128 protein-coding genes, 6 tRNA genes, 1 pseudogene and 1 riboswitch (2 of these 136 only partly in view) are annotated in these 115343 nt (G+C 45.8%); of the genes and pseudogenes, 33 read left to right on the top strand and 102 right to left on the bottom strand.

Annotation, left to right across the window (positions count from 1 at the left end; translation table 11 throughout):
- Positions 1-532: the 3' portion of a prolipoprotein diacylglyceryl transferase gene (lgt, locus tag MMOL_RS01975; protein WP_015831334.1), read on the top strand. Its footprint begins 254 nt before the window's first position; only the last 532 of its 786 coding nucleotides appear in the window; its start codon lies off the left edge, out of view; the stop codon is at positions 530-532.
- Between the two features lie 205 nt (positions 533-737).
- On the opposite strand, the gene MMOL_RS01970 is transcribed toward lgt, so the two are convergent.
- From MMOL_RS01970 to MMOL_RS01950, 5 genes are all read right to left on the bottom strand, one after another.
- On the bottom strand, positions 738-929 hold the full coding sequence (locus MMOL_RS01970) for a CstA-like transporter-associated (seleno)protein (RefSeq protein ID WP_015831333.1): 192 nt from the start codon (positions 927-929) through the stop codon (positions 738-740).
- Positions 930-940: 11 nt separating this feature from the next.
- A complete protein-coding gene (locus MMOL_RS01965; RefSeq protein WP_015831332.1) occupies positions 941-3010 on the bottom strand; it encodes a carbon starvation CstA family protein in 2070 nt (689 codons plus the stop codon).
- A 168-nt stretch (positions 3011-3178) separates the two neighbouring features.
- The gene (locus MMOL_RS01960; RefSeq protein ID WP_015831331.1) at positions 3179-4417 is read right to left on the bottom strand and encodes an MgtC/SapB family protein; all 1239 of its coding nucleotides are present in this window, start codon (positions 4415-4417) and stop codon (positions 3179-3181) included.
- Positions 4418-4508: 91 nt separating this feature from the next.
- Positions 4509-5183, bottom strand: coding sequence for a RadC family protein (gene radC, locus MMOL_RS01955; RefSeq protein WP_015831330.1), 675 nt, complete (start codon positions 5181-5183; stop codon positions 4509-4511).
- 140 nt (positions 5184-5323) lie between these two features.
- Positions 5324-6088, bottom strand: coding sequence for a hypothetical protein (locus MMOL_RS01950; RefSeq protein WP_015831329.1), 765 nt, complete (start codon positions 6086-6088; stop codon positions 5324-5326).
- 142 nt (positions 6089-6230) lie between these two features.
- Between MMOL_RS01950 and coaBC the strand changes: the two genes are divergently transcribed.
- The 5 genes from coaBC to rpmG all read left to right on the top strand — a co-directional run bounded on the left by coaBC (position 6231) and on the right by rpmG (position 10870).
- A complete protein-coding gene (coaBC, locus tag MMOL_RS01945; RefSeq protein ID WP_015831328.1) occupies positions 6231-7406 on the top strand; it encodes a bifunctional phosphopantothenoylcysteine decarboxylase/phosphopantothenate--cysteine ligase CoaBC in 1176 nt (391 codons plus the stop codon).
- A 170-nt stretch (positions 7407-7576) separates the two neighbouring features.
- Complete coding sequence (locus MMOL_RS01940) at positions 7577-9760, top strand: TonB-dependent receptor family protein (protein ID WP_015831327.1); 2184 nt, start codon at positions 7577-7579, stop codon at positions 9758-9760.
- Positions 9761-9874: 114 nt separating this feature from the next.
- Positions 9875-10327: a dUTP diphosphatase gene (gene dut / locus MMOL_RS01935; RefSeq protein ID WP_015831326.1), complete on the top strand. Its 453-nt coding sequence runs from the start codon at positions 9875-9877 to the stop codon at positions 10325-10327.
- Positions 10328-10441: 114 nt separating this feature from the next.
- Entirely contained in the window at positions 10442-10678 is a 237-nt protein-coding gene (rpmB, locus tag MMOL_RS01930; RefSeq protein ID WP_015831325.1) for a 50S ribosomal protein L28, read from the top strand.
- Between the two features lie 36 nt (positions 10679-10714).
- Positions 10715-10870 carry a 50S ribosomal protein L33 gene (rpmG, locus tag MMOL_RS01925; RefSeq protein ID WP_015831324.1) on the top strand — a complete coding sequence of 52 codons (156 nt, stop codon included), beginning with the start codon at positions 10715-10717 and terminating at the stop codon, positions 10868-10870.
- A gap of 124 nt (positions 10871-10994) precedes the next feature.
- Here the strand turns inward: rpmG and MMOL_RS01920 are convergent, their stop codons facing one another.
- Both MMOL_RS01920 and mgtE read right to left on the bottom strand, forming a co-directional pair.
- Positions 10995-12257, bottom strand: a complete 1263-nt coding sequence (locus MMOL_RS01920) for a mechanosensitive ion channel family protein (RefSeq protein WP_015831323.1) — start codon at positions 12255-12257, stop codon at positions 10995-10997.
- A gap of 31 nt (positions 12258-12288) precedes the next feature.
- Complete coding sequence (gene mgtE, locus MMOL_RS01915) at positions 12289-13725, bottom strand: magnesium transporter (protein ID WP_015831322.1); 1437 nt, start codon at positions 13723-13725, stop codon at positions 12289-12291.
- Positions 13726-13865: 140 nt separating this feature from the next.
- Between mgtE and MMOL_RS01910 the strand changes: the two genes are divergently transcribed.
- Positions 13866-14120 (top strand): glutaredoxin family protein, encoded by a 255-nt coding sequence (locus tag MMOL_RS01910; protein ID WP_015831321.1) that lies wholly within the window; start codon positions 13866-13868, stop codon positions 14118-14120.
- 82 nt (positions 14121-14202) lie between these two features.
- On the opposite strand, the gene rplQ is transcribed toward MMOL_RS01910, so the two are convergent.
- The 53 genes from rplQ to MMOL_RS01650 all read right to left on the bottom strand — a co-directional run bounded on the left by rplQ (position 14203) and on the right by MMOL_RS01650 (position 51967).
- Positions 14203-14592, bottom strand: a complete 390-nt coding sequence (gene rplQ, locus MMOL_RS01905; RefSeq protein WP_015831320.1) for a 50S ribosomal protein L17 — start codon at positions 14590-14592, stop codon at positions 14203-14205.
- 42 nt (positions 14593-14634) lie between these two features.
- The gene (locus tag MMOL_RS01900; RefSeq protein WP_015831319.1) at positions 14635-15621 is read right to left on the bottom strand and encodes a DNA-directed RNA polymerase subunit alpha; all 987 of its coding nucleotides are present in this window, start codon (positions 15619-15621) and stop codon (positions 14635-14637) included.
- Positions 15622-15722: 101 nt separating this feature from the next.
- The gene (gene rpsD, locus MMOL_RS01895) at positions 15723-16352 is read right to left on the bottom strand and encodes a 30S ribosomal protein S4 (RefSeq protein WP_015831318.1); all 630 of its coding nucleotides are present in this window, start codon (positions 16350-16352) and stop codon (positions 15723-15725) included.
- A 26-nt stretch (positions 16353-16378) separates the two neighbouring features.
- Positions 16379-16768, bottom strand: coding sequence for a 30S ribosomal protein S11 (gene rpsK / locus MMOL_RS01890; RefSeq protein WP_013147062.1), 390 nt, complete (start codon positions 16766-16768; stop codon positions 16379-16381).
- A 101-nt stretch (positions 16769-16869) separates the two neighbouring features.
- The gene (gene rpsM / locus MMOL_RS01885; protein ID WP_015831317.1) at positions 16870-17232 is read right to left on the bottom strand and encodes a 30S ribosomal protein S13; all 363 of its coding nucleotides are present in this window, start codon (positions 17230-17232) and stop codon (positions 16870-16872) included.
- A gap of 174 nt (positions 17233-17406) precedes the next feature.
- Positions 17407-17520 (bottom strand): 50S ribosomal protein L36, encoded by a 114-nt coding sequence (rpmJ, locus tag MMOL_RS12000; protein WP_013147060.1) that lies wholly within the window; start codon positions 17518-17520, stop codon positions 17407-17409.
- A 46-nt stretch (positions 17521-17566) separates the two neighbouring features.
- Positions 17567-17785 (bottom strand): translation initiation factor IF-1, encoded by a 219-nt coding sequence (gene infA, locus MMOL_RS01880; protein WP_015831316.1) that lies wholly within the window; start codon positions 17783-17785, stop codon positions 17567-17569.
- A gap of 6 nt (positions 17786-17791) precedes the next feature.
- Positions 17792-19078: a preprotein translocase subunit SecY gene (secY, locus tag MMOL_RS01875; RefSeq protein ID WP_420794743.1), complete on the bottom strand. Its 1287-nt coding sequence runs from the start codon at positions 19076-19078 to the stop codon at positions 17792-17794.
- Between the two features lie 47 nt (positions 19079-19125).
- Complete coding sequence (gene rplO / locus MMOL_RS01870; protein ID WP_015831314.1) at positions 19126-19566, bottom strand: 50S ribosomal protein L15; 441 nt, start codon at positions 19564-19566, stop codon at positions 19126-19128.
- The gene (gene rpmD, locus MMOL_RS01865; RefSeq protein WP_015831313.1) at positions 19566-19763 is read right to left on the bottom strand and encodes a 50S ribosomal protein L30; all 198 of its coding nucleotides are present in this window, start codon (positions 19761-19763) and stop codon (positions 19566-19568) included. The genes rplO and rpmD overlap by 1 nt, the downstream gene beginning before the upstream one ends.
- A 2-nt stretch (positions 19764-19765) precedes the next feature.
- A complete protein-coding gene (gene rpsE, locus MMOL_RS01860; protein WP_015831312.1) occupies positions 19766-20278 on the bottom strand; it encodes a 30S ribosomal protein S5 in 513 nt (170 codons plus the stop codon).
- Positions 20279-20305: 27 nt separating this feature from the next.
- Entirely contained in the window at positions 20306-20659 is a 354-nt protein-coding gene (gene rplR, locus MMOL_RS01855; protein WP_015831311.1) for a 50S ribosomal protein L18, read from the bottom strand.
- Positions 20660-20669: 10 nt separating this feature from the next.
- Positions 20670-21203 (bottom strand): 50S ribosomal protein L6, encoded by a 534-nt coding sequence (gene rplF, locus MMOL_RS01850; protein WP_015831310.1) that lies wholly within the window; start codon positions 21201-21203, stop codon positions 20670-20672.
- Positions 21204-21213: 10 nt separating this feature from the next.
- The gene (rpsH, locus tag MMOL_RS01845; RefSeq protein ID WP_015831309.1) at positions 21214-21609 is read right to left on the bottom strand and encodes a 30S ribosomal protein S8; all 396 of its coding nucleotides are present in this window, start codon (positions 21607-21609) and stop codon (positions 21214-21216) included.
- Between the two features lie 15 nt (positions 21610-21624).
- Positions 21625-21930 carry a 30S ribosomal protein S14 gene (rpsN, locus tag MMOL_RS01840; protein WP_015831308.1) on the bottom strand — a complete coding sequence of 102 codons (306 nt, stop codon included), beginning with the start codon at positions 21928-21930 and terminating at the stop codon, positions 21625-21627.
- A 3-nt stretch (positions 21931-21933) separates the two neighbouring features.
- Positions 21934-22473 carry a 50S ribosomal protein L5 gene (gene rplE, locus MMOL_RS01835; protein WP_015831307.1) on the bottom strand — a complete coding sequence of 180 codons (540 nt, stop codon included), beginning with the start codon at positions 22471-22473 and terminating at the stop codon, positions 21934-21936.
- Positions 22474-22481: 8 nt separating this feature from the next.
- Entirely contained in the window at positions 22482-22799 is a 318-nt protein-coding gene (gene rplX, locus MMOL_RS01830) for a 50S ribosomal protein L24 (protein ID WP_015831306.1), read from the bottom strand.
- A gap of 8 nt (positions 22800-22807) precedes the next feature.
- Positions 22808-23176, bottom strand: coding sequence for a 50S ribosomal protein L14 (gene rplN, locus MMOL_RS01825; RefSeq protein ID WP_015831305.1), 369 nt, complete (start codon positions 23174-23176; stop codon positions 22808-22810).
- 200 nt (positions 23177-23376) lie between these two features.
- Complete coding sequence (gene rpsQ / locus MMOL_RS01820) at positions 23377-23622, bottom strand: 30S ribosomal protein S17 (RefSeq protein ID WP_015831304.1); 246 nt, start codon at positions 23620-23622, stop codon at positions 23377-23379.
- Position 23623: 1 nt separating this feature from the next.
- The gene (gene rpmC / locus MMOL_RS01815; RefSeq protein WP_015831303.1) at positions 23624-23818 is read right to left on the bottom strand and encodes a 50S ribosomal protein L29; all 195 of its coding nucleotides are present in this window, start codon (positions 23816-23818) and stop codon (positions 23624-23626) included.
- 16 nt (positions 23819-23834) lie between these two features.
- Positions 23835-24251, bottom strand: a complete 417-nt coding sequence (gene rplP / locus MMOL_RS01810) for a 50S ribosomal protein L16 (protein WP_015831302.1) — start codon at positions 24249-24251, stop codon at positions 23835-23837.
- Positions 24235-24957 carry a 30S ribosomal protein S3 gene (rpsC, locus tag MMOL_RS01805; RefSeq protein WP_015831301.1) on the bottom strand — a complete coding sequence of 241 codons (723 nt, stop codon included), beginning with the start codon at positions 24955-24957 and terminating at the stop codon, positions 24235-24237. Before rpsC ends, rplP begins: the two co-directional genes overlap by 17 nt.
- A 9-nt stretch (positions 24958-24966) precedes the next feature.
- A complete protein-coding gene (rplV, locus tag MMOL_RS01800) occupies positions 24967-25296 on the bottom strand; it encodes a 50S ribosomal protein L22 (RefSeq protein WP_013147044.1) in 330 nt (109 codons plus the stop codon).
- Between the two features lie 10 nt (positions 25297-25306).
- Complete coding sequence (rpsS, locus tag MMOL_RS01795; RefSeq protein WP_015831300.1) at positions 25307-25582, bottom strand: 30S ribosomal protein S19; 276 nt, start codon at positions 25580-25582, stop codon at positions 25307-25309.
- 4 nt (positions 25583-25586) lie between these two features.
- Positions 25587-26420: a 50S ribosomal protein L2 gene (gene rplB / locus MMOL_RS01790; protein WP_015831299.1), complete on the bottom strand. Its 834-nt coding sequence runs from the start codon at positions 26418-26420 to the stop codon at positions 25587-25589.
- 11 nt (positions 26421-26431) lie between these two features.
- On the bottom strand, positions 26432-26746 hold the full coding sequence (gene rplW / locus MMOL_RS01785; RefSeq protein WP_015831298.1) for a 50S ribosomal protein L23: 315 nt from the start codon (positions 26744-26746) through the stop codon (positions 26432-26434).
- Positions 26743-27369, bottom strand: a complete 627-nt coding sequence (gene rplD / locus MMOL_RS01780; protein WP_015831297.1) for a 50S ribosomal protein L4 — start codon at positions 27367-27369, stop codon at positions 26743-26745. The genes rplW and rplD overlap by 4 nt, the downstream gene beginning before the upstream one ends.
- Complete coding sequence (gene rplC, locus MMOL_RS01775; RefSeq protein ID WP_015831296.1) at positions 27369-28019, bottom strand: 50S ribosomal protein L3; 651 nt, start codon at positions 28017-28019, stop codon at positions 27369-27371. Before rplC ends, rplD begins: the two co-directional genes overlap by 1 nt.
- 117 nt (positions 28020-28136) lie before the next feature.
- Positions 28137-28445, bottom strand: a complete 309-nt coding sequence (gene rpsJ / locus MMOL_RS01770) for a 30S ribosomal protein S10 (protein ID WP_015831295.1) — start codon at positions 28443-28445, stop codon at positions 28137-28139.
- A 66-nt stretch (positions 28446-28511) separates the two neighbouring features.
- Positions 28512-29702, bottom strand: a complete 1191-nt coding sequence (tuf, locus tag MMOL_RS01765; protein WP_015831283.1) for an elongation factor Tu — start codon at positions 29700-29702, stop codon at positions 28512-28514.
- Between the two features lie 46 nt (positions 29703-29748).
- Positions 29749-31839 carry an elongation factor G gene (gene fusA / locus MMOL_RS01760; protein WP_015831294.1) on the bottom strand — a complete coding sequence of 697 codons (2091 nt, stop codon included), beginning with the start codon at positions 31837-31839 and terminating at the stop codon, positions 29749-29751.
- A 53-nt stretch (positions 31840-31892) separates the two neighbouring features.
- Positions 31893-32363 carry a 30S ribosomal protein S7 gene (gene rpsG, locus MMOL_RS01755; protein ID WP_015831293.1) on the bottom strand — a complete coding sequence of 157 codons (471 nt, stop codon included), beginning with the start codon at positions 32361-32363 and terminating at the stop codon, positions 31893-31895.
- 97 nt (positions 32364-32460) lie between these two features.
- Complete coding sequence (gene rpsL, locus MMOL_RS01750) at positions 32461-32847, bottom strand: 30S ribosomal protein S12 (RefSeq protein ID WP_015831292.1); 387 nt, start codon at positions 32845-32847, stop codon at positions 32461-32463.
- A 149-nt stretch (positions 32848-32996) separates the two neighbouring features.
- On the bottom strand, positions 32997-37250 hold the full coding sequence (gene rpoC, locus MMOL_RS01745) for a DNA-directed RNA polymerase subunit beta' (protein WP_015831291.1): 4254 nt from the start codon (positions 37248-37250) through the stop codon (positions 32997-32999).
- A 17-nt stretch (positions 37251-37267) separates the two neighbouring features.
- A complete protein-coding gene (rpoB, locus tag MMOL_RS01740) occupies positions 37268-41440 on the bottom strand; it encodes a DNA-directed RNA polymerase subunit beta (protein WP_015831290.1) in 4173 nt (1390 codons plus the stop codon).
- Between the two features lie 234 nt (positions 41441-41674).
- Positions 41675-42049: a 50S ribosomal protein L7/L12 gene (gene rplL / locus MMOL_RS01735; RefSeq protein WP_015831289.1), complete on the bottom strand. Its 375-nt coding sequence runs from the start codon at positions 42047-42049 to the stop codon at positions 41675-41677.
- Positions 42050-42102: 53 nt separating this feature from the next.
- Positions 42103-42594, bottom strand: coding sequence for a 50S ribosomal protein L10 (rplJ, locus tag MMOL_RS01730; protein WP_015831288.1), 492 nt, complete (start codon positions 42592-42594; stop codon positions 42103-42105).
- Positions 42595-42915: 321 nt separating this feature from the next.
- Positions 42916-43602 (bottom strand): 50S ribosomal protein L1, encoded by a 687-nt coding sequence (gene rplA / locus MMOL_RS01725; protein WP_015831287.1) that lies wholly within the window; start codon positions 43600-43602, stop codon positions 42916-42918.
- A gap of 1 nt (position 43603) precedes the next feature.
- A complete protein-coding gene (gene rplK / locus MMOL_RS01720; protein WP_015831286.1) occupies positions 43604-44035 on the bottom strand; it encodes a 50S ribosomal protein L11 in 432 nt (143 codons plus the stop codon).
- Positions 44036-44111: 76 nt separating this feature from the next.
- Positions 44112-44648 carry a transcription termination/antitermination protein NusG gene (nusG, locus tag MMOL_RS01715; protein WP_015831285.1) on the bottom strand — a complete coding sequence of 179 codons (537 nt, stop codon included), beginning with the start codon at positions 44646-44648 and terminating at the stop codon, positions 44112-44114.
- On the bottom strand, positions 44648-44995 hold the full coding sequence (secE, locus tag MMOL_RS01710; protein ID WP_015831284.1) for a preprotein translocase subunit SecE: 348 nt from the start codon (positions 44993-44995) through the stop codon (positions 44648-44650). Before secE ends, nusG begins: the two co-directional genes overlap by 1 nt.
- Before the next feature lie 124 nt (positions 44996-45119).
- Positions 45120-45195 (bottom strand) — tRNA-Trp (locus tag MMOL_RS01705).
- A 60-nt stretch (positions 45196-45255) separates the two neighbouring features.
- A complete protein-coding gene (gene tuf / locus MMOL_RS01700; RefSeq protein WP_015831283.1) occupies positions 45256-46446 on the bottom strand; it encodes an elongation factor Tu in 1191 nt (396 codons plus the stop codon).
- 174 nt (positions 46447-46620) lie between these two features.
- Positions 46621-46695, bottom strand: a tRNA-Thr gene (locus tag MMOL_RS01695).
- Between the two features lie 24 nt (positions 46696-46719).
- A tRNA-Gly gene (locus MMOL_RS01690) sits at positions 46720-46795 on the bottom strand.
- A gap of 59 nt (positions 46796-46854) precedes the next feature.
- Positions 46855-46939 (bottom strand) — tRNA-Tyr (locus MMOL_RS01685).
- A gap of 71 nt (positions 46940-47010) precedes the next feature.
- Positions 47011-47086, bottom strand: a tRNA-Thr gene (locus MMOL_RS01680).
- A 46-nt stretch (positions 47087-47132) separates the two neighbouring features.
- Positions 47133-47561, bottom strand: a complete 429-nt coding sequence (locus tag MMOL_RS01675; protein ID WP_015831282.1) for a ClpXP protease specificity-enhancing factor — start codon at positions 47559-47561, stop codon at positions 47133-47135.
- Positions 47562-47703: 142 nt separating this feature from the next.
- Complete coding sequence (locus tag MMOL_RS01670; protein ID WP_015831281.1) at positions 47704-48303, bottom strand: glutathione S-transferase N-terminal domain-containing protein; 600 nt, start codon at positions 48301-48303, stop codon at positions 47704-47706.
- 3 nt (positions 48304-48306) lie between these two features.
- Positions 48307-49014: a cytochrome c1 gene (locus MMOL_RS01665; protein WP_015831280.1), complete on the bottom strand. Its 708-nt coding sequence runs from the start codon at positions 49012-49014 to the stop codon at positions 48307-48309.
- 5 nt (positions 49015-49019) lie between these two features.
- The gene (locus MMOL_RS01660; RefSeq protein WP_015831279.1) at positions 49020-50318 is read right to left on the bottom strand and encodes a cytochrome b; all 1299 of its coding nucleotides are present in this window, start codon (positions 50316-50318) and stop codon (positions 49020-49022) included.
- Positions 50319-50320: 2 nt separating this feature from the next.
- Positions 50321-50959, bottom strand: coding sequence for a ubiquinol-cytochrome c reductase iron-sulfur subunit (gene petA, locus MMOL_RS01655; protein ID WP_041928630.1), 639 nt, complete (start codon positions 50957-50959; stop codon positions 50321-50323).
- A gap of 258 nt (positions 50960-51217) precedes the next feature.
- On the bottom strand, positions 51218-51967 hold the full coding sequence (locus MMOL_RS01650; protein ID WP_015831277.1) for a Nif3-like dinuclear metal center hexameric protein: 750 nt from the start codon (positions 51965-51967) through the stop codon (positions 51218-51220).
- Positions 51968-52126: 159 nt separating this feature from the next.
- Between MMOL_RS01650 and MMOL_RS01645 the strand changes: the two genes are divergently transcribed.
- Positions 52127-53299, top strand: coding sequence for a Do family serine endopeptidase (locus MMOL_RS01645; protein WP_015831276.1), 1173 nt, complete (start codon positions 52127-52129; stop codon positions 53297-53299).
- 3 nt (positions 53300-53302) lie between these two features.
- Here the strand turns inward: MMOL_RS01645 and tatC are convergent, their stop codons facing one another.
- From tatC to MMOL_RS01520, 25 genes and pseudogenes are all read right to left on the bottom strand, one after another.
- Positions 53303-54052, bottom strand: coding sequence for a twin-arginine translocase subunit TatC (gene tatC, locus MMOL_RS01640; RefSeq protein WP_015831275.1), 750 nt, complete (start codon positions 54050-54052; stop codon positions 53303-53305).
- An 8-nt stretch (positions 54053-54060) separates the two neighbouring features.
- Positions 54061-54438 (bottom strand): Sec-independent protein translocase protein TatB, encoded by a 378-nt coding sequence (tatB, locus tag MMOL_RS01635; protein ID WP_015831274.1) that lies wholly within the window; start codon positions 54436-54438, stop codon positions 54061-54063.
- A 249-nt stretch (positions 54439-54687) separates the two neighbouring features.
- Positions 54688-54831, bottom strand: a pseudogene (gene tatA, locus MMOL_RS12215) (twin-arginine translocase TatA/TatE family subunit); the annotation flags it as partial.
- 29 nt (positions 54832-54860) lie between these two features.
- Positions 54861-55199 carry a histidine triad nucleotide-binding protein gene (locus MMOL_RS01625; RefSeq protein WP_015831272.1) on the bottom strand — a complete coding sequence of 113 codons (339 nt, stop codon included), beginning with the start codon at positions 55197-55199 and terminating at the stop codon, positions 54861-54863.
- Between the two features lie 75 nt (positions 55200-55274).
- Complete coding sequence (locus MMOL_RS01620; protein ID WP_015831271.1) at positions 55275-55592, bottom strand: phosphoribosyl-ATP diphosphatase; 318 nt, start codon at positions 55590-55592, stop codon at positions 55275-55277.
- A 4-nt stretch (positions 55593-55596) separates the two neighbouring features.
- On the bottom strand, positions 55597-55983 hold the full coding sequence (hisI, locus tag MMOL_RS01615) for a phosphoribosyl-AMP cyclohydrolase (protein ID WP_015831270.1): 387 nt from the start codon (positions 55981-55983) through the stop codon (positions 55597-55599).
- Positions 55984-56057: 74 nt separating this feature from the next.
- Complete coding sequence (hisF, locus tag MMOL_RS01610) at positions 56058-56825, bottom strand: imidazole glycerol phosphate synthase subunit HisF (protein WP_015831269.1); 768 nt, start codon at positions 56823-56825, stop codon at positions 56058-56060.
- Between the two features lie 10 nt (positions 56826-56835).
- On the bottom strand, positions 56836-57576 hold the full coding sequence (hisA, locus tag MMOL_RS01605) for a 1-(5-phosphoribosyl)-5-[(5-phosphoribosylamino)methylideneamino]imidazole-4-carboxamide isomerase (protein ID WP_015831268.1): 741 nt from the start codon (positions 57574-57576) through the stop codon (positions 56836-56838).
- Positions 57577-57644: 68 nt separating this feature from the next.
- Positions 57645-58307: an imidazole glycerol phosphate synthase subunit HisH gene (gene hisH, locus MMOL_RS01600; RefSeq protein ID WP_015831267.1), complete on the bottom strand. Its 663-nt coding sequence runs from the start codon at positions 58305-58307 to the stop codon at positions 57645-57647.
- Between the two features lie 49 nt (positions 58308-58356).
- On the bottom strand, positions 58357-58944 hold the full coding sequence (gene hisB / locus MMOL_RS01595) for an imidazoleglycerol-phosphate dehydratase HisB (protein WP_015831266.1): 588 nt from the start codon (positions 58942-58944) through the stop codon (positions 58357-58359).
- Between the two features lie 138 nt (positions 58945-59082).
- Positions 59083-59760 (bottom strand): 3-hexulose-6-phosphate synthase, encoded by a 678-nt coding sequence (hxlA, locus tag MMOL_RS01590; RefSeq protein ID WP_041928514.1) that lies wholly within the window; start codon positions 59758-59760, stop codon positions 59083-59085.
- A 281-nt stretch (positions 59761-60041) separates the two neighbouring features.
- Positions 60042-61103, bottom strand: a complete 1062-nt coding sequence (hisC, locus tag MMOL_RS01585) for a histidinol-phosphate transaminase (protein ID WP_015831264.1) — start codon at positions 61101-61103, stop codon at positions 60042-60044.
- Positions 61104-61239: 136 nt separating this feature from the next.
- A complete protein-coding gene (gene hisD, locus MMOL_RS01580; RefSeq protein WP_015831263.1) occupies positions 61240-62535 on the bottom strand; it encodes a histidinol dehydrogenase in 1296 nt (431 codons plus the stop codon).
- Positions 62536-62637: 102 nt separating this feature from the next.
- A complete protein-coding gene (hisG, locus tag MMOL_RS01575) occupies positions 62638-63282 on the bottom strand; it encodes an ATP phosphoribosyltransferase (RefSeq protein ID WP_015831262.1) in 645 nt (214 codons plus the stop codon).
- A 13-nt stretch (positions 63283-63295) separates the two neighbouring features.
- Positions 63296-64561 (bottom strand): UDP-N-acetylglucosamine 1-carboxyvinyltransferase, encoded by a 1266-nt coding sequence (murA, locus tag MMOL_RS01570; RefSeq protein ID WP_015831261.1) that lies wholly within the window; start codon positions 64559-64561, stop codon positions 63296-63298.
- The gene (gene grxD / locus MMOL_RS01565; RefSeq protein ID WP_015831260.1) at positions 64562-64873 is read right to left on the bottom strand and encodes a Grx4 family monothiol glutaredoxin; all 312 of its coding nucleotides are present in this window, start codon (positions 64871-64873) and stop codon (positions 64562-64564) included. It lies immediately after the preceding gene.
- A gap of 96 nt (positions 64874-64969) precedes the next feature.
- Positions 64970-65221: a BolA family protein gene (locus tag MMOL_RS01560; RefSeq protein WP_015831259.1), complete on the bottom strand. Its 252-nt coding sequence runs from the start codon at positions 65219-65221 to the stop codon at positions 64970-64972.
- 65 nt (positions 65222-65286) lie between these two features.
- Entirely contained in the window at positions 65287-66090 is an 804-nt protein-coding gene (locus MMOL_RS01555) for an ABC transporter permease (RefSeq protein WP_015831258.1), read from the bottom strand.
- Positions 66087-67022: an ABC transporter ATP-binding protein gene (locus MMOL_RS01550; RefSeq protein WP_015831257.1), complete on the bottom strand. Its 936-nt coding sequence runs from the start codon at positions 67020-67022 to the stop codon at positions 66087-66089. Before MMOL_RS01550 ends, MMOL_RS01555 begins: the two co-directional genes overlap by 4 nt.
- A gap of 200 nt (positions 67023-67222) precedes the next feature.
- Positions 67223-67513: an STAS domain-containing protein gene (locus tag MMOL_RS01545; RefSeq protein ID WP_015831256.1), complete on the bottom strand. Its 291-nt coding sequence runs from the start codon at positions 67511-67513 to the stop codon at positions 67223-67225.
- A complete protein-coding gene (locus tag MMOL_RS01540; RefSeq protein WP_015831255.1) occupies positions 67510-68130 on the bottom strand; it encodes an MlaC/ttg2D family ABC transporter substrate-binding protein in 621 nt (206 codons plus the stop codon). Before MMOL_RS01540 ends, MMOL_RS01545 begins: the two co-directional genes overlap by 4 nt.
- Before the next feature lie 71 nt (positions 68131-68201).
- Positions 68202-68738, bottom strand: a complete 537-nt coding sequence (mlaD, locus tag MMOL_RS01535) for an outer membrane lipid asymmetry maintenance protein MlaD (protein WP_015831254.1) — start codon at positions 68736-68738, stop codon at positions 68202-68204.
- A gap of 31 nt (positions 68739-68769) precedes the next feature.
- Positions 68770-69573 (bottom strand): lipid asymmetry maintenance ABC transporter permease subunit MlaE, encoded by an 804-nt coding sequence (mlaE, locus tag MMOL_RS01530; protein WP_015831253.1) that lies wholly within the window; start codon positions 69571-69573, stop codon positions 68770-68772.
- A gap of 40 nt (positions 69574-69613) precedes the next feature.
- On the bottom strand, positions 69614-70408 hold the full coding sequence (locus MMOL_RS01525) for an ABC transporter ATP-binding protein (protein WP_015831252.1): 795 nt from the start codon (positions 70406-70408) through the stop codon (positions 69614-69616).
- A gap of 168 nt (positions 70409-70576) precedes the next feature.
- Positions 70577-71251 (bottom strand): prepilin-type N-terminal cleavage/methylation domain-containing protein, encoded by a 675-nt coding sequence (locus MMOL_RS01520; RefSeq protein ID WP_015831251.1) that lies wholly within the window; start codon positions 71249-71251, stop codon positions 70577-70579.
- 244 nt (positions 71252-71495) lie between these two features.
- Between MMOL_RS01520 and MMOL_RS01515 the strand changes: the two genes are divergently transcribed.
- Positions 71496-73193, top strand: a complete 1698-nt coding sequence (locus tag MMOL_RS01515; RefSeq protein ID WP_041928513.1) for an ATP-binding protein — start codon at positions 71496-71498, stop codon at positions 73191-73193.
- Positions 73194-73397: 204 nt separating this feature from the next.
- Here the strand turns inward: MMOL_RS01515 and ccsB are convergent, their stop codons facing one another.
- The 3 genes from ccsB to MMOL_RS01500 all read right to left on the bottom strand — a co-directional run bounded on the left by ccsB (position 73398) and on the right by MMOL_RS01500 (position 77296).
- On the bottom strand, positions 73398-74540 hold the full coding sequence (gene ccsB / locus MMOL_RS01510) for a c-type cytochrome biogenesis protein CcsB (RefSeq protein WP_012777664.1): 1143 nt from the start codon (positions 74538-74540) through the stop codon (positions 73398-73400).
- Between the two features lie 10 nt (positions 74541-74550).
- The gene (locus MMOL_RS01505; RefSeq protein WP_041928629.1) at positions 74551-76464 is read right to left on the bottom strand and encodes a cytochrome c biogenesis protein ResB; all 1914 of its coding nucleotides are present in this window, start codon (positions 76462-76464) and stop codon (positions 74551-74553) included.
- A 220-nt stretch (positions 76465-76684) separates the two neighbouring features.
- Positions 76685-77296, bottom strand: a complete 612-nt coding sequence (locus tag MMOL_RS01500) for a c-type cytochrome (protein ID WP_012777662.1) — start codon at positions 77294-77296, stop codon at positions 76685-76687.
- A gap of 240 nt (positions 77297-77536) precedes the next feature.
- Here MMOL_RS01500 and yihA point away from each other — a divergent pair, with 240 nt between their 5' ends.
- Complete coding sequence (gene yihA / locus MMOL_RS01495; RefSeq protein WP_012777661.1) at positions 77537-78172, top strand: ribosome biogenesis GTP-binding protein YihA/YsxC; 636 nt, start codon at positions 77537-77539, stop codon at positions 78170-78172.
- A 69-nt stretch (positions 78173-78241) separates the two neighbouring features.
- On the opposite strand, the gene trmB is transcribed toward yihA, so the two are convergent.
- Complete coding sequence (trmB, locus tag MMOL_RS01490) at positions 78242-78961, bottom strand: tRNA (guanosine(46)-N7)-methyltransferase TrmB (protein ID WP_012777660.1); 720 nt, start codon at positions 78959-78961, stop codon at positions 78242-78244.
- Positions 78962-79037: 76 nt separating this feature from the next.
- Positions 79038-80201, bottom strand: a complete 1164-nt coding sequence (locus MMOL_RS01485; RefSeq protein ID WP_012777659.1) for a class I SAM-dependent methyltransferase — start codon at positions 80199-80201, stop codon at positions 79038-79040.
- A gap of 40 nt (positions 80202-80241) precedes the next feature.
- On the opposite strand from MMOL_RS01485, the gene MMOL_RS01480 reads away from it, so the two are divergent.
- From MMOL_RS01480 to topA, 3 genes are all read left to right on the top strand, one after another.
- Positions 80242-80991 carry a pteridine reductase gene (locus MMOL_RS01480; RefSeq protein WP_012777658.1) on the top strand — a complete coding sequence of 250 codons (750 nt, stop codon included), beginning with the start codon at positions 80242-80244 and terminating at the stop codon, positions 80989-80991.
- A gap of 75 nt (positions 80992-81066) precedes the next feature.
- Entirely contained in the window at positions 81067-81972 is a 906-nt protein-coding gene (gene ttcA / locus MMOL_RS01475) for a tRNA 2-thiocytidine(32) synthetase TtcA (protein WP_012777657.1), read from the top strand.
- Positions 81973-82084: 112 nt separating this feature from the next.
- Positions 82085-84679, top strand: coding sequence for a type I DNA topoisomerase (gene topA / locus MMOL_RS01470; RefSeq protein ID WP_012777656.1), 2595 nt, complete (start codon positions 82085-82087; stop codon positions 84677-84679).
- Positions 84680-84922: 243 nt separating this feature from the next.
- On the opposite strand, the gene phoU is transcribed toward topA, so the two are convergent.
- Together phoU and rpiA are read right to left on the bottom strand one after the other, a co-directional pair.
- Positions 84923-85630, bottom strand: coding sequence for a phosphate signaling complex protein PhoU (gene phoU / locus MMOL_RS01465; protein ID WP_012777655.1), 708 nt, complete (start codon positions 85628-85630; stop codon positions 84923-84925).
- Positions 85631-85709: 79 nt separating this feature from the next.
- Positions 85710-86369 carry a ribose-5-phosphate isomerase RpiA gene (gene rpiA / locus MMOL_RS01460; RefSeq protein WP_012777654.1) on the bottom strand — a complete coding sequence of 220 codons (660 nt, stop codon included), beginning with the start codon at positions 86367-86369 and terminating at the stop codon, positions 85710-85712.
- A 79-nt stretch (positions 86370-86448) separates the two neighbouring features.
- Here rpiA and ilvA point away from each other — a divergent pair, with 79 nt between their 5' ends.
- Entirely contained in the window at positions 86449-87960 is a 1512-nt protein-coding gene (gene ilvA / locus MMOL_RS01455; RefSeq protein ID WP_012777653.1) for a threonine ammonia-lyase, biosynthetic, read from the top strand.
- A 221-nt stretch (positions 87961-88181) separates the two neighbouring features.
- The gene (locus tag MMOL_RS01450) at positions 88182-89306 is read left to right on the top strand and encodes a YVTN family beta-propeller repeat protein (protein ID WP_012777652.1); all 1125 of its coding nucleotides are present in this window, start codon (positions 88182-88184) and stop codon (positions 89304-89306) included.
- Between the two features lie 77 nt (positions 89307-89383).
- Here MMOL_RS01450 and MMOL_RS01445 read toward each other — a convergent pair whose 3' ends face one another.
- A complete protein-coding gene (locus tag MMOL_RS01445; protein WP_012777651.1) occupies positions 89384-89842 on the bottom strand; it encodes an EVE domain-containing protein in 459 nt (152 codons plus the stop codon).
- An 83-nt stretch (positions 89843-89925) separates the two neighbouring features.
- Between MMOL_RS01445 and MMOL_RS01440 the strand changes: the two genes are divergently transcribed.
- Complete coding sequence (locus tag MMOL_RS01440; RefSeq protein ID WP_012777650.1) at positions 89926-90297, top strand: DUF2237 family protein; 372 nt, start codon at positions 89926-89928, stop codon at positions 90295-90297.
- A gap of 355 nt (positions 90298-90652) precedes the next feature.
- Here MMOL_RS01440 and MMOL_RS01435 read toward each other — a convergent pair whose 3' ends face one another.
- Positions 90653-90946 (bottom strand): cell division protein ZapA, encoded by a 294-nt coding sequence (locus MMOL_RS01435; RefSeq protein WP_012777649.1) that lies wholly within the window; start codon positions 90944-90946, stop codon positions 90653-90655.
- Positions 90947-90980: 34 nt separating this feature from the next.
- The gene (locus tag MMOL_RS01430) at positions 90981-91169 is read right to left on the bottom strand and encodes a hypothetical protein (protein WP_012777648.1); all 189 of its coding nucleotides are present in this window, start codon (positions 91167-91169) and stop codon (positions 90981-90983) included.
- 123 nt (positions 91170-91292) lie between these two features.
- A riboswitch (cobalamin riboswitch) is annotated at positions 91293-91545 on the top strand.
- Positions 91546-91691: 146 nt separating this feature from the next.
- On the opposite strand from MMOL_RS01430, the gene MMOL_RS01425 reads away from it, so the two are divergent.
- The 11 genes from MMOL_RS01425 to MMOL_RS01375 all read left to right on the top strand — a co-directional run bounded on the left by MMOL_RS01425 (position 91692) and on the right by MMOL_RS01375 (position 103692).
- Positions 91692-93587, top strand: a complete 1896-nt coding sequence (locus tag MMOL_RS01425) for a TonB-dependent receptor domain-containing protein (RefSeq protein ID WP_012777647.1) — start codon at positions 91692-91694, stop codon at positions 93585-93587.
- Positions 93588-93649: 62 nt separating this feature from the next.
- Positions 93650-94273: a hypothetical protein gene (locus tag MMOL_RS01420; RefSeq protein ID WP_012777646.1), complete on the top strand. Its 624-nt coding sequence runs from the start codon at positions 93650-93652 to the stop codon at positions 94271-94273.
- Positions 94274-94291: 18 nt separating this feature from the next.
- Entirely contained in the window at positions 94292-94900 is a 609-nt protein-coding gene (gene cobO / locus MMOL_RS01415) for a cob(I)yrinic acid a,c-diamide adenosyltransferase (protein ID WP_012777645.1), read from the top strand.
- A 9-nt stretch (positions 94901-94909) separates the two neighbouring features.
- The gene (locus MMOL_RS01410) at positions 94910-96184 is read left to right on the top strand and encodes a cobyrinic acid a,c-diamide synthase CobB (RefSeq protein WP_012777644.1); all 1275 of its coding nucleotides are present in this window, start codon (positions 94910-94912) and stop codon (positions 96182-96184) included.
- A 50-nt stretch (positions 96185-96234) separates the two neighbouring features.
- On the top strand, positions 96235-100596 hold the full coding sequence (locus MMOL_RS01405; protein WP_238524388.1) for a cobaltochelatase subunit CobN: 4362 nt from the start codon (positions 96235-96237) through the stop codon (positions 100594-100596).
- Positions 100597-100626: 30 nt separating this feature from the next.
- Positions 100627-101076 carry a MotA/TolQ/ExbB proton channel family protein gene (locus MMOL_RS01400; RefSeq protein ID WP_012777642.1) on the top strand — a complete coding sequence of 150 codons (450 nt, stop codon included), beginning with the start codon at positions 100627-100629 and terminating at the stop codon, positions 101074-101076.
- Between the two features lie 8 nt (positions 101077-101084).
- Positions 101085-101459: a DUF2149 domain-containing protein gene (locus MMOL_RS01395; protein WP_012777641.1), complete on the top strand. Its 375-nt coding sequence runs from the start codon at positions 101085-101087 to the stop codon at positions 101457-101459.
- Positions 101459-102124 carry a 5,6-dimethylbenzimidazole synthase gene (bluB, locus tag MMOL_RS01390; protein ID WP_012777640.1) on the top strand — a complete coding sequence of 222 codons (666 nt, stop codon included), beginning with the start codon at positions 101459-101461 and terminating at the stop codon, positions 102122-102124. The genes MMOL_RS01395 and bluB overlap by 1 nt, the downstream gene beginning before the upstream one ends.
- Positions 102121-102948 carry a cobalamin-binding protein gene (locus MMOL_RS01385; RefSeq protein ID WP_012777639.1) on the top strand — a complete coding sequence of 276 codons (828 nt, stop codon included), beginning with the start codon at positions 102121-102123 and terminating at the stop codon, positions 102946-102948. The genes bluB and MMOL_RS01385 overlap by 4 nt, the downstream gene beginning before the upstream one ends.
- A gap of 1 nt (position 102949) precedes the next feature.
- Positions 102950-103477 carry a bifunctional adenosylcobinamide kinase/adenosylcobinamide-phosphate guanylyltransferase gene (gene cobU, locus MMOL_RS01380; RefSeq protein WP_012777638.1) on the top strand — a complete coding sequence of 176 codons (528 nt, stop codon included), beginning with the start codon at positions 102950-102952 and terminating at the stop codon, positions 103475-103477.
- A 2-nt stretch (positions 103478-103479) separates the two neighbouring features.
- The gene (locus tag MMOL_RS01375; RefSeq protein WP_012777637.1) at positions 103480-103692 is read left to right on the top strand and encodes an RNA-binding S4 domain-containing protein; all 213 of its coding nucleotides are present in this window, start codon (positions 103480-103482) and stop codon (positions 103690-103692) included.
- Positions 103693-103738: 46 nt separating this feature from the next.
- Here MMOL_RS01375 and MMOL_RS01370 read toward each other — a convergent pair whose 3' ends face one another.
- A complete protein-coding gene (locus MMOL_RS01370) occupies positions 103739-105205 on the bottom strand; it encodes a cobyric acid synthase (protein WP_012777636.1) in 1467 nt (488 codons plus the stop codon).
- An 11-nt stretch (positions 105206-105216) separates the two neighbouring features.
- On the opposite strand from MMOL_RS01370, the gene cbiB reads away from it, so the two are divergent.
- Together cbiB and cobD are read left to right on the top strand one after the other, a co-directional pair.
- The gene (gene cbiB, locus MMOL_RS01365; protein WP_012777635.1) at positions 105217-106185 is read left to right on the top strand and encodes an adenosylcobinamide-phosphate synthase CbiB; all 969 of its coding nucleotides are present in this window, start codon (positions 105217-105219) and stop codon (positions 106183-106185) included.
- The gene (cobD, locus tag MMOL_RS01360; protein ID WP_012777634.1) at positions 106178-107152 is read left to right on the top strand and encodes a threonine-phosphate decarboxylase CobD; all 975 of its coding nucleotides are present in this window, start codon (positions 106178-106180) and stop codon (positions 107150-107152) included. Before cbiB ends, cobD begins: the two co-directional genes overlap by 8 nt.
- Before the next feature lie 59 nt (positions 107153-107211).
- On the opposite strand, the gene cobC is transcribed toward cobD, so the two are convergent.
- From cobC to cobT, 3 genes are read right to left on the bottom strand one after another with little or no spacing between them, the layout of a single operon-like run.
- On the bottom strand, positions 107212-107778 hold the full coding sequence (cobC, locus tag MMOL_RS01355) for an alpha-ribazole phosphatase (RefSeq protein WP_012777633.1): 567 nt from the start codon (positions 107776-107778) through the stop codon (positions 107212-107214).
- Entirely contained in the window at positions 107775-108581 is an 807-nt protein-coding gene (locus tag MMOL_RS01350; RefSeq protein WP_012777632.1) for an adenosylcobinamide-GDP ribazoletransferase, read from the bottom strand. Before MMOL_RS01350 ends, cobC begins: the two co-directional genes overlap by 4 nt.
- Positions 108578-109651: a nicotinate-nucleotide--dimethylbenzimidazole phosphoribosyltransferase gene (gene cobT / locus MMOL_RS01345; RefSeq protein ID WP_012777631.1), complete on the bottom strand. Its 1074-nt coding sequence runs from the start codon at positions 109649-109651 to the stop codon at positions 108578-108580. Before cobT ends, MMOL_RS01350 begins: the two co-directional genes overlap by 4 nt.
- A gap of 169 nt (positions 109652-109820) precedes the next feature.
- On the opposite strand from cobT, the gene MMOL_RS01340 reads away from it, so the two are divergent.
- Positions 109821-109896, top strand: a tRNA-Phe gene (locus MMOL_RS01340).
- A gap of 46 nt (positions 109897-109942) precedes the next feature.
- Here MMOL_RS01340 and MMOL_RS01335 read toward each other — a convergent pair.
- Positions 109943-110365 (bottom strand): helix-turn-helix domain-containing protein, encoded by a 423-nt coding sequence (locus tag MMOL_RS01335; RefSeq protein ID WP_012777630.1) that lies wholly within the window; start codon positions 110363-110365, stop codon positions 109943-109945.
- A 133-nt stretch (positions 110366-110498) separates the two neighbouring features.
- Between MMOL_RS01335 and MMOL_RS01330 the strand changes: the two genes are divergently transcribed.
- Positions 110499-111302, top strand: coding sequence for a sulfite exporter TauE/SafE family protein (locus MMOL_RS01330; RefSeq protein ID WP_012777629.1), 804 nt, complete (start codon positions 110499-110501; stop codon positions 111300-111302).
- Positions 111303-111553: 251 nt separating this feature from the next.
- Here the strand turns inward: MMOL_RS01330 and MMOL_RS01325 are convergent, their stop codons facing one another.
- Positions 111554-113059, bottom strand: a complete 1506-nt coding sequence (locus tag MMOL_RS01325; RefSeq protein ID WP_238524387.1) for an alkaline phosphatase — start codon at positions 113057-113059, stop codon at positions 111554-111556.
- Between the two features lie 595 nt (positions 113060-113654).
- Here MMOL_RS01325 and MMOL_RS01320 point away from each other — a divergent pair.
- Positions 113655-113990 (top strand): rhodanese-like domain-containing protein, encoded by a 336-nt coding sequence (locus MMOL_RS01320; RefSeq protein ID WP_012777626.1) that lies wholly within the window; start codon positions 113655-113657, stop codon positions 113988-113990.
- Positions 113991-114038: 48 nt separating this feature from the next.
- Positions 114039-114272 carry a sulfurtransferase TusA family protein gene (locus MMOL_RS01315; protein ID WP_012777625.1) on the top strand — a complete coding sequence of 78 codons (234 nt, stop codon included), beginning with the start codon at positions 114039-114041 and terminating at the stop codon, positions 114270-114272.
- 204 nt (positions 114273-114476) lie between these two features.
- Here MMOL_RS01315 and MMOL_RS01310 read toward each other — a convergent pair whose 3' ends face one another.
- On the bottom strand, positions 114477-115343 hold the final stretch of the coding sequence (locus tag MMOL_RS01310; protein WP_012777624.1) for a valine--tRNA ligase. It continues 2022 nt past the right edge of the window; 867 of the gene's 2889 nt are visible here — the last part of the coding sequence; the start codon falls outside the window, past its right edge — the gene reads right to left on this strand; its stop codon occupies positions 114477-114479.

The following is a 115343-nucleotide window of genomic DNA, read 5'->3' as shown; positions in this document are numbered from 1 at the left end:
CCCCACAGAGATCTTTGCCGTGTGGCAAGGTGGTATGAGCTTTCATGGCGGCTTTTTAGGCGTGCTGGTTGCGATGTGGCTGTTTGGCAGAAAGTATCCGCAAAACTGGCTGAAAACGATGGATTTTGTTGCACCACTCGTGCCAATTGGCTTGGGTGCTGGCCGCATGGGTAACTTTATCAATGCAGAATTATGGGGCAGGGTCACCAACGCGCCATATGGCATGATTTTCCCTAAAGTGGATACCGCATTACGCCACCCATCACAGTTATATGAGTTTGCACTGGAAGGCGTGCTGTTGTTTTTAATCCTTTGGATTTATGCGGCAAAACCACGTGCAACAGGCACAATTTCGGCTTTATTCTTAATCGGTTACGGTAGCTTTAGATTTATTGTGGAGTACACCCGCGAGCCGGACGACTACTTAGGTTTACTCTCTATGGGCTTAAGTATGGGTCAATGGCTGAGCTTGCCGATGATTTTGATTGGTGTGGTGATGTTTGCCTTGTGTAATAAGAAGCGTGGCTTTTAATTACACAGGCACTCTATCTAAGCACCGTTGGTTAACCATCCCTAAACACAAACGCTACTGACTGGAGATGTACCTTGTAAAGATGCAGGGTACATCCAATCTCTTAGTATCAGTTACCACTGCCCTACACAATTAACCGTAGTTTGGCTTCACTTTATGCACACCCCTTTGCGAGCGCATATTCCCGCCATGCGGAAGTTTAGCGCTAACAGCAGCGGTTAATGCCTTTCCATTTATTGTCCTGCCATAGTTTAAAAAACTCTTTGCGTGACAATGCTGGTGGTGCATCTACCGTAGCTTGGTGAAACTCGGCGTGGTGTTTCAGGTATTGCTCATAGGCGTCATCGCCAGAAACGTGACGCACATAGCACCAAAATCTTTTTAACATGCTTAACATACACACTCCTGCTAATCTCTTACCCAGTTTTCTACTAAGCGACTTGGCTCGTGAGGTACCTCGGATAATTGTAACACTGGCTTACCGCCCAAATAACGCAGGCACAGCCTCACCATATCCAGTATCACTACCCAAAGTACCGCAATAAAGAACAAGGTTAAATAGGCATCCAGATGCTGGTTGAATATCAACTGCGGGGCAACCGCTGCTTTATCTGCCGGTAACGCACCCGCCGCTAACTTTGCCGCCATATCATCGGCCGTAGCAAAGAACCCCACCCGCACATCGGCGCTGAAAATCTTTTCATAAGCAGCTGAGGTAGTAATTGTGACTAACCACACTAGCGGCAAACCAGTCACCCATGCATATTTCAACTTACCTGACTTTACTAAAATGCCGGTTGCTACACATAAGGCAATAGCAGCAAGCATTTGGTTCGCAATCCCAAACAGCGGCCATAGAATATTCACGCCGCCATTCGGGTCAATCACACCGATATATAAAAAGTAACCCCAGCCTGCCACCACGATACTGCTAGTGAATATCACAGAAGGTGTATATGAAGTTTCACCCAGTTTTTTATTGAAGTTGCCCAATAAATCTTGCAGCATAAAACGGCCCACACGCGTGCCAGCATCCAGTGTGGTCAGAATAAATATCGCCTCAAACATAATGGCAAAGTGGTACCAAAGCGCTAATAATTCTTTACCAAAAGCACTGCCAAAAATACTGGCCATACCTACTGCCAAGCTTGGTGCGCCGCCAGTGCGTGAGAACAAGGTTGACTCTCCCATATCGCTGGCAAGCTGCTGCATTTGCTCTACCGTGACGGCAAAGCCCCAGCTGTTAATTTTAGCAATGGCATCCACCGCCTCTTTACCAACGACGCCCGCAGGGCTATTGATAGCAAAGAACACGCCCGGCTCCAGCACTGTGGCGGCTATCATCGCCATAATGGCGACAAAGCTCTCCAACAGCATACCGCCGTAACCTATCATACGGATATCACGTTCATTGCCAAGCAATTTTGGCGTGGTACCAGAGGCGATGAGCGCGTGAAAACCTGAAATTGCACCACAGGCAATGGTAATAAAGACAAAAGGAAATAACTTGCCGCCAAAAATCGGCCCGGTGCCGTCAACAAATTGTGTCACCGCGGGCATGTGCATGTCCGGACGCAAAATGACGATGGCAATCGCCAGCAACATAATGGTGCCTAGTTTCATGAAAGTTGATAGATAATCACGTGGCGCTAGCAACAACCATACAGGCAAGACTGCCGCGGCAAAACCATACACAATAATGCCGTAAGCTAGAGGTAGCCCATCATGGTCAAACAACGAACGCAAGGTTGCGTGATGATCGACCCAGCCACCCAAGCCCACTGAGAGTAACAACAAAACCACGCCAATAATCGAGGCTTCTAATACTCGGCCGGGGCGGACGTTACGCATATAAACCCCAACAATCATGGCAATCGGAATAGTTGCTGCCACTGTTGAGGTTGCCCACGGACTATGCTTCATGGCATTCACCACCACTAAGCCAAGCACCGCAATCAGGATAATCATAATCAAAAATGTACCAATCAGCGCAGCACTACCGCCTACCACGCCTATCTCATCGCGCGCCATCTGCCCAAGGCTACGCCCGTTGCGGCGGGTTGAGAAAAACAGCGTGACCATATCCTGCACTGCGCCACCCAATACAGCGCCAATTAAAATCCATAACGTGCCGGGCAAATAACCAAACTGCGCCGCCAGCGTCGGCCCAATCAAGGGGCCAGGACCGGCAATGGCAGCAAAGTGATGGCCAAACACTACCCACTTATTGGTAGGCACAAAATCCCGACCATTATCCAATCGCTCCGCTGGCGTGGCGCGCGTTTCGTCTATCACCAAGACTTTAGCCGCAATCCATGCCGCATAAAAACGATAAGCAATCGCGTAGATACACACGGCAGCGGTAATCAGCCATAACGCATTAATGCTTTCGCCGCGGTTCAGGGCGATGCCAGCCACCGCAAATGCGCCCAGCAATGCAACAGCCATCCAAAGCATGGTTTTGATATTTTTGTTCATGTAATTTAAGCGTTTTGAGTTAAATGATAGGAATTGGCAATAGTATAAATCACACAGCCGCCTCCCTACTACCGGAAATTGTGGAACTGATTGTTTTAACTGGATTTTATCAACACTAGCGCTTTATCAACACCAGCATTGTCGATTTAACAGGATTGCCGATTTAAATTAAAACAGCCACCAGCCTATCCACATTAGGCAAATTTGCAACACCAACCCTAGTGCTACTTTTTGGAAAAACACCTTGCCGCCGGTCACCAAAGCAGTAATCACTTTAGAGATGGCATTGGTTGTAATTGCCACCAAGATTGCCACCGCGGCATTGGCAGGCGTGACTTTAATGGTAGAGGCTAAAGAGGCTGCTGAAATTGCAGAAGCATGCACATCGGCCAAGCCGGCAACGCCGGAAGCCACCACCAAACCTGCTTGACCAAACCACGCTTTAAGCGCGGCAGAAGCCACCAACACCACTGCTATCACCAAAGCCAAAGTCATTGCTGTTTTAACACTAAATGATCTGCTGGGCTTACTTAGCTCTGGCGTGTGATGATGAAATGAGTTTAATGTCACTACCAACCCATATGCTGCTATGGATAACCCACCAAACAACAAAGGTACTCTTAACGCATGCAGGGTCAAAGGGTGAATTGCCGTCAGCAGCATCGCCAACTGCAGCATAGTAGACAAGCTGGATAAGGTAGCGCCGGCCACTGCCGTGCCCATAAGCCCTGGTGTTTTCTTTACGCGCTCGCCCATGGCGCCTATGGTGGCGATACTGGAAATAAACCCAGACACCAGACCTACCAGCGGTAAGCCGGTGCGGCTGCCAAGCAAGCGTAGCGCTAAATGTCCGAGCGCCCCTATAAACATGACCAATATCACGATTAACCATAGATTACGTGGATTAATCGCATCAAACGGGCCAATCAACTCATTGGGGACTAACGGCAACACAATCAGGGTGGCGGCCGCCAGAATCAAGAAATCAATCATCTCATCCTTGGTCACTACACCGCGCACAAAGCCATGTATTGGTTGTTTTGCCGCAAGCAATATGGCGGCAGCAACCGCCAAACTAGCCGCCATAGAAGCAGTAGTCATCGCCAAGCCGCCCAAAATCACAGTAAAAACCAAACTGATTTCAGTAGTTAAGCCTGGGTCGTCATCTTTTCTAGAGAAATAAGCGGTTGCGACAAAAATGGTGACACAAATGATGGAAACGACAAGTAGCCAGAAGTTAATCGAGGTGCTAACCGCACCCAGCAATGAGGCAATGGTAAAAGTACGCACACCGGCAATCGTGCTATCACCACCATTGGCCTTACTACGCTCACGCTCTGCGCCAATCAACAAGCCTATGCCCAGAGCAACCGCCAAATTTAACCAGTGCGCCGCATTAATCAACATACACTTTTCCTATTTATTACGTCTCTTATCATGCTTTAAGCCATTAACTCTTAAGTTATCAATCTTTACGCTATTACTCTTGCAGCTGTTATTACAGCAACCCGCGCTCAGCAAAAGACAGCGTTTGATTGCCTGCCACGATAAAATGATCCAACACTCGCACGTCTACCAAGGCTAAAGCCTGCTTGAGCTGCTGTGTTAATAGCTCGTCTGCCGCACTTTGCTGCGCAACACCTGATGGGTGATTATGCGCCAAAATAACACTGGCGGCATTGTGATGCATCGCACGTTTAACCACCTCTCTCGGGTAAACACTAGTTTGCGTCAGTGTGCCGCTGAATAACTCTTCTGCTGCATTCAGTCGATTTTGCGCATCTAAAAATAGCACCATAAACACTTCGCGCGGTAATGCACCTAATTTGAGCACCAAATAATCACGCACCTGCTGTGGCGATTGAAACACATCGCGCTGTTGTAGTTGCTCATTCAGCGCACGACGACTCATTTCAAATATGGCCTGTAGCTGCACATATTTACTGCTGCCTATACCATGCACTTGGCTCAACGCATCTTCACTGGCTGCAAAAATACCATTCAGGCTACCAAACTGACTAAGCAAATCTCGCGCTAAATCCACCGCGCTTTTCCCAACCACACCTACACGCAGGAAAATCGCCAGTAATTCTGCATCTGATAATGCTTCCGCACCTAGCTCTATTAACTTTTCCCGCGGGCGCTCGCTTGCAGGCCAATCAGTAATTGCCACTTCACACCCCTTTAAATAATTTCATACTCCAACTCAAAGCCACGCTATAGCTGAAGATACACCAGCAACTGCAAAATCTAAGGTTAACGCTTAGCTTCTCTCATGCATGCATTCTGCCACTTGGGCATTACCGGCACTTTCTACTTTAGCCACCCAATCTCACGCGCAGTTTTCTCGCCAATCAGCGTGTGCCGCAGGCTTTTAGGAATATCCGCTTGATTTGCACTGATCGGCACACGCCCACCCATCAGTTCGGCAAAGTTTTGCGGGTATAGTGGCATCTTGTCTGGCTCGGCATATCCCTCAGGGTAACTAGGCAAATCATTTTGCAGATCATATTTATCCGTCGCGCTTAGGGTATGCAATAACTCATGGGCAGTGACTACCAAGTTCTTTTTTGCATATGCAGAGCTACCAAACAAATTCACACGACCGATGCGCCCTTTATTAAGCGCAGTTGAGTGACCTAACCTTGAGCTAGTTTTAGGGTCATGGTAGAGCAGATACAATCTGATGTCTGGTTTAACATTTACCTTAGGACTATGTTGCCAGGCAAACCATCTGAATTTTAAACTCCACAGCATCGTACTTAATACGCTGCCATTGCTAGGTGGCTCCGGCGGCAGCTCATTGACTACCGCACCCAACTGCACCTCTATCGGACGCCTCAGGCCTAGCTTATAAGACTCAGCCTCTTCTGCAAAGTATTCAGCCATCGGCTCAAAATCATCCCGACTCAGGGTTCGCAAGTAAGCACTAACTTCCTCGCTACCATCAGCATTAATTGGGTAAACTGCAACATAAAGATTATGCTTCCAAGCCAAATCTGCTTTATCCAACCACAACTCTTGTAGCGCTGTGGCTAAAATTAATAGCAAAATGATGATTCTGAATTTACGCCACATGGTGTATCAGCCGCATGAATATTATTGATTTTTGTTACATCCACTATAAAACATTTTCTTTAGTTTAGACGCAGCTCAAAGAATATTTTATACAAAACAATGTTCGTATTAAAATGAACGACTTACATGAGTGATCCGCATTATGCAAAATAAAAAATCTATCGTCCTGGGAATCACCGGCGGAATCGCCGCTTATAAAGCGGCTGAGCTTGTGCGTTTATTGGTAAAGAATGGTATTGACGTACAGGTAGTCATGACACAAGCTGCCTGCCAGTTTATTACCCCAGTCACCATGCAAGCACTTTCCGGCAAGCCGGTATTTACTGAGATGTGGGATGCGTCCATCCCCAACGGCATGCCGCACATTGAATTGAGCCGTGCCGCTGACGCGATTGTGATTGCCCCAGCCAGTGCGGACTTTATTGCCAAGCTCGTGCAAGGGCGTGCGGACGATTTACTATCCACGCTATGCCTAGCCAGAGACTGTGATTTACTAGTGGCCCCGGCCATGAACAAACAGATGTGGGAGAGCCCTGCCACCCAACGCAATATATCGCAATTGACGCAAGATGGTATTAGCATACTAGGCCCTGACAGCGGCGAACAAGCCTGTGGCGAAGTGGGTTTGGGCCGTATGCTTGAAGCGGAAGATCTGCTTTATTTAATAGAGGCTTATTTTCAGCCAAAACTGCTCAAAGGTAAAAAAATACTGATTACCGCAGGCGCCACCCTAGAAATGATAGATCCAGTGCGCGCCATCACCAATTTAAGCTCAGGAAAGATGGGCTACGCAATTGCACAAGCAGCCTATGAAATGGGTGCAGATGTCACTTTAGTCAGTGGCGCAACCGCGCTAAACCCGCCGAACGGTGTGCGTAACATTTCGGCTACATCAGCCGCCACCATGTACCAAAACGTGATGCAAAACATCGCCAGCCAAGATATTTTCATCGGGGTTGCCGCCGTTGCAGACTACAGCCCAGCCCAGACACAGCAACAAAAGATCAAAAAAAGTGAACAGTCACTATCACTAGAACTATCACGTAACAAGGACATTATCGCAGAGGTCGCTAGCTTACCCAGCCCGCCCTTCTGTGTAGGTTTTGCGGCTGAAACTGAAAACTTGCTGGAATATGCAGAAGCAAAACGACTCAAGAAAAAACTACCACTGATTGTTGCCAACCTCACCAGCGATGCCATGGGTAACGATAACAACAAAGTTTTCTTATTAGATAGCAATGGCACTCACCCACTAGAGCAGGCCGCTAAAATTGAAATAGCCAGATCGCTATTAACGCACGTGGCTAGCATGCTCTAAATTAAGCAATCGTTAAATTAAGCTCTTAAAAGCGCTCAACTCATCGCTATGTTTGATTTATATCAAGCATTGCCAAGAGCTTCAGGCAACTCATGAAAATCTTGATTCCATAAAGCGCATTAGGCTCTAGAATCGCACCCAATCATTATAAAAAATCCTTAAGGCGAACTATGTCATACACCACCACCTTTCAATACAACGTGCTTACGCTAGCTGTGCTCAGCACCTTGGGTATCGCACAGCAGGCACAGGCAGAAACCACTGAAAAAATCGTCACGGCACCAGTCGTGGTTACCGCCACACGTGCAGAGCAAAACAGCTTCGACCTACCTGTGGCGATTGACGTAGTAGAAAGCAAAGACGTTCAAAACGGTCAATTGCAAATGACCTTGTCGGAAAGCCTGATTCGCGTTCCTGGCATTACAGCACAAAGCAGAACACAATCAGCACAAGACCCGCAAATCTCCAGCCGCGGTTTCGGCTCACGCTCCAGCTTTGGTGTGCGCGGCATCCGCGTTTATGTAGACGGCATCCCACTTACCATGCCGGATGGCCAAGGCCAACCAGGCGTAGTTGATTTATCAGCCATCAAAAGCATAGAAGTCATGCGCGGCCCATTTTCTGCACTATACGGCAACTCCTCTGGTGGCGTTATCCAAATGTTAACGAAAGATGCACCCAAAACACCTGAAGTAGGTGCAACTGTTATGTTTGGTAGCTATGACACCAAACGCAATGTATTAGAAGCCTCAGGGCAGCTCGAGGGCTTGGAATACATGCTGAATATATCCAACTTTGAATCTGAAGGCTATCGAGCCAACAGTGCCAGCAACAAGCAAATGGCAACAGCAAAATTTAAATTCAATTTGGATGAAGACACCAAAGTCACAGCATTGGTGAACTGGTTCGATCAGGAAGCACAAGACCCTCTAGGCCTAGACAGAGCAAGATCCTTCTCTAGCTCAACACGAAACGATGTTGTACCCGCAGCACTATTCGCCAATACAAGCGTTAAACGTGACCATACACAAGTTGGTTTTAATATTGAACACGCATTCAATGCCAATAACAAAATCACCTTAACACCATATGTGGGCACAAGAAAGAATGCACAAATTCTAACGACTACAGCATTAGCCACCACGCTTACCGGCCCAGGTGGCACAAGTACAAACTTCTGTAATACCACTCGGGGAACCTGTGCTCGAGTAAGTGAAATTGACAGAGAGTTTTATGGTACAGATGCTAGATGGGACAATTCTGGTTACATCTCAAATCTGCCTTACAAGGTTAGCTTAGGCGTGACCTACGGCAAATCGTCAGACGATCGCTTAGATACCAACATACTCAACAATGGCTTTAAGGTGAATACACTTAACCGTAATGAAGTAAATGAAGTAAGTAACTTTGATCAGTACATTCAAAGTAATCTAAGCCTAAGCCCTACGTTTGATGTACATGCAGGCGCAAGGCATACTAAGGTCAAATTAAACGTGAAAGACAACTTAGTAAGCTTAAACGGCAACAATAGCGGTTCAGTTGATTATCAAAAGACCACGCCTGTTATTGGTGCGGTTTGGAAAGCGTCAGAGGCTCTAAATTTTTATGCTAACTTTGGTAAAGGCTTTGAAACGCCAACCTTTATTGAAGCTGCGTTTGATAATGTAACAACTGGCGTGGCAAGCAAACCGAATTTATCACTGAAGGCCGCAGAAAGCCGCAACATTGAGCTCGGTGCAAAGGCATTTATCACCGATAACATTAGGGCCAACCTCACACTATTTAAAATAGACACCGACAACGAAATTGTCACCCGACAAACAGTTTCAGGGCGCTCTAGCTACCAAAACGCAGGGCAAACAAAACGCACAGGTATCGAAGCATCAATTGACGCCAGTTTTGATAATAACATTACGGCTTTTGCATCTTACACTTTGCTAAATGCTAAATTCGAAGATCCGTTCGTGACCGTAATTAATGCAGGTGGCACTACAGGCACGGTGCATTCAGGTAACCACATTCCTGGCACTTATAAGTCACAAGTTTACGGTGAAATTGCGTGGAAATACCCAACCCTCGGCTTTTTCTCAGCATTAGAAGGCCGACACAATAGCGAAGTATATGTCAACGACATCAACTCTGACAAAGCGCCCTCCTACACAATCTTCAATATTCGGGCAGGCTTCGAACAAAGCTTTGCCAACTGGGGATTTAGAGAGTACCTACGCATCGAAAACATCACAGACAAGGACTATATCGGCTCCGTGCGTGTCAACGATGGTAATGCTTTGTACTTCGAGCCAGCAGCAGGCAGAAACTATCTATTAGGCCTAAGCGCTCGATACAAATTCTAAACGCTTAACCAGAGAACAAAAGCCGGCATACATATTAGTTATGTCGGCTTTTTTATTCGGCGTATTTAGTGTTTAATACAAACCTGAGCCAACCACTATAAAAATACAAATATCATGTCCATACTCATTGACCTAAAAATCCTAGACGACCGCTTACGCAGCCAGTTTCCTACCTATGCCACGCCAGGTTCTGCAGGCCTAGATTTACGCGCCTGCATAGAAGCCCCCATCACTTTGCAACCAGGGGAAACCACGCTAATTCCTACCGGCATGGCGATCCATATCGATAACACTTATTACGCCGCTCTTATCTTACCGCGCTCAGGACTCGGCCATAAGCACGGCATTGTGTTGGGCAATCTGGTTGGCTTGATTGATTCAGACTATCAAGGGCAACTCATGGTATCTTGTTGGAATCGCGGTAATACTGCGTTCGAGCTAAACCCGTTAGAGCGCATTGCGCAGTTGGTCATCGTTCCTGTAGTTCAAGCAGAGTTCCATGTAGTAGACGATTTTGACGCTTCAGAACGTGGCGAAGGCGGCTTTGGCAGCACCGGAAAACATTAACAAAAAAATAATGCGTGAATTAACTGAAAAGAAACACATATTTAGCTTGAAACAAATAAAGAATGTGTACTATAATCACGCTCTTTCTCAAAAATAGAGTTCTTGGAGATAACCATGGCACGTGTATGTCAGGTAACAGGCAAAAAGCCAATGGTGGGTAACAATGTTTCTCACGCACAAAACAAAACAAAACGTCGTTTCTTACCTAATTTGCAAAACCGCAAATTCTGGGTTGAGAGCGAAAACCGCTGGGTAAGCATGCGTATTACTAACGCTGCGCTACGTACTATCGACAAAAACGGTATTGATGCTGTTTTAGCTGATATGCGTGCTGCTGGCGAAAAGATTTAAGCTGCTAACTTAACTTAGCCAACAGAGGACAGCAAAATGCGCGAAAAAATCAAACTAGAGTCAAGTGCTGGTACAGGTCATTTCTATACCACTACAAAAAACAAACGTACAATGCCAGGCAAATTAGAAATCAAAAAATTTGACCCAGTTGTACGTAAGCACGTGATGTACAAAGAAACAAAATTGAAATAATTCGTTATTTCAGCAATAAAAAAGCTCACTATATGTGAGCTTTTTTATTGCCTAATGTTTTATTGCTTCTTTATTACTTAAAGACAGCAGGCGCGTATAGGGTTATGGTCAACCCAATCCAACGCTAACCACCCAAAACGCGTACTTCTCGCTGCGGGTAAGGGATAGAGATATCATGCGCTTTAAACAAGCGCCAAATCGCCATAAAGAGGTCAGACTGCAAACTAGAGGTTCCTTCTTCAGCGTCATGTATCCATACCGTTAAACGCATATCAATACCGCTATCAGCAAAGCCGGTTACCACCGCGCCAGGTGCCGGCGTCACTAGCACCCTTGGGTGATCCACTGCTGCTTTAACCAACAACTGCAACACCAAGTCCAAATCACTCTCATAAGCGACCTGAACGGCTACTTGCACCCTAGTATTCCTATCCATGCCAGAATGGTTAATCACCGGGTTGATAATCAAGGTTTCATTGGGAATAATCACCTCGGTACCATCCAGCTTTTTCAATACCAAATAGCGCGTACGTAAATCTTTAATAATGCCGTAGTGCACATCAATAGTGACTATATCGCCTATGCTGATAGATTTATCCATCAACAAGATAAAGCCACTCACATAGTTGCTGGCGATACGTTGCAGACCGAAACCCAAGCCCACACCCAATGCACCACCAAATACGGAGATTAAAGTTAAATCCAGACCTACCGCAGAAAGCCCTATCAGCACAGCAATAAACAGCAGGCAAATGCGGACCACTTTAGCCAGCATCACACGGGTATTGGCATTGAGCTGCTCTACTTGCATCAGCTTATTTTCAACAACACGGCTTAACCACATTGCGACAAATACAGTAATCAATATAGTGAGCAAGCCCTGCAATAGCAGCAATAAATTAACGGAGTTTTTACCGATTTTGAATTTGACTGCCTCCAGTGTCTCCAGCATTTCCGGCAAGATGCCACTTAGATGCAATGCCAACACCAGCCAAATCAGCGTAGCAAGCGTGTGCTCTATAGTTTTAAGCACTCCACCCGGGGCAATAATATAGCGCATGGCATACACCACCAAGCGCACCGCAGCCATCGCCAATAGTAAATTGCTAGCAAGATGAAGCATAGTCGTGTGCTGCCAATGCCCTAACACCCATTTTGAGGCCAACACGATACATAAAGTAGACAATGGAAACAGCAGGCGATTAAACGTACCAATGCCTATTTTCCAATTTTCAGGTGCATGGCTCATCACATAGGCGCGTATTGCGCCATTAATCATCCAGGCAATGGCACAAGCCATCACAATCACAGCAATCTGCCAGCCTGCCACTGGCGTTCCAATATCAGCCAATATTTCTTGCCATATCAAATCAATGCGATTACTCATATTTGCCAAACCTAGAAATTAAATCAAAAATCTATATCAAAAATATAGTGGCCAACCCTAAGAAAATAAAGAAACCGCCACTGTCCGTCATCGCAGTAATCAGCACGCTGGAGCCCACTGCAGGATCACGCCCTATCTTATTCATCATTAATGGAATCACCACGCCCATCAGCGCAGCCAAGAGCAGGTTAAGCGTCATTGCAGACATCATGACCAAGCCCAACGGGTAGCTGCCATACAGTGCATAGGCCACAGCGCCAATCACCCCACCCCAAAGCAGACCATTTAGCAAGGCAACGCCTAACTCTTTAGTAATCAGCGATTTCATATTATGCGAGGCAACCTGCCCCAAAGCCAAACCGCGCACTATCATGGTAGTGGTCTGGTTACCGGAGTTGCCGCCCACCCCAGCCACAATCGGCATCAACGCAGCCAAGGCGACAATCTTCTCAATAGAGCCTTCAAATAAACCAATCACACGCGACGCAATCAGCGCGGTAATCAAGTTAATCGCTAACCATGCCCACCTGTTTTGTACCGATTTCCATACTGAGGCAAAGAAGTCTTCTTCTTCGCGCAACCCAGCCATAGAAAGCATATCGCTCTCAGCTTCTTCTCGAATCAAATCCATTACCGCATCCACGGTTACACGGCCTACCAATTTGCCACTTTCATCGACTACAGGCGCCGTTACCAAGTCGTAGCGCTCAAAGGCCTTGGCTGCATCATCAGCAATATCTTCAGGATGGAATATAACCGCATCCTCAGACATGACATCAGCGACTTTCGCATCTAGATCACTGACGACCAGACGCTTCAATGGCAATACCCCGTGCAGCACATCATCCCTATCCACTACAAACAACTTATCGGTATGGTCAGGCAGGCCACCTAAACGACGCATATAACGTAGCGCGACCTCTAGCGTAATATCCTCACGTATGGTGACAATATCAAAGTCCATAATAGAGCCTACCGCATCATCCGAATAAGACAATGCGGATTGCAAACGAGCACGATTCTGCGCATCCAGGCTATCCAGCAAGTCCTGTAACACGTCTTTTGGCAAGTCCGGGGCTAAGTCCGCCAACTCATCCGTATCGAGCTGCTCAGCCGCTGCCAGCAACTCATCTGAGTCCATGTCCGCAATCAGGGTCTGGCGTACCGCATCAGACACTTCAAGCAGGATCTCACCGTCACGGTCAGCCTTAACTAGTTCCCAGACATCTAGACGCTGCTCTAGCGGCAAGGCCTCTAGAATATAAGCAACGTCTGCCGGGTGTAGCAACTCTAATTTCTTTTGGAGTTCGTTAAGGTTTTGTTTATGGACTAAAGATTCAATCAGCTCGTGATTAGACATCTCTTGGTTATGCACCATATTCTCTATCAAGCGATGTTTTTCAAGGAGTGCAATAACCTGTTGCAGGCTCTCGCTTAAACTCTCTTTGCTTTCCTGAATATCTGCCATAATGACCCAATACTATTTTCATTTAGTTACTACGCCATTATGATTTATTTTTTTATAAAAATAGAATCATTAAGCAAAAAATCTACATCTACAAGCACTATGCCAGACAGCAAATAACACCAGCACAGGAATCACAAGCCATGTTAGCGCTCACACTCTACTCCACATCACACTGCCACCTATGCGAAGAAGCCGAAGCAATATTATTCAGCATAGCCAATCACTATGACATTAGTTGGCATACGATTGAAATTGCAGACGACAATCAACTCCTGGAAACTTATGGTACGAGTATTCCAGTGCTACAAATTACCGACACAAACACGGAAATCAAATGGCCATTTGGCGCAGAAGAGATATTAGCGTTAATTGGAGCAGATCCAATGCCGCAATAAAAGTTTTCACGTAATACGTACGCCTAAAACTAAAAAACCAGCAATGTAGCTGGTTTTTTAGTTTTTATAACAACTGAAACGACTACTCAGTCACAACTGCTTCCGTTGAAGGATCTGGACGATCAACCAACTCAACAAGTGCCATAGGAGCGTTGTCACCATTACGGAAACCACATTTCAGGATACGTAAGTAACCACCATTACGTGTGTTATAACGTGGGCCTAATTCAGCAAACAATTTACCTACGATGTCACGATCACGTAAGCGATCGAAAGCAAGGCGGCGGTTTGCCAAAGTTGCAGTTTTACTAAGCGTAATCAACGGCTCTGCAAACTTACGCAACTCTTTTGCTTTAGGCAAAGTAGTTTTGATGATTTCATGACGTAACAAAGAGGTTGTCATGTTACGGAACATTGCAGCACGATGACTGCTTGTACGATTTAATTTACGATTGCTATTACCGTGACGCATAGTAATTCCTTAAGTTTTCTATATCTTCAATATCAGCTTGTATTAAGCTTTTTCTAAACCAACCGGTGGCCAGTTTTCTAATTTCATACCCAATGTCAGACCACGAGTAGCCAAAACATCTTTAATTTCATTCAATGATTTACGGCCAAGATTCGGAGCTTTTAACAACTCGTTCTCTGTACGTTGGATCAAATCACCAATGTAAAATATATTTTCTGCTTTTAGGCAGTTAGCTGAACGAACAGTTAACTCTAAATCATCAACTGGACGTAGCAATACAGGATCAACTTGTGGAGCTGATTTAACTTCAACCTCACTCGGTGCGCCTTCTAAATCAGCAAATACAGACAACTGACCCATTAAGATACGAGCAGCATCACGAATTGCTTGTTCTGGCTCAATTACGCCATTTGTTTCTACATCCATTACTAACTTGTCTAAGTCAGTACGTTGTTCTACACGAGCGCTATCAACATAGTAACTTACTTTGTTGATCGGGCTGAATGAAGCATCAACCATGATAAAACCTAAAACACGGTCTTCATCATTAGACTTTTGACGTACTGGAACAGGTTGATAACCGCGACCGATTTCAACTTTAACTTCCAAGTTCAGCTTGCCGCCTTTGGTCAAGTGAGCAATCACATGATCAGGGTTAACAATTTCAGCATCATGACCAGTTTCAAAATCAGCTGCAGTCACAACACCTTCAACAGATTTATTCAATTTCAGAATAGTTTCTGATTTTGAATTTAATTTCAGCGCCACACCTTTAAGGTTAAGTAAGATGTCAACAACATCTTCTTGAACGCCATCTAAAGTAGAGTACTCATGCACTACACCATCAATTTTAACTTCAGTAATAGCGAAGCCAGGAATTGATGAAAGCAAAACGCGACGTAATGCATTACCAAGCGTGTAACCAAAACCACGCTCCATTGGCTCTAAAGTAACACGTGCGCGTAATGGAGATAACACCTCAACATCAACAACGCGAGGCTTTAAATACTCGGTAGGACTGTTTTGCATAGTTATACCTTTAATTTTTTAATGTGCTCGTTACTGCGATGAGCAACGAGTGATTAATTAGTTAACCCCAGGGCTAACTAATTAATCTAATCAGAACTTAATTACTTAGAGTAAAGCTCAACTACCAATGATTCATTGATGGTTGGTGGCAACTCATCACGTTGTGGCTTAGCTTTAAAAGTACCTTTCAAAGCTTTCACATCAACGTCTAACCACTCTGGGAAACCACGTTGTTCAGCAGCTTCTAAAGCGCCTTTAATACGTAGTTGTGTTTTTGATGCTTCAGCTACACTGATCACATCACCAGCTTTAACTTGGTATGAAGGGATGTTAACGCGTTTGCCATTAACCAAAATGCTGTTATGACGAACAATTTGACGTGCTTCAGTACGTGAACCACCTAGGCCCATTCTGTAAGTAACGTTATCCAAACGGCACTCTAACAACTGTAACAAGTTCTCACCTGTAATGCCTTTTTGGCGATCAGCTTCAGCGTAGTAGCTACGGAACTGACCTTCTAGTACGCCGTAAATACGACGAACTTTTTGTTTCTCACGCAATTGAACACCGTAGTCAGACAAACGTTGGTTACGGCGTTGACCGTGTTGACCAGGTGGGAAATTACGTTTTTCGATTGCACATTTATCAGTAAAGCATTTTTCAGCTTTTAAAAACAATTTTTCGCCTTCGCGACGGCACTGACGGCATTTAGGATCTAAATTTCTAGCCAAGATAGTTCTCCAGTAATCTTTTTCGCTTAGATGCGACGTTTTTTAGGTGGACGGCAACCGTTATGCGGCACTGGCGTCACATCAGTAATGCTGGTAATTTTAAAACCAGCTGCATTAAGTGCGCGCACAGCAGATTCACGACCTGGACCTGGGCCTTTAATACGCACTTCTAAATTCTTTACACCGTTCTCTTGCGCTGATTTACCAGCAACTTCAGCTGCAACCTGTGCTGCAAAAGGGGTACTTTTACGTGAACCTTTAAAACCTTGACCACCAGAAGTAGCCCATGACAAAGCATTGCCTTGACGGTCTGTAATGGTGATGATGGTATTGTTAAAAGATGCATGCACGTGGGCGATACCCTCTGCAATATTCTTTTTAACTTTTTTTCTTACGCGTACATTAGCTTTTGCCATGTTGCATTTTCCTTACCAATAAATCTAACTTAAATTGTAAACTTCTAACCAGTTAATCTATTAAAGCGCATTATTCATTTAAAGCGCCTTATAGCTACGGCTTACTTAGACTGCTTAATTGCCTTGACAGGGCCTTTACGTGTACGCGCATTTGTTTTAGTGCGCTGACCACGAACAGGTAATCCACGACGATGACGGATGCCTCTATAGCATCCTAAATCCATCAAACGTTTAATGTTCATTGAAACTTCGCGACGTAAGTCACCTTCGACTTTATATTTCGCTACTTCATCACGTAACTTTTCAACATCTGCATCATTCAGATCTTTAATTTTTGCAGTTGCTAAAACACCAGCAGCAACGCAGATCTTTTGTGCAGTGTTACGTCCAATACCGTAAATTGCGGTTAACGCAATTTCAGTGTGTTTGTTATTCGGGATATTTACCCCAGCAATACGCGCCATACTTTACTCCAAATTAGGCCTTACTGATTCACTAGCTTCAAAAAAGCCGATGATTTTAACAGGAAAACCATTTTTTATCAAATAGCTAATCTTCTGATCAATTAAAATATTGACCAACTTAAATTAGTATGCAGCCTAAGCTTCTACTAATTTGGATTAATTGAGATTAATCAATTAACCTTGACGTTGTTTATGACGTGGATCTGTGCAGATAATGCGCACAACGCCACGGCGACGAACAACTTTACAATTACGGCATAAAGCCTTTACTGATGCACGAACTCTCATATTTCACTCCAATACAACTAAACTGTATGCATACAACGATTATGATTTATTTTGCACGGAAGGTAATTCGCGCACGCGATAAATCATAAGGCGTCATCTCTACGGTGACTTTATCGCCAGGCAAAATACGAATGTAGTGCATACGCATTTTTCCTGAAATATAGCCTAAAACTACATGACCATTTTCTAATTTAACTCTGAAAGTAGCATTGGGGAGATTTTCTAAAATCTCACCTTGCATTTCAATTCTATCTTCTTTGGCCATCTACAATTACTTAACGCTAGGTGCGTTACCTTTAAAATTAGCTTTTCTAAGTAACCCCTCGTATTGATGAGACATCAAATGAGACTGTACCTGTGTCATAAAGTCCATAGTCACTACGACAATAATCAACAAAGAAGTACCGCCAAAATAGAAAGGCGTATTAAATTTCAAAATCAAGAACTCAGGTAACAAACATACCAAGGTAATATAAGCAGCACCTACCAAAGTTAAACGGCCCATAATACGATCAATATATTTCGCTGTTTGATCACCAGGTCTAATGCCAGGAACAAAGGCACCACTTTTCTTCAAATTGTCAGCTGTATCCTTAGGATTAAACTGCAATGCTGTATAAAAAAAGCAAAAGAAGAAAATAGCAGCAGCAAACAACAATATGTAGATAGGCTGTCCTGGTGACAATGCAGCAGCTACATCCTTCAACCAGAAAGTGCTTTCGCTACTACCAAACCAACCCGCTAAAGTCGCTGGGAACAGAATGATACTAGAAGCGAAAATTGGAGGAATTACACCAGCCATATTCAACTTCATTGGCAAGTGTGTTGTTTGTCCACCATACACTTTATTACCTACTTGACGCTTAGCGTAGTTTACTGTGATCTTACGTTGACCACGCTCAACAAACACCACCAAAGCAGTCACTAACACTGTTGCTACTAACAAGAAGAATGCGAGTGGAATACTAAAAGCACCCGTATTCACCATCTCTGCAGTAGAACCAATTGCGTGCGGCAAACCAGCAACGATACCAGCAAAAATAATGATAGAAATACCATTACCAATACCGCGTTCAGTAATTTGCTCACCAAGCCACATTAAGAACATGGTGCCTGACACTAAAGTAATCACCGCAGTTAGTCTAAATGCCATGCCTGGATCAAATACCAAATTAGGCTGACCTTCTAACATGATCGCAATACCAAGCGCTTGGAACATCGCTAGCACTACAGTACCGTATCGTGTGTACTTGGTAATTGCTCTACGACCTGCTTCACCTTCTTTTTTCAACTGCTCTAGTCTTGGTGATACCGCCGTCATCAACTGCATAATAATAGATGCAGAAATGTAAGGCATGATCCCCAAAGCAAACACAGTGAATCTAGATAAGGCGCCACCTGAGAACATGTTAAACATGCCCAAGATGCCGCCGCTTTGTGAAGCAAATAGCTTAGCCAGTTCGTCAGGATTAATCCCTGGAACTGGAATATGAGCACCTAATCGATAAACAACTAACGCACCTAAGACAAACAATAGGCGACTTTTAAGCTCGCCCATTTTTGCCGCTGTTTTTAAAATGCCTTCTTGTGCCAAGATATATACTCTTAAGCAGCTTCTAAAACTTTACCACCAGCTGCTTCAACTGCAGCGCGAGCGCCTTTAGTCAATAGCAAACCTTGGATATTGTATTTAGCAGTTACATCACCAGATAAAAAGATCTTAGCGTTTGTTACTGTGCCAGAAACGATATTTGCTGCTTTCAAAGCCAACAAGTCAATCACTTCATTAGGAATCAAAGCAAGTTCGCTAGTGCGAACGTGTGCTGTGTTAGCCTTAGTTAGTGATTTGAAGCCACGTTTAGGAAGACGGCGTTGAATAGGCATTTGACCGCCTTCAAAACCAACTTTATGAAAACCGCCAGTACGTGATTTTTGACCTTTATGGCCACGACCAGCTGTTTTACCTAAACCTGAACCAATACCGCGACCAACGCGACGACGTTCTTTTTTTGCGCCTTCAGCAGGCTTAATTGTATTTAATTGCATTATGCTTCTACCTTTAAGAGATAGCCAACGGTATTGATCATACCGCGAATTGCTGGTGTATCTTGTAACTCAACTGTATGGTGCATACGACGTAGGCCAAGACCTTTTACAGTAGCCTTGTGCGCTTCAATACGACCAATAACACTTCTTACTAGCGTTACTTTGATAGTTGATGCATCTTTTTTTGCTTTAGCCATAATTAGCCTCTAATTTCTTCAACAGATTTACCACGTTTAGCTGCGATCTCTGCAGGCGTGTTCATAGACTCTAAGCCGTTTAGTGTAGCGCGTACTAAGTTGTAAGGGTTGGTTGAACCAATACATTTAGCAACCACGTTTGTTACACCCATCACCTCGAAAATAGCGCGCATTGCACCACCGGCGATAATGCCAGTACCTTCAGAAGCTGGTTGAATAAACACTTTAGCAGCACCGTGAACACCTGTAACTGCATGATGTAAAGTACCGTTTGTTAAATTGATTTTTAACATACCGCGACGTGCTTCATCCATTGCCTTTTGTACCGCAACTGGAACTTCACGTGCTTTACCTTTACCCATACCTACAGCGCCGTCGCCATCACCTACTACTGTAAGTGCAGCAAAACTCATAATACGACCACCTTTAACCGTTTTACTTACACGATTAACTGCAATCATTTTTTCGCGCAAACCATCAGTCTGCTGCTGTTGCTGTTCAATTTCTTTTGCCATCATTAACCTCTTTAGCAGTCAGACCAATTAGAAGGACAAGCCGTTTTCACGTGCGGCATCAGCCAACGCTTTAATACGGCCATGATATTTGTAACCAGAACGATCAAAAGCAACAGTAGTAACACCAGCCTTGATCGCCTTCTCAGCAATTAATTTACCAATTGCTGTAGCAGCTTCAACGTTGCCACCATTTTTGATGTTTTTGCGAACTTCAGCTTCTACAGTAGAAGCGCTAACGATCACTTTATCACCAGTACCGGCAATAATTTGCGCATAAATGTGCGTGTTAGTACGGTGCACACTTAAACGAGTAACTTTTAGCTCTGCAATTTTGGCACGGGTTTTACGTGCACGACGCAAGCGATTATTTACGTTGTTCATTTTTTAAGCCTTATTTCTTTTTGGTTTCTTTAATTACAACAACTTCATCCGCATAACGAACACCTTTGCCTTTGTAAGGCTCTGGAGCACGGTAAGCGCGAATCTGTGCCGCAACTTGACCAATAACCTGTTTATCCACACCAGTTAACACAACTTCAGTTGGTGTAGGTGTAGCAACAGTAACGCCTTCTGGCATTTTGTGGTTGATAGGATGTGAATAGCCTAATTCCAAATTCAACACAGCACCTTGTGCAGCAGCTTTGTAACCAACGCCAACTAGCGTCAATTTACGTGTAAAGCCTTCTGATACACCTTTAACCATGTTAGCAACCAAAGCACGTAAAGTACCTGACATTGCTTGAGAATGCTGAGCGTCGTTTGCAGCTGCAAAAGTGATAGTTTCACCTTCACGTTGCAACACAACAGCGCCAGTCAAAGGCTGTGTTAATTTACCTAATGGGCCGCTAACATTAATTGCGTCAGCACTTAACACCACTTCAACTTTAGCAGGAATAGCTACTGGATTTTTAGCAACACGTGACATTTGCTTCTCCTTAAGCCACTACGCACAGCACTTCACCACCGATACCGGCAGCCTGTGCTTTACGATCTGTCATTACACCCTTAGATGTAGACATAATTGTCACACCAAGGCCATTCATTACTTTAGGAATCTCTTGGCTTCCTTTGTACACACGTAAACCAGGCTTACTTACACGTTGGATGCGTTCAATAACTGGACGACCTGCGTAATATTTAAGACTAATGTTTAACGTTGCTTTATTACCTTCTGTTTGCACAGCAAAGTCTTCGATGTAACCTTCATCTTTAAGAACGCTAGCAATAGCTGACTTAACATTAGAAGAAGGCATAGTTACAACCGCTTTATTAACCATCTGCGCATTGCGGATACGGGTTAACATATCGGCAATTGGATCACTCATACTCATAGATCTATTCCCCTATTACCAGCTAGCTTTGGTGACGCCTGGCACTTGGCCACTCATCATTAAATCGCGCAATTTACTACGCGCAATACCAAATTTACTAAACACACCACGTGGGCGACCAGTCAAAGCACAACGATTACGTAGGCGCACTGGGCTTGAGTTACGTGGAAGCGCTTGGAATTTCATACGCGCTTCAAAACGACTTTCAGCAGTAGCATTAACATCGTTCATTGCAGCTTCAAGTGCCGCACGTTTTGCAGCAAATTTACTTACAGTTGCGCGACGTTTGATTTCGCGCTCTGTCATACAGGTTTTAGCCATATCTTAACCTCTGAAAGGGAAACTGAATGCAGCAAGTAATGCTTTTGCTTCTTCATCAGTTTTCGCAGTAGTTGTAATAGTGATATTCATCCCACGGATTGCGTCGATTTTATCGTATTCAATCTCAGGGAAAATGATCTGCTCTTTAACGCCCATGTTGTAGTTACCACGGCCATCAAAAGATTTAGCAGAAATACCACGGAAGTCACGGATACGAGGAATAGCTACTGTTACCAAGCGATCCAAAAACTCGTACATGCGTTCACGACGCAAAGTAACTTTACATCCAACAGGATAGTCATCACGAATTTTAAATGAAGCCACTGATTTCTTAGCTTTGGTTACGATTGCTTTTTGACCAGCAATTTTCTCCATATCACCAACAGCATGCTCCATCACTTTCTTGTCAGCAACAGCCTCACCAACACCCATGTTCAGGGTGATTTTTTCGATGCGAGGCACTTGCATCACTGAAGTGTAACCAAATTGCTCAGTCAATGACTTAACAACTGAGTCTTTATAGTATTGTTTTAAACGCGCCATTATTCTTCCTATGCGTCAACTGCTTCGCCATTAGATTTGAATACGCGAATTTTGCGACCATCTTCTAATGTCTTAAAGCCTACGCGATCACCTTTTTGGGTCGCACTGTTAAATAAAGCAACGTTTGAGATGTCAATCGGCATCTCTTTAGCAATAATGCCACCAGCGATACCCTTCATCGGGTTAGGTTTTGCATGTTTCTTAACTAGGTTAAGACCCTCTACAACAACGTGACCTGACTCAAGAATACTTAACACTGTACCTTGCTTGCCTTTATCTTTACCTGTATTCAGGATGACTTGATCACCCTTGCGAATTTTATTCATGTGAGCTCCTACAAAACTTCTGGCGCTAGTGAAACGATTTTCATGAATTTTTCTGAACGTAATTCACGAGTCACTGGCCCAAAAATACGTGTGCCAATCGGTTCGAGCTTGTTATTTAACAACACAGCTGCATTACCGTCGAACTTAACCAAAGAGCCGTCTGGACGACGAACACCTTTAGCAGTACGCACAACAACCGCACTGTACACTTCGCCTTTTTTAACGCGACCACGAGGCGCAGCATCTTTGATGCTAACCTTAATGATATCGCCAATACCAGCGTAACGACGTTTAGAACCACCTAACACCTTGATGCATTGCACAGAGCGCGCACCAGTGTTGTCGGCAACTTCTAGCCGAGATTGCATTTGAATCATGAGAGTAATCTCCAACTTAATCCGTAAAAACCAACACCGGCCATTTATAGTTAAAAAACTATGTCGGCCGACAGACCACGGTCAGTATTGGGGCGAGAGCTTTATGACTTATGAAAGTCGCTCGCCGAAAAACAAAACATTATATACAGCTTAAAACAATTACGCAATTACTTTTAACGGTAATTGCGTAATTATCAAACTTAGGCCTGTTTAACAACCCAAGTTTTAGTTTTTGATAATGGACGACTTTCAACGATAGTCACCAAATCACCTTCTTTACAACTGTTTGTTTCATCGTGCGCGTGAAACTTCTTAGACTGACGAACCACTTTACCAATCAAAGGATGTTTAACTTTACGCTCAACTAACACAGTAACAGTTTTGTCCATCTTGTCGCTAACTACACGACCAGTAAGACTACGTACTACTTTTGTTGTATCGGTCATATTATGCCTGCTTTGCTTTCTCAGCTAACACAGTCTTAACACGCGCTACATCTTTGCGTACTTTACCTAGCTGATCTACTTTATTTAATTGCTGAGTAGCCAATTGCATACGTAGAGAGAATTGTGCACGGCGCAATTCAATCAACTCTGCATTTAGCTCATCAACGCTTTTTGCTCTTAAATCGGTTGCTTTCATATTAGCTTCCTTGTCCTTAACTACCAAGTTGGCGAGTCATGAATGTCGTCTCGATTGGTAGCTTAGCAGCAGCCAAACGGAACGCTTCACGTGCTAGCTCTTCACTAACACCGTCCATCTCGTATAACATTTTACCTGGTTGGATTTGAGCTACGTAGTACTCTGTACTACCTTTACCGTTACCCATACGTACTTCTGCAGGTTTTTTAGAAATTGGTTGGTCAGGGAAAATACGAATCCATACACGACCACCACGTTTAATGTGACGAGTCATCACGCGACGTGCCGCTTCAATTTGACGTGCTGTCAAACGACCACGACCTACCGCTTTTAAACCGAAATCACCAAAACTTACTTTATTACCCGTAGTTGCAATGCCTTTATTACGGCCTTTTTGCATCTTACGGTATTTTTGTCTAGACGGTTGTAGCATCTTTAGCCCTCGCCTTTCTTACTCTTTTTTCAGGTTCTGCAGCTGGTGCTACAGCAGCTTGCGCGGCTTGAGCATTACCTGCAAAAATTTCACCTTTGAACACCCATACTTTGATACCGATGATACCGTATGTAGTTGAAGCTTCAGCCACACCGTAATCAATGTCAGCACGCAATGTATGTAGTGGCACACGGCCTTCACGGTACCATTCGGTACGTGCAATCTCAATACCGTTCAAACGACCTGAACTCATGATCTTGATACCTTGTGCACCTAAGCGCATTGCATTTTGCATTGCACGCTTCATGGCACGGCGGAACATCACACGTTTTTCAAGTTGTTGCGCAATTGATTGTGCAATCAAAGTAGCATCAAGCTCTGGCTTACGCACTTCTTCAATGTTCAAATGAACTGGAACGCCCATCAAACCTTGTAATGAAGAACGCAATGACTCAATGTCTTCACCTTTTTTACCGATAACAACGCCTGGACGTGCACTGTAAATAGTGATTTTTGCATTTTTAGCTGGGCGCTCAATCATGATACGACTAACTGCAGCACTTGCTAGTTTCTTATTCAAAAACTCGCGCACTTTGATGTCGCTTTGCAACATCGCAGGGAAGTTCTTACTATTGGCATACCAACGTGAGGCCCAGTTCTTTTGAACGCTCAGACGGAAACCAATTGGATTAATTTTCTGACCCATGATTGTCCCTTAGTTACCGACAGTCACATGAATGTGACAGGTTGGTTTAGTAATACGACCAGCGCGACCTTTTGCACGTGGGCGAATACGTTTCAACACAATGCCTTTATCAACATAAATTGAAGTAACTTTCAATTCGTCGATATCAGCCCCATTGTTATGTTCAGCGTTAGCGATCGCAGACTCAACAACTTTCTTGATGATCTCAGCACCTTTTTTAGGTGTGAAGTTCAAGATGTTAAGTGCGTGATCAACTTTTTTGCCACGAACAAGGTCAGCAACCAATCTAGCTTTTTGCGGAGAAAGATGCACACCTTTTAATATTGCAGATACTTGCATAATTCAGCTCCTACTTCTTAGCTTTCTTGTCAGCTGCATGCCCTTTGAATGTACGTGTTAACGCAAACTCACCAAGCTTGTGACCAACCATGTTTTCAGAAATCAACACTGGAATGTGTTGTTTACCATTGTGAATCGCAATAGTAAGACCGATAAAATCTGGGAAAATCGTAGAGCGACGTGACCAAGTTTTAATTGGTTTACGATCGCGAGTTGCCGCAGCAACTTCTACTTTTTTCGCCAAATGACCATCAATAAATGGACCTTTTTTAAGTGAACGTGCCATATGATTACCTTACATTCCTTGGACGACGACTAACGCGCATATTATCCGTACGTTTGCTACTACGTGTACGGTAACCCTTAGTTTTAACACCCCATGGGCTCACTGGATTCATACCAGCAGCTGTTTTACCTTCACCACCACCGTGAGGGTGATCAACCGGGTTCATCACCACACCGCGAACGGTTGGGCGAACACCACGCCAGCGCATCGCACCAGCTTTACCAATTGAACGTAGTGAATGCTCTTCATTACCCACTTCACCTAAAGTTGCTTTGCAGTCAACGTGTACGCGACGAACTTCGCCTGAACGCAAACGTAATTGAGCGTAGCTGCCTTCACGTGCAAGCAATTGCACAGAAGTACCTGCTGAACGCGCCAACTGAGCACCTTTACCTGGTTGCAACTCGATACAATGGATCGTGCTACCAACCGGGATATTGCGCAATGGCATTGCATTACCTACTTTAATAGGCGCATCTGAACCACTGATCAATTGTGCACCAGCAGCGATACCGCGTGGAGCAATGATGTAACGACGTTCACCGTCTGCGTAGCACAACAAAGCGATGTGCGCAGTGCGGTTTGGATCGTATTCAATATGCTCAACTTTCGCTGGGATACCATCTTTATTACGACGGAAATCGATCAAGCGATAATGTTGCTTATGACCACCACCTTGGTGACGTGTAGTAATGTGACCGTTGTTATTACGGCCAGCGTTTTTGCTTTGACTTTCCAACAGCGGTGCGTGAGGTTTACCCTTGTACAAATCAGGTGTTACCACCTTTAGTACACCACGACGGCCGGGGGAAGTTGGTTTGACTTTAACTAATGCCATATCTTCTCTCCTTATTCGCCCGCTGCGAAGTTAATTTCTTGGCCTGGCTTCAAGCTAACATAAGCTTTTTTCCAGTCTTTACGCTTGCCTAAATTTTTGCCAGCGCGTTTAGTTTTGCCGCCAACATTAATTACAGCAACACTAGCCACTTCAACATTAAAAACAAGCTCAACAGCTGCTTTGATTTCTGGTTTAGTAGCATCAGTACGCACTTTGAATGCGATTTGCTGATGTTTGTCAGCAATGTAAGTTGCTTTTTCAGTAATTTGCGGAGCTAAAATTACTTGTAACAAACGATCTTGAGTTTTAGTAATAGCGTTCATCATGCTAACATCTCCTCAAGCTTCTTCACTGCACCCTCAGTAGCAACTACATTAGGGAAACGTACCAAACTAACTGGGTCAGCAAATTGCGCTTCAACCACCATTACGTTAGTTAAGTTACGTGAAGATAAATATAAGTTCTCGTTAAAGCTATCAGTTAGCACTAACACGCCACCTGCATAACCCATACCCTTGACTTTCTCTGCCAACGCCTTAGTTTTAGGCGTATCAACAGAAAACTCTTCAACTACGCTTAAACGGTCTTGACGAACTAATTCTGACAAGATAGTTTGCATACCAGCACGGTAAGCCTTACGGTTAACCTTATGGCTGAAGTTTTCATTAGGTGAGTTAGGGAATGCACGACCACCTCCACGCCAGATAGGGCTTGAGCTCATACCTGAACGAGCGTTACCAGTACCTTTTTGCGCGTAAGGTTTATGGGTCGTATGCGCAACTGTGTCACGGCCCTTTTGAGCACGTGTAGCAGTACGGGCATTTGCCATGTAACCAACAACAACTTGGTGCACCAAAGCTTCATTAAATTCGCGACCAAATGTACCTTCAGATACAGTCACGCCTTTTTTAGCTGGCTTACCATTTTTATCTATTAACTTAAGTTCCATTATTTAACCCCTTTCACTTTAATGGCTGGACGTACTACAACGTCGCCACCTTTAGAGCCAGGGATAGCACCTTTAATCAACAATAGGTTGCGCTCAACGTCTACACGAACGATTTCTAAGTTCTGTGTAGTTACTTTAACTGCACCCAAGTGACCAGGCATACGCTTACCTGGGAAAACGCGACCAGGATCTTGCGCCATACCGATAGAACCAGGTACGTTATGTGAACGTGAGTTACCGTGAGATGCGCGGTTAGAGCTAAAGTGATGGCGTTTAATTGCGCCAGCAAAGCCTTTACCTAAAGATGTGCCAGTAACGTCAACTTTTTGACCCGCTTGAAAAATATCAACAGTGATATTTGCACCAGGCGTGTAATTAGCTAAAACGTCGTCACCGACTGAGAATTCATGAATACCAGCACCTGCAGCAGAACCTGACTTAGCATAATGCCCAGTCAATGCTTTGTTGATACGGCTGGCACGACGTGTGCCGTAAGCTACTTGAAGGCCAGTGTAGCCATCGCTTGCGGTCGTCTTGATCTGTGTCACGCGGTTAGGTACAACTTCCAACACGGTTACTGGAACGCTTGCGCCATCCTCAGTAAACACGCGGGTCATACCCACTTTGCGACCAATAAGCCCTAAGCTCATGATCGTTTCCTTATATTTTAGTTAAAAAGTCGATTACAATTGACCGACTTCTGTGAAAGAGGCCGGATTATACCCAACCTCCATTTTTTTTACAACTAGATTTTACTACTTAAGTTTTTACAACTTAATTTCAACATCCACACCAGCAGGCAAATCTAATTTCATTAATGCATCCACTGTTTTATCAGTAGGATCCACGATGTCCATTAAACGTTGATGGGTACGGATTTCGAATTGGTCACGTGAAGTTTTATTTACGTGTGGTGAGCGCAGAATATCAAAACGCTCGATACGTGTTGGTAATGGTACTGGACCCTTAACAACAGCGCCGGTACGCTTGGCAGTTTCTACGATTTCTTGAGCTGATTGATCAATCAAACGATAATCAAATGCTTTAAGACGGATACGGATTTTTTGGTTTGTCATTTTTTACTGCCTTTCAAAAGAGCGAAACGGCAGGGTTCACCCTGCCGTTTGATTTAACTACAAAAATTACTCGATAATCTTAGCTACAACACCAGCACCAACAGTACGACCACCTTCACGGATAGCGAAGCGTAAGCCTTCTTCCATCGCGATTGGTGCAATCAATGTTACTGTGATTGATACGTTGTCACCTGGCATTACCATTTCTGTACCTGCTGGCAATTCAACTGCGCCAGTTACGTCTGTCGTACGGAAGTAGAATTGTGGACGGTAACCTTGGAAGAATGGTGTGTGACGACCACCTTCATCTTTACCCAACACGTAGATTTCTGCTGTGAATTTTGTGTGTGGTTTGATAGAACCAGCTTTAGCCAATACTTGACCACGTTCAATTTCTTCACGTTTTGTACCACGTAGCAATACACCCACGTTATCACCAGCCATACCTTGGTCTAGTAATTTACGGAACATTTCCACGCCTGTACAGGTTGTTTTTAGTGTGTCTTTTAGACCAACGATTTCGATCTCGTCACCCACTTTAACAATACCACGCTCAATACGGCCAGTCACAACTGTACCACGACCTGAGATTGAGAATACGTCTTCAACTGGCATCAAGAATGTGCCGTCAACAGCGCGCTCTGGCATTGGGATGTAGCTGTCTAGTGCGTCAGCTAATGCAAAGATTGCTGGTTCGCCGATTGGTGATTGGTCACCTTCTAGCGCTAGTTTAGCTGAGCCTTTAACGATTGGTGTGTCGTCGCCTGGGAAGTCATATTTAGACAACAGGTCACGCACTTCCATTTCAACTAGCTCTAACAACTCAGCGTCATCAACCATGTCAGCTTTGTTTAAGAATACAACGATGTATGGTACGCCAACTTGACGTGCCAACAGGATGTGCTCACGTGTTTGTGGCATAGGACCGTCAGCTGCTGAACATACTAGAATAGCACCGTCCATTTGAGCAGCGCCAGTAATCATGTTTTTAACATAGTCAGCATGGCCTGGGCAGTCAACGTGTGCGTAGTGACGGTTTGCTGTCTCGTACTCAACGTGTGCTGTGTTAATGGTAATACCACGTGCTTTTTCTTCTGGTGCCGCGTCAATTTGGTCGTAAGCTTTTGCTTCGCCGCCAAATTTCTTCGTTAACACAGTGGTGATCGCTGCTGTTAGTGTTGTTTTACCATGGTCAACGTGGCCAATTGTACCTACGTTAACGTGCGGCTTGGTCCGTTCGAATTTACCTTTTGCCATCTTTATAGTCCTTTTATCTAAACTTATTTAAATACGTAATAATGAATTATTTTTTGTTAATAATTGCGTCAGCCACGTTTCTTGGAGCTTCTGAGTAGTGCTTGAATTCCATGCTGTAGCTAGCGCGACCTTGTGACAATGAACGCACAACAGTTGAGTAACCAAACATCTCTGCCAATGGCACTTCTGCACGGATTACTTTACCAGATGGGCTATCTTCCATACCTTGAATCATACCGCGGCGTGAAGACAAGTCACCCATTACGTCACCCATGTAATCTTCTGGGGTTTCAACCTCAACTGCCATCATAGGCTCAAGCAAGATTGGGTCAGCTTTACGCATACCATCTTTAAAGCCGATAGATGCTGCCATCTTAAATGCGTTCTCGTTCGAGTCAACATCATGGTATGAACCATCAAACAGAGTCACTTTAACGTCAACCACTGGGAAGCCAGCCAAGATACCTGAAGGAATGGTTTCACGCAGACCTTTTTCAACCGCAGGAATGAATTCACGCGGCACAGTACCACCTTTAATTTGGTCAACGAACTCAAAGCCTTTACCAGCTTCATTCGGTTCCATTTTCAACCATACGTGGCCATACTGACCTTTACCACCTGATTGTTTAACGAACTTACCTTCAACTTCAACAGATTTCTTAATCGCTTCACGGTAAGCAACTTGTGGCGCACCAACGTTAGCTTCAACGTTGAACTCACGTTTCATACGGTCAACCAAGATCTCCAAGTGCAACTCACCCATACCTGAAATAATGGTTTGGTTAGTTTCCTCATCAGTTTTAACACGGAATGAAGGATCTTCTTGTGCTAACCGATTTAAAGCAACACCCATTTTCTCTTGGTCAGCTTTAGTTTTTGGCTCAACCGCAACGTGAATTACTGGCTCTGGGAACACCATACGTTCAAGGATAATTTCTGTACCTAACGCACACAATGTATCACCTGTTGTTGCCTCTTTCAGACCTACTGCAGCCGCGATGTCGCCAGCACGAACCTCTTCAATCGGCTCACGTGTATTAGCATGCATCTGCACGATACGGCCAATACGCTCTTTTTTACCTTTGATTGGGTTGTACACGGTATCACCAGCGTTAACCACACCTGAGTACACGCGGAAGAAAATCAATTGACCAACAAACGGGTCTGTCATGATCTTGAACGCTAATGCAGAGAATTTCTCATCATCAGAAGCTTTCAAGTGAATTTCATTACCATCGCCATCTTCAGCTTTAGTATCTGGAATATCTGTTGGCGCAGGCATCAATTCGATAACCTTATCCAACATCGCTTGCACACCTTTGTTTTTGAATGCTGAACCGCACATCATTGGCACAATCTCTGAACCAATAGTACGTGTACGCAGACCTAAAAGGATGTCCGCTTCTGACAAATCACCTTCTTCTAGGTATTTATTCATCAACTCTTCACTGGCTTCAGCAGCAGCTTCAACCATGTTCTCACGCCATTTGTCGCAATCAGCTTGAAGATCAGCAGGAATATCACGGTAATCAAACTTCATACCTTGAGATGCTTCATCCCAGAAGATAGCTTTCATCTTGATCAAGTCAACCACACCTTCGAATTTCTCTTCAGCACCGATAGGCACTTGCAAAGGCACAGGGTTAGCTTTCAAACGCGCACGCATTTGATCGTACACTTTGAAGAAGTTAGCACCAGCACGGTCCATTTTATTAACGAACGCTAGACGTGGCACTTTGTACTTGTTAGCTTGACGCCATACAGTTTCTGATTGTGGCTGCACACCACCTACCGCACAGTAAACCATACATGCACCGTCAAGCACACGCATTGAACGCTCTACTTCAATTGTAAAGTCAACGTGGCCTGGGGTATCAATAATGTTGATGCGATGTTGATCAAACTGACCAGCCATACCTTTCCAGAAGCAGGTAGTAGCAGCAGAAGTAATGGTAATACCACGCTCTTGCTCTTGCTCCATCCAGTCCATGGTTGCCGCGCCATCATGCACTTCACCAATCTTATGATTAACGCCTGTATAAAATAAAATACGCTCAGTCGTAGTTGTTTTACCTGCATCGATGTGAGCAGAGATACCAATGTTACGATAGCGATTAATAGGGGTTTGACGAGCCACGTTTATTACCTTTACTTAATTTTAAGAGCGATTCTTATCAGTTAATTAACCAATTAGAAGCGGAAATGTGAGAACGCTTTGTTAGCTTCAGCCATACGGTGAACTTCTTCACGTTTCTTCATAGCTGAACCACGGCCTTCAGAAGCCTCAACCAACTCAGCCGCTAAACGCAAGCCCATTGATTTCTCACCACGCTTACGCGCTGCATCACGCAACCAACGCATTGCCAACGCACTACGACGGCTAGGACGAACCTCAACAGGCACTTGGTAGTTAGCACCACCAACGCGACGGCTCTTAACCTCAACTAGCGGGCGTAGGTTGTTTAACGCTAAAGTGAACACTTCTAAAGCGTCTTTGCTAGTTTTACTAGTCACTTGGTCAAATGCACCGTACAAAATACGCTCAGCAACAGATTTTTTACCACCTGTCATTAGCACGTTTACAAATTTTGAAACTTCTGTGCTGCCGAATTTTGGATCCGGCAGGATATTACGTTTGGGGACTTCTCTACGTCTTGGCATAATCTTCTCTATTCTCTTTTATGTTTTGCTAGCAACTGCTCAAGCAAGGCTTTTGGTTAGCCGCTACATTAATAAAACCGTTGTTGGTTGACTGCAATTACTTAGCTTTAGCTTCTTTAGGACGCTTAGCACCGTATTTAGAACGTGATTGTTTACGATCTTTAACGCCTGCAGTATCCAAGCTACCGCGCACCATATGGTAACGCACACCTGGCAAGTCTTTTACACGACCACCACGTAGTAACACTACGCTATGCTCTTGCAAGTTATGGCCTTCACCGCCGATGTAGCTAATTACTTCGTAACCATTGGTTAGACGCACTTTAGCAACTTTACGTAGCGCTGAGTTTGGCTTCTTAGGTGTTGTAGTATAAACGCGAGTGCAAACACCACGTTTTTGTGGACAAGCTTCAAGTGCTGGCACTTTGCTCTTTGTAACCACTTTAACGCGTGGCTTACGTACTAACTGATTGATGGTTGGCATTGCCTATAACCTCTAATGTTGTTCTCTAAAATTGTTTATTTCAAAATCTATAAAATAGACAAGGATGGTGTTAATACAATAACACCATCCTGAAGAACTCAGCATTCTATTTAGCCTGACTTTTATTGTCAAGACTTAATTATCTGATTCTATTGTGCATCTATTTCACTACTTACTTCGGTTGTTACATTTACTGCTACTTCTTCTGCTTCAACTACTTCTACTGCTGGCGCTTCATTTTGTGGCACACCGCCGGCAACCGCTGCACGCTTACGCGCTTCGTGATATGCCAAACCAGTACCAGCTGGAATCAAGCGACCAACAATAACGTTTTCTTTCAGACCACGTAAGTCATCACGTTTGCCCAAGATTGCAGCTTCGGTCAATACGCGTGTTGTTTCTTGGAATGACGCAGCTGAGATGAATGAGTCTGTTGATAATGAAGCTTTAGTAATACCAAGCAACACATATTCAAACAGTGCAGGACGTTTGTCTTGCGCAATCACCACTTCATTTTCAGCCAACAAATCAGCACGCTCAACCTGCTCACCTAAGATAAAGCTGGTATCACCTGCATCCGTCACACGTACACGACGCAACATTTGACGTACGATCACTTCAATGTGCTTGTCATTGATCTTAACGCCTTGCAGACGGTAAACGTCTTGCACTTCGTCAATGATGTAACGAGCCAATGATTCGCGACCTTGTAAACGTAAGATGTCTTGTGGATCAGCTGGGCCGTCAACAATAGTCTCACCTTTAGTTACCACTTGACCATCATGCGCAGTCACGTGCTTGTCTTTTGGAATCAAGTATTCGTTTGAAATACCGTCCAAATCTGTAATCACCAAACGTTGTTTACCTTTAGTATCTTTACCGAATGAAACGGTACCAGTTACTTCAGCCAACATACCTGCATCTTTTGGTGAACGTGCTTCGAACAACTCAGCAACGCGCGGCAGACCCCCGGTAATATCACGTGTTTTAGATGACTCTTGTGGTACGCGAGCTAACACTTCACCCACACCCACTTCTTGACCATCTTTCACGGTAATAATACAACCGATTTGGAACGTTACGTTTACTGACTGATCACTGCCAGCTAGTTTCACTTCAACGCCATTTGCATCTAACAATTTAACTTGTGGACGCAGGCCTTTAGTTTGACCGGCACGTTGTTTAGGATCGATAACCACCAATGATGACAAACCAGTCACGTCATCAATTTGTTTAGCTACCGTTACACCTTCTTCAACGTTTTCGAACTTCACGCGACCCGCGTACTCGGTAATAATCGGACGAGTATGTGGATCCCATGTTGCAAGCGCTTGACCAGCTTTAACTGTCTTACCGTCAGCTGTTTGCAAAGTAGCGCCGTATGGCACTTTATGACGCTCACGTTCACGACCGTTTTCATCGGCAATAATTACTTCACCATTACGTGAAATCACTACTTGCTCGTTACGTGCGTTGGTTACATAACGCATTGTCGATGTGAAGCTGATTACACCGTTTGATTTACTTTCAACTTGGCTTACTGAAGCCGCACGTGATACCGCACCACCGATGTGGAACGTACGCATGGTCAACTGTGTACCTGGCTCACCGATAGATTGCGCAGCAATCACACCAACTGACTCGCCCATACTAATCAGTTTGCCACGACCTAAGTCACGGCCGTAACATTTCGCACAAATACCGTAGCGTGTATCGCAAGTCAGCGCAGTACGCACTTTCACTTCATCAATACCCAAGGCATCGATATGCTCAACTTCATCTTCTGTCAACAAGGTACCTGCTGGGTACACCACTGTTTGTGTTTCTGGATTGATGATATCCAACGCTGTGGTACGACCCAAGATACGGTCATGCAATGGCTCTACAACTTCACCGCCTTTTACCAGCGCCTTAGTGACTAAACCTTCGCTAGTACCGCAATCATGCTCGGTCACTACCAAGTCTTGCGTTACGTCAACCAGACGACGTGTCAGGTAACCTGAGTTAGCGGTTTTCAACGCGGTATCAGCTAGACCCTTACGTGCACCGTGGGTTGAAATAAAGTATTGCAACACGTTAAGACCGTCACGGAAGTTAGCTTTAATCGGCGTTTCAATAATAGAACCGTCCGGTTTCGCCATCAGACCACGCATACCAGCTAGCTGACGTACCTGCGCTGCAGAACCACGCGCGCCTGAGTCGGCCATCATGTAAATAGCATTGAAAGACTCTTGACGCACTACTTTACCGTTAGCGTCTTTTAATTGGTTGCCATCGGCATCCAATACATCTTCTTCTTTCAATTGCTTCATCATCGCGTCAGCAACTTTATCACCGGCACGACCCCAGATATCCACTACCTTGTTGTAGCGCTCACCTTGTGTCACTAAACCAGAAACGTATTGGTCTTCGATTTCTTTCACTTCTGCATCAGCAGCAGCAATTAATTGCTCTTTTTCCAACGGCACTAACATATCGTTAATGCTGATAGAAATACCAGCTTTAGTCGCGTATGAGTAACCAGTATTTTTCAATTGGTCAGCGAAAATAACTGTTTCGCGGATACCCACTTTACGGAATGAAGCATTGATCAGTTTTGACAGCTCTTTCTTTTTCAGCGCTTTATCAATGTGGCTGAACGGCAAGCCTGCTGGCAAGATATCTGACAGCAATGCACGACCTACAGTAGTTTCGTAACGTGTGGTTTTCTCGGTTTTAACGCCGTCTAAATCCAAATCGTATTCTTTGATACGTACAGTTACTTTTGCATGTAAATCAATTAAGCCTTGATCAAACACACGTTGTACTTCTTTCACGTCTGAGAAGCGCATGCCAGTACCGCGTGCATTAACTTTTTCACGTGTCATGTAGTACAGACCCAACACGATATCCTGTGAAGGCACGATGATAGGCTCACCGTTAGCTGGTGATAGTACGTTGTTTGAAGCCAACATCAAGGTACGTGCTTCCATTTGTGCTTCTAAGCTCAATGGAACGTGAACCGCCATTTGGTCACCGTCAAAGTCGGCGTTGAATGCCGCACAAACTAACGGGTGCAATTGGATCGCTTTACCTTCAATCAAGATAGGCTCAAACGCTTGAATACCTAGACGGTGAAGTGTAGGCGCACGGTTCAACAGTACTGGATGCTCGCGGATCACGTCCTCGAGGATATCCCATACTTCTGGTCCTTCTTCCTCTACCTTTTTCTTCGCTGCTTTAATGGTGGTTGCTAAGCCCAATACTTCCAGTTTGTGGAAGATGAATGGTTTGAACAATTCCAACGCCATTTTCTTAGGCAGACCGCATTGATGCAGTTTCAATTGTGGACCAACCACAATGACTGAACGACCTGAGTAGTCCACACGCTTACCAAGCAAGTTTTGACGGAAACGACCGCCTTTACCCTTGATCATGTCAGCCAATGATTTCAATGGACGTTTGTTAGCGCCAGTCATCACTTTACCGCGACGGCCGTTGTCTAATAATGAGTCCACTGCTTCTTGCAACATACGTTTTTCGTTACGTACGATAATTTCTGGTGCTTTCAACTCTAACAAGCGCTTCAAGCGGTTGTTACGGTTAATTACGCGACGATATAAATCGTTCAAGTCAGAAGTCGCGAAACGGCCGCCATCCAATGGTACCAATGGACGTAGCTCTGGTGGCAACACTGGTAAGATTTCAAGAATCATCCACTCTGGTTTAATGCCAGATTTTTGAAACGCTTCTAACACTTTCAAGCGTTTAGCGATTTTCTTGATTTTAGCTTCTGAACCAGTTGCGCCTAGGTCTTGACGTAGCGTAGTGATTTCACGCTCGATGTCCATCGTGCGTAATAATTCACGAACCGCTTCAGCACCCATAACGGCATTGAACTCATCACCGTACTCTTCTACTTTTGCCAAGTAGTCGTCTTCAGTCAATAACTGACCGCGTGTAAGCGGTGTCATGCCTGGGTCAACTACGATGAATGCTTCAAAGTACAACACGCGCTCGATATCACGCAAAGCGATATCTAATACCATACCTAAACGGCTTGGTAGTGATTTCAAGAACCAGATATGCGCTACTGGTGAAGCTAGGTCAATATGACCCATACGCTCACGACGTACTTTTGATAGCGTTACTTCTACGCCACATTTTTCACAAATCACACCACGGTGTTTTAAGCGTTTGTATTTACCGCATAAGCACTCGTAATCTTTGATAGGGCCAAAGATTTTTGCGCAGAACAAGCCATCACGCTCAGGCTTGAAAGTACGGTAGTTAATGGTTTCTGGCTTTTTCACTTCGCCATAGGACCATGAACGGATTTTTTCAGGTGAAGCTAACGCAATCTTAATTGCATCAAATTCTTCTTCTTGCGTTACCTGTTTGAATAAGTCTAATAGAGCTTTCATGTGAATTCTCTCCTGAATTAATTACGGTCTAGGTCGATGTCGATAGCGAGTGAACGAATTTCTTTCACTAACACGTTAAATGACTCAGGCATACCTGCATCAATTTTGTGCTCGCCTTTAACGATGTTTTCATACACTTTGGTACGGCCAGTAACGTCATCAGACTTCACTGTCAGCATCTCTTGCAAGGTATATGAAGCACCATAAGCTTCTAACGCCCAAACCTCCATCTCACCAAAACGTTGGCCACCGAATTGTGCTTTACCGCCCAATGGTTGTTGTGTAACCAATGAATAAGGACCTGTAGAACGTGCATGCATCTTGTCATCAACCAAGTGATGCAGCTTCAACACGTGCATGTAACCTACAGTCACAGGACGCTCAAATTTGTCGCCGGTACGGCCGTCAAACAAGGTCACCTGTGTTTTACCTGCATGGAACTGCAATTGTTTAGTACGCGCATCATCATCTGGGAACGCCAAATCAAGCATCGCTTTAATATCAGACTCTGCTGCACCATCAAATACTGGTGTTGCAAATGGCACGCCGCGTTTGAGGTTTTGCGCCAAGTCTAAAATTTCCGCATCAGTGAAAGATTTAATATCTTCATGCTTACCTGTGCTGTCGTTATAGATTTTTTCTAAGAACTTACGGATCTCAGCTACTTTAGATTCTTCACGTAGCATTTCTTCGATACGTAAACCTAAACCTTTAGCAGCCCAACCTAAGTGCACTTCCAAAATCTGACCGATGTTCATACGTGAAGGAACGCCTAGTGGGTTCAACACGATATCCAATGGTGTACCGTCCGCCATGTGCGGCATATCTTCCACTGGGCAGATTTTTGAAATCACACCCTTGTTACCGTGACGACCCGCCATCTTGTCACCAGGTTGGATACGACGTTTAACAGCTAGGTAAACCTTAACCATTTTTTGTACGCCTGGTGGCAATTCGTCACCTTGCGTCAATTTACGTTTTTTCTCTTCAAAACGGTTATCAAACTCAATGCGCGCTTGTGACAAGCTGTCTTTCAACTGCTCTAACTGACGCGCTGCTTCTTCATCTGATAAACGAATATCAAACCAGTCATAACGGCCAACAGACTCTAAGTACTCAGCAGTTAATGCTTCGCCTTTTTTCAATTTGTTAGGACCGCCAGTAGCCACTTTGCCTTCGATCAAGCGACGGATACGGCCGAATGCATCGTCTTCCACGATACGCATTTGGTCAGCCAAGTCTTGCTTGTAGTGTGCCAATTGGTCATCAATAATTTGTTGTGCACGTGCATCACGGTCAATGCCTTCGCGTGTAAACACTTGTACGTCGATTACAGTACCGCTCATGCCTGAAGGCACGCGTAGTGATGTATCTTTAACGTCAGATGCTTTCTCACCAAAAATCGCACGTAGCAATTTCTCTTCTGGTGTCAGCTGTGTCTCACCTTTTGGTGTCACTTTACCCACTAATACGTCACCAGCTTCAACTTCAGCACCGATGTGGATAATACCCACTTCGTCCAGACGCGCTAACATGCGCTCACTCAAGTTTGAAATATCTTGTGTGATTTCTTCTGCACCAAGTTTTGTATCACGTGCAACCACTGACAGTTCTTCAATATGGATAGAAGTGTAACGGTCATCTGCTACTACGCGCTCTGAAATCAAGATCGAGTCTTCGTAGTTATAACCGTTCCAAGGCATAAAGCCTACCAACATATTTTGACCTAGCGCCAACTCACCCATATCGGTAGAAGCACCATCCGCAATCACGTCACCGCGTGCTAGCTTGTCACCCACTTTAACCAATGGACGTTGGTTAATATTGGTATTTTGGTTAGAGCGCGTATATTTAGTTAAGTTGTAAATATCTACACCAACTTCACCAGCTTTCGCTTCTTCATCGTTCACACGAATCACGATACGAGCTGAGTCCACGTAGTCCACCAAGCCACCACGACGTGCGGTTACTACAGTACCAGAGTCAACTGCCACTGTACGCTCAATACCTGTACCTACCACGGCTTTTTCAGCGCGTAGACATGGTACCGCTTGACGTTGCATGTTTGCACCCATCAATGCACGGTTCGCGTCATCGTGTTCCAAGAATGGAATCAAAGATGCAGCCACAGACACAATTTGACCTGGCGCCACGTCCATGTATTGAACACGGTCAGGCTGCGTCATCGTAAACTCGTTGTGATGACGTGAAGAAATCAAATCATCAACAAATAAGTTCTTAGTATCTAAATCAGTATTCGCTTGCGCGATCATGTACTGACTCTCTTCAATCGCTGACAAGTAGTCAATCGTATCGGATACTTTATTTGCATCTACACGGCGATATGGTGTTTCTAAGAAACCATATTCATTAGTACGTGCATACAATGCCAATGAGTTGATCAAACCAATGTTCGGACCCTCTGGCGTTTCAATCGGACATACGCGACCATAGTGGGTTGAGTGTACGTCACGTACCTCAAAGCCAGCACGTTCACGAGTTAAACCACCTGGGCCAAGTGCTGAAATACGACGTTTGTGCGTAATTTCAGACAATGGGTTGGTTTGGTCCATAAATTGTGACAATTGTGATGAACCGAAGAACTCACGGATTGCACTTGATACTGGTTTAGCATTAATCAAGTCATGCGGCATCAGGTTGTCTGATTCAGCTTGTGACAAACGTTCTTTAACTGCACGCTCTACACGCACTAGACCAGTACGGAATTGGTTCTCAGCCAACTCACCTACTGAACGGATACGACGGTTACCTAAGTGGTCGATGTCATCGATCTCGCCACGGCCGTTACGTAATTCTAGCAATACGCCGATAACAGCTAAGATGTCTTCGTTAGACAAGGTGTTAGCACCTTCGTCGCCTTGTACGCCAACAGCTTCATAGAATCTGCGAATCCAGTTAGATTGACGCTCTTCAGCTTTCTCTGGGAATGCGCGACGGTTAAACTTCATACGGCCTACGCGTGACAGATCGTAACGCTCTTCACTGAAGAACAAGCCTTGGAACAAAGCTTCTACTGACTCTTCAGTAGGTGGCTCGCCAGGACGCATCATACGGTAGATCGCTACACGTGCGCTGTATTGGTCAGGAATTTCATCAATACGTAGTGTTTGTGAAATGTAGTCGCCATGATCCAAATCGTTTGAATACAAGGTGCTTACGGTACGGATGTTTGCATCTACCAACTTGCCCAATAAAGACTCAGTGACTTCATCGTTAGCATTTGCTACGACCTCGCCAGTTTCTTGGTCAACGATAGTATTAGCTAAAGCACGGCCTAGAATGAAATCTTGCGGCACAGCGATCTCGCTCACGCCTGCTTTTTCCATATCACGGATATGTTTAACGGTAATGCGTTTGTCTTTAGCAACAATCACTGAACCGTCTTTAGCCAGAATATCAAATTTAGCTACTTCACCACGTAAGCGCTCAGGCACTACGGTGAACTCAACACCAGATTTGCTGATGTGGAATGTATCGAAATCGTAGAAAGTTGAAATGATTTGCTCTGGTGTGTAACCAAGTGCTTTCAACAGAATAGTCACCGGCATTTTGCGGCGACGGTCAATACGGAAATACAAGTAGTCTTTAGGGTCAAACTCGAAGTCTAACCATGAACCACGGTAAGGAATGATACGCGCTGAGAATAGCAATTTACCTGAGCTATGAGTTTTACCACGGTCATGCTCAAAGAACACGCCTGGGCTACGGTGCAATTGAGATACGATCACACGCTCGGTACCGTTGATCACAAATGAACCATTTTCAGTCATCAAAGGCAACTCGCCCATGTAAACTTCTTGTTCTTTAACTTCTTTTACGGTTGGCTTAGAAGCCTCTTTGTCCATAATGGTCAAACGTACACGTACACGCAATGGTGCAGCATAAGTCAAACCACGTTGCTGACATTCTTTAACATCGAACGGCTCAGCGCCTAACTGATAGCTCACGTAATCTAAACGTGCGTTACCTGAATGGCTAACGATAGGAAAAACAGAGCTGAATGTAGATTGCAAACCTGTTTCCGTACGCTGATCAGCTGGAACATTAGTCTGCAAAAATGCAGCATATGACTCTAATTGCATTGCCAGCAAATAGGGAATTTCTTGAACGCTTTCTCGCTTGGCAAAACTTTTACGAAGGCGTTTCTTTTCGGTGAAGGAATAGCTCATTGCATCTCCTAGATATTTTGAGGGCAGAAATTAAAATACTTTTTTGCACTACATCCATTACGTAAGTATTTTCACCTCTAACCTCAGTTACTGATTAACTGAAGGCTTAATACGGCAGTACTGCTATGTAATTACGTGATATTGACGCAATTACAATTTGTTACATTGCAGGCCATTACAAATGGCGAAGGCTGACGGTCACCCGTCAGCCTAATTTATACACTTAAAGATGTATTATTTGATTTCGCCAGTTGCGCCAGCTTCGATCAATTTTTTCAATGCTGCATCAGCGTCAGCTTTTGAAACGCCTTCTTTAATTGTTTTTGGTGCGCCATCAACTAGGTCTTTAGCTTCTTTCAAGCCTAAACCAGTTAATTCACGAACAGCTTTAATCACGCCAACTTTTTGCTCGCCTGCGCTTACTAGCACAACGTTGAACTCAGTTTGCTCAGCTGCTGCAGCTGGAGCTGCACCACCTGCTGCTGACGCTACTGCAACTGCTGCAGCTGATACGCCAAATTTTTCTTCGATTTCTTTAATGAAAGCTGTCAAGTCTAAAACTGACATTGAACCAACTGCTTCTAAGATATCTGCATTTGAAATTGCCATTTGAATGTTTCCTAAAATAAAATAATATTGCTATAAATAAGTGAACTGATGAATTAAGCTGCTTCTTTAGCGTCGCGAACTGCTGCAATAGCACGAGCGAACTTAGTAGGCACTTCGTTAAGTGTGCGAGCAAATTTAGCAAGCAACTCTTCACGACTTAATGTAGATGCTAATGCTTGAACACCAGCAACATCCATCAATTGATTTGGCACCGCACCTGCTTTAATAACGAATTTATCGTTAGTTTTAGCAAAATTGTTCAGTACTTTAGCTGCCGATACTGGATCAGCTGAAATGCCGAATACCAATGGGCCAACCATTTGGTCTGCTAATGCTGCAAATGGTGTACCTTCAACCGCGCGACGTACTAGCGTGTTTTTCAACACACGTAGATACACGCCTGATTTTCTGGCATCTGCACGTAATACCGTCATATTGGCTACGCCCATACCACGATACTCAGCAAGAACAATCGCTTGTGCTTGTGCAATTTGTGCACTTACTTCAGCAACTACCGCTTTTTTCTCTGTAAGATTTAGACTCAAGGTCTTTCTCCTTCCGTTAAAATCTCTGCTTTATTTCTAAAACAGAATCAGCTCTTATAATAAAAATTATAAAAACCACTTTTACGGCGACCTTTTATCAGGATTAACCTGTTATAGGGATACGCCATCTGCGTAGGCCAGGTTTTGCTGTTAGCAATTAAAGCCTAAGCTCTAACCAACCGCATACAAAACCAGATTAAATCGAAACGACACCTACGGTCTTTGATAACCTCATCTCAATTGCATCACTGTAAGTAAGCAAATGAAACGAGCCCAAAGCACTATATAGGTGAGGCAAAGCGCCTCACCCATTATTCTAAATTAAGCAACCAAACTTGCTTGATCAACACGCACACCTGCACCCATAGTACTAGATACAGATAGTTTTTTCAGGTAAACACCTTTGCTTGCAGCTGGTTTAGCTTTGTTCAAAGCATCTACTAATGCAGCCAAGTTACCTTGCAATTGTTCAACTGTGAAAGAAGCACGGCCGATTGTGCAGTGAATGATACCGCCTTTGTCTGTACGGTATTGCACTTGACCAGCTTTAGCATTTTTAACTGCTGTTGCTGCATCAGGTGTTACAGTACCTACTTTTGGGTTAGGCATCAAACCACGTGGACCCAACACTTGACCCAAAGCACCAACGATACGCATTGCATCTGGTGTAGCGATCACAACGTCAAAGTCCATTTGACCTGCTTTAACTTGCTCAGCCAAATCTTCAAAACCAACAATGTCAGCACCAGCTGCTTTAGCAGCTTCTGCTTGCGCGCCCTGTGCGAACACAGCAACACGTGTAGTTTTACCTGTACCGTTAGGTAACACGATAGCGCCACGAACCAATTGGTCTGATTTACGCGCATCAATACCCAAGTTAACTACCGCATCGATAGACTCATTGAATTTCGCAGTTGCATTTTCTTTTACTAAAGTTAAACCTTCAGCCACTGGGTACAATTTATTACGATCAACTTTTGCACGTAGTGCGTTAATTCTTTTAGCCATGTTATACACCCTCCACTTCAATACCCATACTGCGAGCGCTACCTGCGATAGTGCGAACAGCAGCATCCATATCAGCAGCAGACAAGTCAGCTTGTTTAGTTTTAACAATATCCTCAGCTTGTGCACGAGTGATTTTGCCAACTTTATCAGTATGTGGACGAGGTGAACCTTTAGTGATACCAGCCGCTTTTTTGATCAAAATAGTTGCTGGAGGAGATTTCATCACGAATGTGAAGCTCTTGTCCGCAAATGCAGTAATCACTACTGGGATTGGCAAACCTGGCTCAACACCTTGTGTTGCCGCGTTAAACGCTTTACAGAACTCCATGATGTTCAAACCACGTTGACCCAATGCTGGACCTACTGGTGGGCTTGGATTAGCTTTACCTGCAGGAATCTGCAGTTTGATATAGCCAATAACTTTCTTTGCCATGCTATTACTCCTAATATGGGTGTTAACGCTTCAACCTAAATCAAAGCTCCCCGTTGATAAAAACTACTACTTACTACTAAACTTCTTTTTCTACCTGACTAAATTCCAATTCAACCGGTGTAGAGCGACCGAAAATAACCACAGAAACGCGCAATTTGCTCTTTTCGTAGTTAATTTCTTCAACATTGCCGGAAAAGTCTTTAAATGGACCATCAGTAATACGAACTGACTCACCTTTTTCAAAGGTAAGTTTTTGTGTAGGATTGCTCTTACTATCATCAATGCGCTGCAAGATGATATCAACTTCTTTATCTTTAATTGGTGTTGGCTTTTGCGCACTACCACCAATAAATGCTGTTACACGTGGCGTGCTTTTCACCAAATGCCAAGTATCATCTGTCATGTTCATCTGAACCAACACATAACCTGGGTAAAGCTTACGCTCAGAAATCGTTTTCTGACCAGCTTTCATTTCGATCACTTCTTCGATTGGCACTAAAATTTGGCCAAATTGATCTTGCAATCCAGAGCGCACTACACGCTCTTCCAATCCTTTTTGCACGGATTTTTCAAAACCTGAAAAAGCCTGCACCGCGTACCATTTCATACTCATTACGCGCCCCGTCCTAGTAACCACTTAACCATAAAAGCAAATCCGATATCGACTAGCGCCAGAAATGCAGCCATTACAACCACCAACACGAACACTACCAATGTAGTTTGTATTGTTTCTTTACGGGTAGGCCAAACCACTTTACGTGACTCAGCAACAGCTTCACCAATAAAACCAAATGATTGCTGACCAAGCGGCGTGGTCCAAAGTACAGCAACCGAAGCTGCCAAACCTGCCAACACAACCAAAATACGCACCACAGTAGGCTTGTCTGCTAGAAGGTAAAAACCGGCAATGCCTGCCACCAGCAAAAGCGCAGCTGATAGCAACTTAATTTTATTGAGCATAATTGTCTTAATCTAAGAACTTACTTAATGGTGACTAAAATAACTTCAGGTCTTACTAACGCGAATAACTAGAAATACGAATATTTCTAGTTATTCATTGGATTAGTAATCCATACTATATATTTGGCAGGCCAAGAGGGTCTCGAACCCCCAACCCTCGGTTTTGGAGACCGATACTCTACCAATTGAGCTATTGGCCTGTACTTAAACCTTTAGATAAGAGTTACGCAGGGTTGTTTGCGCAACTCTTACAAATTATCTTACTCGATAATCTTAGCTACAACACCAGCACCAACAGTACGACCACCTTCACGGATAGCGAAGCGTAAGCCTTCTTCCATCGCGATTGGTGCAATCAATGTTACTGTGATTGATACGTTGTCACCTGGCATTACCATTTCTGTACCTGCTGGCAATTCAACTGCGCCAGTTACGTCTGTCGTACGGAAGTAGAATTGTGGACGGTAACCTTGGAAGAATGGTGTGTGACGACCACCTTCATCTTTACCCAACACGTAGATTTCTGCTGTGAATTTTGTGTGTGGTTTGATAGAACCAGCTTTAGCCAATACTTGACCACGTTCAATTTCTTCACGTTTTGTACCACGTAGCAATACACCCACGTTATCACCAGCCATACCTTGGTCTAGTAATTTACGGAACATTTCCACGCCTGTACAGGTTGTTTTTAGTGTGTCTTTTAGACCAACGATTTCGATCTCGTCACCCACTTTAACAATACCACGCTCAATACGGCCAGTCACAACTGTACCACGACCTGAGATTGAGAATACGTCTTCAACTGGCATCAAGAATGTGCCGTCAACAGCGCGCTCTGGCATTGGGATGTAGCTGTCTAGTGCGTCAGCTAATGCAAAGATTGCTGGTTCGCCGATTGGTGATTGGTCACCTTCTAGCGCTAGTTTAGCTGAGCCTTTAACGATTGGTGTGTCGTCGCCTGGGAAGTCATATTTAGACAACAGGTCACGCACTTCCATTTCAACTAGCTCTAACAACTCAGCGTCATCAACCATGTCAGCTTTGTTTAAGAATACAACGATGTATGGTACGCCAACTTGACGTGCCAACAGGATGTGCTCACGTGTTTGTGGCATAGGACCGTCAGCTGCTGAACATACTAGAATAGCACCGTCCATTTGAGCAGCGCCAGTAATCATGTTTTTAACATAGTCAGCATGGCCTGGGCAGTCAACGTGTGCGTAGTGACGGTTTGCTGTCTCGTACTCAACGTGTGCTGTGTTAATGGTAATACCACGTGCTTTTTCTTCTGGTGCCGCGTCAATTTGGTCGTAAGCTTTTGCTTCGCCGCCAAATTTCTTCGTTAACACAGTGGTGATCGCTGCTGTTAGTGTTGTTTTACCATGGTCAACGTGGCCAATTGTACCTACGTTAACGTGCGGCTTGGTCCGTTCGAATTTACCTTTTGCCATCTTTATAGTCCTTTACAATATTTTATTAACCATAAGTTTTATTAGAATTAATAAAACTTGTTCAAATTCAGAATATTTAATCTTTCGCCAAACAGCTACTCGTCATCAAACATCCACTATTAACAACCTTCAAACCGCCACAGCAACTTGCTATTAACTTTACACGCAAGGTTATGGTGCCCATGGCGGGAATCGGACCCGCGACCTCTCCCTTACCAAGGGAGTGCTCTACCACTGAGCCACATGGGCGCTTAATTCGCATTACCCAACTGATGGAGCGGGCGACGAGGTTCGAACTCGCGACATCTTGCTTGGAAGGCAAGTGCTCTACCAACTGAGCTACACCCGCGCATGTACCACTACGCCAACAAGCTCAAATTACTGCAACTTACTATATGTTTTACAAACTGGTGGAGGGGGAAGGATTCGAACCTTCGTACTCTGAGAGAACGGATTTACAGTCCGTCGCCTTTAACCACTCGGCCACCCCTCCTCACCGATCCCGCGATCATGCTGAATATTTAACTTGCTGTTAAATGCACAACAGGGAATTTGCTAAGAAACTGGTGCCGGGTATCGGAATCGAACTGATGACCTTCGCATTACAAGTGCGCTGCTCTACCAACTGAGCTAACCCGGCGTTTTCGTGAAGCTGCGTATTATACGCATCTTTTAATAAAAGTAAATTATTTTACGATTTTTAATACAGGTTTTTTACTTTTATTTAATTCTTCTTTATTTTCAGCAGGTTTTGCATCTTCTTCTGCATGATCCGCTGAAAACTGTACTTCTTCTTGCTCCAAGTCGGCCTCAAAAAACATTCCTTGACCATTTTCCCGTGCAAAAACACCTCTTACTGCACTCATGGGCACATATATATTTTGTGACACACCACCGAAGCGCGCAGAGAATACCACAGAATCATTATCTATGTGCAAATCTTTTGTTGCACTGTAGTTAATATTTAATACGATCTCACCGTCTTTAACATATGCCATTGGCACACGCGTCTGTGCATTTACTGCAACAATCAAATGCGGGGTTAGATTATTGTCCACGCACCACTCATGCAGCGCACGTAACATATAGGGTTTGGTTGGGATTAATTCAGACATATTGAACGAACCTACTTAAGAGTTAAAGATAGCTTCAGTTACAGATTGGGAGGCTAGCGACATGACTAGCACATTTACAGCGATATAAATTAGATGGCGCCCAATCAAACAGTTTCAATTAAACGCCATCTAAACGGTATGACTACTTGCGCATTGCTTTTTCTGACGGTGTCATTGCATCCGCATACAGTGGTCTTGAAAACAAACGCTCTGCATATTTCAAGATTGGTGCAGCTTGATTTGGCAACTCAATACCGTAGTAACCTAAACGCCAGAGCAATGGCGTCACCGCCACGTCTAACATTGAGTAATCATCACCTAACAAATAGTTTTGTTTAGCGAAGATAGGCACTAATTGGGTCAAGTTGTCACGTATTGTTGCACGTGCTTTATCCGCTTTTTCTTGGTCACCAGACTCAATATCAGCAATATGGCTGAACAAGTCTTTTTCAAAGCTATACAAAAACAATCTAGCACGGGCACGCATCACTGGATCTGGTGGCATCAACTGCGGATGTGGAAAGCGCTCATCAATATACTCATTGATAATGTTCGCTTCTGACAGCACCAAATCACGCTCAACCAACACTGGCACATGATTATATGGATTAATTACGGCCAAGTCTTCTGGCTTGTTGGCCAGGTCAACATCAATCACCTGAAAATCCATGCCTTTTTCATACAGCACGATACGGCAACGGTGGCTATAGGGATCAGTCGTCCCTGAATATAAAGTCATCATAATTTAGTGTATTTCCTTCCAGTAAGCTTTTTTAAGTTTGTATGTCAGCACTAACAACACACTTAAAAACAGCAAAACTAACCAACCTAGCTGATTTCTTTGTTGCTTAGCTGGCTCAGACATATAAGCCATAAAATTGGTCAAATCACCCACCAAAGCATCGTACTCTTCAACAGAAAGTTTGCCTGGTTTAACCAGTTTCAAGGCATGTGATTCATGGTTTAACTCTTGCTCACCTTGCAACTCATATAGCACATGTGGCATACCCACTTTATCAAACACGGTGTTATTCCAACCTGTTGTTCTTGTACTGTCGCGATAGAAGCTGCGCATATAGGTGTAAACCCAATCTGCGCCACGTGCACGCACTTCTACAGACAAGTCAGGTGGCGCAGTGCCAAACCATTTCGCTGCATCTTTTTTATTGATGGCTACTTTCATTTGATCGCCAATTTTCTCGCCAGCCAACAGCAAGTTGTCTTTGATTTGCTTTTCAGTCAAACCAATTTCCAACAATCTGTTGTAGCGCATGTAATTAGCGCTATGGCAATTTAAACAGTAATTAACGAAAGTACGTGCACCACGCTGCAAAGACTCATGATCAGCAGCATCAACCGGCGCTTTATCCAAACTTACGCTTTCATTTGCATTAGCCAGCATTGGCGCAGCAAGGAAAGGCATCAACAACATTGCTAACAATAATTTTTTCATGGTTATTATCCTGTTACCCTTTCTGGCACTGGTTTAGTTTTATCTTTTTTCGTATACCAAGGCATTAACGCAAAGAACAAGAAGTAAACCACTGTAAACACGCGTGCAACCACAGTAGCGCGATCAGCACCGCCCATCCATGCACCGAACTGACCCCAAACGTTAGATGGCACAGTACCAAGGTAGCCAAGGATCAAGAAGCTAATCACAAAAGCCACCAACCATTTTTTATACAAAGTGCCGCGATAGCGAATAGACTTCACCGGGCTCTTATCCAACCAAGGCAGTAAAGCAAATGCAACTACAGACAAGCCCATTGCAGCCACACCCGGGAACTGTGAGTTAAAGATTGGCGGAACTGCACGCAGAATTGAGTAATACGGCGTGAAGTACCAAACTGGCGCAATATGTGCTGGCGTTTTTAACGGATCAGCTGGCACAAAGTTATTTGCTTCCAAGAAGTAACCACCCATTTCAGGCGCAAAGAAAATAATTGCTGAGAACACAATCAGGAACATAGCCACACCCACCAAATCCTTTACTGTGTAGTAAGGATGGAATGGAATGCCATCTAAAGGAATACCTGTTTTCTTGTCTTTCAGTTTTTTGATTTCTACGCCGTCAGGATTGTTTGAACCAACTTCATGCAAAGCAATCAAGTGCGCAACCACTAAACCAACCAATACGAATGGTAAGGCAATCACGTGAAACGCAAAGAAGCGATTCAGTGTTGCATCAGATACCAAGTAGTCACCACGCAACCACTCAGACACGTCTGGACCAACAAATGGAATAGCAGAGAACAAGTTAACAATCACTTGCGCCCCCCAGTAAGACATTTGACCCCAAGGCAATAGGTAACCAAAGAATGCTTCACCCATCAATACCAAGAAGATTGCCACGCCAAACAACCAAATCAACTCACGTGGATTTCTGTATGACCCGTAAATAATGCCACGGAACATGTGCAGATAAACCACAACGAAGAACATAGAAGCACCTGTAGAGTGCATGTAGCGAATCAACCAGCCCCATGGCACATCACGCATAATATATTCCACAGAACCGAACGCTAAGTCTGCGTCTGGTTTGTAATGCATGGTCAGGAAAATACCGGTTAAGATTTGTAGCACCAACACCAACAGTGCTAAAGAGCCAAAAAAGTACCAAAAGTTAAAGTTTTTTGGTGCGTAATATTCGGTCAAATGCGCCTTAACGTTACTCGTTAATGGAAAACGAGCATCTACCCAATTGATACCGTCATTTAATGCGCTTGCGAGCGCTGATTTATTTTTATCAGTCATGATTATGCTTTCTCTTCAGTATCAACACCAATCAGAAGTAGATTCTCACTCAAGTATTTATGTGGCGGCACTACCAAGTTGATAGGTGCAGGAGAACCCTTGAACACGCGACCAGCCAAATCAAACTTAGAGCCATGACATGGGCAGAAGAAACCGCCAGTCCAGCCGTCACCCATATCACCGCCTTTTTGCAACTTACCGCTAGGTGAGCAGCCCAAATGGGTACAGATACCAACAATCACAGCAAGATTTGGCTTAATAGAACGGCCTTCATTTTTACAATAAGCAGGCTGTTGTGAAGTTACATCAGAAGCAGGGTCTGATAACTGACCGTCATGCTGAGCCAACTCAGCTGTCATTTCTTCAGTACGATTAATAATCCATACTGGTTTACCACGCCACTCAGCCGTCATCATAGTGCCTGGCTCAATTTTGCTGATATCAACTTCTACTGGCGCACCTGCCGCTTTAGCACGCTCACTTGGCGTCATGCTTTTTACAAAGGGCACAGCTACTGCAGCACAGCCCAATGCACCAACTGCGGAAGTGGCGATTAAAAAGTTACGTTTTTCTTGATCTACTTGGGAACAACCGCACGATTGCGATTCAGCCTGCTGATTGTCATTTTGAATGTCTGACATGTTTTCCTCTTGCTCGAAAGGATTGACTGGATTAGACGCAGCACCGTTGCTAAGCATGCAGCGTCACCTTACTACTAATATCTAAACACTCACATTATTGGGTAAATGGCTATCTTCAATTTAAGACATCACCTGCATTACTTATTAACAGCCAAAGCAATTTAAAATATAGACATGGCTTCATGTTTAGGCGGCAGATTATACAATTTTCCAGCCCCAAATTAAAGCTTTATTTATTAAGTGACTGAAATAAAACGATTAAACTGGATTATGTATATCAATAAACTCATGCTCCAAATTAAACTTTTCTGCCAGATGCTTACCCAGCGCCTGCACCCCATAACGCTCCGTTGCATGATGGCCTGCTGATATATAGGCCACGCCGGTTTCAAGCGCCTGATGTACCGTTTGCTCAGATATCTCGCCGCTAATATAGAGATCAACCCCCTGTGCAACGGCTTGATCTATATAACCTTGTGCCGCCCCTGTGCACCAGGCCACCCTCTTGATTACTTGCGCCGCGTCGCCAATCGTCAACACTGAACGCCCCAAACGCTGCTCGAGCAAAGCCGCAATCGCAGACAAAGGTAGGCCCTCATCCAGCTCGGCATAGGCAATTAAATCGTCAGCCCCAACATAGTTTTGTGCTTCAAAGCCCAACAGCCGACCGAGCTGCACATTGTTACCAAACTCAGCATGCACATCTAACGGCAAATGGTATGCCATCAAATTAATCTCATACTGCAGCAAGAATTTAATACGCTTTTGCTTAACACCCACTAACTCCGGTGCCTCATTGCGCCAAAAATAGCCATGATGCACTAGGATTAAATCAGCCCCTGCCTGCTGTGCAGCCTCCAGCAACGCCATACTTGCCGTCACCCCAGTGACTATCTTGTTAATTTCAGCACGCCCCTCTACCTGCAGGCCATTCGGGCAGTAATCTTTGAAACGCGCTACTTGCATCAGTTGTTGGGTATAATGATTTAACTCATTGATTTTTACCATAAGCTTCAAACCTTTAATAATGATAGGCTATTGATTTTTAAGTTACCGGCCCGATATCAGGGTGAGATGCATGACCCAGTATTAAATACTGCAGCAACCTTAGATTAAATTTGATTAATTACCATACTTAATAATTACCAACTTAAGACGTAACTAAAAATGAATGATTCTCTACATAAAAGATTATGGCTAATTTTTGCGCAGGCAGCCACCATCTGCATGGCATTAATATTTGCCTTACGCATTTTTTACCCAAACTTCTTTAGCTTCAGAGAGCAGGCCCTAGTAGTTAAACAGGCCGAACCAGGCAGCATTAGCAGCCCAATTTATTCATATAGCAGCGCCGTGAAAAAAGCGATGCCGGCCGTGGTGAACATATTCACCAGCAAAAAGCCGCGTAGTAACCCACATCAAGACCTATTGGATGACCCTGCGTTTCGCCACTTCTTTGGCGATCAGCTAGAGGAACCAGAACCACAGGCTCAGCCGGAAAACAGCCTAGGCTCTGGCGTAATCGTGAGCAACCAAGGCTTAATTCTCACCAACAACCATGTGATTGCTACCGCTGACTCTATTGAAGTCGCATTATCTGACGGCAGAAAAATGTCTGCAACTGTAGTAGGCACCGACCCGGACACTGACTTGGCACTAATTAAAGTTGAAGCCAATGACTTACCCGCGATTACTTTCGCTAGCTCAGACGCACTGAGCGTAGGTGACGTAGTCCTCGCCATCGGCAACCCATTCGGCGTTGGTCAAACCGTGACACAAGGCATCGTCAGCGCACTGGGCCGCAGCCACTTGGGCATTAATATCTATGAAAACTTTATCCAGACTGATGCCTCTATCAACCCAGGCAACTCTGGCGGCGCATTAATCAATACAGAAGGCAACCTAGTGGGCATCAACAGCGCCATCTACTCACGTAGCGGCGGCTCTATGGGCATAGGCTTTGCCATCCCTACCACGCTAGCGCGCCAAGTAATGGAGCAAATTGCGGCACAGGGCAATGTGACGCGTGGCTGGATCGGTATAGAAGCGCAAGACATTACACCAGAGCTGGCAGAGTCATTTAGACTAAATAAAGCACAAGGCGCGTTAATTGCTGGCGTACTAAAACACAGTCCAGCAGACCGTGCGGGTTTACGTTCTGGAGATATTTTGGTGGCAATCGAAGGTAAACCAGTGACTGACAGCGGCAGCATGCTTAATTTAATTGCAGCATTAAAACCCAATCAAAAAGCTACAATGCAGATTGTACGTGATGGCAATATCACCAATGTGGCAATCATTATTGGCAAGCGCCCTAAACCAGTGGCGGCGCCAGAGTAGGAACTATGCCGGCGGCAGAATCGTAGGTTCGCTTTCGTCCTCCTTGGCTGCAGTGAACCTTGCCACCACAATACCAAGCTCGTATAGCAGCCACATCGGCATGGCCAGCATAAATTGCGAAATCACATCCGGTGGCGTGACCACAGCAGCAATCACAAACGCGCCCACCACCACGTAACCTCTGGCCTCCTTTAACGCGCTGATGGAAACCCAGCCAAAACGCGCTGCCATCACTACGGCAATCGGCACTTCAAATGCCAAGCCAAACGCACAGAACAGCGTGATGATGAAATCCAGGTAGTTACCTATATCGGTCATCACGGCAACCCCTGCCGGCGCAGTACCTACGATAAAACCAAAAATCACAGGGAAAACCAAAAAGTAAGCAAACGCCATACCGGACAGAAACAAAAAGCTGCTGGCAAGAATAATAGGAATCATAAACTTCTTCTCATGCGCATACAGGCCTGGTGCCACAAAAGACCATATCTGGTACAAAGTATGTGGCAATGAGAGCAAGAAGGCGGCCATCATGGCAACTTTCATCGGCACGAAGAACGGTGTGGTCACTGCTGTGGCAATCATCTGCCCACCTGCCGGCAACTTGCTTAGCAGAGGCGCCGCGAGCAAAGCGTAGATTTCATTGGCGAATGGAAACAGCGCAATAAAAACCAAAATAAAGCCAGCTACAATGCGTAGTAAACGGTTTCTTAATTCAATTAAGTGAGAGATAAAGTTTTCTGTAGGAGTCACAGCAATCGCTAGTCTTTAACGGAGGTAGAGGAATGTTCTTGCGGTTTAGTCGCAAGTTTTGCGCTATCACCGCTCTGCTGATGAGAGTTTTGATGGGGCTGATCAACCGTTTCTGGGATATCAACCGCTTCGGAGATATAGTCAACACCGCTTTTTAAACTAGCCTGCGCACTTTCTGTCGCCTGCTGGATTTCTTGCTGCAGCTTTTGCAATTCGGCAAAGCGTGATTCACGATTCACCTCCTCTTTAATCTGCGCCATATAGCGTTGCATACGCCCTACCATGGTACCAATGGTGCGCGCTACTTTAGGCAGTTTTTCAGGGCCAATCACAATCAGCGCAACAATCGCAATGACAACCAACTCAGAAAATGCAATATCAAACATGCTGCCTAGACCTTATTACCAAAGACGTGTTCAACATTACTGCTATTTGGCAGCAGTCGTTGATTTAGCTTTTGCTGGCGCTTTTTTTGCTGTCGTTGACTTAGCTTTAGTTGCGGTAGTTTTGCTTGCTGTGGATTTTGCCGGCGCTCTTTTTTTAGCCGCTGGTTTAGCTGGCGCTACCGCCACCGCCTCACCTTCAATCAACAAGGGACTATTAGCAGACTGTTCTTGTTGCGGTGTATCAGCAGCATTTTTTCCTTCATTCACTGCATCTTTAAAGTTTTTTACGGCGCCACCTACGTCGCCACCAATATTACGCAGTTTTTTTGTGCCAAACACGAGCACCACAATGAGTAAAACTACCAACCAATGCCACCAAGCTCCGATTCCCATTGCTACTCTCCTAATTAAATATGATTAAACTATGTTTTAGGCAGTGTACTACCGCCTCCAAACACATGCACGTGCATATGAAATACTTCTTGCCCACCTTCACGCCCAGTATTAATCATGGTGCGGAAACCAGACAGCCCTTGCTGTTTGGCCAACTCAGGCGCCAGTAACAACATCTTACCCAATAATGCCTGATGTTGCGAGCCGCAACTAGCCAAGCTCTCTACATGCAACTTAGGTACTAACAGGAAATGTACTTTAGTAATGGGGTGTATGTCATGAAAGGCAATGACATCATCATCCTCATAGATTTTCTTGGAAGGGATATCACCCTGAACAATCTTACAAAAAATACAATCTGCACTCATTTATATTCTTTCTATTTTCTGCCAAAGATTACGCCAAACACGGCGGTGCTACAGCAAAACGGAACCAGTTCAGGCTTACTTGCTGCGATTAGCTTTTTCTACAATGCCGGACAGGCCCTCGCGCCTGGCTAGCTCAGCCAATACATCATCAGGCTTTAAGTCAGCCTTTGCTAGCATAATCATGGTGTGGAACCACAAGTCTGCAGTTTCGTAGATGATTTCTTCTTTGTTGCCGCCTTTGGCAGCAATCACCGTTTCAGTCGCTTCTTCACCCACTTTTTTTAGAATGCTGTCCATACCTTTAGCATATAGCTTCGCTACATAAGACGAGGCAGGATCGGCAGATTTACGCTGCTCCAGTAACTCTGAAAGTCGGGTTAACACATCACTCATATCATTACTCATGCTTATAAATTTCATCCGGATTTTTAATCACAGGCTGATCAATCAACCAGTTACCATCCTTTAAGGTCTTAAAGAAGCAATTATGCCTACCGGTATGACATGCAATGCCGCCAACTTGTTCTACCTTAAGCAAAATCACGTCTTCATCGCAATCCAGACGAATCTCATGTATTTTCTGCACATGGCCAGACTCTTCGCCTTTACGCCACAACTTATTGCGTGACCTCGACCAATAAACCGCCTGATTGGTTTCGCTACTCAACTGCAAGGCTTCGCGATTCATCCAGGCAAACATCAGCACACGTCCAGTGTCATGCTCTTGGGCGATAACGGGAACAAGACCATTGGCATCCCAAGTCACTTCATCTAACCAATTCATCTCATTACCACCTATTGAAATATCTGTTGAATCAAGTATTGCGCAGCCCCATCAGGTAACCGCTCTAGCTCTTGCTAGCGTCTAATCTCAATACCGTGCTGCGCCATATAGTCTTTAGCCTGCTTAACCGTGTATTCACCATAGTGGAAAATACTTGCCGCTAGCACCGCATCCGCGCCACCTTCTTTTACGCCATCCACCAAATGCTGTAAATTACCCACACCGCCAGAGGCGATGATTGGCACTTCCACCGCATTGCTAATGGCTTTATTCAGCGGATTATTAAAACCAATTTTGGTGCCATCACGGTCCATACTAGTAACCAATAACTCACCGGCGCCAAGGCTTACCATATACTCCGCCCACTTTACGGCATCCAAACCGGTTGCCTTGCGGCCACCGTGGGTAAACACTTCCCACTCGAATGGTTGGTTATCTACTTTCTTCGCATCGATCGCAACTACAATACATTGTGAGCCAAACTTGGCAGCAGCGTCCTGTACCACTTTAGGATTAAGCACCGCTGTGGTGTTAATACTCACCTTATCTGCGCCTGCATTGAGCAGACGACGTACATCTTCTACCTCGCGCACACCACCACCAACTGTGAGTGGGATAAACACCTGGCTTGCCACTTCTTCAATGATATGCAGAATCAGGCCGCGGTTATCCGAGCTTGCAGTGATATCTAAAAAAGTCAGCTCATCAGCACCCTGCTCATCGTAGCGCCTAGCGATCTCTACCGGGTCACCAGCATCTCGGAGCTCTAGGAAATTAACCCCCTTGACCACACGGCCATTGGTGACATCCAAGCAAGGAATAATACGTTTGGCTAATCCCATTCACTTAACCTTATGCACTTAACTCATCGGCAAGCTTTTGTGCTGCCGCAAAGTCTAAAGTACCTTCATAAATTGCGCGGCCGGTAATTGTGCCGATAATGCCTTCATTGGCCACTGCACACAGCTTCTTAACATCGTCTAAATTCGTCACGCCGCCAGAAGCAATTACCGGAATGGTCAATGCTTGCGCCAACGCTACTGTGGCTTCGATATTCACACCGGTGAGCATACCGTCACGGCCAATGTCCGTATAAACAATAGACTCTACGCCGTAGTCCTCAAATTTCTTCGCCAAATCAATCACATCATGGCCAGTTAGCTTGGACCAGCCATCAATCGCTACTTTGCCGTCTTTAGCGTCTAGGCCAACCATAATCTGCCCAGGGAAAGCATAGCAAGCCTCATGCAAGAAGCCTGGAGTTTTAACCGCAGCCGTACCGATAATCACATAATCAATACCGCTATCCAAATAACGCTCAATGGTCTCTAAGTCACGAATGCCGCCACCCAACTGGATTGGGATCTCCCCGCCAACAGCACTTACGATAGACTTAATTGCGCCCTCGTTCACAGGCTTACCTGCAAAAGCGCCGTTCAGGTCTACTAAATGCAGACGCTTGCCGCCACGATCAACCCAATGTCTAGCCATTGCACCTGGGTCTTCTGAGAACACGGTCGACTCTTCCATCAAACCTTGTTTAAGTCTGACGCAGTGACCATCTTTTAAATCAATTGCTGGGATAATTAACATAGTGAGAATTAAATTCTATATACGAAAAAGTTAAAAAGAGAATAGCTGGTTATATAGTTTAGGCCAACTTAGCTAGGTGACCAATTGACGAAATTGCTCAACAACTGCAAGCCGGCATTTGCACTTTTTTCTGGGTGAAACTGTACTGCGAACAAATTATCTTTAGCGATTGCACAGGTAAAACGCTTAGGGTAATCGCTATAGCCTTCGATGATCGACTCATCAGCAGGCTGCACATAATAGCTGTGCACATAATAAAATCTGGCACCATCTTCTATGCCTTGCCAGAGCGCGTGGGCCTTAGCTTCTGCATGCTGACACTGGTATACCTGATTCCAGCCCATATGCGGCACTTTCAGTTTTTCGCCTTGGCTATCGACCATATCAGCATGCGCGAATCGCTTCACACCACCTTTAAACAATCCCAAGCCGGCAGCATTACCTTCTTCTGATTGCTCAAACAGCATTTGTAAACCAATACAAATACCCAAGAACGGTTTATTTTGTGCAGCTTCCAGTACCGCTCCGCGCAAACCGCGTGCATCCAACTCACGGATGCAATCCGGCATAGCACCTTGCCCAGGAAAGACAACACGTGATGCTTTTGCTACGTCTTCAGGCTTACTGGTCACTACTACATTTTTGGTAGTAGCAACGTGCTCCAATGCTTTAGACACAGAGCGTAAGTTGCCCATGCCATAATCAACCACTGCAATATCAATTGTGCTCATATTTTAAATGTTGCCGAATGTCACTCTTCAAGGATAGGTCTGGGCAGACTTATAAGCTACCTTTGGTGGATGGCATAATTCCCGCCATGCGCGCGTCTAACTCTACGGCTACACGCAGCGCACGCCCAAAGGCTTTAAATATGGTTTCTGCCTGATGGTGCGCATTATGACCTTTTAAGTTATCAATATGCAAAGTGACATTGGCATGATTCACGAAGCCTTGGAAAAATTCATGGATTAAATCCACATCAAAGTTACCAATCGCTGCGCGTGTGAAAGTACAGCCGAACTCCAACCCCGGGCGTCCGGAAATATCCAGCACCACTCTTGACAGTGCTTCATCTAACGGCACATAGGCGTGGCCGTAACGGCGTATCCCTTTTTTATCACCCACAGCCTGCGCAAAAGCCTGGCCTAACGTAATGCCGATATCCTCAACCGTGTGATGGGCATCAATATGCAAATCACCCTTGGCATTCACTTCAATGTCCATCATGCCATGACGCGCAATCTGGTCTAACATGTGATCCAGGAAGCCTAAACCCGTGTTAAATTGAGAGATACCGGTACCATCCAAATTGATGCTCACGGTAATTTGAGTTTCTAGGGTGTTTCTAGTAATTTTGGCGTTACGCATAAGTCTAATGTTTTATGTTATCAGCATCCATTTTAACCCATTACCAGGTTGTAACACATAGCTACATGATGATTTTAAAGTATAAAATAAAAAAACCCCAGTTTTAAGGCTGGGGTTTCTTACCAAACTAGTTAGCGATTAGCTAAATAATTTTTTGATCCAGCCGAACAAACCACCAGTTGAACCGCCATGAGCGATTGCAGTGATTTCTGCAGCAGCAGCAGCTGGGTCAGCAGCGCCGTAGATTGCAGCACCAGCAACAATGATAGTTGCGCCAGCGTCACGTACTTGTGCAGTTGTAGCAGCTTTAACGCCACCAGCAACTGAAATTTCAAGACCTAAGTTCAAACCAGCAACTAGAGCCAAGTCACCGAATGGTGTTTGACCAGCAGCTTGTTGATCTAAACCAGTGTGCACGCCAATGATGTGCGCGCCTAATTTAGCAACTTCTTGTGTACGTGCTTTTTTGTCAGCAACGTTGATCAAGTCAATTTGTGCTTTTTTACCGTATTTGTTAGCAACGTCGATCACGCCTTTGATAGTACCGATGTCTGAAGTACCCAATACTGTACAAATGTCAGCACCTGCTTTGTAGAATGGCTCAGCTTCATAGAAACCAGCATCCATTGTTTTTAAGTCAACTAAGATTTTGTTGTTTGGAAACTTAGCACGCAATGTTTGTAGCAATTTGATACCGTTATGCTTAATGCATGGTGTACCAATTTCTAAAATATCCACGTGTGGAGCAACCTTAGTTGCTAAAGCAACTGTTGCGTCGAAATCTAATGAGTCTAATGCCATTTGGGTTTGTGCCACGATACATCCTCCAACTAATAATAAATCAGATTAATGACTTACCTAGGTTAAAAATACAGATTAAAAATAATTATTATATTGTGCACAAAACGCACATTTCGCTATCATAACCGCACTTCGTGGGAAAATTCAAACTTTTAATGCTTAATTTGCATGTTTTATCTATATAAAAAGTTTGATCTCGCGTATTTACCCAGTCAACATCCACAACCACACTAGCCCATAGCGGCACTTTGAGTATTTTAGCTAGTCTCTTTTACCAGACTTCAGGCAACATTTTTTTAATTCAATATGGCTCTCAACGCTTTAAGCAGCAGCACAGACTGCTCATCGGTTCCGATCGTAATGCGCAAATAAGGTGCAATACGGCTGGGTGACTTGAAATGACGCACGATAATGCTATGTTCACGTAGCTTTGCACTTAACTCAGCGCCGTCGCGTACTTTATGCTTGGCAAAAATAAAGTTAGCTCCCGATGGCAACACTTCAAAATCCAGTGCCTGCATATCCGCGACCAAAGCCTCGCGTGTTGCGATCACCTTTTGGCAGGTTGCTTCAAAGCAGTCTACATCCTGCATTGCCGCCACTGCCCCAGCAGAAGCAAATCTATCAATAGGGTAAGAGTTGAAGCTATCTTTGACACGTATCAGCGCCTCAATCAGCGTGGCAGAACCCAATGCGTAACCAACACGCAAGCCCGCCAATGAACGCGCTTTAGATAAGGTATGGGTAACCAACAAGTTAGGATATTGATTAATCAGACTCACCGCAGACTCAGTACCAAAATCTACGTAAGCTTCATCTATCACCACTACGGATTCAGTATTGTGCTGCAGCAGCCATTCAATTTTCGCCAATGGCAGCGGCATACCAGTTGGCGCATTAGGATTAGGGAAAATAATGCCGCCATTAGGCTTTTTGTAATCTTCTACGCGAATGCTAAAATCATCGGCCAACGGAATAGTTTGATAGTCGATGCCATACAACCCGCAATAAACTGGGTAGAAGCTATAAGTAATATCAGGAAACAACAATGGTTGATCATGCTTCAACAGGGCTTGAAACACATGCGCCAACACCTCATCCGAGCCGTTACCCACAAACACTTGGCTACTATCCAGATGATGCACTTCAGCAATAGCTGCTTTTAAAGCATCGGAATTAGGATCTGGATACAAACGTAAGGTTCCTGCAGCCTCCAGCTTTAAAGCATCGAGCACCTTAGGGCTTGGGCCATAAGGGTTTTCATTGGTATTCAGTTTCACCAAATTATTAATTTTTGGCTGCTCGCCAGGCACATAAGGGGTGAGCTTATGAACAACATCGCTCCAATACTTACTCATAATAAACCTTCAGACATACGCTCTGTCATCAGATGACCCAACGCTAAATTAATGAATATGCAGCCAATCTGCAAACGGATTGCGCCAGGCGTAGCACATGTGACGGCAAAACTGCCTGCCACATGTGCCGCCAGAATTACTTAAGGCGATATTCTGCAGAGCGCGCGTGCGCCTGCAAGCCTTCACCATAGGCCAAGGTTGCCGCAACTTTACCTAACACCTGTGCGCCTTCAGAAGATACCATGATTAAACTTGATCGTTTTTGGAAATCATACACCCCCAGTGGTGAGGAGAACCTAGCAGTACGTGAAGTAGGTAATACATGGTTAGGCCCTGCACAGTAATCACCCAAAGCCTCACAGGTGTCACGTCCCATAAAAATAGCACCAGCGTGTTTGATTTTTTTGCTGAATGGCAACGGCTCTTCGACAGAAAGCTCCAAATGCTCAGGTGCAATGTAGTTGCTGATTTCAGCAGCTTCATCCAAATCGCGCACATGGATTAGGGCACCACGGTCAGTCAAGGAAGTGGTAATAATGTCCTTACGTGGCATTTCCTCTACCAACTTTTCAATGCTGGCAGCAACTTGATCCAAAAACGCTGCATCCGGGCTTAACAAGATAGATTGCGCCAACTCGTCATGCTCGGCTTGTGAGAACAAATCCATCGCAATCCAGTCAGGATCGGTTTTACCATCACAAATCACTAGAATTTCAGAAGGACCGGCCACCATATCAATCCCCACCACGCCAAATACACGGCGCTTAGCCGCAGCTACATAAGCATTACCTGGACCGACTATCTTGTCCACTTGCGGCACGGTTGCTGTACCGTACGCTAACGCACCTATTGCCTGCGCACCGCCGATACAAAATACGCGATCTACGCCACAAACGGCAGCCGCAGCCAATACCAGCTGGTTTTTCTCACCATTCGGCGTTGGCACCACCATAATCAGTTCTTGTACGCCAGCCACTTTAGCTGGAATCGCATTCATCAACACAGATGAAGGATATGCCGCTTTACCGCCCGGCACATATAAGCCTACACGGTCAAGCGAGGTGACCTGCTGGCCGAGCAGAGTGCCATCAGCCTCGGTGTAGCTCCATGAACTCATCAACTGTTTTTCATGATAGCTTTTTACACGGTCAGCCGCAGCTTGCAATGCAGCACGCTGCGCAGCTGGCAAGCCATCTAAGGCCGCTTGCAACTCAGCCTGACCAATCTCCAACTCAGCGAGTTGGCTGGCATTGGTCTTATCAAAACGATTGGTGTATTCAAGCACTGCCGCGTCGCCACGCTGCTTCACATCTTTTAGAATGTTAGCAACCACCGCATCGATGCTATCATCCTGTGCAGTTTCAAACGCAAGTAGCTCTTTTAAGTTCGCCTGAAAATCGCTATCTACAGTAGAAAAACGTCTAATTTTCATATTACTAAACCTTATTTGAAACCTTATTTGCCTAAAGCCTAGGTATTTTCCTAAACCCTTGTTTATTTAAATCCCTGTGTACTTAAACTTTAGGTGCCTAAATTATTTATTTTTTGCGATTGCCGTTTGAAATGCATCCATGATTGGCTGCAACTTGTCTCTATTCAGCTTGAGCGAAGCCTGATTCACCACCAGCCTAGAGCTGATATCACCAACTTCCTCCACCGCTTTCAGCTTGTTAGCGCGCAAAGTGCCGCCAGTGCTCACTAAGTCCACAATCACATCTGCCAGCCCTACCAATGGCCCCAACTCCATAGAGCCATACAGCTTGATCAAATCTACGTGCATGCCTTTTGCCGCAAAGTGCTCACGCGCTGTCTTTACGTATTTGGTTACCACTTTTAGACGCGCTCCGCTGCGAATCGAGCCAAAGTAATCAAAGTCTTCTCGCACCGCTACCATCATTTTGCATTTCGCAATCTGCAGGTCTATGGGCTGATATAAACCGTCACCGCCATGCTCATCCAACACATCCTTACCGGCAATACCCAAATCAGCAGCGCCATACTGTACGTATGTCGGTACATCGGTCGCACGCACGATAATCAAACGTACGTCAGGGCGATTGGTTTCTATAATCAGCTTACGGGATGCTTCTGGATCTTCCGCCGCGTGAATCCCTGCTGCCGCCAGCAGTGGTGCAGTTTCTTCAAAAATTCTGCCTTTTGACAGTGCTATGGTAATCATTATTCAGTTTTCTCTATGCTATTCGCTTTACGTTGGCGCCCAAGGCGTTTAACTTAGCTTCCAAGTGTTCATAACCGCGGTCTAAGTGATAGATACGCTCAATCACCGTATCGCCACGGGCCACCAAGCCGGCTAACACCAAACTTGCAGAAGCGCGTAAGTCAGTTGCCATTACGGTAGCGCCATCTAAGAAGGACACACCTTTAACCAAGGCGGTATTGCCATCAATACCAATATCCGCGCCCAAACGCTGCATTTCCTGCACATGCATAAAGCGATTTTCGAAGATGGTTTCTGTGACTTTAGATACGCCGGAGGCAATAGTGTTAAGCGCCATAAACTGCGCCTGCATATCGGTTGGAAACGCGGGATGCGGTGCGGTACGAATGTTTACCGCCTTTAACTGACCATCACTCTTCACGGTAATGCTATCTGCATCCGATGTCACGGTAGCACCAGCCTCACGCAGTTTCTCAATCACCGCATCCAGCAGATGTGCCTGCACATTGCGCAAGGTCACCTCTCCACCAGTCATGGCAACAGCTACCATATAAGTACCAGCCTCAATACGGTCACACACCACATTATGTGTCGCGCCTGACAAGCGCTCTACACCTTCAATGGTAATCACATCGGTACCGGCACCCGTGATTTTGGCGCCCATTTTAATCAAGCACTCTGCCATATCAACCACTTCAGGCTCTTTGGCAGCATTCTCCAACACTGTAGTACCGTTCGCTAGGGCCGCCGCCATCATCAGGTTTTCGGTGCCGGTAACGGTCACCAAATCCATATAGTAGCGCGCACCTTGCAAACGCTGATTTGGCAGATGCTTAGTTGTTGCCTCAATGTAACCATGCTCGATATGAATTTCCGCACCCATGGCCTGCAAACCCTTGATATGCAAATCCACTGGACGCGAGCCGATAGCACAGCCACCCGGCAATGAAACACGAGCATGACCAAAGCGAGCTAATAGTGGACCCAATACCAGTATAGATGCGCGCATGGTTTTCACCATTTCATACGGCGCTTCTTTAGTATGCACAACGCTAGCATCTAGCGACACTTTATCCGCGTTGCGCTCAGTCTTCACCCCCATTTGCTCCAACAACTTAATGGTTGAACCAACATCTTTAAGGGCAGGCACGCTAGATAAGTGTAAAGGGGTTTCGGCTAGTAACGATGCACACAGAATAGGCAAAGCCGCATTCTTGGCACCAGAAACGACAACTTCACCATGAAGGCGGTTACCGCCTGTAATCAGCAGTTTGTCCAATTATTTGGTCGCATTCAATAATGTTTGCAACTCACCACTTTCATACATGGCACGCATAATGTCTGAACCGCCAATAAACTCACCGTTTACATACAACTGTGGAATTGTTGGCCAGTTTGCATAAACTTTAATACCCTCACGTATATTTTGATCTGCCAACACGTCAATCGCCACATACTCTACATTACATGCGCTGAGGATTTGCGTTGCCAAATTTGAAAAACCACATTGTGGAAATTTCGGACTACCTTTCATGTACAGCACTACTGGGTTACCTGTTACCTGACTTCTGATTAATTCCTGCGTATCCATTATTTATCCTAATTACAAAACTTAATTACAAAACTTTTCACTTACATCTAGCTTCACTTGCATCCAATTAGACACACGCTAGCTTTAGTTGTTACCTTAGTTGCCACCCTGTAACTTTAACCACGCCTCCGGGGTTAAAGTCCGCATTGATAAAGCGTGAATCTCTGCACGCATTCTGTCGCCCAGGGCTGCATATACCAACTGATGCTGCTTAATCATGGTCTTACCAACAAACTCAGGACTGACGATTACCGCTTCAAAATGCGTACCGTCATCACCTAATACTTTTATATAGTCACACGCCAAATTTTGCGTGATGTATGTTTCTAACTGCTGGGCACTTAACACGTGTTACTCACCTTAAAATTATTCAACTAGCCAAATTGCTTAACCTGGCACTCAAACCAATAGCATTATGACCTAAGTTTATAGCCTGATTTTAACATTTTTAATGTGATCAGTGCTAACACAAGGAAGGACGCGGCGACTATGAGCAAACTGAGTGCCGGAGATACGTCACCTTTGCCAAAGAAACCATATCTAAACCCGTCTATCATGTAAAAGAATGGATTAAGATGCGACACTTTTTGCCAAAATGGCGGCAATGAATGTATCGAATAAAACACACCAGACAAAAACGACAATGGCATGATAATGAAATTCTGGAACGCTGCCATCTGATCAAACCTATCGGCCCAAATGCCGGCGATGATGCCAAAAGTACCAAGCAGCGCACTACCTAACAGGCCAAAAGCGACGATCATCCACGGATTAGCCACCGTTAAATCAACAAACCACATTGCCACCAGATAAATACACAAACCCACTACCAAGCCACGAATGATGGCAGCAATCAGAAATGCCAGAAAAAATTGCAAATGCGTCAGCGGCGTGAGTAACACAAATACGATATTACCCATCACCTTGGATTGAATCAGGCTAGATGAACTATTGGCAAATGCATTTTGCAGCACCGACATCATAATCAGCCCCGGAATTAGAAACTCAGTATAGGCAACCCCATCATAAACCTGCACATGCTTATCCAACACATGAGAGAAAATCAGCAAATAAAGTAAGGCCGTGATTACCGGCGCCGCCACGGTTTGGAATGACACGCGCCAAAAACGTAATAGTTCTTTTTTAAGCAAGGTCCACGGACCTCTAAAACCAGAGACCGCGTTGTATGTTGTATTTTGTTTTAAATCACTCATCATGCTTGACTCACTAATTTAGACTCGGCAGCGGCATTCCCCACCAACGACAAAAAGACATCCTCTAAGTCAGCCTCGTTCAACTGCATATCTGCCACCTTAATACCGCTGGCACGCAAAGAGGCAAGCACAGATTCAATCTGTATCATATCGGTTAAAGCAAAGGTATAAACCCCACGCTCCACATGCCGCACCAGGCTCTGCACCTCTTGCGGCAACTGCACTTCACCCAAAGTCAAACGCAAGTGCTTACCTGCAAATTTATTGAGCAAACTAGCGGTGCTATCTAACGCCACAATTTGGCCTTGCTTCATCATAGCGACGCGGCTACATAGTGTTTCTGCTTCTTCCAGATAATGCGTGGTCAGAATAATGGTATGGCCATCACGGTTTAATTTTTTAATAAACTCCCACAGCATTTGGCGCAACTCAACATCCACCCCGGCGGTAGGCTCATCCAACACAATCACTGGCGGCTTATGTGCCAACGCCTGTGCAATCAGTGCACGACGCTTCATGCCACCTGATAATTTACGCATATTGGTATGCGCCTTATCAGCCAAGCCCAAACCTTCCAGCACCTCATCCACCCAATGATCATTCTCACGGCCCAGCCCAAAATAGCCCGCCTGAAACCGCAACATTTCACGCACGTTAAAGAATGGGTCAAACACCAACTCTTGAGGCACAATCCCCAACAACTGGCGTGCCTGCTGATATTGCTGCTGCACATCAAAACCCATGACTGAAATATTGCCAGCACTTGGCGCGATTAGGCCAGCCAGAATATTAATCAAGGTGGATTTTCCGGCGCCATTAGGCCCAAGCAAGGCGAAAAACTCACCCTGCTCGATAGTGAGGTCAACGCCTTTTAAGGCGTGCAGCGCACCAAAGTGCTTATGCACACCACGAATTTGTATAGCAGGATGGTTCAAAAATGACTTTCGATTAACAATTTAAATTTATCGGCAAGCAACAGGTAAGTGCGCAACCCATAGCTAAAACAACACTCAGCCCATAGCAAGAGAGTAGATGCAGTTAAGCAACTCAAAACACCATGTTCAAATACATTCAATCAAAGCGCCAAAACCCTTTCGTACACCGAAAGGGTTTTGGTTTGGGTTCAGATTAGCGATTAAGCACTGAGCGGGATAAAATCAGCAACACCATACAGTGTAGCCAAACTCTCCAACCCCTCAGGTAAATTCACAAAGGTGATTTTATGATTAAAGGCAATCGCCCGACGCTGCCACTCCATCATCAAACTAATGGCAGAAGTGTCTGTATTAGTGACCGCAGAAAAATCTATCTGTAGCGCATCATTCATTACCAATGCAGCACTCTCAACCAACACTGCATTGGCATTATCAACCAGTATCTCACCGGAGAGTTGCCACGTATTGCCTTGTAATGCTACGTTACTCATACGCCAGATGCTTTATTTTTATCCGCAAGTTTTTTATTCAAGCTATCAAGGCCGTTATCGCGAATCTCACTGCTGAACTGGCTACGGTAGTTAGTTACCAAGCTTACACTTTCAATCACAATATCATAAACCTTCCAGCCGTTATCCAGCTTCACCAAGCTATAATCCACTGAAATTGGCTGACCACCAGGCTGCAGAATCTGAGTTTTAACACTAACATTTTTCGCGCCAGCTTCAGCACGTAACGGTTTGTATTCAATCACTTGGTTTTTGTATTTACCCAGCGCTGTTGCGTAAGTGCGTAACAACAATGTACGGAACTCTTTTTGGAAAGCAGCTTGCTGCTCTGGCGTAGCAGTTCTCCAGTTTTTACCCAGCACCATGCGGCAAACGCGCTCAAAATCAAAGTTAGGTAGAATTTTCTCTTCAGCCAGCGCATAAATCTTTTGCTGATTACCCGCTTGAATGTCTTTATCACTCTTAAGCGTGTTAAGTACATCTTCAGCTGTGCGCTTCACCAACTCATCCGCAGAAACCTCTGCCTGAACCAAGCTGGCATTTACAAACATTGCAGTAGCAAAAGTGACACTCATCACCAACTTTAAAAACATTTTCATTTGAGACCTTTTATATTTTCGTCAAACTGACAAATTAAACAAACCAACATCAAAACAGCAACCAATCCTGACTAGAACGGCGCATCACCCAATTCGGTTGACTTAGCCTTCGCTGGCTCGCCAGTTGCAGGGGCTGCAGCCTTGTCATTATCTGACTCAGAAGCTTTATTATACAAAAACTGACTGATCATCTTTTCTAACACTATCGCGTCTTGGGTCTGGCTGATTTTATCGCCAGCCTTCAGCACATCATCTTCGCCACCAGCTTCTAAACCAATATATTGCTCGCCCAACAAACCTGCCGTATAGATATTAGCAAAAGTATCTTTAGGAAACTGATAGCGTTTATCGATTTTAATCGTCACCACAGCGACGTAAGACTTAGCATCGAAGCTGATATCGGCGACACGGCCAACCACTACACCAGCACTTTTTACTGGGGCGCTTGGCTTCAAGCCGCCAATATTCTCAAATGAAGCACTTACTGAGTAAGTCTCGCCAATTTTACTTGAGGTTAAATTACCCACCTTCATAGCAAGACCCAGCAATGCAGCTGCGCCTAAAGCCACAAAAATACCTACCCATAAATCTATTTTTGTTCTATCCACTTCACTACCCTCTCAACTTTGTTTTTATGGGCTAAACAACCAGCATAAAAGACGTTAATACAAAATCCAAAAATAATACGGTGAGCGATGAAATCACCACGGTTCTGGTGGTCGCATGACTAACACCCTCTGCCGTAGGAGGCGCATCAAAACCCTCGAACAAGGCAATCATGGTACAAGCAACCCCGAACACCACACTTTTGATCACACCATTAATAATATCTGCACGCACATCCACATTCGCCTGCATTTGTGACCAGAATGCGCCATCATCCACACCAATCAGCGGCACTGCTACTAAATAGCCCCCTAACACGCCCACCATAGAGAACAGGGCAGCAAGGATAGGCATAGAGATTACACCAGCCCAAAATCTTGGTGCAACCACGCGCGCGATTGGGTTAACCGCCATCATTTCCATTGCCGACAATTGTTCAGTTGTTTTCATCAAGCCGATTTCAGCCGTAATTGCAGTACCAGCACGACCCGCAAACAACAAAGCTGTTACTACCGGGCCCAATTCGCGCACCAAAGCCAAGGCCACCAGCACCCCGATTGCCTCTGATGAACCATACTTCTGCAGCGTGTTATAGCCCTGCAACGCCAGCACCATACCAACAAAGAATGCAGATACGATAATAATCAGCAAAGACATCACACCCGTAAAATACACTTCACGCAGTGTTAAATGAAAGCGCCTAAAACTCTCACCCGAATAAGCAATCGCCAGCATAAAAAGCCTAGCGCCAGCACCCAAACGCCAGATACGTGCAATCATGCGATTGCCGACGCCGCTTAGAAACCGAGAAAACATATTAATTATTTTATTAATCATTAAACTAAATCCATTAAACCGCTAGTCTGTAGCTGAACACTCAACCCAACAGCTGAGCCCGGTAATCGGGCGCTGCATAATGGAAAGGTACCGGACCATCTTTCTCGCCATGCACAAACTGATGAACAAATGGAAGGGTAGATTGCATTAAATCTTCAGGGGTACCCTCTGCCGCCACCTCACCATTAGCGACAAAGTACACATAATCAGCAATCAAAAATGTTTCTTTAACATCATGTGAAACAATAATAGAAGTCGCACCCAGTGCATCATTCAGGCTACGAATCAACTCACAGATCACCCCCATAGAGATTGGGTCTAAACCGGCAAACGGCTCATCATACATAATGATATTGGGGTCTAACGCAACCGCACGCGCCAATGCAACACGACGCGCCATACCGCCAGACAATTCTGTAGGCATCAACTTATACGCACCGCGCAAACCCACTGCATTCAGCTTTAGCAGTACCAAGTCACGAATCATGGACTCAGGTAAATCCGTTAACTCACGCATCGGGAACGCGACATTATCAAACACGCTTAAATCGGTAAATAAAGCGCCATGCTGAAACAACATGCCCATGCTGCGGCGCAACTGATAAATACCATCACGCGTTTGCTCATGCACCACTTGCCCGTTAACACGCACTTCACCTTTCGTTGGCTTAACCTGACCACCAATCAAGCGCAGCAATGTGGTCTTACCACTACCGCTACCGCCCATAATGGCAACGACCTTCCCTTTGGGGAAAGTCATGTTAATCCCTTTGTGCAATATACGACCGCTGTACCCAAAGGAAAGGTTGTCAATTTCTACAATATTTGATGTCATTTAAAGCACAATTTTTCAGTTAATTTTCTTGCTTTTACCCAAGGTGCCATTTTAGAACAATTAAGATTCTACGCAAGCTGTAAAATTAACCTCGTAGCAACTTAACCAAACCGTTAGCCAATAAAAAAACCCACCGAAGTGGGTTTAAATAGGTCATGGTATAACTACTTAAAAAGATAAGCAAACATTATAGGTTGTAGCATCAGCAATAGTCGGAGTAGCAACATTACTAGTTACCCATCCACCAGCTGCCGTGGCGTATGTCCGCATCGAGCCAGTGGAAGTTTCCCCATCATCAAGCGCAGTGTCTAGTTGCTTAGCATACTTACCTAAAACAGCCGCGGAACAAATAACGTAAGATCCTGTTAGTCCCGCCGGGCCTGTAGATAGCGAATTAAAATTAGACACACTTTGCACACCTATTCTCCCACCATCTGCATTAGTTGGATAATAGCTCGCATCAGTGCCAGTGGTCGGCCCTGGAGCCAAGCCCGCCAATCGAACATGCTGCCAAAATATACCAGACTCAGTTGCAGGCGCAGTTCCGCCCGCACCTCCATCCCATGCTCCACTAATAACTCCATCCCCTGTACCAGTGGCAGCCTTAAGGGCAGTTGAGCCCACATGGGCTGTTGGATTTGCATCATCCCCAGGCAAAGCCCTGTATTTATCTTGATATCCGTAAATATAAACCTGGGTGTTCTTAAAATCACTAGCCATATTCTTAACTTTAGCACTATTAATAAGCTCTTGCCCTTTAAGTACGCCTCCAAGCAATAGGCCAATAATTACCAGCACAATTGCCAACTCAATTAGCGTAAAGCCTGCCTGTGTTCTTTTCATTTAATTCCCCGAACTGTGCGCAATCAATGCGCCAATTTAAACATGTAAGTTACAACACCAAGTTAAGTGTCAATTTTTAACTAGCAAATAACATACCAGCTATGATTGATTATATCCAACAGCAATTTGCTTGTATTCTACAAGATATAACATCCATTACGTACAAATTATTGTCAAAGATTGGACACTTGTGTTCAAATCCCGACGGTATGTTAATTTTGACAATATGTACACAACATAAAATATGCGCTCACTTTTTCAGCTTTACCGACTAACTCTTAACAATCACGATCGCCTGATGGCGCTACTGATGCTGTCACTACATGCACTGCTGATCTGGGGTGAGAATAGTCATTTACATACGGCATTACTGCTCTGCCACTACGGCGTCTTTTTGCTGTGGCAGCCCGTGATGCGCCAAAGCGACAAGCTCTCCTGGAAGATGGTCGGCATTGTGCTTATCGGTGCTTACCTCACCACTTTTCTGACCAACTGGTGGGTCACCGCATTCTGGATTGCAGGGTTATTCTCCCTGATTGGCGGGCGCATACTATCCAGCGAGGCTACACACTCAAAAGTGCCGAACATACTCGCCGCCTCATATCTGCTAGCCATCCTCTTACTCTGGGTGGTGCCTAAACTACTTAACGCAGACAATGATTTACTGGCCGCAGAACTACTCTTGGTCTACGTATTACCGATACTGCCGCTGACCATTTTATTTTTATCAGCAAAGAACATCAGCCTTACCTATACGCAAAATATTGACTTTTTTTACACACTACTCATCTTCTTACTGACCATTATTGTCATATTAAGCAGCTTTGCTATTGGCGTTGTCTGGCAAATTCATTATGTAAAGCTACTTATTTTCACAGTTTTTGGCCTAGCGACTACCTTAGTGGCAATTAGCTGGCTATGGAACCCTAGCGCGACTTTTTCTGGCCTAGAGCTGCTGATGTCGCGCTACCTATTAAGCATTGGCCTACCGTTTGAACAGTGGATTAGAAAAATTGCCGCATTTGCTGAACACGAAACCTCCGCCGAAGGTTTTTTACAAGCATCAATGCGCGAGTTAGTGGCATTAAATTGGGTAAGCGGGGTATCGTGGCGCTCTGAAAATATCCATCAGGAGATTGGTGAGCCCACACGCTTTATCTCTACTTTTAGCTTTCATCAACTGCACTTAACACTGTATTCGCGCTGGCAATTTACCCCAGCCATGTATCTGCACGTACAACTGCTTACACAAATTTTAGGCGAATTCTACGAAGCAAAGCGCCGCGAGGAAACAATCAGCCAGAATGCTTATATGCAAAGCTTGTATGAAACCGGCTCTCGGTTAACGCATGACATCAAGAATATTTTACAGTCATTAGGCACGCTGTCTGCTGCCGCGGAGCAGAGCAATCACGCAGCAGATGACGCAAGACTAGTTGACCTGATTAAGAAACAGCTACCAAGATTAAGTCAGCGCCTTGCAAGCACTCTGAACAAACTGGAAGAACCGGGCGTAGAGAAAAAGAACCAAGCTAAGGTAAGTCATTGGTGGAAGAGCTTCAAGCAAATCAACGCGCATCAGCAAGTGCAATTTGAAGCGCCTACAAATTTGCCAAAAACCGACATCGATCCCGACGTTTTAGATAGCGTGGTGGATAATCTGATACAGAATGCACTGGAGAAAGCCAAGCTGGAAACCAACATTAGCATCAATGTGGCTATTATGCCGTCTAATCACTTTTGCATAGAGGTTACCGACACCGGTTCAGCAGTACCAGATGAAGTCGCGGACAAACTCTTCAAAACCCACGTCAGCTCCAAAAGCGGCTTGGGTGTTGGCTTATATCATGCCGCACAGCAAGCGGAACATGCAGGCTATGCACTCAGCCTGATCGACAACATTGATGGTGAAGTAAGATTTAGACTAGAAAAAGTGCATTGATACACGTTGATGATTGTCGCTAGCAATCATCAACCGCCATGAAAAAAGCCTTGCGGTCATTGTGATCGCAAGGCTTTTTTGATATATAAATAGTATTGTATTAACGCAGTACCGACTGAGCGACTTAGCTAGGTAACCACTTAGCCAGATAACTTAGCTAAGTCACGGGGCAACCAATCCAGACAACGTAATCAGCTTAGGCAGCTATAGTGTGCCGTATGAGTGCAAACCACTTAGGAACATATTAACGCCCAGGAACGCAAAGGTAGTAATAATCAAACCAATTAATGCCCACCAAGCCAGCAATGGCCCGCGCAAACCTTTAACCATACGCAAATGCAGCCAAGCCGCGTAGTTCAACCACACAATCAGCGCCCAAGTTTCTTTTGGGTCCCAACTCCAGTAACCGCCCCAAGCCTCAGCCGCCCACATTGCACCCAAAATAGTTGCAATGGTAAAAAAGGCAAACCCCACGGCGATGGCTTTATACATTAGGTCATCCAACACGTCCAAACTAGGCAAGCGTGAAGTAAGCACGCCTTTGCTCGCCAGCAGGTAAGAGAACGCCACCATTGCTGCTAAAGAAAATGAGCCATAACCGATAAAGTTAGCCGGCACGTGTATTTTCATCCAATAGCTTTGCAACGCCGGCACTAACGGCTGAATATTATGTGCGGCACGATCAAAGGTGTACCACAATATAAAACCAACTGCGGCATTGATGACCAGCAACACAAAACCGCCTAATTGCTTAGTATTTAACTTTTGCTCATAGTGCAAATACAGCAAAGCCGTAATTAAGCAGAACAACACAAACACTTCATATAAATTGCTGACTGGAATATGCCCTACGTCCGTACCAATTAGGTAAGACTCATACCAGCGCACCATTAGGCCTACAAAACCAAACAGTACAGCAGACCATGTGAGTGCTGAAGCTACTTTACCGCTGAACACGCTACGTTTAAATAAGGCAAACCAGTAAGTCAGCATCGCCAGTACAAATAAAACATTCATCCACATAATGGCGGACTGACTTGCGATTAAGAACTTCAGGAAAAATACTTGTGTGGCACGCGCCTGATCTCCGTGGTACAAAGCGATTGCAGACAAGCTCAGTACGCCAACACCCAGCACTAATCTGCTAAGCGCCTTCCACTGCCAGCCCAAATAGCTTACTAAAGCCGCCGCCCCGAATAAAAAGGTGACTTCGTATGCATCCATGTAATGTGCATATTTAATAAATGCGAATATAGAACCCGCAACGATGACTAAAGCATATAGCCAATCTTGCCAGTTCAATTTTTGCAACAACGTTTGTTGTTGATAACTCATGGTGTCATTCATTTTCAATTCCTTAGCTAACAATGCCAGCAAGTTGTTCGCGGTATAAATTAAACTCTTGCTCAAACTCTAAATTCTTACGATTAGACGCCATAGCGAAATGCACTTCTTTTGCACCTGGCTTCAGGTATAACCAGACTCTTCTTTCGCGGATATACATCATGGCAAAAATACCCAGCACCAAAATCACTGAGCCCAAGTACACCCATTTTTGCCCAGGCGACTTGGTTAATTGTAGACCACTCGCCTCTTTATGCTCAAACTGATTCAGCTGCAAATAATACGGAGTGCCATAGAAGAACATATCACTGAACGCGTTCAAACTATCGCGCATCAAGCGCTCGGTTTCCGCGCTATTTTTCAGCAATGGCTTGTTATTAAGTTCCAGCGCCATGTTATAAGCCTCGTATGCAGCAACATTTACCATCTTGATATAGGTAGTCGCTGACGCTTCACGCTCTTTTTCTGGCACATTTTTCTCGATCACCTTCGCCACTTCACTATAGCCGCCTTGTGCAAATACAGTGAGTAGCCGCACTAAACTAAGTTCAAACTGCTTGCGTATCTCAGGGTCACCACGTACGCCCAAAGACTTTTGTGCGATGCGTTTTGCTATTTCCGGATATTTAGAGGCATCCAACATAATGGCCCTAAACCCCATAAAGCCATCGATGCTTAAACCCTCATCTACCGGGATGCGCAAATAACGGAAATCCTCTTGGACGGTTTCACGCATGCCGGACAAGAAATAAAATTGACCATCTATCTGCACAGGCTGCATATAGGTCACGTATTCAGTAGCCTGACCACGGCCATCACGTAATTTATAGGTCACGTTAGGACCTACGTTATGTGGCTTACCTTTGCCATCGGGTGACATGTTAATAATATTAAACTTACGGAAGTCGTTGTATTCCACACGCAACTTAGCGTCACCCTCACCTAACGCACCTTCACCAAAGATGTTGCCGGACAAAGCCTGCGGTTGATTATTAGAGGAAAATAGATTCCACACATTAAATTTCAAGCCCGTGCCACCATCTTGAAAGTCAGACTGATAAATCGCGATACCTTTATAGGTTAAAGGATGATTCACGCTAATGGTTTTGGCAATTGGCTCTTTTAATTCCGGGTCAAAAATCACCAAATCACTTTCAAATGACTTAGGCTGACCTGTCGCGTAATGTTCAATACGAAAATCTTTTAAACCAACCGCAAACGGCAGCTCTTGTACCAGATAGCCATCACGCACACGTAAAAAAGCCACATTCTGCGTTGAGCCCTCTGCCAGCGTCATGTTGCCGCGGAATGAAGGATTACTCACCGACATTTTGCTTGCCTCAGGCACTTTTGAAACCGGTAAATCTTTAGTTTCAATGCGCTTATAACCTAGCATCTCCTGTACTTTAAACGGCAGGTTACCGTCCAGCAAGCCGCCAAATAAAATCACCACCATCGCCACGTGCGTAAAAATATACCCCCAGCGCTGATGCGTGCCGGCTTTGGCTGCAATTAATTCGCTACCGTCTTCCTGTGCTCTGATTTTATATTTAAAACCTTTGGCATCTAAAAACTGTAAAAGATTTTGCTTAACTGCTGCATAGTCTGCGGTCAGGTTAAATGTGGCCTGATGACTAAACGCACGCAACGATTTTTCTGTGGCATGTTCTTTAAAGGTACGCCACTCTTTGAGCATTAAAGGGGTGTTGCGGTAAATACACAGACTAGTAGATACCACCAAGAACAACAGAATGACTAAAAACCAAACGCTATGGTAAACATCATACAAACCCATACGTTCAAACATCGCAAACCAAAACTGACCAAACTTTACAATATAGTTCTCATAAGGCTCATTTTGCTTAAGCACCGTACCGATGACTGAGGCCACACCCAACACGCTCAACAAACTCACGGCAAAGCGCATGGAGCTCAGCAAATCTAGAAAGTTTTTAGTAAATGATAATTTAGGATTCAAAATACGGCACTCTGAGGGTAAATTTTAGGTTAATGCTCGTGAATACTGCTGCTACTTATGACTTAAGCGGGGCAACGATAGTTGCTAACCTGAACAAATAAAGGAACACCAAAACATTTCAGCGTTAAAAAAGGGCAGCATTGCCACCCTTTTTAAACTATCGCTAAATCTAGCGTAAACCTTGAATATAGTCAGCTACAGCAGCCATTTCCGCATCGGACATCTTCGCTGCAATCGCCATCATCATTGGTGCGTTAGCGCGCTCGCCTGAGCGGAAGGCTTTTAATTGTGCCAATGTATAGTCAGCATGTTGACCACTTAAACGTGGGAACTGTTTTGGCAAACCAGCGCCATTAGGACTATGGCAAGCTGCACAAGCTGGAACATTGGTTACCGCATTACCTGCACGGTAAATTTTTTCACCCACCGAACCGGCACCGTTTGATTTAGCCTGACCTAGCGCAGGTTTTTTGCTTGAGAAATAACGCGCTAGCTCTTTCATTTCAGCTTCTGACAATGCGCCAGCCATACCAGACATCACGGCATTAGCACGTTTACCAGATTTAAATTCCGTTAATTGCTTTTCAATGTAGTCAGGATGTTGACCTGCTAATTTAGGGTTAAGACTAATCACACTATTGCCGTCCGGCGCATGACATGCAGCACAGACAGTATTAACGGTTTGTTGTGCAGACTTTGTCGCAGACTCTTCCGCTTGCGCATTAATAGAAATCCCCAACATTAAACCAGATAACAACCAAGCTAGATGACGAAATTGCATTACCGCTCCTAAATCTAAATTATTCAACCAATTAACGCGCTATTTTAGCGAAAAACAACTATTCGTGATAGCATTTTTCACCATTACATCAATTCCTTTGATAATTCAAAGTTAATTCAAAAAACTACAACTGTCTGTGGGCGTCAAATCATCATGCGAATCAACATGTCAGATTGACTTACCACATTGAATTACACTATTAAATTATAAGGAATTTGCTTTACCAGAATCAGGATCAATATGCCGTTATTTCAAAATGCCGCTTTTTATATATCAGCTCACCACCTGCGTGATTTACCACCAGCCAGCGGGGTTGAAGTTGCCTTTGCTGGGCGATCCAACGCTGGCAAGTCCAGCGCGCTGAACACATTAGCCAATCACAATCGCTTGGCATTTGTGAGTAAGCAACCGGGACGCACGCAGTTAATTAACTTTTTCACACTAGGTAACGACCGACACTTGGTGGACTTACCTGGCTACGGCTACGCCAAAGTGCCAGAAGCCATGCGGGCGCATTGGCAAAACGTATTAGCGCGCTACCTAAGTGAACGCAGTAGCTTAGGCGGCCTGGTGTTGGTCATGGACAGCCGCCACCCACTCACCCCACTCGACCGCCAAATGCTGGATTGGTTTTGCCCTAGCGGCAAACCTGTGCACGTACTGCTAACCAAATCAGATAAATTGTCGCGCGGCGAAGCCTCACTCACCCTGAACCGGGTACGCAAAGAGCTGATAGAGACTTGGGGCAACCACTACAATAGTGAGTGCACCATACAGTTATTCTCCAGCCTAAAGAAACAAGGCGTAGAAGAAGCAGAGAAAGTCATCGGCAAATGGCTGTTTGTAGAAGATGAAACAGCATCAGAACAGGCCTAAAGCCAGCTTGGCCAAGCGTACAGCTTAGCCAAGGCAATAAACACTAAATAACGGATGATTAGTTAAATGCTACTTGCGGGTAAACACCATATCCCACACACCATGCCCAAGTTTCAAACCGCGATTCTCAAACTTGGTTAATGGGCGGTAGCTTGGTTTAACTGCATAATCTTGCGCGGTATTTTCCAGCTGCGCTTCTGCATTCAGCACCTCCAGCACCCATTCCGCATACTCCTGCCAATCTGTTGCCACATGCAAATAGCCACCAGCCTTAAGCTTGGTGCAGAGCAATTGCACAAACTCGGCCTGAATCAAACGGCGTTTGTGATGGCGCTTTTTATGCCACGGATCAGGAAAAAAGATATGCACGCCATCCAGGCTGCCATCTGCCACCATGTTGTGCAACACTTCCACCACATCATGCTGAATCACGCGAATATTGTTTAACTCATTTTCCTGAATCAGTTTAAGCAACGCACCTACCCCCGGCGTATGCACTTCGGCCGCCAGGAAATCGCAATCCGGTAGCACTTGCGCGATTTTGGCGGTGGTTTCCCCCATGCCAAAACCAATTTCCAGAATCTTCTTGCTATCGGCGCGATTAAATAATGCATTGAGATTTAGCAACTCCGGGGCGTAATTCACCCCAAATTGCGGAAAACCTGTTTCTAGCGCACGCGCCTGGCCTTTAGTTAAGCGACCCTGACGCAATACGAAACTACGGATACGGCGCTGACTTAAGTCTTCAGCGTCGTCTTGAACCTGCTCTGTTTGATTTAATGTATTCATAAGGGCGAATTATACTGCAGCTAACCCAACTCGTCAGGTTCAACAATTCCCCACCCCTATCGCTGACAATCTGTGTTTATAAGGTATGTGACTTATCACCAGAGGCAAAACCAAGCAAGGCTAAGCCCAACCCGCGTCCCAGAGCGATTACCTTAAATAGATCTCCCATCTCGGCCGGTGACAATAATTTTTGTGCCGCGGCGGCGAGCGGCGCATAGCGCGCCATATCGTGCGGGGAAATCTGGCTCATAATATCCAAGATGCCGCAATTCATTAAAAACTGGGCTTGCGAGCAAAAACCCATCACGGCCAAACCACTGTGCTCACCTGCGCTGGCAACACTAGAAAAATCTACGTGTGCGGTGATATCCTGCAATCCAACATAAACCAGCGGATCCACATGGGCGTAATGCTGGTAATGACACATTAGCGTGCCTAAATTGCGCTGCGGATGATAATACTCACGCGCTGAAAAACCATAATCGACCATTATAATGGCACCATGCTTTAACGCATCGGCCAAGCTAGCAATCAGCCCAGTCGCTGCCGGACTTACCTCTGTCAAGTAATCATCGGGCAAATCATACGTGGCGGCTAAATCTAGCAGATTGCCAGCCGGCAGTGGCTGATCTTGCCAATAAAACTCGCCATTAAATGCCACACCGCGCTCGCACAGCGCTGGCGCCTCAGTGGCGGCGGGCTTATATAGCAAATGTACGGGCAGCGCATCCAGCACCTCATTACCCAGCATAACGCCTACAAAATTGTCAGGCAAGCTACCCAGCCATACCACGCACTCAGCCAACGCTACAGGCAGATGCTGCTGAATTGTTTCTCGCTGCACCTGACGCAAGTAAGTGCTAACTTCAAGAATAAAATAATGACTGGGAACTTGATTTAGCGCCTGTAACGCCAACAGTAAATCTACCGCCAAACGTCCTGAGCCTGCGCCCAACTCCAACACATCACCCTGCGTTTGTACCAGCACCTCTGCCACCTGATTCGCCATTGCCTGTGCAAACAAGGGGGAGATTTCAGGGGCTGTAACAAAATCGCCTCCCATACCGAACTTTTTAGCACCGCCACTGTAATAACCTAAGCCCGGGGTATAAAGTGCCATGTGCATATAGTCTGCAAATGACAACCAACCGCCATTCTGACTAATCTTATCTTGGATTAATAATGCGAGCTGTTGACTAAGTGCTTGTGCATCAGCGTTAGGAATAGGTAATGAACTCATAAGCCATTATAATATTTAAGAAGAAAGAAATGAGTAAACTGTGGATACAAACAAAGATAAAGTCATATTAATCACGGGCGGCGCCAAACGCGTTGGGGCCACGATGTGCCGCGAGCTGCACAGGCAAGGCGCCAAGCTGATGATTCATTACAATAACAGCATGCCCGAAGCTCGCGCATTGCAGGCAGAGCTTAATTTGCTGCGTGCAAACTCAGTGGCTATTATTCAGGGTGACTTGCTCAATCTAAACGTTTTACCCACGCTAGTGAGCGAGACCGTGCATCAATTTGGTAAATTAGATGTATTGATTAACAACGCTTCAACCTACTACCCAACAGACCTCGGTCAAATTAACGAAGAGAACTGGCAAGATTTAATCGGCAGCAATCTGAAAGCGCCCGTATTTTTAGCGCAAGCCGCGGCAACTGAGCTGCGTAAAAATTCCGGTTGTATTATCAATATTACCGATATGCATATTGAACGTCCGAAAAAAGGCTACATAGTTTATAGCGTGGCAAAAGCTGGCTTGGTGACGTTGACCAAATCACTCGCACATGAGCTTAGCCCTGAAGTGAGGGTCAACGCAGTGGCGCCAGGCCCAGTACAGTGGCCGGAAAGCAACCCGCAGTTTGACGAGGTTTATCGCCAGCGCGTAATTAACCAAACACTACTTAAACGCGTGGGCGAGGCAGAAGATGTTGCCAAAGCCGTTAAATTCCTGATTTACGATGCACCATTTATTACCGGCCATATACTCGCAGTGGATGGTGGTCGCTCGATAAACTTATAAGCGCAAACAACAATCGCGCACGATGACGGCATCAGCAGATGCCACCTTGCAACATACTTTTAAGCTGTACCTATTATGATTAAACATTTACCTGACAACCACTCAAACAACTTTATCAAACTGCGCAATAGTTTGATTAGCGCCACCGGCAAAGCCATTGGTGACTACAACATGATTGAAGATGGCGACACTGTGCTGGTGTGTATGAGTGGCGGCAAAGACTCGCACGCCATGCTGATGATATTACTCGCATTGCAAGAGCGCGCACCAATCAACTTCAAGCTGATTGCAATGAACTTGGACCAGAAGCAACCTGGCTTCCCTGCGGATATTCTGCCAGCCTATTTCGAAAAACTAGGCATAGACTATCGCATCGTAGATGCTGACACCTATTCCATCGTTAAAGAAAAAATCCCGGAAGGTAGAACCACCTGCTCATTGTGCTCACGCCTGCGCCGTGGCGTTATCTACACCACAGCCAAAGAGCTTGGTGCCAATAAAATCGCGCTTGGCCACCACCGTGATGACATCGTGGAAACCTTGTTCCTGAACTTATTCTTTGGCGCAAAAATGAAAGCGATGCCGCCTAAACTAGCTACTAATGACAAGCAAAATATCGTGATCCGCCCACTAGCTTACTGCAGTGAAAAAGACATCGCCAGCTACGCACGACAAATGGAGTTCCCTATCATCCCTTGCGACCTATGCGGTTCGCAGGAGAATCTGCAGCGTCAAAAAGTGAAAGATATGCTGCAAGCATGGGAACGTGAGCAGCCAGGACGCATTAATAATATTTTCCGTGCAATTACTAATGTAGAGCCATCCCATTTGGCTGACACCGACTTATACGACTTTAAGAATTTAACTCAAGCCAAGGCCAATGATGAGGATCCGTTATTCGGAGACATTGCCAACGAAGGAGCGGCGTTAAGTTTGGCAAATACTGAGGGCAACAAAATCGAATTTATTCGCAACAAATAGCCAAAACGGCAATTTTTTTGCACACTATATCGCTTAAGTTGTTGTATTTTAGGCAATGTCCTTGTTATCATCCAAAATGTTAGAAAAGCAAACTCCTTACTATTAGGCATTCATGTCCAAACTACTTATTGTTGAATCTCCATCTAAAGCAAAAACGCTCAAGAAATATCTTGGTAGCGATTTTGAGGTACTTGCCTCTTATGGACATGTGCGTGACCTAATTCCCAAAAATGGCGCAGTGGATACCGAAAACCAGTTCGCCATGAAGTACGACATTATTGAGCGTAATAGTAAGCATGTGGACGCAATTGCCAAAGCCGTTAAAAATGCTGATAGCATTTATCTGGCAACCGACCCGGACCGCGAAGGTGAGGCTATTTCCTGGCATATTGCCGAGATTTTAAAATCTAAAAAACTACTCAAAAACAAACTGATGAAACGCGTAGTGTTTCATGAGATTACCAAGGGTGCCGTAGAGCACGCGATTGCTGAGCCACGCGACATCTCGATGCCTATGGTGAATGCGCAACAAGCGCGCCGCGCACTGGATTATCTGGTTGGTTTCAACTTATCGCCGTTGCTATGGAAGAAAATCCGTCGCGGACTATCTGCAGGCCGCGTACAAAGCCCGGCATTACGACTGATAGTAGAACGCGAGCTAGAAATTGAGGCGTTTAAATCACAAGAGTATTGGTCTATCCATTTAGATGCGTTAAAACATCAGCATGGCTTTAAAGCTAAACTGGTGCAACTCAACAATCAAAAAGTTGAGCAGTTCACAGTAATCAATCATGACCAACAGTCTGACATCGTTGGCAAACTACTATTAGCCAGCGCCGGCAAAACCACCGTATCGCGTGTAGAAAAGAAACAACGTAGCCGCAGTCCTGCCGCACCGTTCACCACCTCTACACTGCAACAAGAGGCTGTACGCAAGCTGGGCTTCACCACCTCACGCGCCATGCGTGTAGCGCAGCAACTGTACGAAGGGGTGGATGTAGGCGGAGGCACCGTGGGTTTAATTACCTATATGCGTACCGACTCGTTTAGCTTGGCGACCGAAGCTGTGATGCAAATTCGTGACTACGTAAAAAAGAATTTCGATACAGAGTACCTGCCAAAATCACCGGTCATGTACAAAACCAAGTCAAAAAGCGCGCAAGAGGCACATGAGGCGATTCGCCCAACCGACATTTCACGCACGCCAACCAGTGTGCGTCAGTATTTAAATGACGAACAATTCAAACTGTACGAAATGATTTGGAAGCGTGCGCTGGCCTGCCAGATGGCGCCAGCCAAGTTTGATGCAGTGAGTGTAGACTTAAGCGTAGGCAGCGATGCCAACCTGTTCCGCGCGACAGGGCAAACCCTAGTATTCCCGGGCTTTATTGCGGTGTACATGGAAGGCTCAGACGACGAGGAAGAAGAAGCTGAAAGCAAACTACCTAACCTAGAAACAGGTGAAATACTTACCGTTGAAAAAATCTACGGCGAACAGCACTTTACTGAACCACCACCACGCTATTCTGAAGCCAGCCTTGTAAAAGTACTGGAAGAATATGGTATTGGCCGCCCCTCTACCTACGCCAGCATCATTAGCACACTGCAAGACCGTGAATATGTACTGCTGGACAAAAAACGCTTCACGCCTACAGATGTCGGCCGTGTAGTGAACAAATTCTTAACCGAACACTTCACCAAGTATGTGGATTATGACTTTACCGCCAACCTAGAAAACGCACTAGACAGCGTAGCAGAGGGTGAGCGTGACTGGGTGCCACTCATGGACGAGTTCTGGCAAGATTTTAACCAGCAGATTCACAACAAAGCAGATGTAGAGCGTCCAGGCAACGAACTGATTGATGAAGCCTGCCCTAAATGTGGCAAACCACTGCAAAAACAATTAAGCCGCTTTGGTAGCTTTATTGGCTGTACCGGCTACAACGACACACCAAAATGCGATTACAAGCGCAGCATAGACGGCACGGCAAATGCCGGCACAGATCCAGTCAGTATTGGGGTAGACGCTGCAACCAGCAAAGAAATCTACCTGATGAATGGTCCTTATGGTCCATATCTACAGGTAGGCATGGCAGTAGAGGGTGAGAAAAAGAAACCCAAACGCGTCAGCATCCCCAAAGAGATTGCATTAGCAGATGTTAATTTAGAAACAGCCAATATGTTGCTGTCCTTGCCGCGAGATTTAGGTCTGCACCCAGAGACCAACAAAAAAATTATTGCCAATATTGGCCGCTTTGGCCCTTATATTAATCATGATGCAAAATTTAAATCTATCCCGAAAAATCTGAGCGTGTTTAGTATAGATTTAGATGGCGCAGTAGCTCTTTTAGCACAAGCCCACACAGGGCCTGCACCACTTTGCTCACTAGGTAGCCACCCAACAGAGGATGGTCAGATTGAAGTGTTTGCAGGGCGTTACGGCCCTTATGTGCAGCATGGCAAGTTACGCGCCACCCTACCAAAAAGCATCGAGCCAGAATCGCTCACCATGGAGGAGGCCTTAGAATTACTGAGCGCAAAAGCAGCTAAAGACGCGCCAGCCAAAAAAGCACCGGCAAAAAAAGCGGCAGCCAAGAAAACAGTCGCAGCTAGCGAAGACAAGCCGGCAGCCAAAAAGGCAGCTCCAAAAAAAGCCACTACCAAGAAAGCCGCACCTAAGAAAGCAACGGCTAAAAAGAGTGAGTAGAGGATAGCAACTAATTTGCAGATAAAACGATACTCAGCAGCAAGCCGGGATTAAGGGTAAGTTTTAGAAAATTGCGTTTTGGAAAAATAGGCTTTAGAAATCTAAGCTTTGGAAACAGCTTTGCAAGCCAAGACTTAGCTAGTTTAACCGATGCAAGTTTGACAAATAAAAAAGCGGCTCTTAAGCCGCTTTTTTATTGCAATAATTTCGCCATCACATGACTGAAACCAAACCCAGTGCCAACTAAGGCTCCAATGTTTCTCGTTCCATTTCCTGCACAGAGATATGGCGCACATCCTTACCTTTAACCATATACACCACATACTCGGCGATGTTTTTGGCATGGTCACCGATACGCTCAATCGCCTTTGCTACGAACAACACCTCTAACGACATAGAAATCGTACGTGGATCTTCCAGCATAAAGGTAATTAATTGACGCATAGCTGAACGGAAATGCTCATCCACCAACTCATCCTGCCTAGCAACCTCTACTGTTTTGCTCACATCCAAGCGCGCAAAGCCGTCGAGTGCTGTGCGCAACATCTCGCGCACCAATGCCACCATCGATTTAATCTCATTAAAACGTGGTTTGTACATACGGTCTTCGTCAAAAATCTTTTGTGCAGTACGGGCAATTTTAGTTGCCTCATCACCAATACGCTCAAGATCCGTAATGGTTTTCACCATCATCATGACCATACGTAAGTCACCGGCAGCAGGCTGGCGGCGTGCAATAATCTGACTACATCCCTCGTCAATTTGCACTTCCAGTGCATTAACAAGCTGATCGCTCACCATGACTTCTTTAGCTAAATTTGAATCTAGCTTTACTAAGGCTTCAAGCGCTTGCACGATTTGCTGCTCAACCAAGCCGCCCATCTCCAGCACTTTGCCTCGTAAAGCTTCCAACTCTGCGTCATATTGCTTAAAGGTATGTTCAGAATGCATTTTTAATTTCCAATATCTGCTAATCAGCACAGTCTAGCGAGTCAATATGACAAAATTATTACAATTTAACCAATAACGGTTATTTCTGGTAGGTTTTCACACCCTCAGCCGTTGCTAACAACAGTACGTTTGCTGGACGAGCGGCAAATAGACCATTAGTTACCACGCCTACGATTTGGTTGATTTTTGCTTCCATCGCTACCGGATCAGTAATCGTTAAACCATGTACATCAAGAATCAGGTTACCGTTGTCGGTAGTGAAATCACGCAATTGTGGCTGACCACCTAATTTAACCAGTTCACGCGCTACATGGCTTTTTGCCATTGGCAGGACTTCTACTGGTAACGGGAACTTACCTAACACTGGCACGTATTTAGTTGCATCACAGATACAGATGAATTTTTTGGCTACAGCTGCAACAATCTTCTCACGTGTGAGTGCACCGCCGCCGCCTTTTAGCATATGCATATGCTCTGTAATTTCATCAGCGCCATCCACATAAATCTCAAGGTTGTCGACTGAGTTCAAATCAAACACTTCAATACCATGACCACGCAAACGTTGCGCCGTTGCTTCAGAGCTGGCGACTGCGCCATCAATCTTGTGTTTTACTTTCGCCAACTCTTCAATAAAAAAGTTAGCGGTAGAACCTGTACCTACACCAATGATGCCGCTTTTTACATATTCCACAGCTGCTTTTGCAACTTGTTGCTTTAATTCGTCTTGTGTAAACGCCATTTACTTAAATCCTTATAAATTCTTTATAATATCAATCAAACCATAACTATACACCGCTACCTAACTAATACAAAAACGCATGCCTACCAACTATCTAGAAAAAATCAAAAACTCCCGCGTATACGACGTGGCCAGAAACACACCATTGGATTTCCAGCCCAACTTATCGGCACGCATCCACAACCGTGTTTTCTTGAAACGCGAGGACATGCAGCCGGTATTTTCATTTAAGTTACGCGGCGCTTACAACAAAATGGCTTACCTGCCTAAAGCCGCGCTAGATTCTGGCGTGATTGCAGCCAGCGCTGGCAACCACGCACAGGGCGTTGCCCTATCTGCCCAAAAGCTGGGCTGTCGTGCTGTTATCGTAATGCCGACCACCACCCCGTTGATTAAGATTAATGCGGTCAAAAGCCGTGGCGCAGAAGTGGTATTGTTTGGTGACAGTTACTCTGATGCCTACGTACACGCGCTGGAACTGGAAAAATCCCAGAACCTGACCTTCGTACACCCTTACGATGATCCCGATGTGATTGCCGGTCAAGGCACGATTGCGATGGAAATTTTAGAGGCACACCCGGAACCAATTGAAGCGATTTTCTGCTGCGTTGGCGGCGGTGGGTTATTGGCAGGCATTGCTGCTTATGTAAAAGCGGTTAGACCGGAAATTAAAATCATCGGCGTAGAAGCACGCGATGCTGAGGCCATGACAGAATCATTACAGCAAGGCCAGCGTGTGATGCTGGAGCAAGTGGGCTTATTTGCCGATGGCGCTGCAGTGAAGCAAGTAGGCGAGCATACGTTTGCCCTCTGCCAGCAATACGTTGATGAAATGATCATAGTGGACAACGACGCAATTTGCGCGGCAATCAAAGACGTGTTCGAAGACACGCGAAGCATTCTAGAGCCAGCAGGCGCACTAGCTACGGCTGGGCTAAAGGCATACGCCGCACGCGAAAAGCTGGAGGGTAAAACGCTCATAAGCATCGCCTCTGGTGCCAATATGAATTTTGATCGCCTGCGCTTTATTGCCGAGCGCGCCGAGCTGGGAGAAAAACGTGAAGCTGTATTAGCGGTCACGATTCCGGAAAAACCTGGTGCATTTAAAGCCTTCTGTCACTTACTTGGCAACCGCAATATTACTGAGTTTAATTACCGCTATTCAGACCCTACAGAGGCACACATTTTTGTGGGGGTAGCCGTTAACGACCCAACGGAATCCGCACAACTAGTGAAAGATTTAGCTGCTCAAGGCTTGCCTGCGCTAGATTTATCAGAGAATGAAGTGGCGAAATTACATTTGCGGCATTTAGTTGGTGGCCACGCGCCACAGGCCGAGAACGAAGTAGTGTTCAGGTTTGAGTTTCCAGAAAAACCGGGCGCACTCATGAAGTTCTTAGACACCATGGGCCACGATTGGAACATTAGTCTATTTCATTACCGCAATCACGGTGCGGACTTTGGTCGCGTATTAGCCGGGATGCAAGTGCCGCCAAATGAACTAACTGAGTTTTCTGATTTCCTAAATAACTTAGGATACCCACACTGGGAAGAAACTAACAATCCAGCGTATAAATTATTTTTAGGTTAATGACGCAGTAAAAACTACGGTGACTGAGGTTAAATCCATCGACATTGGTTAATATCAACCACAACCATTGGCTAATATTAACCATCCCTGTACCGCTTGGCATGTAAGCTTCTGTTTTTAATCAGCTAGACTTTTAGTACAGTTCTTGCATGCTTGGCAGGGTTAATATTTAAATCACAATATCAGCATGACATCATCAGAAATTAATTTGGAGAGAGTGTATGAAATTTACCCCAGCATTTAGTAAAACACGTATTAGTTTAATTTTACTAGCGCTTATGGCAGGCATTAACGGCTGCAGCAAAGACCCAGCCAACCAAACACCAGCGGCAGATAACGCCACGACTGGTGGCGTTGCATATGTAACGCGCCAAGATGCAGGCGTAAGCGTGATTGACCTCGCCACCATGCAAGTAGTGAAAGAGTTTGACATCAAGGCTGAATCTCCTCGCGGCTTGGGTATTACTGATGATGGTAAAAAACTGGTGGTAGCAACGCGCGAAAACGCGAGCGTTTCAGTCATCGACACCGCCACAGGCACAGTGTTACAACAAATCCCTGTAGGCAAAAATCCAGAGTTTGTGCGCATCAGCGGTAACTACGCATTTATATCATCCGAACCAAGCGCCGTAGGTGGCCCACCACCGAAACCAGGTGAAAAGGCCAAAGTTGAAGAGGATGACGATGATGAAGAGAAAATCCCCGCCAAAATCGCTGTTGTCGATTTGACTAAAGGTGAAAAAGTACGTGAAATCACTGGCGGCCCTGAAACAGAAGGCATTGAGTTTTCAGCCGACGGTAAAAACTTAGTGATCACCAATGAAGCGGACAACACCGTGACCGTACACAATATTGCTGACGGCAGCTTGGTGAAAACCATTCAGACCCATGAGTATGGCGATCGCCCACGTGGCATTAAAGTATCACCAGATGGCAATACCTACTTAGCCACACTCGAGTATGGCAACAAAATCATGGTGCTGGATAAAGACTTTAACTTTGTACGCACCGTAGATACTGGCGAAACGCCTTACGGCATTTCTTACGACAAAACCGGTGAGCACATTTTTGTAGCAACTAACAAACAAAAAGCGCTACAAGTATTTAACGCTAAAACTTATGAGAAAATAAAAGACATCCCTACCGGCAACCGTTGCTGGCACTTCACATTTACCCCAGATGACAAACAACTGCTGTTAGCTTGCGGTAAATCAGATGCGGTTTACGTGATTGACGCGCAGAAACTGGAAGTAACGAAACAAATCGAGGTGAAAGACATGCCTTGGGGTATCGTGACTTATCCAAAATCCATGGGTAGCCTAGACACTAAATTGGGTACTAAATAAGTAGATAGCTAGCCAATGACTACCCTATGAAGTAGGCCGTTTCTTGCTAAAGCTCCTATCTATGATAGGAGCTTTTTTTATTTCAACTGCTCCAGTATAAATGCCCAATCCCTAGGATCAACTGGCGTAATCGACAAGCGGTTACCGCGTTGCAGTATGCGCAAGTTTTCCAATTCAGGCGTCTCGCGCATCTCTTTCAAACTCAACAAACGCGTTTTACGCACCAACTTCACATCCACATTAAACCAGCGTGGAGTCTCTGGCGTGGCTTTGGGGTCAAAGTACTTATGGCCTTCAATAAACTGCAAGCGATCTGGGTAGGCTAGTGTCGCAACTTCGGCGATGCCTGCGATACCTGGCTCGTCGCAATTGGAATGGTAGAACAACACGCCGTCCCCCACCTGCATCTGGTCGCGCATAAAGTTACGTGCCTGATAGTTACGCACGCCATACCAGTCCACGGTTTGATTCTCAAAGCCGGCTAAGTCGTCAATTGAAACATCGGATGGCTCCGACTTCATTAACCAATATCGCATTACGTTTTCCTGTAAAAAATGAGCGTCTATGATAATCTATATCTAATCAAATAGAACCAACTCCAAACTGAATCAACGCTAAGATGACAAAACTACAACAAAAAAACGTACTTGGTACCGCATTACAAACTTGCAGCCTAGATCCCGTCACCGGATTCACCCGTTCAGGCTGCTGCGAAACTGGCGCTGAAGACCATGGTAGCCATACGGTCTGTGCGCAAATGACTGAAGAGTTTCTCGCGTTTTCAATCTCCAGAGGCAACGATTTAAGCACACCACGTCCCGAATACGGCTTTGAGGGATTACGCGCTGGCGACCGCTGGTGCTTGTGCGCAAGCCGCTGGCTAGAGGCATCAGAGGCTGGATTTGCACCGCCAGTGATACTAGAAAGCTGTCATGAAAAGTGCTTGGAAATTGTGAGCTTGGCGGACTTGAAATATCACGCCTTAAGATAGATCCAGGTAGCAGGCCTGCGATCAAGTAAGGAGTTCTCCACGGACGTAGCCTAAGCCAGCATCCTGAACCAAAAAGGCTCAAGTGGTAACAGCCTAGAGCGCATTAGGGTCACTCGCCAAGGGGTTCTAAAAGAACTCACCATGAGAGCGCTCACACAACAACTCGAATGACTAAAACCGATGCTATAAACTAGTTCAAGGAATTATTAGCCTAAACCACGCCGCAGAGAACAAACTGTATAACCTGACGTTTTATTTTTAATCATAAAACGATTGAATTGATTCTACTCCAGTTACAAGAAAACGCTATCAAGAAAACGTAATAGCGATCTAAATAAATTACTTGTAAAAATACTTATTTTAGCTCACAAGCTTGATCTATCTGATCTTGCATCATAGAGATTCTACGCTTGATATCGCCGATATTCACATCGCCGCTTTTACTATTGAGCAGCTCATAAGACAAATTGAGCGCAGTCATAATCGCAATACGCTCCACCCCGATAACTTTGCCGCTATCGCGAATATCGCGCATTTTCTTGTCTAAAAAATTGACGGCATTAAGCAAACCTGGACGCTCTTCATCCGTGCATGACACGGTAAAGTCACGCCCCATGATATTGACATCAACGCCTTTAATTTCACTCATTAGCTTTTACTCGAAAATAATCGTTTATTGAAAACTAAGGCAGGCTTTGCATTAACGCTTCGATACGTTCGCTGGCTTGAGCCATGTTCGCTTTTAGCAAAGCGGTATCAGATTCCATAGCGCCTAGATCAACACGTAGGCGCGCGTTCTCGTCGCGTAGCTCGTTATACCGTGCAATTAATTGCAACAGTTTTTGCTCTAGTGCTGTTAAGTCTGCGTCCATACAATCACTATAATTGAAAAAAATGATTGTAGTCAATAGCTAACAGCGATTTTTAAAAGTATTACAACACATTACAAATAAATTTATCCCAGATAGTTCGCCTGATTGAATCTTTAAACGTTATAATTGTCGTTGTTGATAGGTGCCATGTTTGTTGTTAACAAACAAGGTGAAACTGGGAAATAGGTGCGTTAATACGTCATTCTGAGCGGATAACAATCCCTGTGCTGCCCCCGCAACGGTAAGTGAATATGATTTTCAATCATATTGTTTTGCAATAAACCACTGAGCCACGCTATTTTGATAGCCCCTGCTTGGGAAGGTGCAAAACATGTCATTCACGAGCCCGGAGACCGGCCTCGCAACAATTAGTTGGAAATACCGCGGGGTGACGGTTGTTCAAAACGTAGCGCACAAGTACAAACTTGTGCCGTGAATTCTTTTCGTTTCGACACTTATCCTTTCTGTATTTCCTTAGTTATCAGTTACATGCGGGGTCGCATGTCGCATAGGGAAATTCAAATGAACAAAAAAATCATCGCTGGCCTGATTGGCCTAGCGTTTCATCCAACAGTCTACGCTACAGACACCATCAACTTAGACGAGGTTGTAGTGACAGCCACACGTACGCCACAAGCACGCCAAAATGTGATCGGCGACGTAACTATAATTGACCGAGAAGAAATAGAGCGCATGGGCGCAGGTTCTATTACTGACGTTCTGCGCCAGCAACCTGGCGTACAGATTGTTACTACCGGAGGTGCGGGCACTGAGGCCAGCGTCTTTTTAAGAGGCACCAGCTCAGAACAAACAGTAGTGCTAGTTGATGGCCTACGCATGAACTCCGCTACGCTAGGGAGGACCTCTTTTGAAAACATTCCACTAGGCCAAATCGAAAAAATAGAAATCTTACGTGGTCCTGCATCTAGCCTATATGGTGCTGATGCAATTGGCGGCGTGATTCAGATTTTTACACGCAAAAGCTTATCGGATAAACCATTAGTGAATGCCGCGGTAGGCCTAGGTTCTTACAATACAAAAACTGCAGAGTTTGGCATCAACGGCGGTATCAACGCACTTAAGTATGGCGTAAACGTCAGCAGTTTGGATACTGACAGCTTTTCCGCCCGTCGCATCCGCACAGGCAAAGACTCAGACGATGACAGCTACCGCAACTTAAGCACTTCCGCTTATGCAGAACTTGAGCTGGCAAAAGGCCACACATGGGGACTGCAGTTCTTTGAGAGCAAAGGGCACAACGAGTTTGATGGTTCTAATTACGAGAACTTTACTGAGCAAACGCTACAAAGCTATGCTTTTACCAGCAAAAACCAATTTACTGATTTCTGGCATAGTACATTCAAGCTTGGCATGGGGGTAGATGACTCAGATAGCTATGCAAAACCGAACACATCCAAAGCAAGCTCTACCTACAACCCTAAAGGCATAAGTAAGTATCGTACTGAGCAACAACAGCTCTCTTGGCAAAATGACTTTACTTTGCCACTGGGCAAACTTACCTTGGCTTATGATCGACTTGAGCAAGACGTCAGCAGCGTAGCCAACGTTAAAACCAAATTCAAAAAAGAGCGTAACAATGATAGCTTCTTAGCTAGCTACCTATTGGATCATGGCAACCACTCCGTACAAGCCTCTGTACGCGAAGACCATAACACTCAGTATGGCAATTTCACCACTGGCGGTGCCGGTTATGGTTATCGCATCACGCCTCAATGGCGCGTTACCGCTAATTATGGCAAAGCATTTAGAGCACCTACTTTTAACCAATTGTATTATCCAAACTTTGGTGATCCTACGCTATCTCCAGAAAAGTCAGACAACGTAGAGGCTGGAGTTAAATACACGGGTGGCAAGTTTAATGCTGGCGTGGTTGTATTCCAGAACAAAATTCGCAGCTTACTCGCGAATGCAGGCCCTGCCACTCCAAGTTGCACGCTTGGCGGCTTCTGCCCTATCAACGTTGGCAAAGTTGAAATACAAGGTGTGACAACAGATGCCAGTTGGAATGTAAGCGACAACTTACTCTTAAGTGGAAACTTCACTGTACAGTCACCAAGAGATGAGGCGACAGATAACTTAACTCCACGCCAAGCTAATCGTTACGGCTCAGTTAATTTAATGCATACATTGGGCGATTTGCAGTGGGGCGCGGAGATGCAAGGCGCTTCTACACGCTACAACAACCTTGCCAACACTAAAGTCATGCCAGGCTATGCATTATTGAATTTCACCGCTAACTACCGCATCAACCCAGAGTGGAAGTTAGAGGCGCGTGCCAATAACGTGCTGGATAAGAATTACGTTTTAGCTTACACAGGAAACACTGCAACATCACCCGCTTACAACACCGCTGGCAGTAACTTGTTTGTAGGCTTACGCTACAACATGAAACCTTAACGCTGGCTAACTGCTAGGACGAGCGAAAACTCGCCCTAGCAAAACGCATTTACGATAAAATCATGTTTTATTTAACTATTATCATTAAAGCAAAACCATCGGAGGCTGCACCTACTATGCTTACACTTTCTAAAACACAACAAATCTTTATTGGTGTTGTGCTTGCCGCACTCATCATTGTGACGCGTGGTCATCACTTTGCCTCAATCAACAGCCTACCTAGCGCATCACTGGCCGTATTTTTCCTTGCTGGTTTGTATCTGCGTCCAGCAATTATGTTTCCAGCATTACTGGCGTTATGTACAGGCTTAGACCTTTACTCTGTTTATTTCCAAGGCGTGAGTAACTTTTGCGTTACCCCAGCTTACGGTTTCCTATTGCCTGCTTATGGCTCTATGTGGCTGGCTGGCCGTTGGTTTGCTAAACACTATAGTTTCAGCAGCAAGGCCATTCTGCCTTTAGTTGGTAGCGCTACCGTTGCAGGCATTGCCAGCGAGATATTCTCTAGCGGTGGTTTCTACTTCTTTGGCGGCCGCTACCCTGACCCAACCATCGCTGAGTTTGGCGCACGCTTAATTAAATACGCGCCACGTCAGTTTGAGAATATTGGCTTCTGGTTGGCAGTTGCGGCCGTAGTGCATATCACATTTGCATTAGCAAGCGGCTTGAACCGTGCTAAAGCCTAATTAGATATTAGTATTTAGATGACGACATCTGATGACAAAAACACGCGCCATACAGCACGTATGGTGCGTAAAAAAGCAGTGATTGATGCTGCGATTGAACAAGCAAATCAGGAAAAAGGGCTACTACTGGTCCTAACCGGCAACGGCAAAGGCAAGAGCTCTTCTGCTTTCGGCATGATGGCACGCGCTTTAGGCTACGGCATGAAGGTTGGCGTTGCGCAGTTCATCAAAGGACGTAGCGATACCGGCGAAGAGGCTTTTTTCCGCAATCAAGCAAACGTAGAGTGGCACGTACTGGGCGAAGGCTTCACTTGGAACACCCAAGACCGCGAACGTGACACCCAAACCGCTCAAGCAGGGTGGGCAATTGCGCAGCGCATGTTGCGTGACCCCAGCATTCGACTGGTGATTCTGGATGAACTCACCTACACCATGAAATATGGCTACCTTGACCTCACACAAATACTGGCTGACATTGCAGCCAGACCACCCATGCAGCACGTAGTGGTAACCGGGCGTGGCGCACCTGCCGCCCTTACCGAACTGGCAGACACCGTAAGTGAAATTATGGATATTAAACATGCATGGCGTGCTGGCATTAAGGCCCAACCAGGTATAGACCTATAACCAAACGCTATGACCACTTGCCACGCCCTACTCATTTCCGCCCCCGCATCCGGGCAGGGAAAAACCTTTATTACCGCAGCTTTGGCGCGCGCATGGCGCAACCAAGGGCTGCGTGTACAAGCATTTAAGTGTGGCCCTGATTTTTTAGACCCCATGATTCTAGAGGTAGCCACCGGACGCCCGGTTTACAATCTAGATTTTACGATGTGCGGCGAAAATGATGCCGAAGCGCAACTTTACCGCGCAGCACAAGATGCCGATTTGATTATCATTGAGGGCGTAATGGGCTTATACGATGGCACGCCATCAAGCGCAGATATTGCCGTACGCTTTAATTTACCGGTGCTGCTGACTATTGATGCCGGTGGCATGGCACAAACCTTTGGCGCACTGGCGAATGGCCTGCTGTCACACAAACCTAAGCTAATCCCCACTGGCGTGCTAGCCAACAAGGTAGGTAGCGCAGGGCATGGGAAATTGCTGCAAGACTCACTACCATCTCACCTGAATTGGTTTGGTGCATTACAAAAAAATGAAGCATTAAGCTTACCAGAGCGGCATCTGGGCTTGTTTCGCGCTGCAGAAATAAGTGATCTCGAACAAAAAATTGAAACTGCTGCCAATGCTTTAATGCAGGACTTACCGTTGCCACCAATGGTTACATTTAACAGCACGACTAATACCACCCTAGCCCAATCCACACCTCCACTTCTTGCAGGCAAAACGATTGCAATTGCCAAAGATGCGGCGTTCTGTTTTATCTATCAAGCAAACTTGGATTGTTTAACCGACATGGGTGCCAACCTCGTGTTTTTTTCGCTATTACACGATAGCGCCTTACCCGAGGCCGATGCTTACTGGCTACCCGGTGGCTACCCTGAGCTGCACTTACAGGACATCAGCAGCAACCTTGCCATGAAAGATTCACTGACAAGCGCGTTTAAGGCTAACAAGCCGATACTTGCCGAGTGCGGTAGCATGATGGCACTATCCGCGTCAATCAATGGCGAGCCGTGTTTTGATTTACTACCCGGTGTGAGCCAAATAGAAGAGCGCTTACAAGGACTAGGTTCATTAAAAGCCGTGCTAGCAGACGGCGAGCTTGGTGCACACACTTTTCACTACGGCAGTTTTACTACAGAACTGCCACCTATTGCTAGCGCGAAGACCCGTTTTGGTAAGGTTGAAAATATTTACCAGCATGGCCCAATTATCGCCAGCTTTCTGCATTTCTACTTTGCGTCTAACCCAGCATTAGCAGCACAATTTTTTACACCTCGGTAAGTCAAGTGCACCTAACCAAGCCTAGATTCATTCACCTTAGCGTATTGCTATTGGGTCTATTTACAGGCAATGCACATAGCGCAACCTTACTGGGTATCGTATCAGACCGCACCGCACCCGCCGCGGCTGAGGCAGCAAAGAACACGCTAGCTCAGCGCCCAGGTGATAGGATTGTTTTACGCTCACAATCACAAATGATGGCAGCGGACAGCCGCACCTTAAAGCGCTGGCTACAAGAAGCAGATGCCGTGTTTGCCGTGGCGCAATATGCAGAATCATCTGCCCAGTTACAAAGAGCACTTGATGCGCTAAAGTCAGAGCCATCCAAAACGCAGCCGGCTACTTTCATTGCTTTTAACGGCGATAGCGCGCTCTCACTCAGAAGCCGCTTTAACAAAAATGCAGTCAGTGAGTTTGCAGAGGCAAAAGCACTGACGCAAACGCAAGAAAAAACGCCAGATGCCTTGCTAAGCGCTGCGAAGAAACACGCTGCTGCAGCAAAGTGGCTGGCATTGAGCGATGTTTGGCAAGCTGGCGGTCAGGAAAACTTAGCCGCATTTATGACGTATTTGCTCACCGCGCAGTCGGCAAAAACCAATACGCCATTGCCTGTGGCTAAACCCATGCCTCCGATTCGCTTACGCGTAAGCGGTAAAGAGTTAGCCAGCAATCAAGTAATTTTCCAAACACCCAACAGCAAAACCACATTAGCGGTGCTGGATTTAAGCACCAGCGACCCTCAGGTTGCAGACGCGATTTGCGCACAAAGCCAAGCTCAAGGCATCAACTGCGTGGTGGTAATGGCGAAGTGGGGCGAAGCATCCAAACAAGCCATAGAAAAACTACCGTCTATGATCGCCCCAAGCAAGCTAACCGGCTTAGTGGTGCTACAAGACTTTGTGGTGGGCGCGGCAGAGGGACGCGAGTCTGTTACCGCGCTAATTAAAAAACTAGACGTGCCCATGTTTAAAGCCATTCGCCTTACAGACCGTAGTGCCACTGCCTGGCAACTATCTGAAGACGGCTTACCCAGCAACTCGATTCAATACCGCGTCGCCATGCCGGAAGTACAGGGTAATAGCCAACCTATGGTCGTCGCAGCAGCCGGTGCACCAAGTATTGATAAACTCACTGGCGTAGAGTTACGTCTGCCTGAATTGTTACCTACCGAGGTTAAATCACTGGTAAGCCGAGTGACGAATTGGCAGACCTTGCAGAGCAAAGCCAACGCAGAAAAACGCGTTGCGATTATTTACTACAACCATCCGCCAGGGCGCCATAACATCGGTGCAGATAACTTGGACGTACCGCAATCGCTATTTGATATTTTACATAGCATGCAAGCGGCTGGTTATCAAACCGGAGAGCTACCTGCCACTCACGAAGCATTGCTGGATTTAATGCAGGACAGAGGTGTTAATTTGCCTGAAAACAATGCGGAACTTGCCAGCATGTTGCCCAAAGTGGCTAGCATGGACAGCACCACTTACGCGCACTGGTTTAACACGCTACCGACCGCGGTCAAAGGTGAAATGGTCGAAGGTCCACTAGGCCGGCTGCATGCAGATATTGTTGCAGCACAGACAGCTGGAGAGTTAGATATTGCACGCAATCGGCTAGCTAAATCCATGCGCGAGTTACACCACTTGGTAGAAGGGGTAGACCATCCACAACGTGCAGAGGCGCTTAAACTATTGGCTAAGCTCAACACCGGCTACGAGAACTGCTTAACCGAGCATAGCGACTGTAAAGCATTGGATGCACTCAAAACACGCATTACCAACCTGAATATTGAAGGCATGCGCGGCTGGGGGCCATTACCCGGCAAAGTCATGGTAAACAACAACAAAATGGTGTTTCCGGGCATACAGTTTGGCAATGTCTTTGTAGGCCCGCAGCCACCACGCGGCTGGGAAGTTGACGAAGAGCTTTTGCACGCCAACACTACCATACCGCCACCGCATCAATATCTAGGTTTTTACCACTGGTTGAAAGACACATTTAAAGCCGATGCCTTAGTGCATTTGGGCAGACACTCTACCTATGAGTTTTTACCGGGCAAAGCGGTGGGTTTATCCGCAGAAGACTACTCTCGCATTATTGCCAGCGACCTACCCGGCCTTTACCCATACATTGTAGATGGCGTAGGTGAAGGCACACAAGCCAAGCGCCGCGCGCTGACCGTAATGATTGACCACTTAACACCACCCCTCACCGCTACGCCACTATACGACCGCCTGCTCACGCTGCGCCAAGTGGTGGAGAGTTATGAGTCGTCCAGCTCCGACACCATGCGCATTGCGTCAGCTAAAGAAATGCGGCGTCTGGTAGAAACCCTAGAGCTGCGTGCCGAGCTAGAATCCAGCATGGCGGATGTATTAAAAGTTCGCGGCATTAACTTTGAGCAAGCGGATGATGATTTACTGGCGCATGAAGTTGGGCATTACTTGACCAAACTACAAGAAAAGTTCATGCCGCACGGCTTGCATGTGTTTGGCCGCCCTTGGTCTGATGCCTCATTACAACTGATGCTGGACTCTATGGCGCAAAATAAGCCTGAGAATATCAGCAGCCAGATCCGCGAGAATTTAATCGCCTCCCCTAAGCTGGAAATGCAAGCGCTACTACATGGTTTAGCTGGCGGCTTTATTGAGCCGGGCAAAGGCAACGACCCATTGCGCTCACCTGAATCGCTGCCGACTGGGCGTAATTTTCATGCGCTAGATGGTGACGTGCTGCCAACGCCACTTGGTTTTGAGCTTGGCCACAACATGGCTGCTAACGTACGCAAGCGTGATGATGTAAACAAAAGCCAAGGCGTTATTTTATGGGCATCAGACGCCGTACGTGATGAAGGCGTGATGGTGAGCTTTATCCTATCGCTGATGGGCATCACCCCAGAATGGAACTCGCGCGGCATCGTGCAAAAAATGCAGTTAGTGCAGCCGTCAGCCTCCGATGCTGCCAACCCAGCCACAGCCAATGTTAAGCGTTACGATGTAATTGTTACCACCTCCGGCTTATTCCGTGACCTGTACCCTAACCTGATGCAATGGATTGATATTGGCGGCAGAATGGCCCTCGCCGCCTCTGCAGACAGCATATTGCAAGCAGACCCAAGCTTGGCTGCTGCGCTAAATTCCGCCTTAAAACCACTAGTTAATTACAGCCGCGGCCACGAACCAATGGCGACCAATGGTGTGGCCATACACTGGGTAAAGCGCACGCAGGCACTACTGGCGCAAGGCATGCCAGCCGAACAAGCCGGGCGTGAGGCCGCATGGCGTATCTTTGGTGATGCCCCAGGCGCTTATGGCGCGGGCGTCAATACGCTGGCGGAGCGCTCTGGCGCATGGAATACCCGTAACGATGTTGGTCGCGCTTACCTGCAACGCATGGGCCATGCCTACGGTGTAGACGCACAGGGCGAGCCTGCGCATGAGGCATTTGATGCATCGCTGCATAGTATCGCCACCACCTATCATGGCCGCGCCTCTAACCTCTATGGCTTAATGGATAACAATGATGCGTTTGACTACTTAGGTGGTTTATCGCTTGCTATTGAAACTATTACCGGTAATAAACCGGAAGCGCGCATTTTGAATCATGCCAACCAAAAAGGCTTTACCGATGAACCATTAGAGTCCGCACTGCTGATGGAATTGCGTGGGCGTTACTTAAACCCATCATGGATAAAACCTCTCATGGGCCACGGCTACGCCGGTGCACGCACCATGAATCAGGCATTTATGGAAAACTTATGGGGCTGGCAAGTCACCAGACCCGATATTATTAAAGACTGGGCCTGGAACGAAGTAAAGCGCGTCTATATTGATGACGATTTGAAACTAGGTTTAGATAAGTTTTTAGCGCAAGGGCATAATGCGCAGGTCAAAGCCAATATGGTGGCGCTAATGCTGGTAGCGGCACAAAAAGGGTTTTGGAAGCCAAGTGAAGCCAACGCACAACAGCTATCGCAAACACTGGCTAGATTAGTGATTAAAAACGGGCTACCCGGTAGTGGCCATACTGCGCCCAACCACCCAATGTGGGAGTGGATGGGGCAACATATCAATGCAGAAGATAAAGCTGGCGTAGCGCAAGTGCTAGCAAAGGCGCGCGGTTATAGCAAAGCACAATCCATGAAGGATGCAAACATACAGCAACCGGCAGCATTGACACCTGCTGAAGCAGTATCCAACACCGTCCCAAAAAAACATAGTAGCAAGGCCATTGCAGCTCAGCCTAAAGCAGCCGCGGCAAAACACGAGCAAAGCAAACCGATAAACAAAGCAGCGCAAGCTTACGAACTGACAGTGGCAACAGTTAAAGACAATCTTGCCTGGATACTGTTACTGCTACCTATTTTTGCACTAGGTCTATGGTTCGGCACCCGTAAACCTAGCGCATAAGAACCATCAAGATTAGTATTGGAATCAATCATGTCTATTAACCTAAGCCATCTGCATAGCGCCATTACTTGGCTGTTAGAGCCTGTTATCCTCATTTTAGTCGCGGCAGTAGTGATTGCCGTGCTGGAAGCCGGCTTAGCCATAGGTGAGCGCTTATTTGGCCTCAAGCAACTACGCAAGGCGGGCGAGAATGCCCTGCTTAAAGTGGCGCGCCATCGCTTGGAACGCGCCGATTTTCTAGCACGCATACCGCCTATGCTAGGTTTAATGGCTACCATTATCCCACTAGGGCCCGGGCTTGCCGCATTAGGCCAAGGTAACCCATCCCTGCTGGCGCAAGCAGTGACTACTGCATTTGATGCAACGGTGCTAGGTTTGCTGGCAGGCATTATCGGCTTGGTGATTGGCAAGTGTCGCCGCCGCTGGTATGAAGAGGTATTAGCGTCACTCGAACAAGAAACCCAGCCACAGCAAGCGTAATAAAACACATGTATTCAGCCCCCAACAAAACTATGCAGAAGAAGCGCAGCTTAGAGAGTCGCTTAAACGGCCGTTTTAATCAGGACGATGAAGACCCGCGCGCCAGCTTAGTCAATCTAGTCGATGTGATGCTAGTGTTTGCCTGTGGCTTACTGGCAGCACTTAGTGCTGGGCAACAGTCCACACTTAACCGACCACAAGAGGTGAATAAGGGCCGAGAAATAGACGCACCAGCCACTGGTGAGCAAAGTGCCGGTAATGGCTATGACGCCATCGGGCAAGTGTACCGTGACCCAAAAACCGGCAAGTTATTCTTAATTGAATCGGCACCTACTGCCGCAACAAATAACACGCCTAGCGATGCACAAAAAGGACAGCCTTGATGCAAGACTTTAGCTATCCTGAGCATGAAAAAGAAGCGATTTATCGCGTGATTGCAGAGCGTCGTGATATGCGGCACTTTCTGCCTGATCCAGTAGAGCCAGAAGTACTGGCCAAAATTCTGCATGCTGCGCACCATGCGCCCAGCGTGGGCCTCATGCAGCCATGGCGTTTTATTAGAATTACCGATGTAACTACACGCAAGCAAATTCATCAGTTAGTTGATCAAGAGCGCATGCAGACCGCGCAAGCAATTGGTGACAACGAAAACGCCGCACGTATGGCTGAGTTTCTGCGCCTAAAAGTAGAAGGTATTTTAGAGTGCGGTGAGCTTATTGTGGTGACCTTATGTGACAAACGAGAGCAGCACATTTTTGGCCGTAGAACCATACCAGAAATGGATATTGCCTCCGTCAGCTGTGCCATACAGAACATGTGGCTGACCTCGCGCGCGGAGGGGCTGGGCATGGGCTGGGTATCTATTTTTGACCCGATGACATTAGGGGAATTACTGAATATGCCAGCCGGGGCCAAGCCCGTCGCCATCCTCTGTTTAGGCCATGTCAGCTCATTTTACAAAGAACCGATGCTGGTAGAAACCGGCTGGAAACAGGCCAAGCCACTTGCTGACATGGTCATGGAAAACCATTGGGACAATACTAAATGAGACACCCGCAACGCATCATATGCCTCACCACCGAACCCACGGAGGTACTGTATCTACTAGGGGAACAAGCACGTATCGTCGGCATCTCCGGTTTTACTACGCGCCCTGCCATTGCACGTAAAGAAAAGCCAAAAATCGCCGCCTTTACCAGTGCCAAGATTGATAAAATATTGGAGCTGCAGCCTGACTTGGTGATTGGTTTCTCCAACCTGCAGGCAGATATTGCAGCGTCGCTGATTCGTGCTGGGGTGGAAGTACATATCTTTAACCAACGCTCTATCGCACAAATGCTGAACATGATTGCCACCGTGGGCAGCCTGGTCGGCGCCGCAGATAAGGCACACGCACTGATTAACGAACTGGAGCTGGCAATTGCCCAGGCGAAACAGCAGGCCAGCCTGTTACCAGCAAAGCCCATCGTATATTTTGAAGAGTGGAACGACCCCATGATCTGCAGTATTAAATGGGCATCAGAGCTGATAGAAATCGCTGGCGGTCGAGACTGCTTCCCAGAGCTATCTCAATTTCACAGCGCCAAAGACAGAACCGTGCAAGCCCAGCAGGTGATTGAGCGCCAGCCTGACATCATCATCGGCTCATGGTGCGGTAAGAAATTCCAGCCTGAGCAGGTAGTCGCAAGAGATGGCTGGGATACCATTCCGGCGGTAAAAAACGGCATGGTATTTGAAATAAAATCCGCGGATATTTTGCAGCCAGGGCCGTCACTGATTACGCATGGTTTAAAGCAATTGCAAACCATTATCCAACAATGGGCATCTACACAAACCAGTACTTTCAACACTCCCAGCATTCATGGAACCTAATATGTCTACCCATCTTATTTTAGGCGGCGCACGTTCCGGCAAAAGTGCTTTTGCAGAAAAGTTAGCTGCTGCATCAGGCTTGCCTGTCACCTATATCGCCACAGCACAAGTGTACGATGCAGAATTTGGCACCCGCGTTGAGCACCATAAAGTGCGTCGCCCCGCACATTGGGCCACAGTAGAGCAATCATTCAACTTGGCAGAAACACTACAAACCCATGCTAAAGCGGATACCTGCATTATTGTCGATTGCCTTACACTGTGGCTAGCACAATGCATTTGCCCAGATTGTGAGCGCCCAGACAATTTAGACTGGCAACAGGAGCGCGATCAGTTATTAGAAGTTTTACCCAAACTAGCAGGCACAGTATTACTGGTTAGCAATGAAGTTGGCATGGGCATTGTGCCCTTAGGTGCAATTAACCGCCAGTTTCAAGACGAACAGGGCCGACTCAACCAAGCAGTTGCTGAACGCGTGAATAAAGTCAGTTTTATTGCTGCCGGTCTGCCACTTACACTTAAAGGATAACCATGGAAATAATCACTTTTGAACTGCAAGGCGAATTTATCGAACTTTGTAACTTGCTAAAACTTGCCGGTATCGCCAATAGCGGCGGTCAAGGTAAATTGATGGTGAGTGACGGCATCGTACAGGTGGATGGCAATATTGAATCACGCAGGACTGCCAAGATTCGCTCTGGGCAAGTCGTAGAATGCTTAGGGCAAACGATTAAGGTGCTATAAGCACAGCGCTTCACGCCAAAATACGGCGCGGTGTGGCGGTAGCGGATTATTCAGCGAGACCGATTGCACCCCAGTCCAAATGCTGCTCTACGCAATCAGCCAAGCGATCCAGCTCATTATTTTTAAGCTGCTCGTAATCAAAACCCGGCTGCGCGGTTAAGCCTGCCCACGCCAGCCAAGCCGCACAAGCCTCTTTGTGATCAAACAAGCCATGCAAATAGGTACCAGCAATTTGGTTATCGTGCGAAATGGCGCCTTCCGGCCGATTTTCAAGATAAAGCACTGGGGTGTTGAGCGCCACGCCTGTGCTTACCCCCATGTGGATTTCGTAGCCAGTTACCTGCGCTGCGGCAAAGGCTAAATGTCCGGAAATTTGCTTCAGCTGCTTGGTTTGCTCCAAGGTAGTTTCCATTTGCAGCCAGCCAAATCCAGCGCTGGAGCCAGCATTGCCTTCTATGGCATACGGGTCATGTATCGCACTGCCCAGCATCTGAAAACCGCCACAAATGCCTAACACCTTGCCACCATAACGCAAATGACGAGTGAGTGCTTGCTGCCAGCCATTAGCGCGTAGAAACTCAAGGTCGCCACGCACGTTTTTACTACCGGGCAATATCATCAGATCGGCAGGTGGAATCTCTTCGTTAATTTTAACAAACTGAAAATCTACCTGAGGGTGTAAGCGCAATGCGTCAAAATCGGTGTGGTTGCTGATATGGGGAATCACCGGCACCACCACTTTCAGTCGTGTAGCACTCGCATTACCACTCGAAGCCTTGCCAACAAGGTTCTCGCGGGATTGCTGAGGCTTAGGTACTGAATCTTCTGCCTCGATATGCAAGCCATGCAAATACGGCAACACACCTAATACCGGTTTACCGGTTTCTTTGGTAAGCCAGTCAAGCCCAGGTTGCAATAATGCGATATCGCCACGAAAGCGGTTAATCACAAAGCCTATCACGCGCGCCCTTTCGCTTTCAGACAACAAGGCCATGGTTCCCACAATGTGCGCAAACACTCCACCGCGGTCAATATCAGCGATTAAAATTACCGGGCAATCCACCGCTTCGGCAAAGCCCATATTGGCAATATCACGATCACGCAGGTTAATCTCCGCAGGACTGCCTGCGCCCTCCACCACTACGCAGTCATATTGCGACTTTAAACGCGCCCAGGACGCCAGTACCGCCTGCATCGCAATCGGCTTGTAGGCATGGTAGCCCATTGCTTCAAGGTTGCATGCAACTTGGCCGTGCACAATGACCTGACAGCCGGTATCAGAATTTGGCTTCAACAGTACAGGGTTCATATCGGTATGCGGAGCTAGGCCGCAAGCTTGCGCCTGCACCGCCTGCGCACGCCCTATCTCGCCGCCATCTACTGTCACAGCAGAGTTTAACGCCATATTTTGCGGCTTGAATGGAGCAACACGCACACCTCTGCGATACAATACACGGCATATCGCTGCAACTAGCGTACTTTTACCGGCATCCGATGTCGTTCCCTGAACCATAAGTGATTTAAATGTCATTTGATTATTATCCCATCATCAGCACCTATAGCACAGCCCTTGCGGTGATTAGTGCTGTTTTGTTAGATGCGCTGCTTGGCGAGCCCAAGCGCTGGCACCCGCTGGTAGGCTTTGGCTGGATGTCTAACAAACTAGAACACGTACTCAATCACAACATGCGGCCCTGGCTTGCGCGTGCAGCAGGGTTAAGCGCATGGTTATTGCTATTACTGCCGTTTGCTGCCCTTAGCTATCTAGCGCGCTATACACCGCTGGCATGGATTGCCGACGTCACATTACTTTACCTCGCGATTGGCGCCCAAAGTCTGACCCAGCATGCGCAGCAAGTTTACACGCCACTGCAGGAGGGCAACTTGCCGCAGGCTCGGCATGCCATTAGCATGATAGTCAGCCGTGACACTTCACAATTAAACGAAACCGAAATTGCCACCGCCACTGTGGAATCGGTACTAGAAAATGGCAATGACGCCATATTTGGAGCGATTTTCTGGTTTGTATTATTTGGCGGAGCAGGCGCTGTACTATTTAGGTTAGCCAACACCCTAGATGCGATGTGGGGCTACAGAACCCCGCGCTTTCTATATTTCGGCTGGGCAGCCGCGCGTTTGGACGACTTATTAAACTTAATCCCGGCACGTCTCACCGCACTCAGTTACGCCTTATGCGGCCATACCAAAAGTGCATTAAAATGCTGGATGGCACAAGCTAGCACTTGGTATAGCCCCAACGCAGGGCCGGTAATGGCGGCTGGCGCAGGTGCGCTGCAGGTACAACTCGGCGGCAATGCGGTGTACCACGGCACAGCCAAAAAACGCCCCACGTTAGGCATGGGGGCATTAGCCAATACTCAACATATTTTAAGCGCCACCACGTTGGTAAAACGTAGCATCGCGCTCTGGTGCCTCGTGATTACTGCGTTATCTATACTGATGCACATGAAAGGGAGCCTGCACCTTGCTTGAACATGGCGGCAACTTAAGCGCCGCTGTGGCGCAGTATAAAATCCCACTGGAACAATGGCTGGATCTGTCCACAGGCATTAACCCCTGCCACTATCCTATCCCTGAGATTCCAGTGCATTTATGGCACAACCTACCAAACGATGAAGATGGGCTGGCTACAATCGCAGCGCAGTATTATGGATGCAAAGCACTACTCCCCACCAGCGGCTCACAAGCAGCACTGCAAACATTGCCCAAGCTTAGGCCTGTTTGCAAAGTTGCCATGCTCAACCCCATGTATCAGGAACACGCACACGCGTGGCAGCACCATGGGCACCAGGTGCTACGTTTCAATAATTTTAATGATGTCGATGTAATCAATAGTGCGGATGTAGTATTGATTTGCAATCCAAACAATCCAACGGGTAAACAATTTGCACCGCAAGACTTACTGCATTTACACGCAACGCTAGCCAAGCGCGGTGGTTGGCTGATTGTGGATGAAGCATTTATGGATGCGACGCCAGAACATAGCATTGCTCAGCACACTCACTTAGAGGGTTTGTTCGTACTGCGCTCCTTAGGTAAATTCTTTGGCCTGGCTGGCACTAGGGTCGGCTTCCTGCTGGCGGCACAAGCACAGCTGCATCAGATACAAGAAGAGTTAGGCCCGTGGACAATTGCAGGCCCTAGCCGCTACATTGCCATGCTAGCGCTGCAAGACTCCACTTGGCAGCACAACACGAGGCTAAGCCTAGTAAACAGCAGTAGCCGTTTATCTACGCTATTAAACCAGTATGGATTATCACCAACTGCTGGCACTGCGCTATTTCAGTATATTGCGACCACAGAGGCAATGCGCTTACAAGACAAACTAGCTAAGCAAGGGATTTGGGTGAGGCGCTTCAACGAGCAACCGGCGCTAAGGTTTGGCTTACCTGATGAGCATCAATGGCAGCAACTGGAGCAGGCGCTACAAAGCCTCTAATCACTAAGGGTAGGAGCAGGCTGCCTGATGCTTTGGGTGAGCATAACCAAAGCAAAGCCTCAACGATTCACAAATTGGATTCTAGGCACACTGTCACTTAGCGTGATCTGCGTCACACTCGCATGGTCAATCACCAAGCGGAACAAACCCTTTAGCGGCATATTCAAGGCATCGGCCAGCATTGCGCGTATCACGCCGCCATGGGTAACAACGGCTACGTTCTTACCAGGTAAGCGACTGCTCACTTCTTCGGTGAAGGTTTTAGTTCGGTCATATAGCTGTGTAAAGCTTTCACCATTCGGTGGTGACAAATGCGCATAATCATGCGCCCATACATCAAACAATTCGCGCGGGATGCTATCCCAAGACTGCATTTCCCAATCGCCAAAATGCAACTCCTTTAAGCGCACATCCACTTGCACCTCACCCAAATTAAGCGCCTGCGCTAATTTAGTACAGCGCTGCAACGGGCTAGCATAGACCGCATCAAACTGGACGCCATCTAATTTTGCGCTTAACGCACTGCACTCCGCCGCAAAATTAGCCGAGACATCCACATCGCTCTGCCCATAACAAACGCCCGGTGCAATGTCCAACGAGGTATGTCGAATCAAATGTAGATTCATAACTGTTGCGCCCACACCAGCAAGCCCAGATAAAAGGCTAACTCTGTCATTTGCTGCATCGCACCTAAACAATCACCGGTATAACCACCCAGCCAGTGTTTAATTTTATTGCGCCACCAAACCCAAACCAGCGCCACTGGCGTTAAGCAGCAAGCGCTTAACCATAACCAATCTTTGGCACTCAACAGAGCCGGTGAAAAATTCCAATATAGTAGCGGAATTGGCGCCACGCCAAACAGCACGGCAACTAGCAAGCCTGGCATTTTTATCTTTGTTGCCAGCGGCTTCGCTTTACTGCTCTCACGCACATACTCCAAATCTGCCATGATTAAGAGCGCGCATAAGCGGCTAAACGCATGGCCGATCACTAATACAAACGGTACAAAATAAGCAGGCAAAGCAGTGAGCAACTGGTACTTGGTAAACAGCGCAAAAAACAAAGCGATAGCGCCATAAGTGCCCAGTCTGGAATCCTGCATAATAGCGAGGATGCGTTCAGTGTCCCAACCACCGCCCAAACCATCTGCGCTATCGGCCAGCCCATCTTCATGAAATGCGCCGGTGATATAAACCGTCATCGCCATGCTAATCAGCACTGCAATACTCTGCGGCAACACCTTGCTCGCAAATGCAAACGCACCCGCGCCTATCAAGCCAACAAAAATCCCCACTAGTGGAAAATATTTGGCAGAGCGATTCAAATCATCAGGATGAAAGTCGCCAAACATAGGAACAGGAATCCGCGTAAAGAAACCAACCGCTAACAACATATAACGTCGCTCATTACGCAAAAAACTGATCATGCAGTTTCCCCGGCGCCAGCCTCTGCAGTACTCACGCCAGCACTCTCAAACGAGGCCATCTCGTTTAAGAAATTAACCGCAGCCTGCACTAAAGGATAAGCCAAAGCCGCACCCGTGCCTTCACCAAGACGCAAACCGATATCCAGTAACGGCGTAGCGCCTAAATGCGCTAACAAACGGCGATGCCCAGCCTCACCAGAACAATGTGTAAATACGCAATATTGCAAAATATTCGGCTGCAACTGCGCAGCCACCAGCAAGGCAGCCGTGGCGATAAAGCCATCAATTAACAATACTGCATGCTGTTCAGCGGCACCCAACATGGCACCAGCCATCATGGCAATCTCATAGCCACCAAATGTCGCCAGCACTTCCAGTGCATTGTCGCCGCGCATGCCGTGAAAATCGATAGCCTGTTTCAGGACTGATAACTTTTGCGCCAATCCAGCATCATCCAAGCCGGTCCCACGCCCTACGCATTCCTCAATCGGAATAGCGCATAACACACTCATCAAACAACTGGCTGACGAAGTATTGCCTATGCCCATCTCGCCAAAACCAAAGACATTGGCACCAGCGGCGGCCTCCTGCTTTGCCAGCGATGCGCCGGTTGCTAGCGCCTGCTCACATTGCGACTGCGTCATCGCCGCCTCTTGCAAGAAGTTAGCCGTTCCTGCTGCCACTTTGGCATGAATCAAATCTGTGTTCGCATCAAACTCATGATTCACCCCGGCATCAATCACCCGCAAACGCATATTATGCTGACGCGCAAACACATTAATCGCCGCGCCACCTTGCAGGAAATTCAGCACCATTTGCGCAGTCACCGCTTGTGGATAAGGGCTCACCCCGGCATTCACGACACCGTGATCCCCCGCAAACACCATCAAGGTAGGGTTAGAAAGCTGCGGCGTCAGCGTTTGCTGAATCAAGCCCACCTGCAAAGCCACCGCCTCCAACTGCCCAAGCGCGCCTAATGGTTTAGTTTTATGATTAATTTTATCAACAAGCGCCGCCTGCAACGACTGACTTAATGATTCGACTTTTGGTAAAATTGTGTTTAAATTCATAGGGAAAGATTTTACATGAGAGCCACCCAGATATCACGCAAAGCAAGTACAAACTTTCGCATTAAAAATAAATATACAAAAACTTTAAAATATCTTTGTCATATCTCAATTTAGTTTGCTATAATGCGCGCCTTGCAGCGATAAACCGAATACTGCGAGTAGCAAGAAAGGCCGGGTAGCTCAGTCGGTAGAGCAGCGGATTGAAAATCCGCGTGTCGCCAGTTCGATTCTGGCCCCGGCCACCAGAATTTAAAAAGCCCACAGCAATGTGGGCTTTTTTGTCTCTAGAATTCAAACTCCGTTAGCTTTTTTTATTTTGCTAGGCTGCCTAAAACGATTTTTCCCAGCCAACTTGACTAAGCGCAGAAATTTTGGGCATTCGAAGTGATTTGGTGCAGAGCATTCAGCGGCATGACGAAGGCCATTGCGCATTAATGTCAGCTCATTAATTTTACTATCCAGCTTGTCTGCTTTAGCTAAAAGCAACTCTCTATTAACCTCAGCAGTATCTTGTGTAAACATTTCACCAATCTCATCTAGAGAGAAATCAACACTACGTGCCAAAGAGATTAGCGCTAAACGTTCAATAACATTAGGATTAAATGTTCTCTTTAGCCCATTTCTTCCAATCGAGTGTATAAGACCCTTTTCTTCATAGAATCTTAATGTTGACGCAGGCAGGCCAGAGGCTTTTGAAACGTCAGATATATCCATTATTTATCCTTGTGCAAACAACGCTTGACTTAAAGTTGACTTGAGGTTGTATCTTAGCCCTGTAGTACAACTTTGAACAAACCTTATCTCATTGAGTTAGGCTTTTAATGTGGGTTTGAAAGGATAGATAGCGATGTTAAGTATTGAATGGATACTGTTATATCTTGTGTTGGGAGCTTTTGTTGGTTTTATGGCTGGCTTACTAGGAGTCGGTGGCGGCGGGATACTTGTGCCTATATTGGTCACTATTTTTAGTTACCAAGGTGTTGGTCAAGAAAGTGTTGTGCATTTAGCTTTGGGAACATCACTAGCTTGTATGATTATTTCCTCGTCATCTAGTATTTACGCACACGCGTCTAGAGGGACTGTAGTTTGGAAAGTGGTATACGAGATGGTCCTAGGCATTGTTCTAGGTGCATTCCTAGTTACCCATCTCGCAGCTGATGTTAACCCAACTTATATTGCCATATTTTTTGCACTGTTCATGGCACTTGTGGCTGGCCAGATGTTTCTTAATTGGAAGCCAAAGCCAAGCACAAATCCAACTAAGTTAAGAAGCCTATTTGTAGCGGGAACACTGATTGGCATGGTGTCCTCACTTGCTGCAGTTGGTGGTGGTTTTCTTGCGGTTACATATTTAAGCTATAAGAACATTGACATAAAAAAAGCGATTGGCACTTCTGCTGCAATTGGTTTTCCAATAGCCATCGCTGGAACTGTTGGCTACATGATAAGTGGCTGGTCTAAAACATTGAACGAACCTTATACTTTTGGTTTTATTTATCTACCTGCATTTCTAGTGATTTCGATAGCGAGTTTTATTGCTGCACCACTTGGTGCAAGCTGCTCGAATAATTTGCCTGAGGCACGGCTGAAGAAGATATTTGCAATTGTTTCTTTGATTTTAAGCGTGAAGATGCTTTTCTCAGTTATTTAATTAAAAAAACTAATGTCCCAACTCTGGCATCCTTTGGCTCACATAAAATAGTGAGGGTAGGCACTAAACAATATAAAAACGACGATATTTAGCGTTGAAAACTCACGTGTCGCCAGTTCGATTCCAGCTCTTGTACCAGAATTTAAAAAGCCCACAGCAATGTGGGCTTTTTTACGTCTATTTGAAATCAATTGATTGGCGATCATTAACTTACACTAACCTCAAATTTGCGATGGGGCTTGCAACAGATACTAACGCCTAGTTGCAAGCCCCATCGCGTCTTCCATCACGTAGTAAATGTAGCTTTGTTCTTGTATGCCATGAAACAAGTGTGCATTAGGGCCGCCGGCAAAAATGGCCACATCCTCACCTGCATGCGTTTCAGCGGCTAGCGGCACCATCACTTCTTGGTGAAAGTCTGGGTCTTCGGTATCCACTGTGCTCATATCTGCCACACGACCAGCCCGTGAGGCTGATGCAGAATGCGCATCGCCACCAGCTGCATAACCTGTACCATTGGCAAAACTGATGGTAGTGTAAGGGTTACCATCTAATGCTTTCTCTGGCACAGCAGCCCCCGGAAAGATCACCTTGCCTAATATGGGGTTACCGCGTTTCGCATAACCACCGATAGTCAGCGTATGGCTATGATCTGCCGTCACGATAATCAGTGTATCGCGCATATCGACCTTGCTCATCGCTAGCTTAACCGCATCAGACAGTGCAACAGTTTCACTCAAGGTACGGAAGGCATTGTTGGCATGCGACGCGTGGTCGATACGGCCGGCCTCTACCATCAGGAAATACCCTTTTTTGTTGCGCTTTAGCACCTCTATCGCCTTATCCGTCATTTCTGCGAGGGACGGCTCACCTGCGGTATCGGTTAGGCGGTCATGATCATATTGCATATGTGACGGCTCAAACAAACCCAGAAGCCGCTGCCCACTGGCGGGGTTAAACGCATCAAACTGCGCCTTGTTCCACACGTAGTGTGCATTAAATTTAGTTTGAAACTCCTGTATTAAATCTCGCCCATCATTACGCTTGCCTTTAATGTTAGGGTATTCGGGGTCGCTCTGTGCTTTAGGCAATAAATTACTGCGACCGCCGCCCATCAACACCTCCAGACCGTCACCAATTTGCTTCGGCCCAAAGCTATCTATCAACTGCGCGGCAATATCCTTTACATCAGCCCCCGCAGGCAGGTTGCTGTCCGCCTCCCAATCGCGATTACTGGTGTGCGCATATGTGGCAGCAGGCGTGGCATGAGTAACACGAGCAGTGGAGATAATACCGGTAGCGCGGCCGCTCATTTCTGCCTGCTCTAGTATGGTGGTTAATTTATTTGCTTGAATCACAGCATGACTGGGTTCAGACCGTACAACAGCTTGATTGACTGACAACCCACCATCATTAGTTTTGACACCGGTCACTATCGCAGTCATGGTAGGTGCAGAATCGGAAGTCTGCTGGTTGGCCGAATAGGTTTTGGAAAGCGCCAAATAAGGCAAACGCTCGAATGCCAGCTGGTTGCGTTCACCGTCCAGGCCCTTACTCTGCCCTTCAAAAATACGTGACGCGGTGATGGTAGAAATCCCCATACCATCCCCAACAAACAATATCACGTTTTTAGCACGCCCCAATTCAGGATGCAGCTTCTTGGCCGCGGCTAGTGCCGCTTCTCCGTCATTAATCCAGGTCTGTGCATTTTCCGCCATGGCCGATACGCTACCAACGACACATGCCACTGTGAGCATGATCAAACTTAACCTATTCACTATTCTCATTCCTTACCTACATTTAATCTGCACTTAACTTGCACTTAAAAATCACTGCTACCTACAACATTACAGCATCGTACCTGTAAATTGTGACAACAATATATGCGCCCATCAGTGTTGCCCTTGTGGCACATATCAACATGCACTCGGTACTTTAGCCACATCCACAATTTATGTGGATAACTTTGTGGGCGCGATGGGGATAGCTGCGCTAAGTGACTGGCACACATAGCAAACGGGCGATCGTAGAAATTTTGAACACACCAAGCACGCGTTTACTCGGCGCCAGTGACTACTTTCTGACGATTTATATAGGAATATGAGCGCGTTATACTCATTAAGCGATGTTTTGTATTACCATATAGGCATCATCACCCGCTGTTTGCAAGCCGCATAAAGACAATGCTTGCCAGTCTGCATAAACAAATGACTGCCAAGCTTGTCTATAGTTGAGTATGATCAACTGGTACAGGCATATGCATGCAATTAGTTAAAGTCCGGCATAGCAACACAAGTTGTTAGCCACTTATATTGTTAATTCAAGATTTATTAGTTAATTCAGGTTTATTTAATGAGCACTTACAATGAAATTGACGCACATGACTTATCCGTCATGCTAAGCAAAAAATCACTTCTACTGGTAGATGTACGCAATGATGACGAGGTGGCTCGCGGCGTGATTGAAAATGCGGTACACATCCCATTAGCCATGCTGCCGGTGCAGTATGAATCGCTCACCAAGGCAGAAACCATCGTGTTTTACTGCCATAGCGGCGTACGCTCAGCACATGCAGCGGCGTTTGCTGCCAGCAAGGGCTGTAAGCACGTTTATAATTTAGCTGGCGGTGTGCTGGCTTGGGCACGTGCTGGTTATCAGTTTGTGCCGCTCAACAGCCAGTCTAAATAACCACCGCGCCTAAATAAACATAGCTCTAAGTAACACAGGAAAATCACTATGCATTTTGATAAAGTAGTTGATGCTACAGGTCTAAACTGCCCACTCCCCATTTTGCGCTGTAAAAAAGGCCTCAATGACATGGCGGCTGCGCAAGTACTAAAGATCATCTCAACTGACCCTGGCTCAGTTAAAGACTTTAACGCCTTTTGCGTGCAAACTGGGCATGAACTTTTGCTGTTAGAAGAAGACGAAACCGCGTTCACGTTTTATATTAAAAAACGTACTAGCTAGCACATAGGCGCTGTCGCACATCAGTTTTAAAGACTACGACGGTTTAAAGACTAAGGCTTAAAGACTCAGATTTAAAGTTTAGAGATTAAGCTTTAACCGCATAAAAAACGCCGCACAATGTACCGAGTCCATCGGTGCATCATGCGGCGCTAAATATCACTAAAACAGCAGTTTTTCTAAAACCCTGCCATTCTGAAACAACAGTTATTTAAGCTTAGCTAACTGAGCTTGCAGCTTATCCAAACTGTCACTAAAGTCTGCCACCCGCGCTTTTTCCTGCTCTACCACTGCAGCTGGTGCCCTTGCTACAAAACTCTCGTTATTCAGCTTGCCATTCGCTTTATTGATTTCAGCCTCCAAGCGTGCGATTTCTTTACCTAAGCGCTCTTTTTCTGCCGCAACGTCGATTTCAACTTTTAGCATCAATTTGAAATCGTTCACCAGCATCACCGGTGCATCTGCTTCTGGCAACTCAGCAACGATGGCCACGTCATCTAACTTAGCCAAGGCTTTCAGGTAAGGTGCATACGCTGACAGCGCAGCGTTGTCGCCCGCCGCAATCAACGGCACGCGCGCTGCAGGTGAAATACCCATTTCGCCACGTAAGCTACGGCATGCATCCACCGCTTGCTTCAATTGCACCACCCAAGCCTCAGATACTTCATCCAGCTTGTCTAACTGCGCTTTTGGATACGCCTCCAACATAATGCTGGCGCCATGTTTTTCCGTCATCGGCGCAATGGTTTGCCAGATTTCTTCTGTGATAAATGGCATGATAGGGTGCGCTAAACGCAGGATAGTCTCCAGCACACGCAGCAAAGTACGACGTGTGCCAATTTTTTCTGCCTCGTTGCCATTTTGCATTTGTACTTTAGCCAGCTCTAAATACCAATCGCAGTATTCATCCCATACAAACTCATAAATCGCTTTTGCCGCTAAATCGAAACGGTAGTCTTCAAACGCACGCTCCACCTCAGCTTCCGTGCGTTGCAAGATGCTCACAATCCAACGGTCAGCGGCAGAGAATACGCGACCACCTTCCACACAGCTACCAATGCCAAAACCATTGTC

The organism is Methylotenera mobilis JLW8 (assembly GCF_000023705.1).
GTDB lineage: Bacteria > Pseudomonadota > Gammaproteobacteria > Burkholderiales > Methylophilaceae > Methylotenera > Methylotenera mobilis.
This window is presented reverse-complemented; position numbering and strand designations above follow the sequence as displayed.

Excerpts from the sequence above, each read along its gene's own strand:
- MMOL_RS01325 (WP_238524387.1), bottom strand. The coding sequence starts at position 113,059 with ATGCTCACAGTGGCATGTGTCGTTGGTAGCGTATCGGCCATGGCGGAA.
- MMOL_RS01500 (WP_012777662.1), bottom strand. The coding sequence starts at position 77,296 with ATGCAATTTCGTCATCTAGCTTGGTTGTTATCTGGTTTAATGTTGGGG.
- MMOL_RS01525 (WP_015831252.1), bottom strand. The coding sequence starts at position 70,408 with ATGACATCAAATATTGTAGAAATTGACAACCTTTCCTTTGGGTACAGC.
- cobO (WP_012777645.1), top strand. The coding sequence starts at position 94,292 with ATGACGACATCTGATGACAAAAACACGCGCCATACAGCACGTATGGTG.
- rpmG (WP_015831324.1), top strand. The coding sequence starts at position 10,715 with ATGCGCGAAAAAATCAAACTAGAGTCAAGTGCTGGTACAGGTCATTTC.
- MMOL_RS01910 (WP_015831321.1), top strand. The coding sequence starts at position 13,866 with ATGTTAGCGCTCACACTCTACTCCACATCACACTGCCACCTATGCGAA.
- MMOL_RS01320 (WP_012777626.1), top strand. The coding sequence starts at position 113,655 with ATGAGCACTTACAATGAAATTGACGCACATGACTTATCCGTCATGCTA.
- rplC (WP_015831296.1), bottom strand. The coding sequence starts at position 28,019 with ATGAGCTTAGGGCTTATTGGTCGCAAAGTGGGTATGACCCGCGTGTTT.
- rpsJ (WP_015831295.1), bottom strand. The coding sequence starts at position 28,445 with ATGACAAACCAAAAAATCCGTATCCGTCTTAAAGCATTTGATTATCGT.
- MMOL_RS01960 (WP_015831331.1), bottom strand. The coding sequence starts at position 4,417 with ATGTTGATTAATGCGGCGCACTGGTTAAATTTGGCGGTTGCTCTGGGC.
- MMOL_RS01940 (WP_015831327.1), top strand. The coding sequence starts at position 7,577 with ATGTCATACACCACCACCTTTCAATACAACGTGCTTACGCTAGCTGTG.
- phoU (WP_012777655.1), bottom strand. The coding sequence starts at position 85,630 with ATGCATTCTGAACATACCTTTAAGCAATATGACGCAGAGTTGGAAGCT.
- rpsE (WP_015831312.1), bottom strand. The coding sequence starts at position 20,278 with ATGGCAAAAGAAATTGAACAGCAACAGCAGCAGACTGATGGTTTGCGC.
- rpsM (WP_015831317.1), bottom strand. The coding sequence starts at position 17,232 with ATGGCGCGTATTGCTGGGGTAAATATCCCGAATAACAAACACACTGAA.
- trmB (WP_012777660.1), bottom strand. The coding sequence starts at position 78,961 with ATGAATACATTAAATCAAACAGAGCAGGTTCAAGACGACGCTGAAGAC.
- MMOL_RS01385 (WP_012777639.1), top strand. The coding sequence starts at position 102,121 with ATGAGACACCCGCAACGCATCATATGCCTCACCACCGAACCCACGGAG.
- rpmC (WP_015831303.1), bottom strand. The coding sequence starts at position 23,818 with ATGAAAGCAACCGATTTAAGAGCAAAAAGCGTTGATGAGCTAAATGCA.
- MMOL_RS01440 (WP_012777650.1), top strand. The coding sequence starts at position 89,926 with ATGACAAAACTACAACAAAAAAACGTACTTGGTACCGCATTACAAACT.
- MMOL_RS01645 (WP_015831276.1), top strand. The coding sequence starts at position 52,127 with ATGAATGATTCTCTACATAAAAGATTATGGCTAATTTTTGCGCAGGCA.
- hisI (WP_015831270.1), bottom strand. The coding sequence starts at position 55,983 with ATGAATTGGTTAGATGAAGTGACTTGGGATGCCAATGGTCTTGTTCCC.
- MMOL_RS01435 (WP_012777649.1), bottom strand. The coding sequence starts at position 90,946 with ATGAGTGAAATTAAAGGCGTTGATGTCAATATCATGGGGCGTGACTTT.
- MMOL_RS01650 (WP_015831277.1), bottom strand. The coding sequence starts at position 51,967 with ATGGTAAAAATCAATGAGTTAAATCATTATACCCAACAACTGATGCAA.
- infA (WP_015831316.1), bottom strand. The coding sequence starts at position 17,785 with ATGGCCAAAGAAGATAGAATTGAAATGCAAGGTGAGATTTTAGAAAAT.
- petA (WP_041928630.1), bottom strand. The coding sequence starts at position 50,959 with ATGTCAGACATTCAAAATGACAATCAGCAGGCTGAATCGCAATCGTGC.
- hisD (WP_015831263.1), bottom strand. The coding sequence starts at position 62,535 with ATGAAAATTAGACGTTTTTCTACTGTAGATAGCGATTTTCAGGCGAAC.
- MMOL_RS01375 (WP_012777637.1), top strand. The coding sequence starts at position 103,480 with ATGGAAATAATCACTTTTGAACTGCAAGGCGAATTTATCGAACTTTGT.
- MMOL_RS01660 (WP_015831279.1), bottom strand. The coding sequence starts at position 50,318 with ATGACTGATAAAAATAAATCAGCGCTCGCAAGCGCATTAAATGACGGT.
- MMOL_RS01335 (WP_012777630.1), bottom strand. The coding sequence starts at position 110,365 with ATGGATATATCTGACGTTTCAAAAGCCTCTGGCCTGCCTGCGTCAACA.
- MMOL_RS01400 (WP_012777642.1), top strand. The coding sequence starts at position 100,627 with ATGTCTATTAACCTAAGCCATCTGCATAGCGCCATTACTTGGCTGTTA.
- rpsS (WP_015831300.1), bottom strand. The coding sequence starts at position 25,582 with ATGGCACGTTCACTTAAAAAAGGTCCATTTATTGATGGTCATTTGGCG.
- rpsL (WP_015831292.1), bottom strand. The coding sequence starts at position 32,847 with ATGCCAACCATCAATCAGTTAGTACGTAAGCCACGCGTTAAAGTGGTT.
- MMOL_RS01965 (WP_015831332.1), bottom strand. The coding sequence starts at position 3,010 with ATGAACAAAAATATCAAAACCATGCTTTGGATGGCTGTTGCATTGCTG.
- rpsN (WP_015831308.1), bottom strand. The coding sequence starts at position 21,930 with ATGGCTAAAACCTGTATGACAGAGCGCGAAATCAAACGTCGCGCAACT.
- MMOL_RS01555 (WP_015831258.1), bottom strand. The coding sequence starts at position 66,090 with ATGATGAGTGATTTAAAACAAAATACAACATACAACGCGGTCTCTGGT.
- grxD (WP_015831260.1), bottom strand. The coding sequence starts at position 64,873 with ATGGATACGCAGGAATTAATCAGAAGTCAGGTAACAGGTAACCCAGTA.
- rpsG (WP_015831293.1), bottom strand. The coding sequence starts at position 32,363 with ATGCCAAGACGTAGAGAAGTCCCCAAACGTAATATCCTGCCGGATCCA.
- rpoC (WP_015831291.1), bottom strand. The coding sequence starts at position 37,250 with ATGAAAGCTCTATTAGACTTATTCAAACAGGTAACGCAAGAAGAAGAA.
- rplV (WP_013147044.1), bottom strand. The coding sequence starts at position 25,296 with ATGCAAGTATCTGCAATATTAAAAGGTGTGCATCTTTCTCCGCAAAAA.
- MMOL_RS01625 (WP_015831272.1), bottom strand. The coding sequence starts at position 55,199 with ATGAGTGCAGATTGTATTTTTTGTAAGATTGTTCAGGGTGATATCCCT.
- rpmJ (WP_013147060.1), bottom strand. The coding sequence starts at position 17,520 with ATGAGAGTTCGTGCATCAGTAAAGGCTTTATGCCGTAATTGTAAAGTT.
- rpmB (WP_015831325.1), top strand. The coding sequence starts at position 10,442 with ATGGCACGTGTATGTCAGGTAACAGGCAAAAAGCCAATGGTGGGTAAC.
- MMOL_RS01520 (WP_015831251.1), bottom strand. The coding sequence starts at position 71,251 with ATGAAAAGAACACAGGCAGGCTTTACGCTAATTGAGTTGGCAATTGTG.
- MMOL_RS01670 (WP_015831281.1), bottom strand. The coding sequence starts at position 48,303 with ATGATGACTTTATATTCAGGGACGACTGATCCCTATAGCCACCGTTGC.
- tuf (WP_015831283.1), bottom strand. The coding sequence starts at position 29,702 with ATGGCAAAAGGTAAATTCGAACGGACCAAGCCGCACGTTAACGTAGGT.
- MMOL_RS01445 (WP_012777651.1), bottom strand. The coding sequence starts at position 89,842 with ATGCGATATTGGTTAATGAAGTCGGAGCCATCCGATGTTTCAATTGAC.
- MMOL_RS01675 (WP_015831282.1), bottom strand. The coding sequence starts at position 47,561 with ATGTCTGAATTAATCCCAACCAAACCCTATATGTTACGTGCGCTGCAT.
- hisA (WP_015831268.1), bottom strand. The coding sequence starts at position 57,576 with ATGTTAATTATCCCAGCAATTGATTTAAAAGATGGTCACTGCGTCAGA.
- cobC (WP_012777633.1), bottom strand. The coding sequence starts at position 107,778 with ATGAATCTACATTTGATTCGACATACCTCGTTGGACATTGCACCGGGC.
- secE (WP_015831284.1), bottom strand. The coding sequence starts at position 44,995 with ATGCTCAATAAAATTAAGTTGCTATCAGCTGCGCTTTTGCTGGTGGCA.
- tuf (WP_015831283.1), bottom strand. The coding sequence starts at position 46,446 with ATGGCAAAAGGTAAATTCGAACGGACCAAGCCGCACGTTAACGTAGGT.
- MMOL_RS01545 (WP_015831256.1), bottom strand. The coding sequence starts at position 67,513 with ATGAGTAACGTAGCATTACAAGGCAATACGTGGCAACTCTCCGGTGAG.
- coaBC (WP_015831328.1), top strand. The coding sequence starts at position 6,231 with ATGCAAAATAAAAAATCTATCGTCCTGGGAATCACCGGCGGAATCGCC.
- rpsK (WP_013147062.1), bottom strand. The coding sequence starts at position 16,768 with ATGGCAAAAGCTAATGTACGCGTAAGAAAAAAAGTTAAAAAGAATATT.
- rpsC (WP_015831301.1), bottom strand. The coding sequence starts at position 24,957 with ATGGGTCAGAAAATTAATCCAATTGGTTTCCGTCTGAGCGTTCAAAAG.
- rplQ (WP_015831320.1), bottom strand. The coding sequence starts at position 14,592 with ATGCGTCACGGTAATAGCAATCGTAAATTAAATCGTACAAGCAGTCAT.
- secY (WP_420794743.1), bottom strand. The coding sequence starts at position 19,078 with ATGGGCGAGCTTAAAAGTCGCCTATTGTTTGTCTTAGGTGCGTTAGTT.
- rplL (WP_015831289.1), bottom strand. The coding sequence starts at position 42,049 with ATGGCAATTTCAAATGCAGATATCTTAGAAGCAGTTGGTTCAATGTCA.
- MMOL_RS01350 (WP_012777632.1), bottom strand. The coding sequence starts at position 108,581 with ATGATCAGTTTTTTGCGTAATGAGCGACGTTATATGTTGTTAGCGGTT.
- MMOL_RS01950 (WP_015831329.1), bottom strand. The coding sequence starts at position 6,088 with ATGTGGCGTAAATTCAGAATCATCATTTTGCTATTAATTTTAGCCACA.
- rplA (WP_015831287.1), bottom strand. The coding sequence starts at position 43,602 with ATGGCTAAAAGAATTAACGCACTACGTGCAAAAGTTGATCGTAATAAA.
- MMOL_RS01665 (WP_015831280.1), bottom strand. The coding sequence starts at position 49,014 with ATGAAAAAATTATTGTTAGCAATGTTGTTGATGCCTTTCCTTGCTGCG.
- bluB (WP_012777640.1), top strand. The coding sequence starts at position 101,459 with ATGCAAGACTTTAGCTATCCTGAGCATGAAAAAGAAGCGATTTATCGC.
- mgtE (WP_015831322.1), bottom strand. The coding sequence starts at position 13,725 with ATGGCAGATATTCAGGAAAGCAAAGAGAGTTTAAGCGAGAGCCTGCAA.
- MMOL_RS01410 (WP_012777644.1), top strand. The coding sequence starts at position 94,910 with ATGACCACTTGCCACGCCCTACTCATTTCCGCCCCCGCATCCGGGCAG.
- MMOL_RS01620 (WP_015831271.1), bottom strand. The coding sequence starts at position 55,592 with ATGAGTGATGTGTTAACCCGACTTTCAGAGTTACTGGAGCAGCGTAAA.
- cobU (WP_012777638.1), top strand. The coding sequence starts at position 102,950 with ATGTCTACCCATCTTATTTTAGGCGGCGCACGTTCCGGCAAAAGTGCT.
- rplE (WP_015831307.1), bottom strand. The coding sequence starts at position 22,473 with ATGGCGCGTTTAAAACAATACTATAAAGACTCAGTTGTTAAGTCATTG.
- rplN (WP_015831305.1), bottom strand. The coding sequence starts at position 23,176 with ATGATTCAAATGCAATCTCGGCTAGAAGTTGCCGACAACACTGGTGCG.
- dut (WP_015831326.1), top strand. The coding sequence starts at position 9,875 with ATGTCCATACTCATTGACCTAAAAATCCTAGACGACCGCTTACGCAGC.
- topA (WP_012777656.1), top strand. The coding sequence starts at position 82,085 with ATGTCCAAACTACTTATTGTTGAATCTCCATCTAAAGCAAAAACGCTC.
- rplR (WP_015831311.1), bottom strand. The coding sequence starts at position 20,659 with ATGAACAACGTAAATAATCGCTTGCGTCGTGCACGTAAAACCCGTGCC.
- rplF (WP_015831310.1), bottom strand. The coding sequence starts at position 21,203 with ATGTCACGTGTTGCTAAAAATCCAGTAGCTATTCCTGCTAAAGTTGAA.
- MMOL_RS01450 (WP_012777652.1), top strand. The coding sequence starts at position 88,182 with ATGAAATTTACCCCAGCATTTAGTAAAACACGTATTAGTTTAATTTTA.
- MMOL_RS01330 (WP_012777629.1), top strand. The coding sequence starts at position 110,499 with ATGTTAAGTATTGAATGGATACTGTTATATCTTGTGTTGGGAGCTTTT.
- MMOL_RS01370 (WP_012777636.1), bottom strand. The coding sequence starts at position 105,205 with ATGGTTCAGGGAACGACATCGGATGCCGGTAAAAGTACGCTAGTTGCA.
- MMOL_RS01395 (WP_012777641.1), top strand. The coding sequence starts at position 101,085 with ATGTATTCAGCCCCCAACAAAACTATGCAGAAGAAGCGCAGCTTAGAG.
- MMOL_RS01425 (WP_012777647.1), top strand. The coding sequence starts at position 91,692 with ATGAACAAAAAAATCATCGCTGGCCTGATTGGCCTAGCGTTTCATCCA.
- cobT (WP_012777631.1), bottom strand. The coding sequence starts at position 109,651 with ATGAATTTAAACACAATTTTACCAAAAGTCGAATCATTAAGTCAGTCG.
- MMOL_RS01515 (WP_041928513.1), top strand. The coding sequence starts at position 71,496 with ATGCGCTCACTTTTTCAGCTTTACCGACTAACTCTTAACAATCACGAT.
- hisG (WP_015831262.1), bottom strand. The coding sequence starts at position 63,282 with ATGATTACCATAGCACTGTCAAAAGGCAGAATTTTTGAAGAAACTGCA.
- ttcA (WP_012777657.1), top strand. The coding sequence starts at position 81,067 with ATGATTAAACATTTACCTGACAACCACTCAAACAACTTTATCAAACTG.
- yihA (WP_012777661.1), top strand. The coding sequence starts at position 77,537 with ATGCCGTTATTTCAAAATGCCGCTTTTTATATATCAGCTCACCACCTG.
- MMOL_RS01485 (WP_012777659.1), bottom strand. The coding sequence starts at position 80,201 with ATGAGTTCATTACCTATTCCTAACGCTGATGCACAAGCACTTAGTCAA.
- cbiB (WP_012777635.1), top strand. The coding sequence starts at position 105,217 with ATGTCATTTGATTATTATCCCATCATCAGCACCTATAGCACAGCCCTT.
- MMOL_RS01420 (WP_012777646.1), top strand. The coding sequence starts at position 93,650 with ATGTTTTATTTAACTATTATCATTAAAGCAAAACCATCGGAGGCTGCA.
- nusG (WP_015831285.1), bottom strand. The coding sequence starts at position 44,648 with ATGAGTATGAAATGGTACGCGGTGCAGGCTTTTTCAGGTTTTGAAAAA.
- mlaE (WP_015831253.1), bottom strand. The coding sequence starts at position 69,573 with ATGATTAATAAAATAATTAATATGTTTTCTCGGTTTCTAAGCGGCGTC.
- MMOL_RS01315 (WP_012777625.1), top strand. The coding sequence starts at position 114,039 with ATGCATTTTGATAAAGTAGTTGATGCTACAGGTCTAAACTGCCCACTC.
- rpmD (WP_015831313.1), bottom strand. The coding sequence starts at position 19,763 with ATGGCTAAAGCAAAAAAAGATGCATCAACTATCAAAGTAACGCTAGTA.
- rplO (WP_015831314.1), bottom strand. The coding sequence starts at position 19,566 with ATGCAATTAAATACAATTAAGCCTGCTGAAGGCGCAAAAAAAGAACGT.
- MMOL_RS01430 (WP_012777648.1), bottom strand. The coding sequence starts at position 91,169 with ATGGACGCAGACTTAACAGCACTAGAGCAAAAACTGTTGCAATTAATT.
- MMOL_RS01970 (WP_015831333.1), bottom strand. The coding sequence starts at position 929 with ATGTTAAGCATGTTAAAAAGATTTTGGTGCTATGTGCGTCACGTTTCT.
- rplB (WP_015831299.1), bottom strand. The coding sequence starts at position 26,420 with ATGGCATTAGTTAAAGTCAAACCAACTTCCCCCGGCCGTCGTGGTGTA.
- MMOL_RS01900 (WP_015831319.1), bottom strand. The coding sequence starts at position 15,621 with ATGCAAAACAGTCCTACCGAGTATTTAAAGCCTCGCGTTGTTGATGTT.
- tatB (WP_015831274.1), bottom strand. The coding sequence starts at position 54,438 with ATGTTTGATATTGCATTTTCTGAGTTGGTTGTCATTGCGATTGTTGCG.
- rplP (WP_015831302.1), bottom strand. The coding sequence starts at position 24,251 with ATGCTACAACCGTCTAGACAAAAATACCGTAAGATGCAAAAAGGCCGT.
- hisH (WP_015831267.1), bottom strand. The coding sequence starts at position 58,307 with ATGAGCACAATTGATATTGCAGTGGTTGATTATGGCATGGGCAACTTA.
- rpsH (WP_015831309.1), bottom strand. The coding sequence starts at position 21,609 with ATGAGTATGAGTGATCCAATTGCCGATATGTTAACCCGTATCCGCAAT.
- MMOL_RS01505 (WP_041928629.1), bottom strand. The coding sequence starts at position 76,464 with ATGCGCTTTGCCGTGAGTTTGTTGAGCGTGTTGGGTGTGGCCTCAGTC.
- rplD (WP_015831297.1), bottom strand. The coding sequence starts at position 27,369 with ATGGAACTTAAGTTAATAGATAAAAATGGTAAGCCAGCTAAAAAAGGC.
- hisB (WP_015831266.1), bottom strand. The coding sequence starts at position 58,944 with ATGCGTAACGCCAAAATTACTAGAAACACCCTAGAAACTCAAATTACC.
- ilvA (WP_012777653.1), top strand. The coding sequence starts at position 86,449 with ATGCCTACCAACTATCTAGAAAAAATCAAAAACTCCCGCGTATACGAC.
- MMOL_RS01920 (WP_015831323.1), bottom strand. The coding sequence starts at position 12,257 with ATGAGTAATCGCATTGATTTGATATGGCAAGAAATATTGGCTGATATT.
- rplW (WP_015831298.1), bottom strand. The coding sequence starts at position 26,746 with ATGATGAACGCTATTACTAAAACTCAAGATCGTTTGTTACAAGTAATT.
- hisC (WP_015831264.1), bottom strand. The coding sequence starts at position 61,103 with ATGAGTAAGTATTGGAGCGATGTTGTTCATAAGCTCACCCCTTATGTG.
- rpoB (WP_015831290.1), bottom strand. The coding sequence starts at position 41,440 with ATGAGCTATTCCTTCACCGAAAAGAAACGCCTTCGTAAAAGTTTTGCC.
- ccsB (WP_012777664.1), bottom strand. The coding sequence starts at position 74,540 with ATGAATGACACCATGAGTTATCAACAACAAACGTTGTTGCAAAAATTG.
- rpsQ (WP_015831304.1), bottom strand. The coding sequence starts at position 23,622 with ATGACCGATACAACAAAAGTAGTACGTAGTCTTACTGGTCGTGTAGTT.
- rplX (WP_015831306.1), bottom strand. The coding sequence starts at position 22,799 with ATGAATAAAATTCGCAAGGGTGATCAAGTCATCCTGAATACAGGTAAA.
- MMOL_RS01540 (WP_015831255.1), bottom strand. The coding sequence starts at position 68,130 with ATGAAAATGTTTTTAAAGTTGGTGATGAGTGTCACTTTTGCTACTGCA.
- rpiA (WP_012777654.1), bottom strand. The coding sequence starts at position 86,369 with ATGGCGTTTACACAAGACGAATTAAAGCAACAAGTTGCAAAAGCAGCT.
- rplK (WP_015831286.1), bottom strand. The coding sequence starts at position 44,035 with ATGGCAAAGAAAGTTATTGGCTATATCAAACTGCAGATTCCTGCAGGT.
- hisF (WP_015831269.1), bottom strand. The coding sequence starts at position 56,825 with ATGGGATTAGCCAAACGTATTATTCCTTGCTTGGATGTCACCAATGGC.